Source organism: Oryzomonas sagensis (genome assembly GCF_008802355.1).
In the GTDB taxonomy this organism is placed as follows: domain Bacteria; phylum Desulfobacterota; class Desulfuromonadia; order Geobacterales; family Pseudopelobacteraceae; genus Oryzomonas; species Oryzomonas sagensis.
This window is the reverse complement of record NZ_VZRA01000002.1, coordinates 65,709-181,051: the sequence shown is the minus strand read 5'-3', so window position 1 is coordinate 181,051 and position 115,343 is coordinate 65,709. Positions and strand designations below refer to the sequence as shown.

At 62.6% G+C, this 115,343-nt stretch carries 99 protein-coding genes, 1 tRNA gene and 2 riboswitches (1 of these 102 only partly in view); of the genes, 46 read left to right on the top strand and 54 right to left on the bottom strand.

What is annotated here, in order from left to right:
* Both F6V30_RS08685 and F6V30_RS08680 read left to right on the top strand, forming a co-directional pair.
* On the top strand, nucleotides 1-310 hold the end of the coding sequence (locus F6V30_RS08685; protein ID WP_191965624.1) for an Ig-like domain-containing protein. It extends 1,394 nt beyond the left edge of the window; only the last 310 of its 1,704 coding nucleotides appear in the window; its start codon lies off the left edge, out of view; it ends in the stop codon at nucleotides 308-310.
* A 35-nt stretch (nucleotides 311-345) separates the two neighbouring features.
* Nucleotides 346-996, top strand: a complete 651-nt coding sequence (locus tag F6V30_RS08680) for an outer membrane protein (protein ID WP_151156594.1) — start codon at nucleotides 346-348, stop codon at nucleotides 994-996.
* Between the two features lie 116 nt (nucleotides 997-1,112).
* Here the strand turns inward: F6V30_RS08680 and metH are convergent, their stop codons facing one another.
* The gene (metH, locus tag F6V30_RS08675) at nucleotides 1,113-4,574 is read right to left on the bottom strand and encodes a methionine synthase (RefSeq protein WP_151156593.1); all 3,462 of its coding nucleotides are present in this window, start codon (nucleotides 4,572-4,574) and stop codon (nucleotides 1,113-1,115) included.
* A 107-nt stretch (nucleotides 4,575-4,681) separates the two neighbouring features.
* Entirely contained in the window at nucleotides 4,682-6,328 is a 1,647-nt protein-coding gene (locus F6V30_RS08670; protein WP_151156592.1) for a methyl-accepting chemotaxis protein, read from the bottom strand.
* 680 nt (nucleotides 6,329-7,008) lie between these two features.
* Between F6V30_RS08670 and F6V30_RS08665 the strand changes: the two genes are divergently transcribed.
* The 9 genes from F6V30_RS08665 (at nucleotide 7,009) to prfB (ending at nucleotide 15,559) form a co-directional block, all read left to right on the top strand.
* A complete protein-coding gene (locus F6V30_RS08665; RefSeq protein WP_151156591.1) occupies nucleotides 7,009-7,413 on the top strand; it encodes a carboxypeptidase regulatory-like domain-containing protein in 405 nt (134 codons plus the stop codon).
* A gap of 179 nt (nucleotides 7,414-7,592) precedes the next feature.
* On the top strand, nucleotides 7,593-7,880 hold the full coding sequence (locus tag F6V30_RS08660; RefSeq protein ID WP_151156590.1) for a hypothetical protein: 288 nt from the start codon (nucleotides 7,593-7,595) through the stop codon (nucleotides 7,878-7,880).
* 10 nt (nucleotides 7,881-7,890) lie between these two features.
* Nucleotides 7,891-8,172, top strand: coding sequence for a DUF503 domain-containing protein (locus tag F6V30_RS08655; protein WP_151156589.1), 282 nt, complete (start codon nucleotides 7,891-7,893; stop codon nucleotides 8,170-8,172).
* Between the two features lie 132 nt (nucleotides 8,173-8,304).
* Entirely contained in the window at nucleotides 8,305-10,761 is a 2,457-nt protein-coding gene (locus F6V30_RS08650) for an HD family phosphohydrolase (RefSeq protein ID WP_151156588.1), read from the top strand.
* Nucleotides 10,703-11,122 (top strand): rRNA maturation RNase YbeY, encoded by a 420-nt coding sequence (ybeY, locus tag F6V30_RS08645; RefSeq protein WP_149308608.1) that lies wholly within the window; start codon nucleotides 10,703-10,705, stop codon nucleotides 11,120-11,122. Before F6V30_RS08650 ends, ybeY begins: the two co-directional genes overlap by 59 nt.
* Entirely contained in the window at nucleotides 11,080-11,829 is a 750-nt protein-coding gene (locus tag F6V30_RS08640) for a diacylglycerol kinase (protein WP_151156587.1), read from the top strand. Before ybeY ends, F6V30_RS08640 begins: the two co-directional genes overlap by 43 nt.
* 14 nt (nucleotides 11,830-11,843) lie before the next feature.
* A complete protein-coding gene (locus F6V30_RS08635) occupies nucleotides 11,844-12,701 on the top strand; it encodes a hemolysin family protein (protein WP_151156586.1) in 858 nt (285 codons plus the stop codon).
* On the top strand, nucleotides 12,698-14,269 hold the full coding sequence (gene lnt / locus F6V30_RS08630; protein WP_151156585.1) for an apolipoprotein N-acyltransferase: 1,572 nt from the start codon (nucleotides 12,698-12,700) through the stop codon (nucleotides 14,267-14,269). The genes F6V30_RS08635 and lnt overlap by 4 nt, the downstream gene beginning before the upstream one ends.
* A gap of 170 nt (nucleotides 14,270-14,439) precedes the next feature.
* Nucleotides 14,440-15,559, top strand: a protein-coding gene (gene prfB, locus F6V30_RS08625) for a peptide chain release factor 2 (protein ID WP_151156584.1) whose coding sequence is annotated in 2 segments (ribosomal slippage) — nucleotides 14,440-14,508 and nucleotides 14,510-15,559 — 1,119 coding nt in all. Because the reading frame shifts where the segments join, the coding sequence is not laid out codon by codon here.
* An 84-nt stretch (nucleotides 15,560-15,643) separates the two neighbouring features.
* Here the strand turns inward: prfB and F6V30_RS08620 are convergent.
* A complete protein-coding gene (locus F6V30_RS08620) occupies nucleotides 15,644-16,042 on the bottom strand; it encodes a hypothetical protein (RefSeq protein ID WP_151156583.1) in 399 nt (132 codons plus the stop codon).
* Between the two features lie 267 nt (nucleotides 16,043-16,309).
* Here F6V30_RS08620 and F6V30_RS08615 point away from each other — a divergent pair, with 267 nt between their 5' ends.
* From F6V30_RS08615 to F6V30_RS08600, 4 genes are all read left to right on the top strand, one after another.
* Nucleotides 16,310-17,179: an NlpC/P60 family protein gene (locus tag F6V30_RS08615; protein ID WP_151156582.1), complete on the top strand. Its 870-nt coding sequence runs from the start codon at nucleotides 16,310-16,312 to the stop codon at nucleotides 17,177-17,179.
* 169 nt (nucleotides 17,180-17,348) lie between these two features.
* Entirely contained in the window at nucleotides 17,349-18,590 is a 1,242-nt protein-coding gene (locus F6V30_RS08610; protein WP_151156581.1) for a DUF1015 domain-containing protein, read from the top strand.
* A 216-nt stretch (nucleotides 18,591-18,806) separates the two neighbouring features.
* A complete protein-coding gene (locus F6V30_RS08605) occupies nucleotides 18,807-19,613 on the top strand; it encodes a hypothetical protein (protein WP_151156580.1) in 807 nt (268 codons plus the stop codon).
* Between the two features lie 231 nt (nucleotides 19,614-19,844).
* On the top strand, nucleotides 19,845-22,265 hold the full coding sequence (locus F6V30_RS08600; protein WP_246163431.1) for a transporter substrate-binding domain-containing protein: 2,421 nt from the start codon (nucleotides 19,845-19,847) through the stop codon (nucleotides 22,263-22,265).
* 239 nt (nucleotides 22,266-22,504) lie between these two features.
* Here F6V30_RS08600 and F6V30_RS08595 read toward each other — a convergent pair whose 3' ends face one another.
* From F6V30_RS08595 to F6V30_RS17060, 6 genes are all read right to left on the bottom strand, one after another.
* Nucleotides 22,505-23,899 (bottom strand): efflux transporter outer membrane subunit, encoded by a 1,395-nt coding sequence (locus F6V30_RS08595; RefSeq protein ID WP_218043319.1) that lies wholly within the window; start codon nucleotides 23,897-23,899, stop codon nucleotides 22,505-22,507.
* Nucleotides 23,900-23,904: 5 nt separating this feature from the next.
* Entirely contained in the window at nucleotides 23,905-25,863 is a 1,959-nt protein-coding gene (locus F6V30_RS08590; protein WP_151156578.1) for a MacB family efflux pump subunit, read from the bottom strand.
* A gap of 2 nt (nucleotides 25,864-25,865) precedes the next feature.
* Nucleotides 25,866-27,068, bottom strand: coding sequence for a macrolide transporter subunit MacA (gene macA, locus F6V30_RS08585; RefSeq protein WP_151156577.1), 1,203 nt, complete (start codon nucleotides 27,066-27,068; stop codon nucleotides 25,866-25,868).
* 313 nt (nucleotides 27,069-27,381) lie between these two features.
* On the bottom strand, nucleotides 27,382-27,756 hold the full coding sequence (locus F6V30_RS08580; RefSeq protein WP_151156576.1) for a PDZ domain-containing protein: 375 nt from the start codon (nucleotides 27,754-27,756) through the stop codon (nucleotides 27,382-27,384).
* Between the two features lie 72 nt (nucleotides 27,757-27,828).
* Nucleotides 27,829-28,434: a Spy/CpxP family protein refolding chaperone gene (locus F6V30_RS17065; protein ID WP_191965622.1), complete on the bottom strand. Its 606-nt coding sequence runs from the start codon at nucleotides 28,432-28,434 to the stop codon at nucleotides 27,829-27,831.
* A gap of 53 nt (nucleotides 28,435-28,487) precedes the next feature.
* On the bottom strand, nucleotides 28,488-28,757 hold the full coding sequence (locus F6V30_RS17060) for a hypothetical protein (protein WP_191965621.1): 270 nt from the start codon (nucleotides 28,755-28,757) through the stop codon (nucleotides 28,488-28,490).
* Between the two features lie 253 nt (nucleotides 28,758-29,010).
* On the opposite strand from F6V30_RS17060, the gene F6V30_RS08570 reads away from it, so the two are divergent.
* A complete protein-coding gene (locus F6V30_RS08570) occupies nucleotides 29,011-30,465 on the top strand; it encodes an ATP-binding protein (RefSeq protein WP_151156574.1) in 1,455 nt (484 codons plus the stop codon).
* Nucleotides 30,465-31,136, top strand: a complete 672-nt coding sequence (locus tag F6V30_RS08565; RefSeq protein WP_151156573.1) for a response regulator — start codon at nucleotides 30,465-30,467, stop codon at nucleotides 31,134-31,136. Before F6V30_RS08570 ends, F6V30_RS08565 begins: the two co-directional genes overlap by 1 nt.
* A gap of 93 nt (nucleotides 31,137-31,229) precedes the next feature.
* Here the strand turns inward: F6V30_RS08565 and F6V30_RS08560 are convergent, their stop codons facing one another.
* On the bottom strand, nucleotides 31,230-32,486 hold the full coding sequence (locus F6V30_RS08560; protein WP_151156572.1) for a DUF3443 domain-containing protein: 1,257 nt from the start codon (nucleotides 32,484-32,486) through the stop codon (nucleotides 31,230-31,232).
* Entirely contained in the window at nucleotides 32,473-32,943 is a 471-nt protein-coding gene (locus F6V30_RS08555) for a DUF2844 domain-containing protein (RefSeq protein WP_151156571.1), read from the bottom strand. Before F6V30_RS08555 ends, F6V30_RS08560 begins: the two co-directional genes overlap by 14 nt.
* Nucleotides 32,944-33,330: 387 nt before the next feature.
* On the opposite strand from F6V30_RS08555, the gene F6V30_RS08550 reads away from it, so the two are divergent.
* Entirely contained in the window at nucleotides 33,331-34,254 is a 924-nt protein-coding gene (locus F6V30_RS08550) for a hypothetical protein (RefSeq protein ID WP_151156570.1), read from the top strand.
* Nucleotides 34,255-34,441: 187 nt separating this feature from the next.
* Here the strand turns inward: F6V30_RS08550 and F6V30_RS08545 are convergent, their stop codons facing one another.
* The gene (locus F6V30_RS08545) at nucleotides 34,442-35,179 is read right to left on the bottom strand and encodes a Crp/Fnr family transcriptional regulator (RefSeq protein WP_151156569.1); all 738 of its coding nucleotides are present in this window, start codon (nucleotides 35,177-35,179) and stop codon (nucleotides 34,442-34,444) included.
* A gap of 316 nt (nucleotides 35,180-35,495) precedes the next feature.
* Entirely contained in the window at nucleotides 35,496-36,899 is a 1,404-nt protein-coding gene (gene pdxR, locus F6V30_RS08540) for a MocR-like pyridoxine biosynthesis transcription factor PdxR (protein ID WP_151156568.1), read from the bottom strand.
* Nucleotides 36,900-37,003: 104 nt separating this feature from the next.
* Here pdxR and F6V30_RS08535 point away from each other — a divergent pair, with 104 nt between their 5' ends.
* Entirely contained in the window at nucleotides 37,004-37,375 is a 372-nt protein-coding gene (locus F6V30_RS08535) for a pyridoxamine 5'-phosphate oxidase family protein (RefSeq protein WP_151156567.1), read from the top strand.
* Between the two features lie 96 nt (nucleotides 37,376-37,471).
* The gene (locus tag F6V30_RS17435) at nucleotides 37,472-37,603 is read left to right on the top strand and encodes a hypothetical protein (RefSeq protein ID WP_275938136.1); all 132 of its coding nucleotides are present in this window, start codon (nucleotides 37,472-37,474) and stop codon (nucleotides 37,601-37,603) included.
* A gap of 79 nt (nucleotides 37,604-37,682) precedes the next feature.
* On the opposite strand, the gene F6V30_RS08530 is transcribed toward F6V30_RS17435, so the two are convergent.
* The 13 genes from F6V30_RS08530 to alr form a co-directional block, all read right to left on the bottom strand.
* Nucleotides 37,683-37,757, bottom strand: a tRNA-Gly gene (locus tag F6V30_RS08530).
* Nucleotides 37,758-37,846: 89 nt separating this feature from the next.
* Entirely contained in the window at nucleotides 37,847-39,034 is a 1,188-nt protein-coding gene (locus F6V30_RS08525) for a glycosyltransferase (RefSeq protein ID WP_246163377.1), read from the bottom strand.
* Nucleotides 39,027-39,971, bottom strand: coding sequence for a glycosyltransferase family 2 protein (locus F6V30_RS08520; protein WP_151156566.1), 945 nt, complete (start codon nucleotides 39,969-39,971; stop codon nucleotides 39,027-39,029). The genes F6V30_RS08525 and F6V30_RS08520 overlap by 8 nt, the downstream gene beginning before the upstream one ends.
* A gap of 40 nt (nucleotides 39,972-40,011) precedes the next feature.
* The gene (locus tag F6V30_RS08515; RefSeq protein WP_151156565.1) at nucleotides 40,012-40,986 is read right to left on the bottom strand and encodes a glycosyltransferase; all 975 of its coding nucleotides are present in this window, start codon (nucleotides 40,984-40,986) and stop codon (nucleotides 40,012-40,014) included.
* A gap of 236 nt (nucleotides 40,987-41,222) precedes the next feature.
* Nucleotides 41,223-42,077, bottom strand: a complete 855-nt coding sequence (ccsB, locus tag F6V30_RS08510; protein ID WP_151156564.1) for a c-type cytochrome biogenesis protein CcsB — start codon at nucleotides 42,075-42,077, stop codon at nucleotides 41,223-41,225.
* Nucleotides 42,078-42,094: 17 nt separating this feature from the next.
* The gene (gene resB, locus F6V30_RS08505) at nucleotides 42,095-43,459 is read right to left on the bottom strand and encodes a cytochrome c biogenesis protein ResB (RefSeq protein WP_151156563.1); all 1,365 of its coding nucleotides are present in this window, start codon (nucleotides 43,457-43,459) and stop codon (nucleotides 42,095-42,097) included.
* Nucleotides 43,460-43,664: 205 nt separating this feature from the next.
* A complete protein-coding gene (locus tag F6V30_RS08500; RefSeq protein ID WP_151156562.1) occupies nucleotides 43,665-43,928 on the bottom strand; it encodes a cytochrome c3 family protein in 264 nt (87 codons plus the stop codon).
* 84 nt (nucleotides 43,929-44,012) lie between these two features.
* A complete protein-coding gene (gene purE / locus F6V30_RS08495) occupies nucleotides 44,013-44,525 on the bottom strand; it encodes a 5-(carboxyamino)imidazole ribonucleotide mutase (protein WP_151156561.1) in 513 nt (170 codons plus the stop codon).
* Between the two features lie 94 nt (nucleotides 44,526-44,619).
* Nucleotides 44,620-45,894: a phosphoribosylamine--glycine ligase gene (gene purD, locus F6V30_RS08490; protein ID WP_151156560.1), complete on the bottom strand. Its 1,275-nt coding sequence runs from the start codon at nucleotides 45,892-45,894 to the stop codon at nucleotides 44,620-44,622.
* Nucleotides 45,895-46,053: 159 nt separating this feature from the next.
* Entirely contained in the window at nucleotides 46,054-47,610 is a 1,557-nt protein-coding gene (gene purH / locus F6V30_RS08485) for a bifunctional phosphoribosylaminoimidazolecarboxamide formyltransferase/IMP cyclohydrolase (RefSeq protein WP_151156559.1), read from the bottom strand.
* Between the two features lie 174 nt (nucleotides 47,611-47,784).
* Nucleotides 47,785-49,026, bottom strand: coding sequence for an ASKHA domain-containing protein (locus tag F6V30_RS08480; protein ID WP_151156558.1), 1,242 nt, complete (start codon nucleotides 49,024-49,026; stop codon nucleotides 47,785-47,787).
* Complete coding sequence (gene selD, locus F6V30_RS08475) at nucleotides 49,026-50,054, bottom strand: selenide, water dikinase SelD (protein ID WP_151156557.1); 1,029 nt, start codon at nucleotides 50,052-50,054, stop codon at nucleotides 49,026-49,028. Before selD ends, F6V30_RS08480 begins: the two co-directional genes overlap by 1 nt.
* 72 nt (nucleotides 50,055-50,126) lie before the next feature.
* The gene (gene alr, locus F6V30_RS08470; protein WP_151156556.1) at nucleotides 50,127-51,266 is read right to left on the bottom strand and encodes an alanine racemase; all 1,140 of its coding nucleotides are present in this window, start codon (nucleotides 51,264-51,266) and stop codon (nucleotides 50,127-50,129) included.
* Between the two features lie 393 nt (nucleotides 51,267-51,659).
* Nucleotides 51,660-51,766, top strand: a riboswitch (TPP riboswitch).
* A 72-nt stretch (nucleotides 51,767-51,838) separates the two neighbouring features.
* Here alr and thiD point away from each other — a divergent pair.
* From thiD to F6V30_RS08455, 3 genes are all read left to right on the top strand, one after another.
* The gene (thiD, locus tag F6V30_RS08465; protein ID WP_151156555.1) at nucleotides 51,839-53,314 is read left to right on the top strand and encodes a bifunctional hydroxymethylpyrimidine kinase/phosphomethylpyrimidine kinase; all 1,476 of its coding nucleotides are present in this window, start codon (nucleotides 51,839-51,841) and stop codon (nucleotides 53,312-53,314) included.
* Between the two features lie 33 nt (nucleotides 53,315-53,347).
* Nucleotides 53,348-54,634, top strand: a complete 1,287-nt coding sequence (gene thiC, locus F6V30_RS08460) for a phosphomethylpyrimidine synthase ThiC (protein ID WP_151156554.1) — start codon at nucleotides 53,348-53,350, stop codon at nucleotides 54,632-54,634.
* 105 nt (nucleotides 54,635-54,739) lie between these two features.
* Nucleotides 54,740-54,814, top strand: a riboswitch (cyclic di-GMP riboswitch).
* Nucleotides 54,815-54,919: 105 nt separating this feature from the next.
* Entirely contained in the window at nucleotides 54,920-57,004 is a 2,085-nt protein-coding gene (locus F6V30_RS08455) for a coiled-coil domain-containing protein (protein WP_151156553.1), read from the top strand.
* Here F6V30_RS08455 and F6V30_RS08450 read toward each other — a convergent pair.
* The 4 genes from F6V30_RS08450 to F6V30_RS08435 form a co-directional block, all read right to left on the bottom strand.
* On the bottom strand, nucleotides 56,985-57,704 hold the full coding sequence (locus F6V30_RS08450) for a FadR/GntR family transcriptional regulator (protein WP_151156552.1): 720 nt from the start codon (nucleotides 57,702-57,704) through the stop codon (nucleotides 56,985-56,987). The two genes, F6V30_RS08455 and F6V30_RS08450, sit on opposite strands and share 20 nt — an antisense overlap.
* A 231-nt stretch (nucleotides 57,705-57,935) precedes the next feature.
* On the bottom strand, nucleotides 57,936-59,183 hold the full coding sequence (locus tag F6V30_RS08445) for a (Fe-S)-binding protein (protein ID WP_151156551.1): 1,248 nt from the start codon (nucleotides 59,181-59,183) through the stop codon (nucleotides 57,936-57,938).
* 137 nt (nucleotides 59,184-59,320) lie between these two features.
* Nucleotides 59,321-60,691 (bottom strand): FAD-binding oxidoreductase, encoded by a 1,371-nt coding sequence (locus F6V30_RS08440; protein WP_151156550.1) that lies wholly within the window; start codon nucleotides 60,689-60,691, stop codon nucleotides 59,321-59,323.
* Nucleotides 60,692-60,767: 76 nt separating this feature from the next.
* Nucleotides 60,768-62,717 (bottom strand): L-lactate permease, encoded by a 1,950-nt coding sequence (locus F6V30_RS08435; protein ID WP_151156549.1) that lies wholly within the window; start codon nucleotides 62,715-62,717, stop codon nucleotides 60,768-60,770.
* Between the two features lie 341 nt (nucleotides 62,718-63,058).
* On the opposite strand from F6V30_RS08435, the gene F6V30_RS08430 reads away from it, so the two are divergent.
* The 3 genes from F6V30_RS08430 to F6V30_RS08420 all read left to right on the top strand — a co-directional run bounded on the left by F6V30_RS08430 (nucleotide 63,059) and on the right by F6V30_RS08420 (nucleotide 66,536).
* Nucleotides 63,059-63,610, top strand: coding sequence for a LutC/YkgG family protein (locus F6V30_RS08430; RefSeq protein ID WP_151156548.1), 552 nt, complete (start codon nucleotides 63,059-63,061; stop codon nucleotides 63,608-63,610).
* Entirely contained in the window at nucleotides 63,607-65,745 is a 2,139-nt protein-coding gene (gene ldhH / locus F6V30_RS08425) for an L-lactate dehydrogenase (quinone) large subunit LdhH (RefSeq protein WP_151156547.1), read from the top strand. The genes F6V30_RS08430 and ldhH overlap by 4 nt, the downstream gene beginning before the upstream one ends.
* 176 nt (nucleotides 65,746-65,921) lie before the next feature.
* Nucleotides 65,922-66,536, top strand: a complete 615-nt coding sequence (locus F6V30_RS08420; protein ID WP_151156546.1) for a trimeric intracellular cation channel family protein — start codon at nucleotides 65,922-65,924, stop codon at nucleotides 66,534-66,536.
* 139 nt (nucleotides 66,537-66,675) lie between these two features.
* Here the strand turns inward: F6V30_RS08420 and prfA are convergent, their stop codons facing one another.
* The 5 genes from prfA to rho all read right to left on the bottom strand — a co-directional run bounded on the left by prfA (nucleotide 66,676) and on the right by rho (nucleotide 71,460).
* Entirely contained in the window at nucleotides 66,676-67,743 is a 1,068-nt protein-coding gene (gene prfA / locus F6V30_RS08415) for a peptide chain release factor 1 (protein WP_151156545.1), read from the bottom strand.
* A 138-nt stretch (nucleotides 67,744-67,881) separates the two neighbouring features.
* On the bottom strand, nucleotides 67,882-68,808 hold the full coding sequence (locus F6V30_RS08410; RefSeq protein ID WP_151156544.1) for a DUF1385 domain-containing protein: 927 nt from the start codon (nucleotides 68,806-68,808) through the stop codon (nucleotides 67,882-67,884).
* A 224-nt stretch (nucleotides 68,809-69,032) separates the two neighbouring features.
* A complete protein-coding gene (gene thyX / locus F6V30_RS08405; protein ID WP_151156543.1) occupies nucleotides 69,033-69,725 on the bottom strand; it encodes an FAD-dependent thymidylate synthase in 693 nt (230 codons plus the stop codon).
* 126 nt (nucleotides 69,726-69,851) lie between these two features.
* The gene (gene rpmE, locus F6V30_RS08400; RefSeq protein ID WP_151156542.1) at nucleotides 69,852-70,052 is read right to left on the bottom strand and encodes a 50S ribosomal protein L31; all 201 of its coding nucleotides are present in this window, start codon (nucleotides 70,050-70,052) and stop codon (nucleotides 69,852-69,854) included.
* 160 nt (nucleotides 70,053-70,212) lie between these two features.
* Entirely contained in the window at nucleotides 70,213-71,460 is a 1,248-nt protein-coding gene (rho, locus tag F6V30_RS08395; protein WP_151156541.1) for a transcription termination factor Rho, read from the bottom strand.
* A 448-nt stretch (nucleotides 71,461-71,908) separates the two neighbouring features.
* Between rho and F6V30_RS08390 the strand changes: the two genes are divergently transcribed.
* The 14 genes from F6V30_RS08390 (at nucleotide 71,909) to F6V30_RS08325 (ending at nucleotide 87,693) form a co-directional block, all read left to right on the top strand.
* A complete protein-coding gene (locus F6V30_RS08390; protein WP_151156540.1) occupies nucleotides 71,909-73,894 on the top strand; it encodes a proton-conducting transporter transmembrane domain-containing protein in 1,986 nt (661 codons plus the stop codon).
* 128 nt (nucleotides 73,895-74,022) lie between these two features.
* Nucleotides 74,023-74,904, top strand: coding sequence for a glycine--tRNA ligase subunit alpha (gene glyQ, locus F6V30_RS08385; RefSeq protein ID WP_151156539.1), 882 nt, complete (start codon nucleotides 74,023-74,025; stop codon nucleotides 74,902-74,904).
* Nucleotides 74,901-76,964, top strand: a complete 2,064-nt coding sequence (gene glyS / locus F6V30_RS08380) for a glycine--tRNA ligase subunit beta (protein WP_151156538.1) — start codon at nucleotides 74,901-74,903, stop codon at nucleotides 76,962-76,964. Before glyQ ends, glyS begins: the two co-directional genes overlap by 4 nt.
* A 134-nt stretch (nucleotides 76,965-77,098) precedes the next feature.
* Complete coding sequence (locus F6V30_RS08375; protein WP_151156537.1) at nucleotides 77,099-78,655, top strand: bacteriohemerythrin; 1,557 nt, start codon at nucleotides 77,099-77,101, stop codon at nucleotides 78,653-78,655.
* Entirely contained in the window at nucleotides 78,652-79,278 is a 627-nt protein-coding gene (hisH, locus tag F6V30_RS08370; RefSeq protein WP_151156536.1) for an imidazole glycerol phosphate synthase subunit HisH, read from the top strand. The genes F6V30_RS08375 and hisH overlap by 4 nt, the downstream gene beginning before the upstream one ends.
* A 141-nt stretch (nucleotides 79,279-79,419) precedes the next feature.
* Nucleotides 79,420-80,151 (top strand): 1-(5-phosphoribosyl)-5-[(5-phosphoribosylamino)methylideneamino]imidazole-4-carboxamide isomerase, encoded by a 732-nt coding sequence (gene hisA / locus F6V30_RS08365; RefSeq protein WP_151156535.1) that lies wholly within the window; start codon nucleotides 79,420-79,422, stop codon nucleotides 80,149-80,151.
* 1 nt (nucleotide 80,152) lies between these two features.
* Nucleotides 80,153-80,914 carry an imidazole glycerol phosphate synthase subunit HisF gene (gene hisF / locus F6V30_RS08360; RefSeq protein WP_151156534.1) on the top strand — a complete coding sequence of 254 codons (762 nt, stop codon included), beginning with the start codon at nucleotides 80,153-80,155 and terminating at the stop codon, nucleotides 80,912-80,914.
* The gene (locus tag F6V30_RS08355; protein WP_151156533.1) at nucleotides 80,911-81,237 is read left to right on the top strand and encodes a phosphoribosyl-ATP diphosphatase; all 327 of its coding nucleotides are present in this window, start codon (nucleotides 80,911-80,913) and stop codon (nucleotides 81,235-81,237) included. The genes hisF and F6V30_RS08355 overlap by 4 nt, the downstream gene beginning before the upstream one ends.
* 277 nt (nucleotides 81,238-81,514) lie before the next feature.
* Nucleotides 81,515-81,712 (top strand): 30S ribosomal protein S21, encoded by a 198-nt coding sequence (rpsU, locus tag F6V30_RS08350; RefSeq protein WP_149209338.1) that lies wholly within the window; start codon nucleotides 81,515-81,517, stop codon nucleotides 81,710-81,712.
* Between the two features lie 8 nt (nucleotides 81,713-81,720).
* Nucleotides 81,721-82,164: a GatB/YqeY domain-containing protein gene (locus F6V30_RS08345; protein ID WP_151156532.1), complete on the top strand. Its 444-nt coding sequence runs from the start codon at nucleotides 81,721-81,723 to the stop codon at nucleotides 82,162-82,164.
* Nucleotides 82,165-82,373: 209 nt separating this feature from the next.
* Nucleotides 82,374-82,865, top strand: a complete 492-nt coding sequence (locus F6V30_RS08340; protein ID WP_151156531.1) for a CvpA family protein — start codon at nucleotides 82,374-82,376, stop codon at nucleotides 82,863-82,865.
* The gene (gene dnaG, locus F6V30_RS08335; protein WP_151156530.1) at nucleotides 82,862-84,613 is read left to right on the top strand and encodes a DNA primase; all 1,752 of its coding nucleotides are present in this window, start codon (nucleotides 82,862-82,864) and stop codon (nucleotides 84,611-84,613) included. Before F6V30_RS08340 ends, dnaG begins: the two co-directional genes overlap by 4 nt.
* Nucleotides 84,614-84,639: 26 nt before the next feature.
* Entirely contained in the window at nucleotides 84,640-86,388 is a 1,749-nt protein-coding gene (gene rpoD, locus F6V30_RS08330) for an RNA polymerase sigma factor RpoD (RefSeq protein WP_151156529.1), read from the top strand.
* A 6-nt stretch (nucleotides 86,389-86,394) separates the two neighbouring features.
* Nucleotides 86,395-87,693, top strand: coding sequence for an outer membrane protein assembly factor BamD (locus tag F6V30_RS08325; protein WP_191965620.1), 1,299 nt, complete (start codon nucleotides 86,395-86,397; stop codon nucleotides 87,691-87,693).
* Between the two features lie 136 nt (nucleotides 87,694-87,829).
* On the opposite strand, the gene F6V30_RS08320 is transcribed toward F6V30_RS08325, so the two are convergent.
* The 8 genes from F6V30_RS08320 to F6V30_RS08285 all read right to left on the bottom strand — a co-directional run bounded on the left by F6V30_RS08320 (nucleotide 87,830) and on the right by F6V30_RS08285 (nucleotide 96,181).
* A complete protein-coding gene (locus tag F6V30_RS08320) occupies nucleotides 87,830-88,435 on the bottom strand; it encodes a hypothetical protein (RefSeq protein ID WP_218043318.1) in 606 nt (201 codons plus the stop codon).
* Between the two features lie 12 nt (nucleotides 88,436-88,447).
* The gene (gene proB / locus F6V30_RS08315) at nucleotides 88,448-89,569 is read right to left on the bottom strand and encodes a glutamate 5-kinase (protein ID WP_151156527.1); all 1,122 of its coding nucleotides are present in this window, start codon (nucleotides 89,567-89,569) and stop codon (nucleotides 88,448-88,450) included.
* Nucleotides 89,570-89,731: 162 nt separating this feature from the next.
* Nucleotides 89,732-90,745, bottom strand: coding sequence for a GTPase ObgE (gene obgE / locus F6V30_RS08310; RefSeq protein ID WP_151156526.1), 1,014 nt, complete (start codon nucleotides 90,743-90,745; stop codon nucleotides 89,732-89,734).
* Between the two features lie 3 nt (nucleotides 90,746-90,748).
* Nucleotides 90,749-91,918, bottom strand: coding sequence for a recombination-associated protein RdgC (gene rdgC, locus F6V30_RS08305; protein WP_151156525.1), 1,170 nt, complete (start codon nucleotides 91,916-91,918; stop codon nucleotides 90,749-90,751).
* A gap of 148 nt (nucleotides 91,919-92,066) precedes the next feature.
* The gene (locus F6V30_RS08300) at nucleotides 92,067-93,038 is read right to left on the bottom strand and encodes a 4Fe-4S binding protein (protein ID WP_151156524.1); all 972 of its coding nucleotides are present in this window, start codon (nucleotides 93,036-93,038) and stop codon (nucleotides 92,067-92,069) included.
* A gap of 55 nt (nucleotides 93,039-93,093) precedes the next feature.
* A complete protein-coding gene (locus F6V30_RS08295; RefSeq protein ID WP_151156523.1) occupies nucleotides 93,094-94,512 on the bottom strand; it encodes a DegQ family serine endoprotease in 1,419 nt (472 codons plus the stop codon).
* A gap of 128 nt (nucleotides 94,513-94,640) precedes the next feature.
* Nucleotides 94,641-95,312, bottom strand: a complete 672-nt coding sequence (locus F6V30_RS08290) for a response regulator (RefSeq protein ID WP_151156522.1) — start codon at nucleotides 95,310-95,312, stop codon at nucleotides 94,641-94,643.
* Between the two features lie 62 nt (nucleotides 95,313-95,374).
* Nucleotides 95,375-96,181, bottom strand: a complete 807-nt coding sequence (locus F6V30_RS08285; protein WP_151156521.1) for a pyruvate, water dikinase regulatory protein — start codon at nucleotides 96,179-96,181, stop codon at nucleotides 95,375-95,377.
* 239 nt (nucleotides 96,182-96,420) lie between these two features.
* Here F6V30_RS08285 and F6V30_RS08280 point away from each other — a divergent pair, with 239 nt between their 5' ends.
* The 5 genes from F6V30_RS08280 to F6V30_RS08260 all read left to right on the top strand — a co-directional run bounded on the left by F6V30_RS08280 (nucleotide 96,421) and on the right by F6V30_RS08260 (nucleotide 105,433).
* Complete coding sequence (locus F6V30_RS08280; protein WP_151156520.1) at nucleotides 96,421-96,987, top strand: MXAN_5187 C-terminal domain-containing protein; 567 nt, start codon at nucleotides 96,421-96,423, stop codon at nucleotides 96,985-96,987.
* 130 nt (nucleotides 96,988-97,117) lie between these two features.
* Nucleotides 97,118-100,618: a transcription-repair coupling factor gene (gene mfd, locus F6V30_RS08275; protein ID WP_151156519.1), complete on the top strand. Its 3,501-nt coding sequence runs from the start codon at nucleotides 97,118-97,120 to the stop codon at nucleotides 100,616-100,618.
* A gap of 105 nt (nucleotides 100,619-100,723) precedes the next feature.
* Nucleotides 100,724-103,300, top strand: coding sequence for a putative bifunctional diguanylate cyclase/phosphodiesterase (locus tag F6V30_RS08270; protein WP_151156518.1), 2,577 nt, complete (start codon nucleotides 100,724-100,726; stop codon nucleotides 103,298-103,300).
* A 104-nt stretch (nucleotides 103,301-103,404) separates the two neighbouring features.
* Nucleotides 103,405-104,349, top strand: a complete 945-nt coding sequence (locus tag F6V30_RS08265; RefSeq protein ID WP_151156517.1) for a peptidylprolyl isomerase — start codon at nucleotides 103,405-103,407, stop codon at nucleotides 104,347-104,349.
* Between the two features lie 103 nt (nucleotides 104,350-104,452).
* A complete protein-coding gene (locus F6V30_RS08260) occupies nucleotides 104,453-105,433 on the top strand; it encodes a peptidylprolyl isomerase (RefSeq protein ID WP_151156516.1) in 981 nt (326 codons plus the stop codon).
* Between the two features lie 76 nt (nucleotides 105,434-105,509).
* Here the strand turns inward: F6V30_RS08260 and F6V30_RS08255 are convergent, their stop codons facing one another.
* Both F6V30_RS08255 and F6V30_RS08250 read right to left on the bottom strand, forming a co-directional pair.
* Nucleotides 105,510-105,806, bottom strand: a complete 297-nt coding sequence (locus F6V30_RS08255; protein WP_151156515.1) for a hypothetical protein — start codon at nucleotides 105,804-105,806, stop codon at nucleotides 105,510-105,512.
* A complete protein-coding gene (locus F6V30_RS08250) occupies nucleotides 105,796-106,065 on the bottom strand; it encodes an AbrB/MazE/SpoVT family DNA-binding domain-containing protein (protein WP_151156514.1) in 270 nt (89 codons plus the stop codon). The genes F6V30_RS08255 and F6V30_RS08250 overlap by 11 nt, the downstream gene beginning before the upstream one ends.
* A gap of 497 nt (nucleotides 106,066-106,562) precedes the next feature.
* On the opposite strand from F6V30_RS08250, the gene F6V30_RS08245 reads away from it, so the two are divergent.
* Nucleotides 106,563-107,411 carry a hypothetical protein gene (locus F6V30_RS08245; protein WP_151156513.1) on the top strand — a complete coding sequence of 283 codons (849 nt, stop codon included), beginning with the start codon at nucleotides 106,563-106,565 and terminating at the stop codon, nucleotides 107,409-107,411.
* 82 nt (nucleotides 107,412-107,493) lie between these two features.
* Here the strand turns inward: F6V30_RS08245 and F6V30_RS08240 are convergent, their stop codons facing one another.
* The 9 genes from F6V30_RS08240 to F6V30_RS08205 all read right to left on the bottom strand — a co-directional run bounded on the left by F6V30_RS08240 (nucleotide 107,494) and on the right by F6V30_RS08205 (nucleotide 115,153).
* Complete coding sequence (locus F6V30_RS08240) at nucleotides 107,494-108,234, bottom strand: response regulator (RefSeq protein ID WP_151156512.1); 741 nt, start codon at nucleotides 108,232-108,234, stop codon at nucleotides 107,494-107,496.
* A gap of 88 nt (nucleotides 108,235-108,322) precedes the next feature.
* A complete protein-coding gene (gene rfaE1, locus F6V30_RS08235) occupies nucleotides 108,323-109,795 on the bottom strand; it encodes a D-glycero-beta-D-manno-heptose-7-phosphate kinase (protein ID WP_151156511.1) in 1,473 nt (490 codons plus the stop codon).
* A gap of 312 nt (nucleotides 109,796-110,107) precedes the next feature.
* A complete protein-coding gene (locus F6V30_RS08230) occupies nucleotides 110,108-110,956 on the bottom strand; it encodes an energy-coupling factor ABC transporter ATP-binding protein (protein ID WP_151156956.1) in 849 nt (282 codons plus the stop codon).
* Nucleotides 110,953-111,720, bottom strand: coding sequence for a cobalt ECF transporter T component CbiQ (gene cbiQ / locus F6V30_RS08225; protein ID WP_151156510.1), 768 nt, complete (start codon nucleotides 111,718-111,720; stop codon nucleotides 110,953-110,955). Before cbiQ ends, F6V30_RS08230 begins: the two co-directional genes overlap by 4 nt.
* On the bottom strand, nucleotides 111,717-112,673 hold the full coding sequence (meaB, locus tag F6V30_RS08220; RefSeq protein WP_151156509.1) for a methylmalonyl Co-A mutase-associated GTPase MeaB: 957 nt from the start codon (nucleotides 112,671-112,673) through the stop codon (nucleotides 111,717-111,719). Before meaB ends, cbiQ begins: the two co-directional genes overlap by 4 nt.
* Nucleotides 112,674-112,864: 191 nt before the next feature.
* Entirely contained in the window at nucleotides 112,865-113,014 is a 150-nt protein-coding gene (locus tag F6V30_RS17055; RefSeq protein ID WP_188055596.1) for a hypothetical protein, read from the bottom strand.
* Between the two features lie 15 nt (nucleotides 113,015-113,029).
* Nucleotides 113,030-113,344 (bottom strand): STAS domain-containing protein, encoded by a 315-nt coding sequence (locus tag F6V30_RS08215; RefSeq protein WP_151156508.1) that lies wholly within the window; start codon nucleotides 113,342-113,344, stop codon nucleotides 113,030-113,032.
* A gap of 1 nt (nucleotide 113,345) precedes the next feature.
* The gene (locus F6V30_RS08210; protein WP_151156507.1) at nucleotides 113,346-113,954 is read right to left on the bottom strand and encodes an ATP-binding protein; all 609 of its coding nucleotides are present in this window, start codon (nucleotides 113,952-113,954) and stop codon (nucleotides 113,346-113,348) included.
* Nucleotides 113,951-115,153 (bottom strand): SpoIIE family protein phosphatase, encoded by a 1,203-nt coding sequence (locus F6V30_RS08205; protein ID WP_151156506.1) that lies wholly within the window; start codon nucleotides 115,151-115,153, stop codon nucleotides 113,951-113,953. The genes F6V30_RS08210 and F6V30_RS08205 overlap by 4 nt, the downstream gene beginning before the upstream one ends.
* Between the last annotated feature and the right edge of the window lie 190 nt (nucleotides 115,154-115,343).

The window sequence follows — 115,343 nt, the reverse complement described above, 5'->3', positions numbered from 1 at the left end:
GACCATCACGGCGACCGTCACGGCCACGGCCAAGACCCCCAAAAGCCTGGCCATCACCCCGGGCAGCACCACCACGACCCTGGCCATCGGCACCGCCACATCCTTCACCGCCACGGTCACCTACAGCGACAACACCACCGCGGACGTGACCAAGGACACGGTCTGGACGACCTCCGACGCCAACGTGGCCATCCCGGCCGACAGCCAGCAGCTGCCGGGGCAGATCATGGGAGTCGATAGCGGCACGGCGACCCTCACCGCCACCTTCGGCGGCATTACCGCCCCGACCGTGACGGTCAAGGTGCCCTAGCGTCCGATACCACCAGTTACGAAGGAAGGAACCATATGAAACGAATCTGCCGGATGATCATCGCCCTGGGCCTGCCGCTGCTGGCGTGCGGCTCGGCCTGGGCGCAGCACGCGGGCCCCTATGCGGGGGTCTTCCTGGGGGGCAACGCCCTGATGTCCGCCAAGGGCTCCGACAGCCAGGGGGACTTCAGCCTCAAATTCGCCCCGGGCCTCATGGGCAGCGCCGTCCTGGGGTGGGACTTCGAGCCGGGCAACAGCGCGGGCGAGGGGCGCATCGAACTGGAATACAGCCACCGCGGCAACCGACTCGACAAGGCCAAATTTGCCGATGGGAGCGTGACCGCGAGCGGCAGCGTCACGGCGGACAGCCTGCTGGTCAACTTTTACGGCACCCTGTTCGGCGACCGGTCCTGGTCCCCCTACCTGGGGCTCGGCCTGGGGGCCGCCCGCATCGAGGCCTCGGACCTGCGGGTGACCGGCGGGGCCCTGAGCGACGACGCGGCCTTCGCCTTTGCCTACCAGGCGGGGCTGGGGGTCGATTTCGCCCTGACCGACCGGCTGAACCTGGATCTGGGGTACCGCTTTTTCGGCACGGTCCGCCCCAAGCTCCGGGAGGCCGACGGGACGGATTTCAGGATGGATTATTACAACCACAGCGTCGTGCTCGGGGTGCGGGTGGGGTTTTGAGGGGAGATGCTTGAAATAGGACTTATAAGACTTATGGGACTTATGGGACTTATGGGACCTATGGGACCTATAAAAGTCTTATAAGTCCCATAAGTCCTATCCGATTTCCCCCCGCTTCACCGCCCGATGGTAAAATACCGCGCCTGGGGATGATGGAACACCAGGGCCGAGACGCTCGCCTCCGGGTCCATCATGTGCCCCTCGGTCAACTGCATGCCGATCCGTTCGGGGTGGAGCAGGGCGAAGATCTTCTCCTGGTCGGCCATCTCGGGACACGAGGCGTAGCCGGGGGAGACCCGGATGCCGCGGTAGCCGCCGTCCATGATTTGGGCTACGGACAGGGCCGGGTCGTCGGGAATCCCCCAGGCGTCCCGGATGCGCCGGTGGACGAACTCGGCCGTGCATTCGGCCATCTCCAGCGCCAGCGCCTGCACCAGGTGCGACTTCAGGTACAACCCCTCCCCCTTCCATATTTCAGCCTGTCGACGGACCCCAGCGCCGGCGGTGGTGACGAACAGGGCCACGCTGTCCCGCTCCCCGCTGGTCACGGGGCGCACGTAGTCGGCCAGACAGAGGTGTTCCTCCCCCGGCTGGCGAGGGAAGGTGAAGCGCATGACCTCCGCCCCGGACCCTGCCGGGTCGTAGAGGATCAGGTCGTTCCCCTCCCCGGCGGCCGGGTAGAAGCGGTACAGGGCGTGGGGGCGGATCAGCCCCTGTTCCCGCACCAGGTCGATGGCCTCCTGCACCTCGGCGTGCAGCTTGAGCGCCTTCTCGTCCCGGGCGGCCAGAAGCTTATCCAGCGCGCCGATCAGCCCCAGGTGCTTGCTGTAGAGCATCTGGCGGTTGATGTAGGGGAGCACGTGGTCCAGGGGGATCTCCCGGAGGATGTGTTCCTGGAAATCCGGGACCGCCGGGAGCGGGCCATCCACGGCCGTGGCCGAGCGGAGGGTGGACGGGGCCGCCGGGGCGGCCGCCGGACGGGCGGCGGCCTCGCGGCGCGATTCCTCCTGGCGCTGCCCCAGCTCCTGGAACAGCGCGGGGCGCAGGGCCGGGTCGCTCAGCCGGTTGGCCAGATCCAGCCCCTGCATGGCGTCCTTGGCGTAGAGCACCGGCCCGCCGTACTCCGCGGCGATGCGGTTGTCGGCGAAGCGCCGGGACAGGGCCGCCCCGCCCACCAGCAGGGGGGCGGCGATCCCGGCCGCCTTCAGGTCGGCGGCGGTGACGGCCATCTGCTGGGCGCTCTTGACCAAGAGTCCCGAGAGGCCGATGAAATCGGGTTTTTCCCGCCGCGCCGCGGCGATCAGCTCCTCCGGCGGCACCTTGATCCCCAGGTTGACCACCTGAAAGCCGTTGTTGCCCAGGATGATCTCCACCAGGTTCTTGCCGATGTCGTGCACGTCCCCCTTGACCGTGGCCAAAAGCAGTTTCCCCTTGGCGGCGCTGTCCCCCTTTTCCAGATGCGGTTCCAGATGCGCCACCGCGCTCTTCATGGATTCCGCCGACTGGAGCACCTCGGCCACGATCATCTGGTTGTCGTTGAACAGCCGCCCCACCTCGGCCATGCCGGCCATGAGCGGCCCGTTGATGATGTCCAGCGGCTTGTCGCCCCGCCCCAGGGCCTCATCCAGGTCCGCTGCCAGGCCGTCCTTGCTCCCCTCCACGATATAGCGGGGGAGGCGTTCGTCCAACGGCAGGGCTGCGGCCGGCACCGTGGGTGCGGCGGCCGGCTGGCGGAAATGGGCGGCAAAGGCGGCCACCGGGTCGCTGCCGCGCCAGAAGAGCAGGTCTTCCGCCAATGCCAGTTCCTCGGGGGGAATACCGGCGTAGCGTTCCAGCTTCTCGGTGTTGACGATGGCATAGGTCAGGCCGGCCTTGACGCAGTGGTGCAGGAAGACCGAGTTCAACACCTCGCGCCCGGCCGGGGGGAGGCCGAAGGAGACGTTGGAGATCCCCAGGATGGTGCCGCACCGGGGGAAGGCCTCGGTGATCAGGCGCACCCCCTCGATGGTCTCCCGGGCCGAGCCGATGTAGTTCTCGTCCCCGGTCCCCACGGGGAAGACCAGGGGGTCGAAGATCAGGTCCTCGGGGCGCAGGCCGTAGCGCCCCACCAGGAGGTCGTGGGAGCGCCGGGCGATCTCCAGCTTGCGCTTGCTCGTGACCGCCATGCCGTGCTGCGGGTCTTCGTCGATGCACCCCACCACCACGGCGCCGCCGTAGCGCTGCAGCAGGGGCGCCACCCGGGCGAAGCGCTCCTCCCCGTCCTCCAGATTGATGGAGTTGAGGATGGACTTCCCCTGGAGGCGTTGCAGGGCCAGCTCCATCACCCGGGCATCGGTGCTGTCGACCATGACCGGCACCCGCACCTTGCGGGGGAGGAAGCGGAGCAGCCGCTCCAGGTCGGCCGCCTCGTCCCTATCCGGGTTGGCCACGCAGACGTCGATCACCTGGGCGCCCCCCTTGACCTGGGCCCGGGCGATCTCGCTCCCCTCCTCGAACTGTTCGGCGACGATCAGGTTCTTGAACCGGCGCGAACCGATGACGTTGGTCCGTTCCCCCACCAGCACCGGCCGCACGTCCTCCTCCACGAACAACGGCTCAATCCCGGCGATGACCCGGCTGCGTCCCTGCCCGGGGCGGCGGGGCGCTTTGCCCGCCACCATCCGGGCGATGGCCTCGATGTGGGCCGGGGTGGTGCCGCAGCAGCCGCCGACGATGTTGAGCCATCCTTCGTCCACGAACCGGGCCAGCTTGTGGGCCAGGGACGCGGGGGTCTCGGCGTACCGGCCATGCTCGTCCGGCAGCCCGGCGTTGGGATAGACCGACACATGGCAGGCGGCCAGTTCGGCCAGGGCCCGCAGGTGGTCGGCCATGAACTCCGGGCCGGTGGCGCAGTTCAGCCCGATGCTGATCATGCCCAGATGATCCTCCAGGTGGGCCAGGCTGGCGTAGAGCGCCTCGGCCCCCTGGCCGGCCAGGGTGGTCCCGCTGGCCTCGATGGTGCCGGAGATCATCAGCGGCACCCGGCGGCCCTGCTCCCCGAACGCCCGGCGTATCCCCTCGGCGCCGGCCTTGATGTTGAGGGTGTCCTGGGCCGTCTCCAGGAGCAGCAGGTCGACCCCTCCGGCCAGCAGTCCCAGGGCCTGCACGCGGAACGCCTCCACCAGCTGCGCAAAGGTCACCCCGCCGGTGACGGAGATGGTGCGGGTGGTGGGTCCCATGGAACCGGCCACCCAGCGCGGTTTCGCGGCCGTGGCCGCGGCGTCGCAGGCGGCACGGGCCAGTTGGGCGGCCCGGCGGTTCAGTTCGAAGGCCTGGCCGTCGAGGCCGTACTCGGCCAGGACGATGCCGGTGGCGCCGAAGGTGTTGGTCTCCACGATATCGGCCCCGGCCGCCAGGTAATCCCGGTGGATGGCACTGATCACGTCGGGGCGGGTGAACGTCAGGTGCTCGTTGCACCCCTCATAGGCGGGGCCGCCGAAATCGTCGGCCGTGAGGCTGCGTTCCTGGAGCTGGGTGCCCATGGCGCCGTCCAAGACCAGGATGCGTTCGCCAAGGGCGGAGATGATCGGGTGGGACATGCGGGGCTCCTTCAAACTGAGTTATAAGGAGACGTTATAACACAAATGGGACGTATAAGTCACATACGACCTATACGTCCCATTTGCCACCCTGTCTTGCGACTCGCTTACAGCTTGAACTGCCCCACCAGCCGTTGCAACTCCTCGGCCAGGGTGGAAAGTTGGTTGGCGGCGATGACCGACTCGCTGGCCCCCCGGGCCGTATGCTGCACCACCTCGTTGATCTGCTGGATGTTGCTGCTGATCTCGCTGGTCGTCGCCGTCTGCTCCTCGGCCGCCGTGGCGATCTGGCTTACCTGCATGTTCACCGCGTTGATCTGCTCCAGGATCGACTGCAACGCCGCGCCCGATTTGGCCGCCTCGCTGGTGCCGCTCTCCACCTCCCTGACCCCCTCTTCCATGGCCCCCACCGCGCCCTTGGTCTCGCCCTGGATCGCCTTGATCATCTCGCCGATCTCGCGGGTCGCCTTGGTGGTCCGCTCCGCCAGCGCCCGCACCTCGTCGGCGACCACGGCGAAGCCGCGCCCCTGCTCGCCGGCACGGGCCGCCTCGATGGCCGCGTTCAGGGCCAAAAGGTTGGTCTGGTCCGCAATGTCCTCGATGGTCCCCACGATCTCGCCGATCTGGTCGCTGCGCGCCCCCAGGCTCTCCACGGTCTTGGCCGTGTCCATCACCCGGCTGGCGATGCGTCCCATGACCTGGACGGTGTTCTCCACGACGCCCGCGCCGTTCTCGGCGGCCTGGCTGGAGTGGAGCGCGCCCGATGCCGCATGGTGACAGTTCTGGGCGATGTCGCCGCTGGTGGCGGACATCTCCTCGCTGGCCGTGGCCACGGTGCCGGCCTGGGCCGCCATCTGCTCGGCCCCGGTGGCCATCTCGGCGGCGGTGGCGTGCAGCTCGGCCGCCGCGGAAGCCACCTGGGCGCTGTTCCCCGCCACCATGGAGATGATCGTGTGCAGCTTCTCGGCGGTGCCGTTCACCTCCCGGGCCAGCATCCCCATCTCGTCCTCGCTGGCGATGGGGGAACGGACGATCAGGTTGCCCCCGGCCACCTCCCGGAGGGTGCCAAGGACCGCCTGGAGCGGACGTGATACGGAGTTGGCGATCAGGCTACCCCCCAGGAGGGAGACCGCCGCCACCAGGGCCACCACCGCCAGCAGCACCAGCCGGATACGCCGGAAGGTATCGCTGCTGTGCCGGTAGGTATCTTCGCCCTCCCTGACGTTGGACGTCACCATATCGGCGATGGTCTGGGCCGGCTTGTCGTACAGGGGCGCCACCTTGTCGGTGGCAAAAGCCAGGGCCGCCCCGATGGCCGCCGCATCGCCCGAGGCGTGGGCCGCCTTGGCCATCGCGGCCAGCTTGGTCCCTTCCACGGCATAGGCCTCGAATCCCTGCCGGAAGGCCCCAAGCTCTTCCCTTTCCTTGGCGCTGATGGCACTCTTCTCGTAGGTTCCCAGCTTGGTCCGGACGCTCTCGATCTGGACGGAGAAGTCCTTGCCCTTTTCGGCGATCTGCTCCGCATCCCTGAGCGCCAGCATATAGACCACATCCAGCCGCATGGCCAGGAAGCAGTTTTTCAGGTCCTGAAGCAGCGCGGTCTGCTGCATGCCGTCCTTGAGCGCCGCCTCGTCGCCGTTCATGCTGGACATGTTCACCACCCCGAAGCCCCCCACCAGCAGCAGCGCGGCACAGCTCGCCAGCACTAGCGTCATGATCTTCGCCTTTACCTTCATATCCGCCCACACGCTCATCTCGACCTCCCGCAGTTTTATGATAATTACGACGCTATTGGTCCCTTGGTGCCCATTGCGGTTAGCAAGCTACGCGCCAAACGCTCTAAACTATTTTAGTAAATCATTTCGGCATATTATATGATTGGTATATCGTATACGCCTGCGACTGATATTACCCTGTTGTGCCCGGCAGATAGCCAACGCAGCGAAATCACGCATATTATTTGAGTCAACTAATGTACCCGCCTGCAAAAAATGTCGCAGGGGTTTGCCGTCGTTATCCGCCATCCCCAGAACCCCGTGATGCGGTAGTGCGTCAAAATGATACAAACAAGGACGCCATGAGGGACTATAATATATATTTATCGCGCAATTACGGCAAGTTTGAAAATACTCCGGGAGTGTTATTTTTTTTAACACCTCGCAAAAAATGTTAATTTTTTTAACATACTGAAATTGCTATTGAAATATACTTTACCTCCGAGCAAGAGGGGTATATATTCTAATGAAGATAGCAATCCCAGCAGATCGCCCCCATCCTTCTGCACACAGCCGCGTCGTCGAATTGAGGAATTCCCGGAGACGTCACCGGATGGGCTTTAAGCATCGAGGAGAATGGCGCAGGAGAGCAGTCAAGCTGCATACGAGCGTGTCATCCGGGAAGAGACGAATCCGGCCGGGGGACAAGGGGAAGCATCATGTTCGGAAAATTCATTATCGCCACACTTTTCGGCATCTCCTGCATATCGTTGAGCGGCTGCATCGGTAAGGGCGACGACGCCCTCAGGCAGAACGCCCCCCACAGCCCCGCGAGCAATGCGACGGCAGCGGCAATCAAGCCGACCCTCATAAGCGGCACGGTCTTGCGGGAGGACCGCGTTACCCCCATCAGCGGCGTGCGTGTCGTACTCAAGAGAAAAACGCAAGCGGCGGTCGTATCAAGTGCCGACACGGACCATATCGGCAATTTCAGCCTGGCGGGGCCGTTTTCCCGCGACGACTACACCATCGAGATAGATTCTCCCGAATACGCCGGCGCCAAGACCATTCTGGTCGAGCTCAACCGGGACAACTGGCACGAGATCATTGCCTCTAAAAGGTAGTGCCCCGCATGCCCGCCCGGCGTGAGACTCCGGCCGACGGCACAATTGCATCCAACCGGCGGCCTCCGTCTTTCCCTCTGTTGCGACCACGTTGTGATAAAAACGTTTGCAGGCGCATCGAAGTCTGCTAGATAGATGCACAGTGGTTTGCCAGGTACGAGAGATGGAGATACGCCCCGATGGATGCGATACAAAGCAAGTACCAAAAGAGGAAGACCCTCTACCTCGTGCTGATGGCGGCCATGGTCGTCCTCGCCATCGTCTTTCGCCTGACCGCCGTGCCGGGCGACCAGAACGCCAATCGATCCAACCTGCTGAAGTTCGCCTCTCTGGCCGTGATCATCCTCGTCGCCCGGAATGTTTTCCGTTGCCCCCAATGCGAGGCGTCCCTGGCCCAGGCATTCTATTCATCCCTGTGCCAACTGCGCCGCTGCCCCAAGTGCCGGGCGCTCTTGAAGGAGGACTGAAGCCAGCCCCATGTTCATCTTCTGTCTCGAACTCCACCTGGACCTGCCCGCCCGCTCCCTCAAGGAGAAGCGGGGCATCGTCAAGAGCATCCTGGGGCGCTGCCGCAACCGTTTCAATACCGCCTGCGCCGAGGTCGACCGCCAGGACGCACCCGGAGCGGCAGTGCTGGCCTTCGTAACGGTCAGCCCGGACAAGGTCATTGCCCGGCAGGTGCTGGAGCGGATCGAGGAGTGGGTCTACGAGGGATGGCCGGACGTGGAGATCGTGGCATCCGATATCAGCGAGGTGTGAAAATCGGGCCGAATCCCCTCTTAATAAGAGCTATATTGACACTGTGGCCCATGCAGGGTATATTTAAATCTTATTTCAAATACTTATATTGCATGGACCCCAGAGTGGGGCCAGCCGGACCGATGACCCCCTATGCCTGACCAACCTGCCGATAATCAGGGCCAACATACGCTGACCTACCTGAGCAAACTGGGATCGAACCTCCTGGACGTGGTCGTAAAAAGGTTCTCCAACCCACTGACAGCCCGTCGGAACAGGTTTATCCTCCTTGTTACGACCGCCCTCCTGCTGACCCTCATCCTGCTCCCCGGCCAGCGGTTCCACTCGGCCGAATTCAAGCCGGGCGACATCGCCACCTCCGATATCCGCGCCCCCCAGGACTATCTGGTGGAAGATCACGCCCTGACCGAGCAGCGCCGCAAAGAGGCCGGCAACAGCGCGCCGGTGGTCTACAACGTCAGCGACCGCGTCCCCTCCTACATCATCGGCAAACTCGAGCAGGTGGTGGGCGCGGTCCGCAAGGAGCGTACGGCCAAGAGCCAGAAGAGTACGCACGAATGGCGGACCCTGCTGACGCCGCTTTTGGACACGGAACTGAGCGCAGCGGATATCCACGCCTTCACCCATATCGCCTCGGACAAGGTTTTTCTGGCGGATGCCGCCCGCATGGTGAACGAACTGTACCGCCGCCGGATCGTCCTCGACGGCAAGGCCTTTCAGACCGACACCAGAAGGGGCTTGGAGCTGATCGACGACAACGGCCAACTCGTCGAGGACAGCGACGTGGCCCTGGAGTACACCGAGATTCGGGAGGCCCGCAGACTGGTGACTTCCTGGCAGTTTTCCGGCCAGAACGACCGTACCGACGGGAGCGCCATCGCCCGCGTGATCGCCCGCATCCTCCTGCCGAACCTGTTCTACAACCGCGAGGCGTCGGAGGCCCGGGCCAAGGCGGCCACGGAATCGGTCAGGCCGGTGCTCTTCAAGGTCCAGAAGGGGGAGATGATCGTCCGGGTCGGGGAGCGGATCAGCCCCGAGCAAACCCACAAGCTGCAAGCGATCTTCCAGGAGAACCGGGGCGGCAGCCGTATCTATTCGGCCATCGGCATCTTCACCCTGATCGTGGTGCTGTTCTATTTCCCCTACCGTTTCGCCTTGAAGAACATCCGCAAGTTCAATCCGACCAATAAGGACATCCTGACCATATCGCTCTTGATTATCGGCAGCTTCCTGCTCTTCAAGATCGCGATCCTGATCACCCACAATATCGGCCCGGTCTTCCCGGACATCGACACCGCCTCGTTCTTCTACCTGTTCCCCTTTGCCGCCGGGCCCATGATCGTGCGCATCTTCATCAACTCCGAGGTGGCCCTGGTCTATTGCGCCATCCTGGCCCCCCTCCTGGGGATCATGTTCGACGGCAACATGACGGTGGTGATCTATACCATGCTGGGGAGCATCGTGGGTGCCCACGGGGTGCGCCAGTGCTCGGACCGGAGCACCATCTACACCGCCGGCCTGAAGGTGTCGGTGGTCAACCTGGCCATGGCCCTCTCCTTTCAGACCTCCAGCGCCACCCTGTTCAGCATGCAGACGATCTATGTGGTTTTCTTCGCCCTGGTGAGCGGCGTATTGAGCGCCGGCCTCGTTTCCGGCTTCATCCCGCTCATCGAGACGCTGTTCCATTACACCACCGACATCAAGCTCCTGGAACTGGCCAACCTCAATTCCCCACTCCTGCGGGATCTGATGGTGCGGGCCCCGGGCACCTATCACCACAGCGTGGTGGTGGGCAATCTGGTGGAGTCCGCCGCCGAGTCCATCAGCGCCAATCCCCTGCTGGCACGGGTGGCCGCCTATTACCACGACATCGGCAAGATCTCCAAGCCGCTCTACTTCATCGAGAACCTGGGGGGCGAAGAGAATCGCCACGACAAGCTGACCCCCAGCATGAGCGCCCTGATCCTGATCTCCCATATCAAGGAGGGGGCCGAACTGGCCCGGGAGCGGCACCTGGGGCAGCCGATCACCGACATCATCCGCCAGCACCACGGCACCGGGTTGATCAAATTCTTCTACGACCGGGCCAGGACCCAGGCCGAGGCGACCGGCCAGACGGTGGAGGACAAGGATTTCCGCTACCCCGGCCCCAAACCCCAAACCAGGGAAGCCGGCATCGTCATGCTGGCCGACTGCGTGGAGGCGGCCTCCCGCACCCTCGTCAATCCCACCCCGGACCGCATCCAGGGGATGGTGCAGAAGATCATCAACAATATCTTCATGGACGGCCAGCTTGAGGAGTGCGAACTGACCCTCAAAAACCTCCACGAGATCGCCAAAAGCTTCAACCGCATCCTGAACGGCATCTTCCACCACCGGATCGATTATCCCGAACCGGTCTACAAGGGTGGAAACAGCGGCCAAAAGAAGGCCGAGCATAAAACCAGCTCCGGCGAGCACGGCAAGCCGGGAAACGGAGACCAAGCAAGTGCTGATACAGTTGAACAACCGCCAGAGACGACACCGGATCATGGCGACCCGCCTAAGAAAGGTGGCGGAGAGGATCTTAAGCGCCTTGGCATGTTCTGACGAGACCGAGTTGTCCGTCTCCATCGTCGGCGACCGCGCCATCCGCATCATCAACCGGGAATACCTGGCGAAGGACCGTCCCACCAACGTCATCTCCTTCTCCCTCCAGGAGGGGGAATACGCCGGCATCGCGCCCCATGCCCTGGGAGATGTAGTCATCTCGGCCGACACCGCTGCCCGGGAGGCCGAGGAGGGTGAGATGGAAACCTTCGATCGGATCTGCTTTCTGCTGCTGCACGGCATCCTGCACCTGCGCGGCTATGACCACGAACGGAGCGGCGAGGCCGAAGCGGCCAGGATGGAAAAAAAGGAGAGTGAATTATTCAATCTTCTGAAGAAGGAAGGGTTCCTGAACCCGTAAAACCCGACCGGTTCATCGATTCGGTCAACTGTGCCATCGCGGGCATCATCCACGCGGCCCGCACTGAAAAGCACATGCGCAATCACTTCATCTCCGCCGGGGTGGTGCTCCTTGTGGCGCTTTTCCTCAGGGTGAATCCCCTGGAATTCGCCCTGCTGGCGCTGTCGATCCTGTTCGTGCTCTTCGCGGAACTGATCAACACGGCGGTGGAGGCGGTGGTGGACCTGGTTTCGCCCGGCTACAACCATTTGGCGAAAATAGCAAAGGATACCGCGGCCGGAGCGGTCCTGGTCGCCGCCTGCGGGGCCGCCATCATGGGCTACCTGATCCTGGCCAAATACATCCTGCCGCTCTACGGGGAGGTCCTTGCAATGTTCGGTGCACCCTCGGATATCGGTACCATGGTCTCGATCCTGATCGTCACGATCGTCGTGATCATGCTCAAGGGCCTGCTCGGCAAGGGGAGCCCCCTGCACGGCGGGGCCCCCAGCGGCCATGCGGCCATCGCCTTCTCCATCGCCACGGCGGCATCGCTCAACTCCCGGGACCCGCTCACCTCCCTCTTGTCCGTCGCGTTGGCGCTCATGGTCAGCCACTCGCGGCTGTTCATGCGCATCCACACCATGGGCGAGGTGGTGGCGGGTTCATGCCTCGGGGCGGGGCTCACGCTTATCGTTCTCTACGTATTTAAGTTTCTTGGATCATAAAGGAGGAAAGAGCATTGGAAGAGGGCGGCAGTAAAAGGTCCGGTTTTATCGAATTGGTGAGCCGGTTCGTGACCGGACGCAAAAAGATCACCGAAGAGGAGATCCACGATTTTATCGAGGCCACCGAGGAGGAGGGGCTGGTCAACGAGGAGGAGAGCGAGATGATCCGCTCCATCTTCTCGCTGCGCACGACGGTGGTGCGCGAGATCATGGTGCCCCGTACCGATATGGCCTGCGTCAACATTGAGGCCGGCATCCCCGAGATGCTGGAAACCATCATCGCCTGCGGCCACTCCCGCATCCCGGTCTACGAGAACACCACCGACAACATCATCGGCCTGCTCTACGCCAAGGACCTGCTTAAATTCTGGGATAACGGCCAGGAGCAACTCCAGGTACGCGCCATCATACGCCCCCCCTACTTTATCCCCGAGACCAAGGATCTGGAAGAGCTGCTCCAGGAATTCAGGCGCAAACGGGTCCATCTGGCCATCGTCATCGACGAATACGGCGGCACCTCGGGGCTGATCACCATCGAAGACCTGCTGGAACAGATCGTGGGCGACATCCAGGACGAGTATGACCGGGAAGAGGCGCTCTTCACCGCCAACAGCGACGGTTCCATCACCGCCGACGCCCGCATGCCGGTGGAGGATCTGGAAGACCACTTCGACGTGGAGATCGAACGGGACAAGTTCGACACCGTGGGCGGCCTGATCTTCCATCTGACCGGCAAGATCCCCGCCGTCGGCGACACCATGGAGGGGTCCGGCCTGCACCTGACCATTCTGGACGCCGACGAGCGCAAGGTAAAACAGGTCCGCATCGCACGTCTGGACGCAATTGCCGGTAAAGCGCAGGGTGACGAGTGAGACCTTCATCCCTGCGTACCCAACTGGCAGCGGTCCTCGACCGGCCGGGGCTCTTTGCCATCGCCTCCGGGGTCCTGATCGCCCTTTCCTTTCCCACGGCCGGATTGTCCTTCCTGGCCTGGATCGCCCTGATACCGCTGTTGATCTCCCTGGAAGGGGCGTCCCTGCGCCAGGCCTTTCGCCTGGGCTTTACCTGCGGTCTGGCCGCCTACATCCTCATCCTCTACTGGATCAATATCGTCGTCACCCACTTCGGCCATCTCCCCTGGGCGGTCAGCATTCCGCTCTACCTCGCCCTGGCGGCCTGGCTGGCCCTGTTTTACGGGCTGGCCACCCTGATCGCCCGCTATGGGGAACTGGGGAGGGTCAAACTGGTCTTCACCCTGCCGGTGGCCTGGGTGGCCCTGGACTTTCTCCGCTCCTTTCTGCTCACCGGCTTTCCCTGGGCCATGCTGGGGCACTCCCAGTACCGCATCCTGCCGCTGATCCAGATTGCGGACTTAAGCGGCGTCTACGGCATCACCCTGTTGATCGTGCTGACCAATGTGGTCCTCTACCGGGTGCTGCGGGCGGTTTCCGGGGCGAACGTCCCCTATCCCGCCAAAAGCGCCCTGTTGCTCCTGTTCCTGTTCGCCGCCACCCTTTTCTACGGCTTCAGCCGTCTGAACGGAGAGGAAAAAAGCGCCGCATCGCCCCTCAGGGTGGCCCTGATCCAGGGGAACATCGATCAGGATGTGAAATGGAGCCCGGCCTTTCAGGGACAGACCATGGATATCTACGAGCGGCTCACCCGCGAGGCCGCACGTGGAGGGGTCGACCTGGTGGTCTGGCCGGAAAGCGCCGCACCGTTCTTCTTCCAGGACGAATTCCGGCAGGCGGAGCGGATCCGCTCCCTGGCGCGTGAGATCAACGCCTACGTGCTCTTCGGCAGCCCGGCCCACGAACTGCGTAACGGCACCCGCACCTTCCTCAACAGCGCCTTCGTCGTTGCTCCCAACGGCGAAACCGGCGCCAGGGGGGACAAACTGCACCTGGTCCCCTTTGGGGAATATGTGCCGCTCAAACGTCTACTCCCCTTCGTCAGCAAGCTGGTGGTGGGGATCGGCGACTTCTCCCCCGGCGAGCAGGCCGCTCCGTTGGATGTGGGCAAGACCCGGGCGGGCCTTCTGGTCTGTTACGAAGGGGTCTTTCCCGAGCTGGCCCGGGAATATGTGAATAACGGCGCCCGCATCCTGGTGAACATCACCAACGATGCCTGGTACGGCCGTTCATCGGCTCCCTACCAGCACTTTTCCATCGCGGTGTTCCGCGCCGTGGAGACCCGGACGCCGCTGATCCGGGCCGCAAACACCGGCATCAGCGCCATTATCGACCAGAACGGCCACATCCGCGCCATGAGCACCATCTTCCAGGAGGAGGTGTGCACCGGCGAAATCCAGCCGGGGAGCGGCGACTCTCTGTATCTGAAAATAGGCGACTCGCCGGCCTGGTTCTGTGCTATGCTTACCTTGGGCGTAGTCCTGTTGGCCCGGTTCAGGCAAAAAAGGAAAACGCAGATTTCAGGGTAACCCTAACTTCTGCCACAGAGACACAGAGACACACAGAAAACCAAGGGCAAGGCCCACACGGAACCGAGAGGTTTGACCCAATAGTTTTTCTGCCTTTCTCTGTGGACCTCCGTGTCTCTGTGTCTCTGTGGCGGATTTACTTTTTACTAACCATCAAGGAGTACGAGAACATGTTTCGTGAAGAAGTGGCAAAAATGCAGGACTTTGAGGAACGGATCGCCAAACTTCGGGGGTCTCTTTGACATAGATGACAAGCGGGAAGCGCTCCAGGAGATCGAAGCGCAGATTGCGGTACCCGGCTTCTGGGATGCCCTCGACAAATCCCAGGAGGTCCTCCGCAAGCGCACCGCCCTGGAAAAGCTCCTCCAGAGCTGGGATACCCTCGCCCGGCAGTTGGACGACGTGCGGGTAATGATCGAGTTGGGCGAAGAGGCCCAGGACGAGGCGACCCTTGCCGAGGTCAGGGAGATGAACAACCTCCTCCAGCAGGGTGTCGAGGCGGCCGAATTTCAGCGCATGCTCTCCGGCCCCCATGACCGCAACTCCTGTTTCATCTCCATCAACCCCGGGGCCGGCGGGACGGAATCCCAGGACTGGGCCGAGATGCTGCTGCGCATGTACCTGCGCTACTGTGAGAAGAGGGGGTGGAAGACCGCCATCACCGACTACCAGGCCGGGGACGAAGCGGGCATCAAATCCGCCACCTTCAGCGTCAGCGGCGAGTATGCCTACGGCCACCTCAAGGCCGAGGCGGGCATCCACCGCCTGGTGCGCATCTCCCCCTTCGACAGCAACGCCCGCCGCCACACCTCTTTTGCCTCGGTCTACGCCTTTCCCGAGATCGAGGAGGAGGATATCAGCATCAAGATCTCCGACTCGGACCTGCGGGTGGACACCTACCGCTCCAGCGGCTCCGGCGGTCAGCACGTCAACACCACCGACTCGGCCGTGCGCATCACCCACCTGCCCACCGGCATCGTGGTGGCCTGCCAGAGCGAGCGGAGCCAGATCCTCAACCGGGCCACGGCCATGAAGGTGCTGCGGGCCAAGTTGTACGAGCGGGAGGTTGAGGAGCGAAACGCCAAGGCCTCGGAGATCGCCGCGGAGAAGAAGGAGATCGGCTGGGGGAGCCAGATCCGCTCCTACGTGCTGCATCCCTACAAGATGGTCAAGGACCTGCGGACCGGCGTGGAATCGGGCAACCCGGACGCGGTGCTGGACGGGGCCCTGGACGATTTCGTGGTGGCCTACCTCATGGGGGTGCGCCGCCAGACGGCCGATGTGGACTAGCACGCCGGCCTGCCGACGCAAAAAAGCCGTTCTGCCGGGGTGACCGGAGAACGGCTTTTTAGGTACTTTTATGACAGGCGGAATCTAGACCAGGGCGCTTACCGATGAACCGGCGTGCAACATGAGGTCCATCATGCGCGCCATCATCACCGGCGGCGTCTGGTACACCAGGGTGTTGGTGCTGTCCATGAACCTGATGCGCAGGTCGCCTTTCGAGTTGTAGGTAAAGAGCACCGCTCCGATCCGGCTGCCGATTTTGTTGCTCTTGCCCCCTGAGGTGTCTTTCATGGCGGCTTGGGCTTGGGACCGGTCCTTGCCCAGCAGGGTTACCGTATCAGCCGCGGCGGCTTTCGCCTCCGGGGTGACCGCCAGGCTATCCGTCGTCGGATTGGCCGCCTCGGCGCCGCCGGACACCGGGTTCACAACCATCGCGGTGTCCGTTGCCGCCGCCGTTCCCCCTGTTGTTATCGGATATGTCGTCATGGTATTTCCCTCTCTTCAGGGCAAGGGCACATAAACAAACTTTTGTCAATGTTTGTTATTATATGATATTTCAGGCAATTTGCAACTGCAATTATTTTTTCCCCAAAGCGCGACATTACTTGACAGGGCCACGGGGGAGAGTCTCCCGCATCGGGACAAGCATGCCGGGCGACCGGGACAAAAAGTTCTTTACTCCCTGTGGTCAATTATGGATACTAGTTCCATTCGACCCTTTTCATCACGTCACAACAAAGACATCTTCGAGCCATGTTCTCTACCAGCAAACCAGCCATCATCGCCTTATTCGCCATCGTACTCCTTTCCAGCCCGGGTTGCGGGCACGCGGCCTCGCCATCGGGGCTCGACCGCCTGGGCTTCGCCATCCAGATGGGCGCCTTCGCCGACGTCAAGAATGCCGAGCGTTTTACCGACACCCTCCAGAAAAAGGGGATCGAGGCCTTTTACTTCCGCAAGGACAACGGTATCTATGCCGTGCGTTTCGGCGACTTCGCCACGAAGGACAAGGCCCGCGCCGCGGCCAAACGGCTGGTGGCGGACCGGCTGATCGGCGGCTACTATATCGCCCCCCCCAACGAGATCGTCTTTGCCCGCCCCCGGGGAGCGGGGTGGCAGAAACCGGTGGGGGAAGAGATCACCTCGCCCCGTTCCACCGATGGTTCCAAAACGGCGTGGGACAAGGGTACGGCCCGGACCGGCAAGATGGCGGAGAGCGCCCAGCCGAGGCCGGCGCGGGGCGACCGGGACATGGGGGCCATCGCCGCCCGCACCGCCGAACGTTTCGTGGGCATCCCCTACCGCTGGGGTGGGGAAAACGTGGTGGACGGCATGGATTGCAGCGGCTTTGTGCGGGCGGTCTACAACCTGTGCGGCCTCAGCATTCCCCGGACCTCCCGCGACCAGTTCAAGGCCGGCGACCAGGTAGCGAAGGATGACCTGCGGGATGGGGATTTGCTCTTTTTCGGCTCATCGGCCGACAGCATCAGCCACGTGGGTATCTACGTGGGGAGCGGCAGGTTCGTGCACGCCCCCCGCCGCGGCGAGGACATCAAGGTATCCGCTGTTGACGAAAGTTATTTCGAGCGGCACTTTATCGGCGCACGCCGGTATTTTCAATAGGCTCAGAACAAGCTTTCAGCAGCAAGCCGAAAGCCCCCTCATCCGCCCCTTTGGGGCACCTTCTCCCGCCGGGAGAAGGAATATCCCTCTGCCCTCTTCCACGGGGAGAGGGTGGCCGAAGGCCGGGTGAGGGGATCACTGATTCAGACTACGACCACGAGGTTTTACCATGGCATTCATCAAACCGTTCCGGGCACTGCGCCCCCCCAAAGATCTGGCCGACAAGGTAGCGGCCCTCCCCTATGACGTAATGAACGTGGCAGAGGCCCGCCAGATGGCGGCCGGCAACCCCGCCAGTTTCCTGCACGTCTCCCGGCCCGAGATCGACCTTGCCGCCGGGACCGACCCTCACGACGAGCCGGTCTATGTGCAGGGAAGGAAAAACCTGGCAGAATTCATCCGGCGCGGCATCCTGGTCCAGGACGACCGGGAATGCTTCTACGTCTACCGCCAGCGTATGGGGGAGATCACCCAGACCGGTCTGGTGGTCTGCACCAGCGTGGACGACTATCAGTCCGGCGTCATCAAGAAGCACGAGCTCACCAGGGCCGACAAGGAGGATGACCGGGTCAGGCACATCGACTGCCTGGACGCCAACGACGAGCCGGTCTTCTACCTCTCCCGCTCCAGCGCAGAGATCGAGACCATCATCTCGGGGATTACGGCCGCGCCCCCCGAATACGATTTCACCACCGACGACGGCGTGAGCCACACCCTCTGGATCGTCGCCGACCAGACGCTCATCGGCCGGCTGACCGGCCTGTTCGCCGCCATTCCCCGCCTGTACGTGGCCGATGGCCATCACCGCAGCGCCGCTGCCGGCCGGGTGCGCGAACTGCGCCGGGAGAAGAATCCGGGCCATACCGGCCGGGAGGAGTACAACGTCTTCCTCACCGTCATCTTCCCCGAAACCCAGCTCAACATCATGCCTTACAATCGTGCCGTCAAGGATTTGAACGGCCGGACTGCGGCCGAATTCCTGGCCCGGGTGGAGGAGGCTTTCACGCTCCTCCCTTCCCCGGTGCCGGTCATACCGTGCGAGCGCCATCAGTTCGGCATGTATCTGGATGGCCGCTGGTATCAACTCCACGCCCGCGACACCATCGTGGACGAGTCGGACACGGTCGGCCGCCTGGACGTGTCGATTCTCCAGGACCGCCTGCTCGACCCCATCCTGGGCATCGGCAATCCCCGCACCGACAAACGCATCCATTTTGTCGGCGGCATCAGGGGAAACGATGAACTGGTGAAGCTGGTGGATTCGGGCGAGTACGCCGTGGCCTTCTCCCTCTACCCGACCTCGATCCGCGAGCTGATCGAACTGGCCGACCAGGACCGGATCATGCCCCCCAAATCCACCTGGTTCGAGCCCAAACTGCGGAGCGGCCTCTTCGTGCACCTGCTTTCCTGACGGGCTGCCCCCCTCCGGGAAGGCGGCCCCATCCCGATTATTTCCCCCCCGGCCAAAGGCTGGGGGGGGCGGCCAACGAGGCGCTCCGCAAGATTGGAGAAGGTCTTTGAGCCTGCCGGGACCGTCCCTCCCCTCCCCCATTCCTCTGGATATTTTTTTCATTAAGCGTATAACCAGTTGAACGTGTGACCATCTTCCGCAAAGAAGGAACCGGTAATGTTCAAGAAACCGCTGCCCGAGGAAACCCGCTACACGATCATCTTTGTCGGCATCGTACTCCTGTCCCCCCTCCTGTTCTTCGCCCTCAACCATTTTTTCAAAGGCGACTCTTCGACGCTCCAGTCCGACAAGAAGAAAGAACCTGCGGTCATCGTCTCCGAGTCGGAAAAGGCGGACATCATATCCAAGGCCACCTCCAAATCGGTCACGGATGCCGTCCGCGATGCGGTGAGCCAGGGGGACTACTCCACGGCGCACCTGCAACTGAGCAAGGCGCCCAAAGACTCGGCGGAATACGAGGAGTTGCGGAAGCTGCTGGCCTCCAACCCCCGCGCCCGCAAATTGCCCGGCATCAGGAAAGAGGCGGACACGACCCAGAGCCCCTTGCGCTATCTGGATGAATCAACCCCTCGGGACAGATTCAGCGAAGGGCTTTTCCTCTACCTGGTGGAGGTGTCCGGGAGCGTCTGGCCCAAGTTCTGCATCCAGTCCGTGGGCAAACGGGCTCTGGACATAACCGCCTTCAGGATCAAGGCGGACGCCAAGACCTTCACCATACCGGCCACGGCCATCAAGCAGGAGAAGTCCCCCGGCAAGGTGGCCGAATATTTCGACACCCCGGTGGATCAACTCTCCTACGACGCCATGCGCGCCCTGATCAAGGCACGCAAGGCGACGCTCACCTGTATCGGGAAATCGGACGAGCGGGTGCGGGCGATCACGGATGCGGAGAAGAAGGGGCTGGGCAGGATGATGGACGCCTACACCGCCCTGGGGGGCAGCTTCGCATTCGTCCAGCGCTGATCACGGAGGGCATGGGCTCCGTCATCTCCTCTGTGTCCTGTTGCTTTGCCCCCCAACGGCCGTCTTATTATTAAATTATTGTTATTTTTTCGCTCACTGGGGTAATGTTTGTCGACAGCGGCAGACAAAATGGTGCCGGTTTGTCCACCCTGTCGAGATATGGCGCGTTTTGAGCGTAACGACCCGGAATCATGCCATGCAACGACATTCTCCAGGAGGCGTGTGAACTCCATGATCATCCCCATTGCGTCTTACGTGCTGCGATTCTTTGCATTATCAACCTTTTTGCTTGCCGCTTCCACCTGCATTGCCTCATCCCAGCGGAATTCCGCCGCCTCCCCCGCATCAATCCGCGTTGTCATGGACAACAATTACCCGCCGTATGTCTTCAAAGGCGACCAGGGGCAATTGAAAGGCATTACCGTTGACCAGTGGCACCTTTGGGAGAAGAGAACCGGAATCCATGTTGAACTGACCGGAACCGACTGGAGCGATGCCCAACGCAGAATGGACGCGGGCGAGTTCGATGTGATCGATACGATCTTCCGCAACGAGAAGCGCGAGAAAATATATGACTTTACCAAGCCCTACGCGGTTATCCCCGTACCGCTGTTTTTCCACAAGGATATCTCCGGCATCAGCGGGCCTGACGACGCCAGGGGATTCATGGTTGCCGCCAAGGCCGGCGGCAATGTCCTTGACGTTCTCAGGAAACATGGCGTCACCAACATCGTGGAATACCCCAGTTACGAGAAGATCATTGAGGCGGCCCATGACGGCAAGGTGAAGGTATTTACCGTCGACCGCCCGCCGGCTTTATATCATTTGAACAAAATGGGGATACAGGATCAGTTTCGGGAGACGGCACCGCTTTACAGCGGCGAGTTTCACCGTGCGGTGCCCAAGGGCCGGAACAATCTGCTGGCCGTGGTCGAGAAAGGTTTTGCCGACATCACGCCTGCCGAATACCGCGCCATCGATAAAAAATGGCTGGGGATACCCATAAGCGCTTCGCCGTACGTCCGATATGTGGGCTATTCGGCCCTGGTGATTGCCGCCCTCGTGGCCGGGCTGCTGGTGTGGTTGAGGTTGCTGAAGAGAGCCGTTTCCAATAAAACCCGGGAACTCTCGGGGAGCGAGGAGCGCTTCCGCAGCATTATGTCCCTGTCACCCGACATCATCAGTATTATCGGTAAAGATGGAGCTTTTGCATACAACTCGCCCTCGGCCGAACGAATTCACGGGTATACTCAAGACGATATGTTGGGGCTTACGCCCCTTGATCTCGCCCACCCGGAAGACCGGGAGCGCGTCGATCACGTCTTCAACGAACTCCTGAAAAACCCGGAGAAGATCGCAAACGTGCAGTACCGGTACAGGAACAAGGATGGCAGCTACACCTGGGTGGAATGGTGCGCCTGCAACCAGCTTTCCAACCCCCATATCAAGGGAATCATAGCCATATCGAGAAACATCGAGGACCGGAAAAGGGTGGAAAGCGAGCGTCTGAAGTTGGAACAGCAACTCCTCCACGCCCAGAAACTCGAGAGCCTGGGGGTATTGGCCGGCGGCATCGCCCACGACTTCAACAACATCCTGATGACCATCATGGGCAATGCCGATCTGGCCTTGATGCGCATCACCACCGAATCCCCCGCCGTCGAGAATCTGCACCGGATAGAGAATGCCGCCGCCCAGGCGGCCGACCTCGCCAAGCAAATGCTCGCCTACTCGGGCAAGGGAAAATTCGTTGTCGAGCACATCAACGTGAATTCCCTTCTGACGGAGATGCTGCACATGCTTGAGGTATCCATCTCCAAGAACGCCCTATTACGTCTCAACCTCGCCAAGGACCTGCCGCTCGTGGAGGCCGACACTACCCAGATGCGCCAGATAATCATGAACCTGATTATCAACGCCTCCGAAGCCATCGGCGATACAAGCGGCGTCATCGCCGTCACCACCGGTTGCATGGACTGTGATGCCGGTTATTTAAAAGACACGTGGCTCGATGAAGACATCACCGAAGGGCCCTATGTCTACCTGGAAATTGCCGACACCGGCTGCGGCATGGACAAAGAGACCCTCGCCAAGATCTTCGACCCCTTTTTCACCACCAAGTTTACCGGCCGCGGCCTCGGCATGGCCGCCGTCCTCGGCATTCTGCGGGGCCACAAGGGCGCCATCAAAATCTACACCGAGCCGGGCAGAGGGACCACCTTCAAGATTCTGCTGCCTGCCGCCAGCCGCCCTGCCGAACCGGCCGGTCACGACAGCAGCCGAGACGACTGGCATGGTGAGGGAAAGGTCCTGCTCGTGGATGACGATGAGACCATCCTCGGCATCGGGTCGGAACTGCTTGAAGAGCTGGGTTTCAGCACCACCACCGCCAGGGACGGCAGGGAGGCGGTAGCCCTCTTCAAAGAGATCCCCGACATCGCCTTCGTCCTTCTCGACCTGACCATGCCGCACATGAACGGCGAGCAGTGTTTCCGCGAGCTCAGGCGTATAAGGCCCGATGTCAAGGTGATCATGTCCAGCGGCTACAATGAGCAGGAGGTTACCCAGAAGTTTGCGGGCAAGGGGCTGGCGGGCTTCATCCAGAAACCCTACCGGTTATCGGCGCTGAGGGAGGCTCTACGGGAGATGTAACCTGGAAAAGGCATGTGCTGCAGTTTAATAAAAGCTGTTCTCCCACCCGCTCACAGAGGCACGGAGGACACCAGAGACAAGGCACGTGAAAATCAACGCTCTTGATGATGGCTTTACCAAAAATGTTTTACAGCTTTTCTCGGTGCCTCCGTGAACTTTGTGAGAGAGAGCCTGTGACGTTTTGACAGTTGCTCTCCTTATCGACGTTCGTGCTTTTCGTGGACCGGTATTCTCCAGGTCTAGTGCCCCTGCGCGACCGTCCCCGTTTCCCCGCCCAAGGCCTGATAAAGCGTCATCAGGTTCTTGAGCCGGTTCAGGCGGTTCGCCGCCAGGCTCTTCTCGGCGCTGCGCCGGCTCTCCTGGGCATCCAGCCAGAGTTGCACCGCGGTATAGCCGGCGCGGTAGCGGATTCCGGCCAACTCCTCGGACCGCTGCGCCAGCGCCAGCGCCTCTTCCAACCGTTTCCCCTCCGCTTCGTACTGGGTGCGCCCCGCCAGGGCGTTCTCCACGTCGCTCAGGGCGGCGTACAGGGTCTGCCGGAAGGAGACCACCGCCTGTTCGTACTGCGTCTCCGAGATCTTCACGTTCAACTGCATGGTGTTCCACTGGAGAAACGGCAGGGTCAGGCCGGCGCCCAGGGCGGCGACCGGGTTCTGCAGCACATTCGCCAAGCTGGTGCTGCTGCTCCCCAGGCTGCCGGTCAGGGTGAGCGCCGGGTAGTAGCTGGCCCGGGTGCTGTCCACGTTTGCCAGGTATTCCTTGAGGCGCAGCTCGGCGGCGTGCACATCGGGACGTTGGCCCAACAGGCTGGCCGGCAGGCCTGCCGCCACGGCCGGCAACGGGCCGTCCGGCAACGCCGTGCGCTCAGGCACGCTGTTCTCCGGCGCCTGGTCGAACAGGATCGCCAGGGCGTTGCGCGCCTCGGCCCGCTGGCGCAGGAGCGAGGCGAGGTCGGCCTTCTGGGTGGCCACGGCCTGCCGGGCCTGGACCAGGTCCAGGCTGGAAACGGCGCCGGCACGGTATTTCACCTCCACCTGTTCCAGACTCTTTTCCGCATAGGCGATGCTCGCCTCGCCGAGGGTGATGAGCTGGTTCAGGTAGGCGACCTGCCAGTAATCCGCCGCCGTGGTGCCGATGAGCGACAAGGCCGTGCTCCGCCGGTCCACCTCCGTGGCCTCGGCCTCCCAGCGGCTGGCGTCCCGCGTGGCGTCAAGCCTCCCCCACAGGTCCACCTCGTAGCTGAGCGACCCGGTCACGCTATGGGTCTGGGTGTCGGCATGGTTCTTCAGGTCGCGGCTGATGCTGCTGTTCCCCGTAACGCTTACGGAGGGGGTCAGGTTGGTGTTGGTCAGCCGGGCGGTGAGCTGGGCCCGGCGGACCTTGATGGCGGCCGCGGCCAGGTCGTTGTTGGTGGTGAGCGCCCGCTCGATCAACTCATTCAGCAGCGGATCGTTGAACCTCTTCCACCACTGTTTCCCGTCGGCTACCGCCGTGCCGGTGGTGGCCTCTCCCTGCCACTGGCGGGGCAGGCTGACCTGGGGGGGCGTATAGTCGCTGCGGGGCAGCAGGCTGCACCCTCCCGTCAGCAGGACGGCGGCGAGCAGCAGGGCGAGCGCCCGGTATCGGATCATCATGGTCGTTACTCCCGTGCCAGCGCTTCGATCGGGTCGAGCCGGGCGGCGTTGCGCGCCGGCAGGAAGCCGAACATGACCCCGATCAGGGATGAACAGAGAAATGCCGAAACGATGGAGAAGATGGAAAATTTCATGGTAAAGCTCGTGACGAACATCTGGAAGACCAGCCCCACGCCATAGGAAAGCACGATGCCGATGGAGCCGCCGATGAGGCAGACCAGCACCGATTCGATGAGGAACTGCTGCATGATGTCATCCTGCCGGGCGCCCACCGCCATGCGGATGCCGATCTCATGGGTACGCTCCGTGACCGAGACCAGCATGATGTTCATGACCCCGATCCCCCCCACGATGAGCGAGATCACGGCAATGGCCGAGATCATCAGGGTGAGGGTGGCGGTGGTCTTCTTCACGGTTTTGAGGATGCTGTCGCTGCTGTTGGTATAGAAGTCCTTGGTTCCGTGGCGCTGTTTGAGCAGCTTGATGATGCTCTGCTCGGCGATCTGGTTGGAGACCCCCTCCCGCACCCGAACGGTGATGGAGCTGAAATAGGTCTGCCCCAGAAGCCGGCTCATGGCGGCGCTGTAGGGCATCCAGAGTTCCAGGTTCTGATTGTTGCCGAAGGGACTCTCCTTCTCCTTGGTCACCCCGATGACCTGGCAGGGGAGCGCGCCGAGGAAGAGGATCTTGCCGATGGGGTCCTCCTTGGCGAAGAACTTCTTGCTGGTGTTCTGGTCGATCACCACCACCTGGGCCTGCCGCTTCACATCCTCGGCATCGAACGCCGAACCTTGCGCGATCTCGTAGCCGCGCACGCGGAAGTACTGTTCGCCGACGCCTTTGATGGAGGCGCTGGCCTTGATGTTGCGGTAGCGCACCAATTCGCTGTCGCTGGTGCCCGGCGTGGCGCTGTCCACGTAAACCTGGGACTTCAGCGCCTCCATATCGGCCGGGACCAGGGTGTAGATGCTGCCGGCGTCCTCGTCCCCCCAATCGTTGCCGGGATAGATATCGATGACATTGGTGCCCATGGAGCTGATGTCGTTGATCACCTTCTGGCGCGCCCCCTGCCCCAGCGCCACCACCGAGACCACCGAGGTGATGCCGATGATGATGCCCAGCATGGTGAGGAGCGTCCGCATCCGGTGGGAGGCCATGGCGATGAGGGCCATCTTGAACGCCTCGGCGAACCGCCCCCAATGGGCCTGGAGCGGGTTGCCCGGCTCCTCCCCAAGGGGTTTCTCCGGCAGGGTGGCCTTATCCTTTGCCGGTGCCTTCGGGTTGGGCTGGTCCCGGATGATCTCGCCGTCGCTGATCTCGATGATGCGCTCGGCGTTGCCCGCCACCTGCATGTCGTGGGTGACCAGGATGATGGTGTGGCCCCGGCCGTGCAGTTCGTGGAGGATGTTCATCATCTCCTGGCCGCTTTTGCTGTCCAGGGCACCGGTCGGCTCGTCGGCCAGGATGACGTCGCCCCCGTTCATGAGCGCCCGGGCGATACTCACCCGCTGCTGTTGGCCGCCCGAGAGCTGGTTGGGGCGGTGGTCCCAGCGGTCCTCGAGACCGAGGCGGGCCAGCAGTTCATGGGCTCGGGCCCGGCGCGGGGCCTTCTTGACCCCGGAATAGACCGCCGGAATCTCGGTATTCTGGGTCGCGCTCAGGTGCGGCATGAGATGATAGCGCTGGAAGATGAAGCCGAAGTATTCCCGGCGCAGCTTGGCCAGCTCATCGCCGGACAGGGCGCCGGTCTCCTGGCCGTTGACCGTATAGCTCCCCTCGCTGGGGCGGTCCAGGCAGCCCAGGATATTCATCAGGGTGGACTTTCCCGAGCCGGAGGCGCCGACGATGGCGACCATCTCGCCCGCATGGATGGCGAGGTTGATCCCCTTCAGCACCGGGATCTCCTGCCCGCCGGTGACGAACCGGCGTCCCAGGCCGGTGAGTTCGAGCAATGGCCGGTCCATGCTCAGCGCCTCCCCCCCGGCGGCGGCCCGGGGTGCTGGCTGGTGGTGGTCGCCGGCACGGTAGTGCTGTCCCCCACCACGACCTTGTCCCCCTCCCGTAATCCCTCCAGCACCTGTGCGTAGACGCTGTTATTGATGCCCACCCGGATGGTACGGCTCTCGGGCACATCGTTTCTCAGGACCCGCACCGTATAGCGGCCGTCCTTCAGCTTGTCCCCCAGGGCCGAAGAGGGGATGCAGAGGGCGTGTTTCGCCTCATTCAGTACGATGGACACCTGTGCGGTCATGGAGACCCGCAGCTTGTTGGCCGGGTTGGGAACTTCGAACAGGCCGTAGTAATAGACCGCCGAACTGCTGCTGGAACTGCTGCTACTGGTGGTGCTGCTGGTGCTGCTGGAAACCGGCCCCGGCTCTATGGCCCGCAATTTACTGTAGTATTTCGTGTCCGCATCCCCCAGCAGGGTGAAATAGGTCGTCAGGCCCGGTTTGACCCGCATGACGTCCGCTTCCGAGATCTTGGCCTTGACGGTAATGGTATCCAGGGTGGCCAGGGTGATGATGGTGGTGGCCGACTGGGTGGAGACCACGGTCTGCCCTTCGTCCGTATCGATGGAGATGACGGTCCCGTCCATGGGAGCGCTGATCTGGGTGTACCCCAGGTTGGCCTTGGCCGTATCCACGGCAATGATCGCCTTCTTGATCTGGGCATCCAGGGAGGCGATGGTATGACGCGTACTGTCGAGCGATGCCTGGGCGCTTTCCAGGTCCGCATGGGAGGCGGCGTCCTGGGACGCCATCTGGCTCTGGCGCTGCCAGGCCAGGGTGTACTGCTTCAGGAGCGCCTGGGAGGAGCGCTTCTGGGCGCGCAGGTTCTCCACCTGGGCCTCCGCGTCCTTGAGGGAGTTCAACTGGGTCACCGAATCGATCTCTGCCACCAACTGCCCCTTCTTGACCCTGTCCCCCAGGGCCACGTGCAACGTCTTCAACTGCCCGGACACCTGGGCGCCGACCGCGACCGTCTTGAAGGCCTTCAGGATGCCGCTGGCCAGGACACTTTCCTCGATGTCCATCCTGGCTGCGCTTGCCGTGACATAGGTGACCTTGGGCTTGGCGAAGAAAAAATGCCTGACCCCAAAACCGCCCCCCGCGAGGAGCACGACGATGCCCAGGGCGATGATGATTCGTTTACGCGCTAACTTTGTCATTGAATCGATCCATTTCTATGCCTGGCCGCGAGTGGCTGCCATCCGGGCCAGGGAAAATTTCACCACATGATCCGCAAACGCCTCGAGGTCGTCCAAGGGGTGGGAGGCCTCCCCCATTCATGGCCTCGCCGAGGGCATGGAGCCGCACCTCGACGTTTGTTTTAAATTATCAGGTAAAAGAGTCAAGAGATTATTGCACTTGCCGTGAAAAGATGTGGAAATCGTCGGGGGTGCATAAACGGGTGAGAAAGCACGGCACCCGATCCGTTGAGGAGGCAAGTCAACGAAGCGAGCGCCTCGATGTATAGCGGGTTCAGCAGCAACAGGAGCCTCCCTCTCTTCCAAGGCTCTCTTCTTCGTACGGCAGGGCGAGATATCGCCACGCGCCGACGCGCCGGAACAGCAACCTGATCGGTGTCTGGGCCTCGTGGGCGGCCAGGGTATCCTTCAGGTCTTTGATGGTTCTGGTAGGTTTTCCGTCTACCTCGGAGATGATGTCGCCGGTCGCCACCCCGGCCAGGTCGGCTGCGCCGCCCCACCTGACCGCCATGACGATGATCCCGGCCACCAATTCCATCCCGCTGCGCAGGGCGGAGACATGGTCTATTTCCGTGACGGCCATGCCCAGGATGTCAAGCTTGACCGGGCATGTTTCCCGCACCTGTTCTCGAAGATAAGGTAATACCATCGCAGCCTCCCGCACTTCTGTTCGTAGAGGATTATGGGGACAGCCTCCTCGTGGCGGCCATCCCCACGTCACCTATCTCTGTCCCTCGCCAGGGCCGGGACCGGGTCCCGGCATCCGGTCACCGTCCTTGCCGGGGCCGTCATCGCAGGGTGGCGGCGGCATGTGCTCCGGCCCGTGTCCACAGCCGCACCTCCCCTCAGGCCCATGGCCGCGGTGGGGAGGCGGTGGTGGGCATTTGTCGGCAAGGGCCCGCTGTTCCGGGGTCAACAGGGCATTGACCTGGCTGCGCGTCCGCTCGAACGAAACGAGCAGCTCGACCTCGGCCTGGGCCTTCTTTGTTGCAATGGCACGGATGGCCGCTTCATCGAACGTTGCGGCACGGGAGGCATCGCGCAGCTGCTTGTGATATTCCGCCATTTTCTGCATCAGCGGCGCCGTTTTTTCCCGTTCTGCCGCAAACAGCGCCTTGACCTTCTTCTGCTGGTCGCTGGTCAGCTTGAGCCGCTGCGCCATGTGGGCGACCATCTCCTCGGACGGAGGCGGCATCATCCCCGGCCCCCCCATGCCCCGCTCATCCATCCCCCCGTGTCCGCTTTCGCCCGTCGCCCTGGCCCAGCCGCCATTGGTGCCTAGTGCCGTTGCCGCCAGCAGGACGCACACCATGATCTGCCGTTTCATAAGGATTCTCCCCTCGCCTGTTCCTGCCATTCGTTGGTTGTCGTCATTGCCGTTCAGTTCCGAGGCTGAGGAGGCGGTGCGTCTTCCGGGACCGCCACCAACTGATCCGCAAACTTTCTGCAGGTCGCCTTGATCGTGCCACCGTTGGGGGTGACGATCTCCACAGCGGCCCCTTCGCTTTTGTCCTTGCAGGCATCGAATGCCGCCTGGGGGGGCTCCCGGCGCTCGCCCGGGGTAGGCCCCACACTGGCCCATGCCGGGGCCGAAACCATGACGCCCGCCACGAGCAGGGCGCCTAGCCGTTTCATACCGCGTATTCCCATACTTCACTCCTTTCCGCGACTTGTACTGTTCCGCCAACGCCATCGGCGCAACCGTCGATCCGCCGTTAAAAAGCACTCGTTACCATGGGAAAAGGCTAGCAAGCCAATATGGTTGAAATATGTAACAATTATGAAAAAAGCGGACAGACAATTCTGAAGATGGTCCTCGCCCACGGTTTGTGATAATAATCGCCTATTCTGTTTATGGTCGGTCCGCGGGACCGCCGTAACGATGACAAGGGGATTTTGGTCGATGAAGATCCGCATCACCTACCGCCTGTTCCTGGTGATCCTGGCGGCCGCCATCCTGACCGTACTCAGCACGTTCTTCATCATGCAGTGGAGCGTGGAACATGGGTTTCGGCGCTACCTGCACAACGTTGAGCAGACCCAGTTCGCGCGGCTGGCGGTGCGGCTGGAGTCGGGCTATGCCGCCCAGGGTGGCTGGGATTACCTGAAGAACGAACCGGAGCAGTGGCTCCGGCTCATTGCGGAAACATTCCCCCAAGGTCACCCCAGGCCCCCCGAGGAGCAGCCCCAGGGAGGCCCCCGGCCCGGGGAGCATGACCGGGAGCCGCGGCCCCTCCTCCCCCCACCCATGGGCCACCCGCCCCGGGAGATCGGCAGGATGTTCCTCCTGCTGGACGGGAACAAACAGCCGGTATTCGCTCCGGCGGAGATCCCGGCGGACACCACTCTCAAGCCGCTCCAATACCGCAACAGGACCGTGGGCTACCTGGGACTCCTGCCCCACAAACGGCTCACGGACGACTTCCAGCGCCGCTTTCTCAAGGATGTCCAATCCGCTCTGAGCCTGATCGCCGGAACCATCGTGCTCCTGGCCGCAGGGTTCGCCCTTCCCCTGGCCAACCGCCTGGTCCGGCCGATCAAGGCCCTGGCCGCGGCCACCGAGCGGCTTGCGTCCGGAGAGTACACCACCCGGGTACCCATAACATCGACGGACGAACTGGGTCAGCTTGCCCGGGGGTTCAATTCCCTGGCCCTGACCCTGGAAAAAAACGATCAGACACGGCGCCAGTGGGTCGCCGATATCTCCCACGAACTGCGCACCCCCCTGGCCATCCTGCGGGGCGAAATCGAGGCGATCCAGGACGGGATCCGCCCGACAAACCCGGACGCCATCGACTCCCTCCACGGGGAGGTGCTGCGCCTGGAACACCTGGTGAACGACCTCTACCAACTCTCCCTCTCCGATGTGGGCGCCTTGACCTACCGCAAAGTGGAGCTGGAGCTGGACGCCCTGCTGACGGGGGTGCTCGCCACCTACCGCCCCCAGTTCGCCGCCCGGGAGATTACCGTGGCCGCCACGATCCTTGGGGAGGGAACGGACGTGGTGTTCGGCGATCCCGAGCGCATGCGCCAGCTTTTCGTCAATATCTTCGACAATGCCCTGAAATATACCGATCCGGGCGGCACGATCGCCGTCCGCCTGACGTACCAGTCAAAATTGGCCGCCATCGACATCGAGGATTCGGCCCCCGGCGTACCGCCCGGCGACCTTGAACGGCTGTTCGAACGGCTCTACCGGGTGGAGGCCTCCCGCAACCGGGCCGCCGGGGGCGCCGGACTCGGCCTGGCCATCTGCCGCAATATCGTCGAGGCCCACGCAGGGACCATTACCGCCCACCCCTCATCGCTTGGGGGAATCTGGATCAGAATAGAACTACCGTTGACGGGGAGATGCTGATGAATGGCAAGATACTGATTGTAGAAGACGAAGAGAAACTGGCGGCGCTGCTGCACGATTACCTGCACCAGAACGGCTACGACGCCCACCGCCTGGACAATGGCCTGGAGGTTGTCGCCTGGGTGCGGGAACATACGCCCGCCCTCATTCTCCTCGACCTGATGCTGCCGGGCCGCGACGGTATCGAGATCTGCAAGGACATCCGCACCTTCTCCAGCGTGCCGATCATCATGGTCACCGCCCGCATCGAGGAGATCGACCGCCTGCTCGGGCTCGAATTGGGCGCCGACGACTACATCTGCAAGCCGTTCAGTCCCCGGGAGGTGGTGGCGCGGGTCAAGTCGGTCCTGCGCCGGGCCGGGAGCGAACAGACGACCCAGGCGCATGGGCTCGTCCTGGACGAGCCGCGTTACCGGGCCACCCTCACCGGCAATGACCTGGATCTCACGGCGGTTGAATTCAAACTCCTGCAGTTCCTCGTCGCCAGCCCGGGGCGCATCTACAGCCGGCAGCAACTCATGGACCAGATCTACCTCGACCAGCGCACCGTGAGCGACCGCACCATCGACAGCCATATCAAGAAGCTGCGGAAAAAGATCGCCAGCGTCGATCCCGAGGCGGAGCTGATCCATTCGGTGTACGGCGTGGGGTACAAATTCGAGGTGCTGTAACGGATAGGTTATCCCCCTGCTTCCTCCGGGGGTTTCCGTGGCTCCGTGGCCTGGCTGCCGTTATTACGGTTGTCGGAGGAGCACCCAAGACCATCAGTACGCCCAGTACGGGCCGGTTCCCAGGGGGGAGCCCGTTCCGTCGATCCCCACATAGACGTTTCTCCCCAGAAAGAAGGGGAGGCCCCAGTCGAAGCCGCCGCTCATGGCGCCCCCAAGGGCGGGGAACACCATGTAGGACGAGTTGAACATGGTGACGGCGCTACCGATCGTGAAGTCGATGGTGCCGAAGGGCGAACCGTTATACCCGGCGTTGACGGCGCTCAGGCTCTTGGTCGTCGCGGGGCAGAACCAGGCGGAATAACCGGAGACGGTGCAGGCCGACACAAGGCTTGTGGCAGGGAAGTACAGGCCGTTGGAACCGGTGTCCAGAAAGCTGGCGTAGGTCGTGCCGTTATAGGTCGTGAGGAACTCGGCGGTCGACGCATCGGCAGGGTATGTGGTTACCGACGAGGGGATGTTGTTGGAGCGGGTGCCGATCCCCAGGGTGAGCGAGCCTGCGGCTGAGGCGGCCCCGTTCGTGGCGACCGTGGGGAGTTGCACGATTACGCCGTTATTGTCCAGCGGGAGCAGCGCCACCGGGTTGGGCACCTGTTTGGCGAGTTCCGCCGCCGTGGCGGTGCAACTCGATCCGCTGCAGGAGTAGTACATCCCGTTATCGGCCGCGTCGACGCAACCCGCACCGCAATCCCGCGCAAATAACCCCACCCCCAGTATCCCGTTGAATCCCGCCGCCGTGGGGCTGGCATCGGCACTCCTGCAAGTCTGGGGAGGGGAACCGAAGCCGGCGTTGATCACCTGGATCGGCATCTGCACGCTGGATTCTCCCCCCAGGACCACATCCGCCGTCATGACCGGCCCCCACAACGCAGACCCGTCCCCGAACTGGACGCATTCGGCCAACGACCCGCCGCCGGCGCTGGCTACCTGGGTAAGGGATACCCCGGTCAGGGCGGTGCTGAAGATACGCAACCCGTAACTCCCGGTATCCAGCAGGATGTCGCTGACGGTCTGACAGGTGGAGGTGCCGGGGGTGCAGATCGTCACGCTGACGCACGGCTTGTTGACATAAGAGCCGGAGGTGCTGCCGGAGCAGAGGGAACCGTTGACGGTGACGGCGAGCACATTGCTCGCGGTAGTGCCGGTTGTCGTACCCGTGGTGCCGGTCGAGGTGCCGGTGGTGCCGCTGGTGGTGCCGGTCGTGGTACTGCCGGTGCCGGAGCTGCCGCCCGAACCGCAGCCGGCGACAAGGGCCATGACAAGGAGCGTCATGCCTACGTTACTTGATTTCATCGATGGTTACCCCCGTTGGGATCAATGCCGGGGCATAGGCCCTGCCCTGCAGATTCCGCATGTGTCCCCACTTCTCCACCACGACCCCATCCGACTGCACCTGCTGGCGCCGGAGCCCGCGCGTGCGCGCGGTTTGCCGCAGGGCGGCCCGATATTCGCCGGAATAGGAACCGAGGAGGGTGGTGAGGTCGGGATGCGCCCGGCCATTCCAGACAACGGCGAACACCACACCGGACGCGGAGACGTATTCCCGTACGGTGCTCGAATCGGACCGGAACTCCTGGACCGTGTAGGCGCCGCGGGTCGTAGTGGCCCGATGCACGGCCGCAAGGGCCGCGCGGTCCGCCGCGACCGAAGCGGCGGTCCCGCCGAGCGCGGCCTCCCCCAAACGGGGAAGAACGAGCATACTTACGGCCACGCCAAAACAGGCCCATCGGCCCCGGGTACTGTGTTTCATGGGAACCACCTTTTCTCCCCTGTCATCACAACGTATGGCCGGGGATGTTTGTGCCGGTTGCGGCGAAAATTCACGATGCCGGCCATGAGGATAGCGAAGGACTATGGATGAAATATGCAGCAATCGAGGAAAATTTGCCACCATAGCGGCAAATTGCACAAAAACTTTCTCTTTTCCTTCACAATTCATCCTCATTTCGCGCGTACACACGATACGTACCATGCGAAAAGACGCCGGCACCCGCCTCCGGGAAGGGCGTGGGTCAGGCGTTCCAACCGTGAAAGGAGCCCCTATGGACGGATAGCGCAAGCACATCGCGTCACGAGTCCCCGTTGATCCAGACCGGCGCTTCCAACCCGGTTCATTCTACCACAAGGAGGTCTACACATGTCAATTTCAGGTATCTCTTCCAGCAGTTCCAGTTTTTTTGCCAAGATTGCCCAGGATTTTCAGGACATCAGCACCGCCCTCCAGTCGGGCGACATGACCGACGCCCAACAGGCATACGCCGCGCTTGCCTCGGATAAGGCAGCGCAATCGGGCACGAGCGGCACGGACAGCGTTGGCAACGATAGCAACAACCCCATGGCCCAGGACATCCAGAGTTTAGGCAGCGCCCTCCAATCGGGCAACCTGACCGATGCCCGGAATGCCCTCGACAAGATCCAGCAGCACATGAAGGGACAAGGTGAGTTTGCCAAGCAGCAGATGGACCTTGCCTCGCTGCTCTCCACCGACTCGACGGCTGCCGCCGACTCCACCGACTCCACGAGTTCTTCGGACACCAATCCCCTGGCACAGGACTTCCAGGCCCTGAGCGCGGCCTTGACGTCGGGCAACCTATCCGACGCCCAGACGGCCTTCGCAACGCTCCAGGAGGATGTCTCAGCGCAGGACGGCGGCCAGGGCAACGATCCGTTCAGCCAGGATCTCCGGAGCCTGGGCAGCGCCCTGCAATCCGGCAACCTGACCGATGCCCAGACAGTCTTCTCCCGGATCGAGGACAAACTGTCGTCCCCGCCGCCGCAACCGCCCGAGGGTGTCGCACCCACCCCATCCTCAACCCAGGCCAGCGGCGATACCCAGGATACCGTCGCCCAAACGCTCCAGGCGCTGTTGGATGCCCTGGACAAAGCTTCCTCGTCGTCCGCCGCAACAGCGTCAGCCACGACGGACACCGGCAGCGACAGTTCCGCCGCCAGCCTGCAGGCGCTGCTCAGCTCGGCGCTGAAGGACTACCTGCAGCTCAGTTCGAACAGCTATGCCCATGATGCGGAAAACACCTCCCAGATTTCATCGGCAACCGTTTAGGCAGCAGAGTGAACACCCCGTCCTGCCATCGCCATCAACCGGCTGGCCCTCGTTGAGGAAGCCTGAAAAGAATGCCGACCGACCGAGGCATTTACAATTCTGAACAATCGCTGGCAGACAGAAAAGGTGGGGAACAGGAAAAGCGAAGGGGCCGGGTCCAACGATCCGGCCCCTTCCTGCATCTGACCTAAAAGTCCGAGGAGAGGTTCTTGTACAATTGGGACTGGCGGTATTTGTCGAAAAAGGTGGGCATCAGCTTGAAGTGCCGCCCGACCATCTCGATCTCGTGCTGCTCCTTCATCTTCCGCAGCACCCTGGTGACCGTTTCCCGGGTGATCTGAACCCGGTCGGCGATGCTTTGCTGGGAGAAGATGGAATTAATGATGATGCCGTGGCTGTTCCTGGTCCCCAGCGTCGTGCTGTAGTGCGCCAGGGTGGCCCTGATCTTCGACTCGGCATCGTTGATCCCGATGACGTTATGGAAGAGCCAGCTTTCCCGCAGACGCTGGCACAGCACGGTGATGACCTGACGCAGCGCCTTGTTGTTGTTCAGGAAGAATTCGTCGAACGCGCTCTTCCCGATCAACAGGACCTTGCACGGCTCCGTGGCGACCACCGTGGCAAAATCGGTTTTGCCGTCCAGAAGCCCCATATCGCCGAAATAATCGCCCCGGTGACGGAACGCCATGACCCGTTCTTCCCCGCTGCTCGACAGGTCAACGACCCTGACCCGCCCCTTCAGAATGATGTACATCTGCTCGATATGCTCGTCGGCGTTGATAATAATCTCATCCTTGTGATAGCTGTAAATGGCTGTTTTTTCCAGCAACTCGGCGATCTCCTCGTCGGAGAAACTGATAAACAGCGGGACGTCCTTGACGATCCTGGTTGCCAACTCCGGGTCGAACGCTCTTCTGATCATCATTCGCTCCTTGTCCGGGCCTCCCCGCCCAGGGGTGCCGTTTTCGTAGCTCACACATGATAAGTATAGCAAAGTTTTGCCGGTTGGCTTGCCGGCCCCGGATATCGGCGGCCACCCTGGGGGGAGCCGATATAAAATCACGTCGTTATGGAGGAATGGGGGACTGTTCGGTTCATGCGCAAGCGCAGTTTCCGGGCATGGTCACCCGGCACCGGCAACGTCGTTTTCTCCGGCTCACCCCGGTGCCCCCATCTGCCCCGGTAAAATTATTCATAACTGCACCTGTCAGCACGGGCAGTTTTCCCTTATAGTGGGGATATCAGGGGCTGTTCCGCCATGCCTGGAGCAGGAGCCGGACCCCCTGTTCGATCTCGTCGCCGTTCATACCGCCGAAGCCGAGCAACACCATGGGCGGGCCGCTCCGGGGGACGTCACAGGTTGCGGAAAAGGGGAACAGCCGGACGCCCCTGTGGCGGGCCCGGTCGATCAGCTCTGTTTCGTCCGGGCCAGGGCCCAAGAGCTGTACGGCCACGTGGAGTCCGGCGCCCTGGCCGATAATGGCGGCCTGGTTTCCGAAGTGCCGTTCCAGGGCGTGAAGCAGGGCATCGTGTTTTCGCTTGCAGATGATGCGCATCCGCCGGATGTGCCGTTCCCAGTGTCCCTGCTCCATGAACGCGGCCAGGGTCTTCTGCTCCAAGAGCGGCACGGTCGAGAAGTAATGACTGAAGCGGTGGTGGTAAGGGGCGAGCAGGGTCCGGGGCAACACGAGGTAGCTCGCCCGCAGGGCCGGGGAGAGGATCTTGGAGAAGGTCCCCAGATAGATGATGTTCCCGTCCGGACGCAGCCCCTGCAACGAGGGGATCGGCTTGCCGTGATAGCGCAGTTCGCTGTCGTAGTCGTCCTCGATGATCATCTTGCCGCCGGTTGCGGCCCACTCAATCAGCCGCAGCCGGTTGGCCACCGGCATGACATACCCCATGGGGAGTTGATGGGACGGGGTGACGTAGGCTACGGTGCCGCCGCTTCCCCGGAGAGCCGCCAGGTCGAGTCCCCCCGGCCCGACCGGCAGGGGGATGACCCGGTAGCCGTGATTGCGGAAAAGGGAGCGGGGCAACGGGTAGCCCGGGTCCTCCACCGCCACGGCGGAGTGGCCGTCCTTCAGCAGAACGGCCACGATATCCAGGCTCTGTTGCAGGCCGGCGCAGATCACGATCTGCTCCGGGTCGCACACCACGCCCCGGGAACGTTCCAGGTAGGCGCGGATTGCGACGCGCAGCCCCCAATCCCCCTGGGGCTCGCTATAGTGGGTCAGTTCGCGGACGCTGTCCCGCAGGGTCTCCAGGAAGAGCCGGCGCCAGATGGCGGCCGGAAAGCTCGCCGGGTCGAGCCGGGCGGGATGGAAGTCGAAGGCGCAGGGGTGCGGGGGGTCCTGGAGTGGAGTCTGCCGGGGCGCGGCCGGGATGAGGGAGCGGGGCGCGGCCTCGCTGTCCAGGGCCGAGACGAAGTAGCCGCTGCGCGGCTTGCTGTAGATGTACCCCTCGCCGTACAGCTCCAGGTAGGCGCTCTCCACCGTGGTGCGGCTGGCGGCAAGCTCGGCGGCCAGGTCCCGGACCGAGGGGAGCCGACTGTCGGCCGGCAACTCCCCCGACAGGACCCGTTCCCTGATCTGGTGGTACAATTGCCGGTACAGAGGGGTCTGGTCATGGAGGTTCAGGATGAACATAACGCCCCCGCGGATCAAGGATGGGTTGCATCATAGAGACAGCAGTATACCGTATCCCTTCGGGGGGCGGCAAAGGGAAACTATACCCAACAAGGAGGTTACACATGATTCCGGGAAAATTAGTGGAAGTGATGAAACAGGACGGGGTCGTGGCCATCGCCACCCTGGGCCCGGACGGGCCGCACATGGTCAACACCTGGAACAGCTACCTGATCGTCTCCCCGGAGGGACGGCTCTTGATCCCGGCCGGGTACATGCAGCACACTGAGGCCAATGTGGCCTACAACGACCAGGTTCTGATCACCCTGGGCAGCTCCAAGGTGGCCGGGAAGCAGGGGCCCGGCACCGGCTTCTTGATCAAGGGGACGGCCGCCTTCGTGACCGCGGGCCCGGATTTCGACGTGATCAAGGCGCGTTTCCCCTGGGCGCGGGCCACCCTGGCGGTCACCATCGCATCGGCAGCCCAGACCCTGTAGGCACGGCCTGGCCCCTTTGGGGCAGGCGGATCGTTTTTTTACCTCTCCCCGGTGCGGTGCCGTTTGCGCTATACTGGCATCAGGAGGTATACAGCAATGACGACCTGCCACGAAAGACCTGTCCACGAAGTGCCGGGCATGGCCATCGCCTTCATCGGCTTGCTCCTCCTCGCCGCCTGTTGCATAGCCGGGCCGCTGTTGATGGTTCTGGTGAGTGGCTTGTGGTGAGCGGGTGGCTGGATGTGGGGGCGCCTCCAACGCAGGACGCAAAAAAGCCAGGCTTTTGGCCTGGCTTGTGCGCTCTAAATGGAGCGGGAAACGGGATTCGAACCCGCGACTTCAACCTTGGCAAGGTTGCACTCTACCACTGAGTTATTCCCGCTTGGTGAGTTTTGTTTTTTACCAAAATCAGGCCTGTGTGTCAACATTTTTTGTGCAATTTTTTTCAACGTAAACGCACAACCCCCTTTTTCAGGGCTCCGACGCACCGGTAACCGCCCGGCACACCTCGGCCAGACGGGCGCCCCTGGCCTGCCAGGCGTGGTCGTGGACCGCCTTGGCCCGGACCCGTTCCCCCCGCCCCTTCAACCCGTCCCGGTCCGCCAGTAGGTCCGCGATGCGGGCGGCGAAGGCGGCGGTATCCCCCAGGGGCGCATAGACGCCCGTATCCCCCAGGATCTCCCGGTTGACCGGGGTGTCGAAGACCACCACCGGCAGGGCGCAGGCCATGTAGTTGAAGAGCTTGCCGTTGGCCTCGGTCAACGACAGCTTGGGGGATACGGCCAGGTCCGCCGCCGAGAGGAAGAGCGGCGCCTCCCGGTAGTCCACCTTGCCGGTGAAGGTGATCATGTCGCCGATCCCCAACGCCTCGGCCGCTTCCCGGTAGCGCTCCACGGGGAAGCCCATGATGAGGAAGCGTGCCTGCACCCCCTGGGCCTTCAGGAGCGCTATGGCGTCCAAGAGCAGGTCCGTGCCCTGGTAGGCGCTCATGAGCCCCAGATAGGCCACCACCGGCACATCGGGGGCGATCCCCAGGCGGCTGCGCGCTTCCTGCCGGTCATGGGGGCGGAACTGGTCCGTATCCACGCCGTCGATGACCGAAACGAGGCGTTCGGGGGCCACCCCCCAGTTCGCCCGAAGATCGGCGTACCCGGCGCTGGAACTGGTGACGATCCGGTCGGCGCTATTGTTGATGAACCGCTCGGCCCAGCGGAAGATGCGGGCCGCGCGGGAGTCGGCCTTGAAAAAACCGTGGTCGATGCATTCGCCGCTGAGGCTCCCCTGGTAGTCGAAGATCAACGGGGCGCGGGTCACGAGCTTGAGCAACCAGCCGATGGCGGCCCCTTCGTGGAGGTGGGCGTGGATTACCTGGGGGCGGAAGCGGAGGCTGAAGGCTGTGGCCTTGCCGAGCAGCAAAAGGTCGAGGTAGAGCTTGTGACAGGAGGGGCCGGCTTCCAGGCGGTTGTACCACGGTATCCGGGGGATGCGCAGTACCGGGATGCCGGGCAGGTCCCGACCGATGTGGTAGGTGACGATGCGCACGTCGTGGCCCAGGGCGCGGAGGGCGCGGGCCTCCTCGTAGATGCGCACATGGCAGCCCCGATCCGCGAAATAGGGGGTCGGCGCCACCATGAGGATTCTCAGCCGGTCATCAGCCAAGGTTGACTCGGTCCCGGATCACGTAGATCGGCTTGCCCTGGGATTCGAAGTAGGTCCGGGCGTTCAGTTCCCCCAGGAGCCCCAGGACGATGAACTGGACCCCCATGAAGAGCAGGAAGGCGGTGAGGATCAGGAGCGGATTGCGGTTCATGCTCGTGTTCTCGAAGATCTTCATGTACAGGGTCGTGCCGCCGGAGAGGCAGCCGGCCAGCAGGGTATAGATCCCCCATTTGCCGAACAACTGGATCGGCTTGGTGGAGTAGGCCATGAGGAACTTGACCGTCATCAGGTCCAGCACGACCCGCAGGGTGCGGGAGATGCCGTACTTGCTCGTGCCGTACAGGCGCGGGCGGTGGTTGACCGGCAGTTCCGTGACCTTTGCCCCCACCTGGGAGGCCAGGGCCGGCACGAAGCGGTGCATCTCGCCGTAGAGGTTGATGCCGTCCAGCACCTCGCGGCGGTAGGCCTTGAGGGTGCAGCCGTAGTCGTGCAGGTGCACGCCGGTCAGCCGGGAGATGAGGGAGTTGGCCAGCAGCGAGGGGATCTTGCGGGTGATGAAGGTGTCCTTGCGCTCCTTGCGCCACCCGGAGACCACGTCGTACCCCTCGTGGAGCTTCGCCAGGAGGCGGGGGATATCGGCCGGGTCGTTCTGCAGGTCGCCGTCCATGGGGATGATGACGGCGCCCGTGGCCGCGTCGAAGCCGGCGGCCATGGCGGCGGTCTGGCCGAAGTTGCGCCGAAAACGCAGGAGTTTGACCCGCTGGTCCTGGGCGGCAATCCCCTTCAACAGCGTGAACGAGCTATCGCTCGAACCGTCATCCACGAAGATGGTCTCGTACTCCAGGGAGGTCCGGGCCAAGGCGTCTCGGATGCTCTCGTAGAGCGCCGCCACGTTTTCCTCCTCGTTGTAGATCGGCACGACAATGCTCAACTCCATACCCACCGTGTCCCCCTTGTATCCAAGCGTTCTGAAATAATCATTCTCCGGCTGCGGGCGCGTCGTTCAGCCCCTTCACCTGTCGCAGGGTCACCTCGCCCCCCGGTTTGCGCCGCGTGCCCGCCAGGGCGCCCAACGCCCCCCACCAGAGGCCGGCCCCATAGGCCAGATGGATGATGGCGTAGATGAGCGGCAGCCGCGGGAACATCCCCAGGCTGCGCGCCCGGGCCGCCTCCCCGGCGGAAACGGCCAGGAGCAGGAGCCCGTAGCAGGCCAGAGGCAGCCGGAACAGCGATCCCGGGAAAAACGGCACGAGCAGCGCGTAGGCCAGAAACAGGGCCGGCAGCAGGCTGACCGGCCGGACGCGCCTGCTGATGACGGTCTGCTCGGCCCTGCCCCGGCCGTAGTTCAGAAACTGGCGGCAGAGCAGGCGCCAAGTCGGTCGCTGGCTGCGAAAGACCGCCAGGCGCGGATCGTGGACCAGCCCCTCCCCGGCATGCTGCATCCGCTCCAGGAGCTCGTTTTCCTCGTTGGGATAGAGCCGTTCGTCCAGGCCGCCGAAGGCCAGGAACCGCTCCCGGCGAAAGCTCAGGTTGCACAGGATCAGCTCGCTGTCGTTGGTCAGGCGCGCCTCCCCCTGGGCCCGGTAGCGGTTGCGCATCCCGCCGCCGCCCAAGGCCGAGGCCAGGGCCGTGCCGATGCTCCGTTGCAGGATGGAGTCGCTGGCCGGGGTCAGGGACGGGCCGCCCACGGCCGTCACGCGGGGATTCTCGAAGTGCCCGGCGACCAGGGTGAGATAATCGGGGGCGGTGAGGGAGTCGTCGTCCAGGAAGCAGACGATCTCCCCCTGGGCCTGGGCCACCGCGGCATTCCTCTGGCGGCTCGGGCTGTATCCCTCGGCGACGATGATCTCATAGCGGTCCCGTGGGTACTCCACCGCCGCCAGCCGCTGGGCGGCCGTTACGCTGAAACCCGGCTTGACCGGAATAATGATGGAAATGGTTGGTTTGTTCATAAAAAAGCCGGGAATTACTTCCCGGCTCATATAATCACAGTCGCTGGACAAAATCACCAAAAATGTTGCCGAAACAACACAATGGCGGTTTTACAGGTTGTTTAAAAACGTTATGAGGAAGGCCGGATGCCAGGCGCCCGGAACGGAGCGGCCGAGGCATAACAATCAGTTAGCCGAGGTCGTGAGTACCGCGCAACGCCGCAGACGGCTCTCCGCAATAGTTTTTCAACAACCTGCTACATCTTTGAGCTGCCGTAGCTGTGCAGCCCGGACAGGAACAGGTTGACCCCCAGGTAGCAGAAGATGGTGGCGGCAAACCCGATGATGGAGAGCCAGGCCGCACGCTTGCCGACCCAGCCCCGGGTAAAGCGGGCGTGGAGGAACGCGGCGTACACGAACCAGACGATCAGGGACCAGGTTTCCTTGGGGTCCCAGCTCCAGTAGGTGCCCCAGGCGTAGTTGGCCCAGGCCGCACCGGTGATGATGCCCAGGGTCAGGAGCGGAAAGCCGATCATGATCGCCCGGTAGTTCAGGTCGTCCAGCACCCGGATCGGCGGAAACATGCCCATGAGGCCGCCGGCTGCGCCGCCCCCCGCTTCTTCACTCCTGGCCTTGACCAGGTACATGATGGAGATGCCGCAGGCCACGGCGAAGGCCGCATAGCCTAAGAAACAGGTGACGACGTGGTACAGGAGCCAGTTGCTCTGAAGCGCCGGGACGAGCGGCTCGATGCCGCTGTGCATGCCGAGCTGGGCCCAGGCCATGCCCAACAGGGCAAAAGGGACCACGAAGGCGCCGACGATGCGGTATTTGTACTTCAACTCGATGAACATGTAGATGAGGATGATGGTCCAGGAGAAGAAGACCACCGATTCGTACAGGTTGGAGAGCGGCGCATGGCCGTACCCCATGTCGTAGGACTCTTTCCAACGCAGGGCGATGGCCAGGGTCTGGATGGCGAAGCCGGCATAGGCCAACAGGCTGCCGGTCAGGCCGATGGCCTTGTTCTTGCTGGCGAGGAATGCGAAGAAGACAACCATGGACGCCATGTAGGCGAGCGTTGTCACGTTGAAGAGCAGTGAACTTGTCATAAACTAGGTAACCTCCGCTAGATTTTCAGGTTTTTAAACTTGTCGGACAGCTCTTCGAACTGCATCTGGAATGCAGCCTGGTTCTTGCTGGCATTGCCGTACATGCGGGCATAGCCCTTGGAGACGACGATCCAGACCCGTTTGTGAGACATGAAGAAGGCGATGAACAGGCCGCACACCATCAGGGTGCATCCCAGCCAGACTACCCAGACGCCCGGGTCCTTGGCCACCTGGAGGCCGGTGTACATCTTGGCGTTGGAGCCCTCGTACACGACCTGCAACGCGTCGCCCCGCTGGGCATTGGCATCGGGGAAGTCCTTGAACACGATATAGGTCTGGGGAACCCCGCCCTTCGGAGTCACCTCGATCCTGGCGGCCGGCCCGGAGAAATTGGGCATGAACTGGCGGATATCCGCGGTCGTCTCCAGCAGCTTGAAGGTGGTGCCGTCTTTCAGGACGGTCGCCTGCCCTTCCCGCAGGGTGAGGCGGTCGCTAAAACCGCCCGAGCGCGCCTGCACCGAGAAGGTGTGGTCGCTGCTCTCGGTGGCCTGGCCGTAACTGGACTGGTAAAAGGTGAACCCCTTGTAGGAGAGCGGCTCGTTCACCACGACCCGGACATTGGTGAGCCCCTTGACCGGTTGGCCGTTTTCCAGGACCGTCAGGATGCTCTTGAACTCCTTGGGCGCGCCGGAGTCGTAGAAGGTGACGTTGAACTTCTCGCAGCGGACTTCAAACCCCAGGGGGATCTCGGCGCCGTTGTTGGCCTGGATGCTCGATATCCCGGTGCCCTCGACGATGGCGGCAAACCCTTTATATCCGAACAGCGATCCGAGGATGGCGCCGACGAAGATGACGAGGATGCTCAGGTGGACGACATACACACCCAGGCGGCACCAGGCGTTCTTCTGGGCAAAGAGATGGTATTCACCGTCGTGCTCCGTCACGACCGGAACGCTGAACTCCTTGCCGAGAAACTCCGCCAGGGCCTCGCGCCCCTTGTCGAGCGACGCCGTAATCTTGAGATCCTGCTTCTGGGAAAAGCCGGTGCGCTGACTTTCGCCCAGTACCAGGTTCGGTTCGCTGATGAATTTGAAGACGTGCGGCAGGCGTTTGATGGAACAGCAGATCAGGTTGACGCTGAAGACGTACAGCAGCAGAATGAACCACCAGCTGTGGTACATGTCGAAAAAGCCGAGCTTGGAATAGATTTGGAGTTTTACGGGGCTGATCGAGGCCACGTACTCCGGCGGCAGCTTACCCTGGGGCAGGATCGTGCCGATGACGGAGGTCAGGGCCAGGGAGATCAGCAGAGAGATGGTGAGTTTGAGTGAACAGAAAAAATCCCAAAGTGCCTGAGCGAAGCTGCGGTTGGTGGTTGCCAATGGTCTCTCCCGATCATGATGTCAACGGCCCGCCGCCCCGGGCGGCAGGCTTGATGTAGGTAACTTTAGCGCAAGAACAATAAAAAATGTACTCTTTTTTTTCGGAATCGTTCCGGTTTACGCCCCTGACCATAAAAAAAGAGGGATAACAGCAGGCTAGCGTTATCCCTCTCAAAGCTACGTTAAAACTATACGATCCGAATGATTACTTGTGGCACTCTTTGCAGCTCGTGGGACCTTTTTTGCCTTCGGCGTGGCAACCCTTACAGTTCTTATGGGCCCATTCCTTGCCGAAGCCTTCGATCTTGCCCGGTTTTGTTTCGTGGCACTTCTTGCAGTTGCCGACAGCGGCAATGTGGGCCTTGTGGGGGAACTTCACTCCTTTTTTCATCTCGATGAATTCAGGAGCGGCGAAGGCGGTGCCCGCAAACGCAACCAAGGCAAACAGCGCAACAACAACTTTTTTCATTTTATTCCTCCTGGGGGAAATGGTAAAAAACTCGCTAAAACTACTACATGGCAAAAAAGGATGTCAAGCAAAAAGCCCTCCGGCTCACGCCTCCCGGCCCGCCGCCTGCAGGGCGGCGTCCTTGCGTTCCACCTCGTCTTCCATCTCGCGGCGGTACTCTTTCAGCGCCCCGGCAAGCCGCACATCGCTCAGGGCCAGCATCTGGACGACGAACAGCCCGGCGTTCTTGGCCCCGGCCTTGCCGATGGCCATGGTGGCCACCGGAATCCCCCCCGGCATCTGCACCGTGGAGTAGAGGGCATCCACGCCGTTCAACGCCCCGCCCGGCATGGGCACGCCGATCACCGGCAGGATGGTCTTGGCGGCCACGACCCCGGCCAGGTGGGCGGCCATCCCGGCTCCGGCGATGATCGCTTCGATGCCCCGCCCGGCAGCTTCCGAGGCCAGGGCCATGGCCTTGGCCGGGGAGCGGTGGGCCGAGGCGATATGCATCTCATAGGGGATGCCGAATTTCTGAAGCACCTCGCCGGCCGCCTGCATGACCGGCAGGTCGGAATCGCTCCCCATGATGAGCAGGACTTTTGGTGAATCTGTCATTATATTCCTCCAGAATCCAATAAATGCTTTACCCCATAGGATTTATGGGGCCTATGGGACTTATACGTCTTATACGACCTATAGGTTCTATGATTCATCCGCGGTTGAGCGCCTTTTTCCCGATGTCGGTGCGGTACTGCACCCCCTGCCAGGTGATCCGTCCAACCCCCTGGTAGGCCCGTTCAATGGCCTGCTGCACCGTTGCCCCCAGGGCGGTGACCCCCAGGACCCGGCCGCCGCTGGTGACGCACGCGCCGTCCTTGGCTGCGGTGCCGGCATGGAAGACGAATACGTCGTCCAACTCGGCCGCCTTGTCCAGACCGCTGATCGCGTCCCCCTTGCGGTAGTCCCCCGGATACCCCTCGCTGGCCATGACCACGCAGACCGCCGCCTTGTCGTGCCATTCGATGGAGCGTCCCGCCAGATCCCCTTCGGCCACGGCCATCAGGACCGGCACGATGTCGGACTTCATGCGCATCAGGAGCGGCTGGCACTCCGGGTCCCCGAAACGGGCGTTGAACTCCAGGGTCTTGACCCGACCGTCCTTCACCATCAACCCCGCGTACAGCACGCCGCGATAGGGGCGTCCCTCGGCGGCCATGCCGTCCACCGTCCGGCGGAGCACCTCGGCCATGGCCGTGTCGTGCACGGCCCGGGTCACCACCGGCGCGGGGGAATAGGCGCCCATGCCCCCGGTATTGGGGCCCTTGTCGCCGTCGAAGACCGCCTTGTGGTCCTGGGCGCTGGCCAGGGGGATGATGTTCGTGCCGTCGGTGATCGCCAGGAAGGAGGCCTCCTCCCCGGTGAGGAATTCCTCGATCACCACCCGGGCGCCGGCGCTGCCGAAGGCGTTGCCGCTCAACATATCCTTCACGGCCTCCACCGCCTCGTCACGGGTCTGGGCGATGATGACCCCCTTGCCGGCGGCCAGACCGTCTGCCTTGACCACGATCGGCACCCCGGTCCGGTCGATGAACGCCTCGGCCGGACCGGCCTCGGTAAAGACACCGTAGGCCGCCGTCGGGACGCCGTATTTCTGCATCAGATCCTTGGAGAACGCCTTGCTGGCCTCGATGATGGCGGCGTTCTTCCGGGGGCCGAAGACCTTGAGGCCATGTTCCTCGAACAGATCCACGATACCCAGGGAGAGCGGTTGTTCCGGCCCCACTACCGTGAGGCCGATCCCCTCGCTCCGGGCAAAGGCGAGCAGCTTGTCCAGTTCGTCCACCCGGATGGGGAGATTCTCGGCCAACGCGCCGATCCCCGGATTGCCGGGGGCGCAGAACACCTTCGTCACCAGCGGCGACTGGGCGATCTTCCACACCAGCGCATGCTCCCTGCCCCCGCCGCCAACCACCAAAACTTTCATGGATTCACTCCTTACAATTTATACATGCTCAGTGCTGAATAGATCGTCCAATTTTTCGCGAGGTCAAGGAAGATAAGCGAATGCGCGGAGACGTACCGAGAGGTACGTCGCACAAGTATTCGTGAAATCTGACGCCGAGATCGCGGAAAAGTGGGCGATCTAATGCCTGAAATGCCGCATGCCGGTGAACACCATGGCTATCCCGTGCTCGTTGGCCGCCTTGATGACCTCCTCGTCCCGCACGCTCCCCCCCGGCTGGATGACGGCCGTGACCCCGGCCTCCGCTGCGGCGTCCACCCCGTCCCGGAACGGGAAGAAGGCGTCGGACGCCAGCACCGTACCCTGGGTCGGCAGCAGGGCCTTCTGTACGGCGATCTTGGAGGAATCGACCCGGGACATCTGGCCGGCCCCGATCCCCACGGTCTGGTCACGGTTGGTAAAGACGATGGCGTTGGACTTGACATGCTTGCAGACCCGCCAGGCAAAATCGAGGGATGCGTACTCCGAGGCGGTCGGGGTGCGCTCGGTCACCACGCGGCAGTCGGCCGCCCGCACCATCCCCCGGTCGCGGCCCTGGACCAGCAGTCCCCCCACCACCTTTTTGAGGTCGTACCCCTGGACATCGTACTCTCCCAGGAGCGGTATCTGCATCACCCGCACGTTCTTCTTGGCCTTGAAGATCTCCAGGGCCTCGTCGCTGTAGCCGGGGGCGATGACCGCTTCCAGGAAGGTGGAGGCCAGTTCCCGGGCGATGTCCGCATCCACCTGGCGGTTGAAGCCGACGATGCCGCCGTAGGCCGAAACCGGGTCGCATTCCCGCGCCTTGAGGTAGGCGCTCAGCGGGGTATCGGACAGGGCCACGCCGCAGGGGTTGGTGTGCTTGATGATGACCGCCGCGCTCTGCTCGAACTCCTTGACCGTCTCGATGGCGGCATCCAGATCGATGATATTATTGAAGGAAAGCTCCTTGCCCTGCAACTGTACGGCGTTGGAGACGCACGGTTCGGCAATGTCCTTCTCCACGTAGAAGGCGGCCGACTGCTGGGGGTTCTCGCCGTAGCGCAGGTCTTGGGCTTTTTTGACCTGGATGGTGAAGGTGGCCGGATATTCCTGGGGCTCCTCGCCGAGGCGCGCCCCCAGGTAATTGGAGATGGCGCCGTCATAGGCGGCGGTGTGCTGGAAGACCTTGACCGCCAGGCCGTAGTTGGTTGCCGGGGAGACGGCCCCCTTGGACCCCTTCATCTCTTTCAGGACCGTGGCGTAATCGGCGCAGTCCACGATCACCGTCACGTCCGGGTAGTTTTTGGCGGCCGAGCGGAGCATGGTGGGACCGCCGATATCGATATTCTCGATGGCGTCCGCCAACAGGCACCCCGGTTTGGCCACGGTGGCCTCGAAGGGGTACAGGTTGACCACCACCATGTCGATGTTTTCGATGCCGTGCTCCTTCATCATGGCCACATGGGCCGGGTTGCTGCGCATGCCGAGCAGGCCGCCGTGCACCTTGGGGTGCAGGGTCTTGACCCGGCCGTCGAGCATCTCGGGAAACCCGGTGAACTCGGACACGTCCTTGACGGTCAGCCCCGCCTCGCGCAACAGCTTGGCCGTGCCGCCGGTGGAGAGGATCTCCACCCCGTAGTCGGCCAGTTGCTTGGAGAATTCTACGATGCCGTTCTTGTCGGAAACGCTGATGAGCGCCCTGGTGATCTTAGCCATGGTACCTGCTCCTTCTCTATCTAATAAGTTGATAACCGGAAAACCGAAACATCTCACATCTGCCACAGAGCCACGGGGAACGTCAAAAGCCAAAACGGTCCAGGACAAAAATCTAGGTTTTCTCCGAGTCTCTGCGTCTCTGTGGCGGAATCTAAGGTTTTATCTTGTTTGTGCTTACGGTTGCGGGAAGTCCATATGTTTCATGAACATGGTCTCGAACAGCGGCGTACCCGAGAGCGGCACCACCCGGAACCGCATGCCGAGCCGTTCCACGGACGCGAAGTCGTCATGCTCCGCCAGGGCACGTTCGACACCGGCCAGCGCCCCTTCGGGGGTAAACTGTGAAATTTGTACCATGCCTGCGTCGAAAATTCCAATGGTTTTAAGCCACAAGGGGCGCAAAACGGCACCGAAGGAACCGGTCAGGAGCACCTCCTTCAGGCCCGGGAAAGGTATACCGGAACGCTCGGCCAGCACCTCCATGCCGGCCCGGATGGCCCCCTTCGCCAACTGGATCTGGCGGATGTCCCGCTGGGTGAGGAGCAACAGCCCCCGGGCGTCCCGGTGGATCACAAAGGCGCTCTCCCCCTCCTGTTCGATCACCCGCTGTCCCAGGTTCGAGGGGATCTCGGCGCTGGTGCGCAGCCTCCCCCCCGCTTCCAGAACCCCGCAGGCCAAAAGCTCCGTGACCAGTTCGATGGCGGCCGAGCCGCAGATGCCCACCGGCTCCCGGTTGCCCAGGGTGGCGATCTTGACCCGTTCCCCTTCGATGCGGATGGAGGTGATGGCACCCGGCAGGGCGGCCATGCCGCAGGAGAGGTTGCCCCCCTCGAAGGCCGGTCCGGCCGCGGCCGAGGTGGCCCAGATGGTTGCGCCCGCGGTCAGGGCCATCTCGCCGTTGGTGCCCATGTCCAGGCAGAGGGCGGCCTCTCCCGGTCGGGCGCCGTAGAGGAAGGCAACCGTGTCCCCCCCCACGAACCCGCCCGGCATGGGGAACAGATAGACCGGGGCCGCGCCGTCCCACTCCAACTCCCCTGCCGTCACCCGTTTGCCGCCGGTGAACAGGGGGCGGTAGGGGGGAAAGGCCAGGGTCTTCACCGGCAGCTTCAGCAGCAGGTGCTGCATGGCCGGGTTCCCGGCAATGGCGACCTGTTTCACCTCGCCCCACGGGACACAGCTCTCCGCGCACAGATCATGGGCCAGACGCAGCAGTTCGGTGCGGATCAGGCGAGCCATCTCCTGCAATGCCTCTTCGGAGTGAACCGCGGCTGCCAGGCGCGACACCACGTCGGCCCCGAACCGGCGTTGGGGATTCATGCCGCCGGTCATGGCCAGCCGTTGGCCGGTGGCGCGGTCCATGAGCGAAGCGGCCAGGGTGGTGGTCCCCAGGTCCATGGCAAGGGCGTAGCCGGGCATCAGACTATCTCGATGGGATGGGCTTGCGGGGGGAGCACCAGGCCGACCTGGCGGGCAAAGATGCCGCGCTCCCCGGCTTGGGCCAGGAAGCGTTCCGCATCCGCCGGGCTCAGGGCAATGAGGAGCCCGCCGGAGGTCTGGGGGTCGAAGAGCGGCAGCAGCGCTTCGTCGCGGGAGTCCCGCCCGCTCACCAGGGGAGCGTAGTGGTCCCGGTTGCGGTAGCAGCCGGCCGGCACCATGCCGTCGCCAGCCAAACCGGTCACGCCGGACATGAGCGGGATGGCGTCGAGCCCCAGGCGGATCGTCACCCCGGCCCCGCGGGCCATCTCGCTGCAATGGCCGATCAGGCCGAAGCCGGTCACGTCGGTGGCGGCGGAGGCGCGGCATTCCCGCATCAGTTCGGCGGCCGCCCGGTTGGAGGTGGCCATCCAGGCGGCGGCCGCGGTCACCGCCCCCTCCGGGGCCATTTCCCCCTTCACGGCGGTGGCGATGATGCCGCTGCCCAAGGGCTTGGTCAGGAGCAGCAGGTCCCCCGGCCGGGCGGTGGAGTTGCGGATGATGGCGGCGGGATCCACCAGGCCGGTCACGGAGAGGCCGTACTTCAACTCGTCGTCCTCCACCGTATGCCCCCCCACCAGGCAAACCCCGGACTCTTTCAGCACGCTGTTCCCCCCGGCCAGGATTTCACCCAGAACCTCCCCCGGCAGGGAGCAGGCGGGAAAGAACACCAGGTTCATGGCGGTCACGGGGCGGGCGCCCATGGCATAGACATCGGAAATGGCGTTGGTGGCGGCGACGCGGCCGAAGGTGAAGGGATCGTCCACGGGAGGGGTGATGATATCGGCCGTCTCCACCAGGGCGCACTCCGGCGCAATCCTGTAGACCCCGGCGTCGTCGGAGGTCTCGGGACCTACAAGCAGGTTTTCGTCGCGGTAATCCCAAAGCCCGTCCAGGGCTTTCGCCAGGCCCGCAGGGCCCAGTTTCGCGGCTCAACCGGCGGCTTTTACCAGCTGCGTCAGTTTGATCATAACTTTCCTTTGTTTGTGCTATCGGTCCTATGGGGCCTATAAGTCTTATAGGACCTATGGGTCCCAGCTAAATCATTTCAGGTAAATCCTGGGCACCCGTTTGCTGATGCCGCAGAAGATCTCGTAAGGGATGGTACCGGCCAGGGTGGCCAACTCCTCGGCGTGGATGCAGTTCCCCGCCCCGTCCGTCCCCATCAGCACCACCTCGTCCCCCACGGCCACGCCGGGGATATGGGTCACATCCAGCATGATCCAGTCCATGCAGACCGTCCCGGCCACCCGCGCCCGTTGGCCCCGGATCAACGCCTCCCCCCGGTTGGTGAGGGTGCGGGGGTAACCGTCGGCATACCCCACCGGCACGCTGGCGATCAGGGTCCGCTCGGCGGCGGTGAAGCGGCGGGCATAGCTGATGGTGGTGCCCGGCTCCACCCATTTCAGCATGGCGATGCTGCTTTTCAGGCGCATGACCGGCTTGAGGTCCAGCTTCCCTTGAAAATCGGGCGAAGGGATGGCGCCGTAGAGCACGATGCCGGGACGGACCAGGTTGCAGCCGGCGTTGTCCCGGAGCAGGGCCGCAGCGCTGTTGGCGATGTGGATATAGCGCGGGGAGAAGCCGGCCTTGCGGGCCTCGGCGACCACCCAGGAGAACCGCTCGGCCTGGATGCGGGTGAAATGCTGGCCCGATTCGTCCAGTTCATCGGCGCTGGCGAAGTGGGAGACGATCCCCTCCAGGGTGATGTTGGGCAGCTTCTTCAATTCGCTCAGGAACGCGGGGGCCTCGGCGTAGGTGATGCCCAGGCGCCCCATGCCGGTGTCGATCTTGAGATGGACCTGGGCCTTGCGAAAGAGCTTGCCGGCGGCTAGGTTAAGTGCCTGGGCCTGCTCTAGGGTGAAGAGGGCGGTGGAGATGTTGTAGCCGATGCATTTGCGCTCCTGGCCCGGATACACCCCGCCCAACAGCAGGATCGGCTTGTCGATGCCGCTCTTGCGCAGTTGAATGCCCTCGGCCAGGAAGGCGACGCCGAAGGCGTTCACCCCCAGCGCCTCCAGTTCGCGACTGATGTCCATGAAGCCGTGGCCGTAAGCGTCGGCCTTGACCACCGCCAGCATCTCGGTCCGGCGGGGAATGGAAGCGCGGATAAGCTCAAAATTATGGCGCAGTGCGTCGAGATCGATCTCGGCGAATGTGGGACGGCTGTCGTACACGACCATGACACTCCTTGGTTTTCGGAATCAAAGGCAAGACAATGTCTTTAGAAGGGGTTATTACCACGTCCGGCCCTGGCTGTAAAGCGAAAGGGGGCCGCCGTTTCCGGGGCCGTGCCGGCTACCGGCGCTGTCGCTGTCGTTACAAGCCGGACGGGCACGGCAGATCATAAAAACAAATATAACTTGATTTAAAATTTTCCAGGTATATCTTACGGTTACATAGATGACTGTACATCCAAGAGCACCGTCACGCTGACCGGCAAGGTGAAGGTCACCATCGATGCCCTAACGTAGGGAAACGAAATCGTTTCCGATAGCCGCCACACCGCCTCCAGCCTGCCGCTGCTGTCATTGGGATTGACAGGAACGGTTAAATCCAGTACCGTAGACACAATTACAAGGCCCTGGGGGAGTTCGCAAGAGCTGAGATGATTCCTTTTGGAATCAGACCCTTTGAACCTGATCCGGTTAATTCCGGCGTAGGAAAGCGGCTTGCACGACTGTTCATCTTATCCATGAACCCGGCCGCCTGTATCACAACAGTGCGGCTTTTTTATTACCACGAGGGATATGCCATGGACGACTGCAGCAAACGGTTTCGTCTCGTCATCAACAATACGGCGCAGGTATTTCCGCCGGTTGGGGGCGTGTATCTGATCACCGACCAGGATGACAATCTGGTGGAACGGGTGCGGATCGCCCTGCGTGGCGGTGTGGCGGTGCTGCAGTACCGCGCCAAGGAGAAAAGCCACGAGACCCGCCTGGAGGAGGGGCGCGAGCTGAAGCAGCTCTGCAAGCGCTTCGGGGTGACCTTCATCGTCAATGACGACATTCGGCTGGCCAGGGAACTGGATGCGGACGGCGTCCACCTGGGCCAGGACGACGGCGGCATTGCCGAGGCACGGGAGCTGCTCGGCCCGGGCAAGATCGTCGGCAAATCGACCCATAACCTGGACGAGGCCCTCCAGGCCGAACAGGAGGGGGCCGATTATATCGGTTTCGGTGCCATGTACCCGACCGACAGCAAGGTCATCACCCACATGCCGGGCACCAGCGGCCTGTGCGCCATCCGCGACCGCATCAAGCTCCCGGTGGTGGCCATCGGCGGCATCACCACCAGCAACGCCTGCCGGGTGATCGACGCCGGCGCCGACGCCGTGGCGGTGATCTCGTCGGTCCTGTCCAGTCCCCGTCCCGACATCGCCGCCGCCGAGCTGAAACTGCTCTTCAACCGCACCTGCCCCTACCCGCGCGGCTCGGTCCTGACCGTGGCCGGCAGCGACTCGGGGGGCGGAGCCGGCATCCAGGCCGACATCAAGACCATTACCCTGCTGGGGAGCTACGCCGCCAGCGCCCTGACCGCCCTGACCGCCCAGAATACCAGGGAGGTTTCGGCCATCCACGGCCTCCCCCCTTCCTTTGTGGTGGATCAGATCACGACCGTGCTGGCCGATATCCCGGTGGACGTCATCAAGACCGGCATGCTGCACACCTCGGCCATCGTCTCGGCCTTGGCCGAACTGCTGGCGGAGCGCACCGGGTATATCCCGCTGGTCATCGACCCGGTCATGGTATCCAAGGGGGGCACGACCCTGCTGGATCGGGACTCGCTCCGCATCCTGCTGGAACAGTTGCTGCCCCAGGCCTACCTGCTGACCCCCAACATCCCCGAGGCCGAGCGCCTGCTGGGGAGAGCGATCCGCTGCGAGGCGGATATGGAACAGGCCGCCCGCGACCTGCACGCCCTGGGCCCGGCCAACGTTCTGCTCAAGGGGGGACATCTGGCCGGCCGTCAATCCATGGATATCCTCTTCGACGGCTACGAATGCCGGGAATATGCGGCGGAACGGGTCTTCACCAGCAACACCCACGGCACCGGCTGCACCTACGCCTCGGCCATCGCCGCCTTCCTCGCCCAAGGGGAGCCGCTCAGAAGCGCCGTGGAAAAGGCCAAGGAGTTCATCTCCGCCGCCATCCGCCTGGCCCACCCCCTGGGCAAGGGGCATAGCCCGGTGAATCATTTTGCCGCCGCCCGGCAAAGCGACCGCTGACCCATACCATCAATCCTTTATACGGAGCACGCAATGACCCAACTCGAATACGCCCGCCGGGGCCTCATTACCGAACAGATGCAGATCGCAGCCGCAGCGGAAGGGGTCCCACCCGAATTCATCCGCGACGGTCTGGCAGCCGGCACCATCGTCATCTGCCACAACATCAAGCACGCCAACGGCACCCCGCTGCCGGTGGGGACCGGCCTGCGCACCAAGATCAACGCCAACATCGGCTCGTCTTCGGATGATACCGACATGCAGAAGGAGCTGGAGAAGGCCCGCACCGCAGTGAAATACGGGGCCGACGCCATCATGGACCTCTCCACCGGCGGGCCGGTGGACGAGATCAGGCGGGCCGTGGTGGCGGAAACCAACGCCTGCATCGGCAGCGTGCCGCTCTACCAGGCCGCCCTGGACGCCGTGCGGGTCAAGAAGAAGGCCATCGTGGACATGACGGTGGACGACATCTTCGCCGGCATCATCAAGCATGCCGAGGACGGCGTGGACTTCATCACCGTGCACTGCGGCGTGACCCGCTCCACGGTGGAACGGATGAAGAACGAGGGGCGCCTCATGGACGTGGTCTCCCGCGGAGGTGCCTTCACCATCGAGTGGATGGCCTACAACCGCCAGGAGAACCCGCTCTTCGAACACTTCGACAAACTCCTGGATATCACCAAGGAATACGACATGACCCTCTCCCTGGGCGACGGTTTCCGCCCCGGCTGCCTGGCCGACGCCACGGACCGGGCTCAAATCCAGGAACTGATCCTCCTGGGAGAACTGACCCAGCGCGCCCAGGAGGCCGGGGTACAGGTCATGATCGAAGGGCCGGGGCATGTGCCCCTGAACCAGATCCAGGCCAACATCCTGCTGCAGAAGCGCCTGTGCCACGGCGCGCCGTTCTACGTCCTGGGGCCCCTGGTCACCGATATCGCGCCGGGATACGACCACATCACCTGCGCCATCGGCGGGGCCATTGCGGCCGCCGCCGGGGCCGACTTCCTCTGCTACGTCACCCCCAGCGAGCACCTGCGCCTGCCGGACGTGCAGGACGTGCGCGACGGCGTGATCGCCTCCCGCATCGCCGCCCACGCGGCCGACATCGCCAAGGGGGTCAGGGGCGCCATGGACAAGGACATCCAGATGGCCACATGCCGGAAGAAGCTGGACTGGGAGGGGCAATTCGCCCTGGCGCTGGATGAGGACAAAGCCCGGGAGTTCCGCGCCAACTCGCCGGTCGCCGACCACGGGGCCTGCACCATGTGCGGCGAGTTCTGCGCCTACAAGGTCATGGACGACGCCATGAAACGCTGAGCGCCCGGCGGCCGTATTCACCGAACTGCCAAATATCACTTGACAAACCGGCGGCCACGCTTAGAATTAATTCCACATAAATCAGTCAGTTACTGACCATCTGATAAGCGATACTACTAAACCGCCAGCGATGACGGGACGGATAGCCTACGGGTCTCACGGAGACAGCCGGGTGCCGAAAGATCAGATCCTGGGCACCCGTGCATATTGTGGTGGTCAAGGGGGGTCAAAACCGGTTCCGGCCGTTCTCTCCCTTGGGAAAACGGCACTACATGGGGGTGCTGTATGGCGTTTTCCCTGAATCAATCCTTGAGCCACATCGAGATAAAAGAGCCCCATGTCGCCGAGATCTACCGTTCCTCCAACAGTGCCGTTCCAACCGAGGAACAGTGCCAGGGGCACCTGTGCGAGGCCTACGTCTGCACCGCCCGCGAGGACGACGCCTTTTCCGTGTATGTCGCTTTCTTCGATACGACCACCCAACGCCCCGTCATCTTTTCCACCACCTGCGATACCCGTAAGCCCGCCGACCAGAAACGCCTCGCCAACGAAGCCCTGAAGTTCACCAAGTCCATGGGTTTCAACATGGAACCGGTAAAACTCGACTATAGCCCGGCCATGCGCCAGGTCATCATACGCGGCATCAGCGTCATGCGCCCCCCCGCCCCGCCCCGAGGCGGGAAGCAACCAGCCAAAAACGCCGCACCAGCCGTGGAGCCCCCCTCACCCGCGCCCCAACCATCTGCACCGTCCGTGCCCGATGCCCCGTCGCCCGAGGTTGCGGCGCTTTCCGCCGAGATTGCCGACCTCAGGACGGCGCTGAAGGATATGGAGCGTGCCAAGGCCGCAACCGAGCGGATGGCCGAGCGGACCGTCACGGCCATAAAGCAGGAACAGGAGAGGATCACCGCCTCGTACCAGGAGCGGGAGAAGGCGCTTCGGGAGGAGTTGGCCGGCAGAGAGCCACAGGGCGCGTCGGAAAGCGACGTTGCCGCCGGGTTGCATGCAGAGTTGCAGGGCAAGGCCGAGGCGCTGCGCGACCTTGAGGAGCTCCTCGCCCAAGAGCGCGCCCAGCGCCGGGACGCGGAGACCAGAGCGGAGGAGTTGGACCGCCGCCGGGAACGGGCCGAAGAGGAGTCGGCCGGCCTGCGCCGGGAACTGGACCGGCTCCACCAGGACGCCGCGGCCGAACGTTCGAGCTCCGAGGAGCACCGTTCCAAGGAGGCCGCCTCACGGGCCGCTGAAGAGCTTGCGGCAACGGAGCGGGAGCAGGCCTTGCGGGATGAGTTGGCGGCCGCCCGCCACGAGAACGGCGTCGTGCAGGGCACGTTGATGAACGTCATGAAGGAACAACAGGTGCTGGTCAACGAGCGTGAGGCGCTCAGGGCCGAACTGGCAGTCATAAAGGAGAGCGCGGGCATCGCATGGCAGCGGGAGCGGGAGGCTTTGGAGCAGGAACGTGCAGATCTGCGCGCAAGCGTCAAGCGACTGGAAGAGGGCAGACGGGAGGAGCAGCAGCGTTTCGAGACGCTCCTGGCCGATAGGGAGCTTGAGCTGAAGGGCGCCCAAGCCGAACAGAACTCCCTTGCGTCCAAGCTGGAGCAGGTGTTGGGCGAGAAAAAGGTGTGGGACACCATTGCCGGCAACTTCAAGAAAAAGGCCCACAAGGCGGTCGAACACCTCAAGAGGGAGAAGCAGTCCCTGGAGGAAAGGCTGAAAGAGCTTGAGCAAGCCGCCGCTTCCCTTTCCCCGCCGCCGCCACCGGTTCCGTCCCTGTACCCGCAATCCGCTTCCGAAGCGCCGGTGGCCGTGGAGCGTCACGTGGAATCGCCTTTTGCGGCCCTGGGGCTGGTGGATAGCGACTCGGGCTTTTCCGGGTTCGGCGGCTTCGGCGGCCCGTCAAGCGGAGGGGGGGGAGCGGCCTTTCGCTATGCCCCGGACGTGGCGGTCATCTCCTACCATTCGACCGACGACATCGTCGAGCTCTACGGCTCGGCCAACGTGGTCCAGGCCGCGCCGGAGGGGAGGCGGTCACAGATTTGCGGCGCCTATGTCTGTGTGGTTGAGCGGGGAGGGAAGGCGACCATCAACCTCGCCTGGCACCTGATCGACAGCGGCGAGGTCTTGATCTGCCTGCCGGAGCAGCAGCCGGAAGGGGCGGAGAACTACGCCCGCGCCCTGCAGGACGCCATCTTCTACTTCGAAAGCATCGGGTTCATGATGGACCGCTTCGAATTGTCGCGCAATTCCCTGCGGCAGATCAAGGCGCTGGAAAAGATCGGCATCTGCAGGCTGGAGGAGCCGGCAGCCGCGGCACAGGGGGAGGGGAAGGAAGACGGGAGCGGCGGGACTATGCCTGCTGCCGCGTGACGTAGGCGCTGCTGCGCTGCTCCGCAAAGGTGAGGTGGGCGATCATCGCCTCCCGGGCGGTTTCCGCGTCCCGGGCCTTGATGGCCTCGAAGATGCGGCGGTGGTGGCCGAAGAGCAGGTGGTGGTCGTCGCTGGTCAGGTAGACCGCCCGCCAGACGGTTTGCTGGAACTCCTTCATGGCGTCGAACAGGCTCTGCATGAGGTGGAGCCAGACGATGTTGTGCGTGGCGCGGGCGATCACGATGTGCAGGTTGGCGTCCAGGTCCTCGGAAGGTTTCAGGCCGTCCAGGTTGCGCTCCATGCCGCCGATGATCTCCTCCATGCGCCGCAGGTCCTCGGGCAGCGCCCGCTGGGCCGCATAGTAGGCGGTCCAGGACTCCATCCCCTTGCGCACCTCGATCACGTCCAGGGCCCGTTCCTGCTCCGACCGGATCAGTTCGGAGAGCGGGTTCCCCCCCGGCATCTCCACCAGGGACAGCACCACCGTCCCCCCTCCCTGATAGGACATGACCAGCCCGGCCGCAGCCAGGATATTGAGCGCCTCGCGCACCGACGGGCGGGATACGCCGAACATCTCGGCCAGCTCGCGCTCCGGGGGGAGCTTGTCGCCGGGAGAGAATTCCCCCGCCAGGATCGAGGCGCGGATCTGCTCGGCGATCTGGGCCGACACCTTCTTCGGTTTTATGGGCTGAAATTTCATGGGGGTCCGATCATGCTAAAACTAAAATCCGCCACAGAGACACAGGGAAAAATCAGAAGCAGAGGGATAAACCGTTGTTAGATTCATCCCCAAATGGTTGTGTCTTTGACGTACTCCGTGTCTCCGTGGCAGATTCAAAGTTGACGTTCTTTTCGGTTAGATAAAAGGGGAGCCGTATACGGCTCCCCTTTTATCTACTACAGATGACGCAGGTTTGCAACCCTGCCGGCTTTAGGCGGCCCCGTCCAGGCTGCGCGCCAGAAGCTCCGTCACATGCACGATCCCCACGCCAGGCAACTGCTCCGCCAGCCCCTTCCTCAACTGCAGCAGGCAGCCCGGATTGCCGGTCACCAGCAGTTCCGCCCCGGTGGCCCGGATGGTGGCGATCTTGCGGGTCAGGATGCGGTCGGCCATCTCCGGCTTGGCGATGTTGTAGGTGCCGGCGCTGCCGCAGCAGGCGTCGGCCGCTTCCAACTCCCGGTACTCCACCCCCGGGATCAGCCGGAGCAGGTCCCGCGGCTCCCGGCGGATGCCCTGGCAGTGGGCGATGTGGCACGGGTCGTGGTAGGTAACCGTCACGGGGAGCGGCTTGAGCTTGGCGCGCAACTCCTCCCGGTGCAGCGCCAGGACCTGGGAGATGTCCCGCACCTTGGCGCTGAACGCCGCGGCCTCCGGGTCCCCCTCCAGGTGATGGCCGTAGTGCTTCAGCTCGGCCCCGCAGCCGCCGCAGTCGGTAACGATGAAATCCGCCTCGATCCCGCCGAAGACGGCCACGTTGGTGCGCACCGCCTCCTTCAGGCCGGCCAGGTCCCCGGAGAGCATGTTGGGCGCGCCGCAGCAGACCTGATTGCGGGGGGTGACGACCCGGTAGCCCAGCTCTGACAGCAGCCGGACGGTCGCCCGGCTCGCCTCGCTGAAGACCAGGCTCATGACGCACCCCAGGAAGAAGGCCACGGTCCCCCGCTCCTCCCCCCGGGCCGGCGTGACCTCTGCGATGGTCTGGCGCAGCGGCCGGGCGGGCAGGTTCGGGAGCAGCCCCTCCATCCGTTCCAAGGGCTCCGGGAACAGCTTCATGACCCCCAGTTTGCGCACCAGTTTTTGCAGGCCGGTGCGCTGGTAGAGGCGCATGGGGGCCAGGGCCGCCTCCAGGCGGTCGGGATGGGGGAGCAGGCGGCGCAGGATCAACTCCTCCATGAAGGAGAGCCCCTCCCCTCCCTTGCGCTCGCAGGTGAATTCCGCCACCAGTTCGCCGGCATTGACCCCGCAGGGGCAGGCCGAAGCGCACGCCTGGCAGTCCAGGCAGAGGGAGAGGTACTCCAGAAGGCGCTCGGACTGGTCCAGTTCCCCTTCCTGGAGTTTGCGTATCAGCGCCACCCGCCCCCTCGGCGAGGCGGTCTCCAGGAAGGTCTCCTTGTAGGTGGGGCAGGCGGGGAGGCACATCCCGCAGCGCATACAGTTGATCAGTTTTACGTAATCCATTGATAAGAACCTTTAAACCTTTTACACCTGCCACAGAGACACAGAGACTCAGAGAACGTCAAAACAAAAATCGATTCTCTTCCGGTTTTCTCTGTGAACCTCCGTGTCCCTGTGTCTCTGTGGCAGACGTTACGATGTTAGAATACCTTCCCCGGATTCAAGATCCCCTTCGGATCAAAGGCGTTCTTGATCCCCCGCATGACCTTGATCCCCGATTCCCCCACCAGCCGCGGCAGATAGCGCTTCTTGGCCAGCCCCACCCCGTGCTCGCCGGTGATGGTGCCCCCCATGGCGATGGCGGCGTCGAAGATCTCGTCGAAGGCGGCATGGGCCCGGGCGATCTCGTCCTTGTCCCGTTCGTCGGTCAGGCAGGTGGGGTGTAGATTGCCGTCCCCGGCGTGGCCGAAGGTGCCGATGGTGAGGTTGTACTTGCGGGCCGTCTCCTGAATGACCTGAAGCATGGGCGCGATGCAACTGCGCGGTACGGTGGCGTCCTCCAGGATGGTAGTCGGCTTGAGCCGCGCCAGGGCCGACAGGGCGGTGCGCCGCGCCGTGGCCAGCTTGAGCGCCTCGTCCGCGTCCTTGGCGGTCTGGAAGAAGGAGCAGCGGTGGCGCTTGCAGATCTCCTCCACGCTGGCGGCCTCCTCGGCCACCACCGCCGGGTGGCCGTCCACCTCGATCAGCAGGACCGCATCCACGTCCAGGGGGAGCCCCACGTGGGAATAATCCTCCACGCACTTGATGGTCACCTTGTCCAGGAACTCCAGGGTGGCCGGGATGACCTTGGCGGCGATGATGGCCGACACCGCCAGGGCGGCCTGGTTCAGTTCGGGGAAATGGGCCAGCATGGTGATCTTGGCCCGGGGCTTGGGGATCAGCTTGACCGTGATGGCGGTGAAAAACCCCAGGGTGCCTTCGGAGGAGACCAACAGCGGGTTCAGGCTGTAACCGGCCACGTCCTTCACCGCCTTGCCGCCGGTACGCAGCAGTTCGCCGTCCGCCAGAACCGTGGTCAGCCCCATGACGTAATCCGCCGTCACCCCGTACTTGAGGCCGCGCAGCCCGCCCGAATTCTCGGCCACATTGCCCCCCATGGTGGAGATGTTCATGCTCCCCGGGTCGGGCGGATAGAACAGACCGCGCCCCTCCACCTCCCGGTGCAGGGCGCTGGTGATCACCCCCGGCTCCACCGTGGCGGTCAGGTTCTCTTCGTCCACCTCCACGATGCGATTCATGCGGCTGGTCTGCACCACCACCCCGCCCCCCGACAGGGAGCCGCCCGACAGGTTGGTGCCGGAGCCGCGCGGGGTCACGCTGATCCCGGCCCCGTGGCAGAGGGCCATGATGCGGGCCACCTCCGGGGGACTGCCGGGCAACAGGACCACCCCCGGCCTGCTCTCCAGTTCGGGGGTGGAATCGTAGCCGTACACCGCCAGGGATTCCCGGTCGGTCAGGGTGTACTGCTCGCCGACGATGGTTTTAAGCTCATTGATAAAGGATTGTTCCATTGTAGCCTCTTTTGTAGGACTTATGGGACTCATAGGACTTATATAAGTCCCATTGGTCCTATAAGTCCTACAGCCTTTAAGGTATCATCCACGAAAACACAGAGGCTTGCAAGTACACAATCACCCCCACCACCACCGTCAAAAACAGGGAATGCTTGAGGGTGAAACGGAACAGGGTCCCCTCCTCCCCCACCATGCCGGTGGCCGCCGTGGCCACGGCCAGGGATTGGGGGGAGATCATCTTGCCCATGACCCCGCCGCTGGTGTTGGCCGCCCCGGTCAGGATCGGATTGAGGCCTAACTGCTCGGCCGTGGCCCGCTGCAAACCGCCGAACAGGACGTTGCTGGAGGTGTCGGAGCCGGTCAGGAAGACCCCCAGCCAGCCGAGGAACGGGGCGATGAAGGGGAACCAGTGGCCGGTCTTGGTGAACACCAGACCGAGGCAGTTGGTCATGCCCGAGGTGTTCATGACGTAGGCCAGGCCGAGCACCGACGCCACGGTGACCGCTGGGTAACGCATGTCGTAGAGGGTCTTGCCAAGGATGCGGAAGGTGTCGCCCATCCCCACGCCGCAGATCAGGGCCGAGAGGAACGCTGCGATCAGGATGGCGGTGCCGGCGGCGGAGAGGAAGTTGAAATTGTACTTGGCCGCCAGCTTGACGGGCAACTGGTCGGCCACAGCCTTGTCCAGCGGCTTGAAGCGGTCCTTGGGCACCGCGCCAATCTTCACCAGCTCCTTGCACAACTTCTGGGTCTCGGTCATCTTCTTGGCAACCAGGTCGCAACTCTTCAGCCGCTCGTCGCTCAGGACCGCCCCCTTGCCCGCCAACCCCTGTTCCACCGGTACAAAGGCATCCTCAAGCCCCTTCAACTCCGTCAGTTTGGCCGCCAGGGCCGCCTGCTTCGGGTCGGCGGGAGAGAGCTGGGCCACCTGCTTGTCGATCTCCTCGTTCACCGTGGCGATCTTCTTCAGCCCGTCTTCCGGCTTGGCAACCTTCTTGACGATCCCGTTGTGGAGCCCGTCCACCGTGATCAGGACGGCGCTCTTGTCCAGCTCGGTCTTGATGGAGGGGATGCCCCACAAAAGCACCATGACGGTCAGCGCCAGGTAGGGCGCCCAGGCCCGGAAGACCTGGCCGGCGGTATAGTCGTGCCGTTCCCTGACGGCGTTCCCGCTCTCGTGATCGAAGGTCCAGACCTGCTTGGGGTGCCAGACCTGCAGCAGGAGCACCAGGGCCACCATGGAGAGGAGGGAGGCGGTGATGTCCGGGAGGTACGGCCCCAGGTAGCTGGCGGTGCCCCACTGGGCAAGGGCGAAGGTCGCGCCGCAGACGACGATGGCCGGCAGGACCTCCAGGGTCTTCTTCAGGCCGACCATGATCATGATCACGTAAAAGGGGATGAACAGGGAGATGAACGGCAGTTGGCGTCCCACCATGGTGGAGAGCTTCATGAGGCCGGCATCGTCGTAGCCCATGACCCCGGCCAGGGCCACCACCGGGATGCCGATGGCGCCGAAGGCCACCGGCGCGGTGTTGGCCACCAGGCAGACCCCGGCGGCATAGAGCGGCCGGAAGCCGAGCCCCACCAGGGTGGCGCCGGCAATGGCCACCGGCGTGCCGAAACCGGCCGCCCCTTCGATGAACGCGCCGAAGCAGAAGGCGATCAGGAGCGCCTGGAGGCGGCGGTCCGCGGTCACCCCGGCCAGGGAGGCCCGGATGATCTCGAACTGCCCCCCCTTGACGGTGAGGTTATAGAGAAACAGGGTGGTGATGACGATGTAGAACACCGGGAAGAGGCCGAAGGCGACCCCCTGGCCAAAGGCCAGCCCGGCCAGCTTGGCCGGCATCCCCCAGACAACGACGGCGATGGCCAGGGCCGAGACCACGGCCAGGGGGCCGGCGATGTGGGCCTTCATCTTGAGCACGGCCAGACAGATGAAGATGACGACGAGCGGAACGGCGGCCACCAGGGCCGACATCCCCAGACTGCCTGCTACGGGTGTGTAGGTCTGAATCCAGGGCATGACGAACGACTCCTTCCTTGCGCGGGTATGTGTGCAAACGTTCTCTGAATGGCCTCATCTGTCCGCCTGTCCTGGATGTTTGACGGGAGCGAACGAAAATAAAATCAGGTTTTGTAAAGTTGTATTACCAATTATATTTTTTAAAACTCCCTGTCAACTATTTTTTATATCTGCATATAAAGCCTGTTGACAATGGCAGTTAAGATGAATTAGGTTTATATATAATTTGGTTTTACAAATTTCAAACCCCGGGATGCGACCGCGCAACGATACAGCGTTTCCCCAACGGCGGCGACGCCAAAGGGCATCACGAGACGACCGCCCGGAAGGAGACCGAAGCGATGTACGAGCAATTCAAGGCCAGGGCCGAAGGGGTCGGTGCGGAGGTCTACCGTTTCAAGGACCGGGATGGGGCGTTGGGGTTCATCCTGCCGTTCCTGCACGAAGAGGGGGGCGCCGACGCCCCCCGTTCCTGCGCCGTCTGGGCCGAGAGCCCCTTTCTGGAAGGGCTGGACCGGGAACCGCTTCGGGAGGTCGCCGGCATCAGGTTCGAGGTGAGCCGGGAGACGGCGGCCGACGCCCGCATCGGCATCACCCAGGCCGAGTGGGCCCTGGCCGACACCGGTTCCCTGGTGCAGGACCAGACCGCCGTGGAGCAACGGCTGGCCTCCTCCCTCACCGACATCCACATCGCCCTCGTCCCCACCGGCAACATCCTTCCCGACAAGAGCGCCCTCTTGAGCAGGATCAATCCAAAGACCAGCCGCTACATCGCCTTCATCACCGGCCCGAGCCGGACCGCCGACATCGAGCGGGTGCTGACCATCGGCGTCCATGGCCCGGAACGGCTCGTGATCGTCTGCGTGGATGATATGGGAGGGGCGGCCCGATGAAAAAGGAGTTCAGGGAATCCATAGGCCAGGCCGTGGGGAACGCCACCCTCACTGGGGCGCTGGGGAAGTTTTCCGAGGCCTACAAGGTCAACCGGGCCAAGGCCTACGAGGGGATCGACTTCGAGGCGTTGCGGGACACCATCGCCGAGCGCAAGTCCCATGCCGCCGCCAACCTGGAACTCCTGGCGGATACCTTTGCCAAAAACGCCGAGGCCCTGGGCGCCAAGGTCTTCCGGACCAATGACCCGGAAAAGGTCAAGGAATACATCCTGAAGGTGGCCCAGGACAACGGCGTGAAGAGCGTGGTCAAGTCCAAGTCCATGGCCACCGAGGAGATCCACCTCAACGCCTTCCTGGAAAAGGCGGGCATCGCGGTGGGCGAAACCGACCTGGGGGAGTGGATCATCCAGCTTGCCGGCCAGAAGCCGTCCCACATGGTCATGCCGGCCATCCACATGACCAAGGAGGAGGTGGCCGACCTCTTCAGCAAGGAGGTGGATGAGCGGCTGGAGAACGACATCCCCCGGCTGGTGAAGGTGGCCCGCCGGGAGTTGCGCGCCAAGTTCCTCGCGGCCGACATGGGGATCTCGGGCGCCAACATCGCCGTGGCCGAGACCGGCAGCCTCGTGCTGGTCACCAACGAGGGGAACGCCCGGCTGGTCACCACCCTGCCCCGGGTCCACGTGGCCCTGGTCGGCATCGAAAAGCTGGTGGAGCGCTTCGACGACATCGTGCCGATCCTGACGGCGCTCCCCCGCAGCGCCACGGCCCAACTGCTCACGAGCTACGTCTCCATCATCAGCGGCCCCACGCCCACCACCGACGGTCCGCTCAAGGAGTTGCACATCATCCTCATGGACAACCGCCGCAGCGAGATGGCGGGCGACCCCAAGTTCAAACAGGCGCTCCAGTGCATCCGCTGCGGCTCGTGTCTCAACGTCTGCCCCATCTTCCGCCTGGTGGGGGGGCACGTCTTCGGCAGCATCTATACCGGCGGCATCGGCACCATCCTCACCGCCTGGTTCGAGGAGTTGCACAACTCCGAGGATATCCAGGGGCTGTGCATCCAGTGCGGCAACTGCAAGGAGATCTGCCCCGGCAAGCTGGACATCCCGGAGATGATCATGGAGATCAGGCGGCGCCTGGTCATGGAGAAGGGACAGCCCCTGGCCCAGAAGGCGATCTTCGGGATCGTCAACAACCGCTCGCTCTTCCACGGCATGCTGCGGGCCGCCTCCATCGCCGGCAAGCCGTTCAACTCGGGCGGCTTCATCCGCCACCTTCCCCTGTTCCTGTCGGATCTGACCGATGGCCGCAGTCTCCCCGCCATTGCCGCAAAGCCGTTCCGGGACCGTTTCCCCGCGATCCAACAGCCCGCCGACTGCCGGGAAACGGCGGTCTTCTTTGCCGGCTGCCTCATCGACTTCGCCTACCCGGAGATGGGGGAGGCGCTGGTGAAGATCCTGAACAAGGCCGGCATCCGGGTCCTATTCCCCGAGGCCCAGACCTGCTGCGGCGCTCCGGCCCGGTACAGCGGGGCCTACGAGGTGGCGGCCGGCAACGCCGTGGACAACATCAAGGCCCTGCTCGTGGAGGGGGCGAACTACGTGGTCTCCGCCTGCCCCACCTGCACCGTGGCCCTGGCCCACGAGTTCGGCGACACCTTGGAGAGCCTGGGGCAAAGGGAATGGTTGGCACGGGCGAAGGAATTGGCGGAGAAGACCGTGGATTTCTCCACCCTGGCGAAGCGGCTGGTGGACGCGGGGCGGCTCACGCTGAAGGAGGGGCGGCAGCTCGGGGCCCTCACCTACCACGACTCCTGCCACCTGAAACGGACCCTGCGGGCCGTGGAGCCGCCGCGGGAACTGCTGCGCGGGGCGGGTTACGAAATAAAGGAGATGTTCGAGTGCGACATGTGCTGCGGCATGGGCGGCTCCTACTCCCTCAAGCTGCCGGAGCTCTCCGCGCCGATCCTGCGGCGCAAGCTGCACAACATCAAGGAGACCGGCGCGCCGGTCGTGGCCATGGACTGCCCCGGCTGCGTCATGCAGATCAAGGGCGGGTTCGACCAGGACCGGGCCGATGTGAAAGTGAAACATACGGTGGAACTGCTGGCGGAGCAGTTGGAGAGCTAGCGGGGGATTATCGGGATAGTGTGCCGGTACCGGAAGGCCCGTTTTCGTTTGACGACGAAAGCGGGCCTTCTGCAATTACGGCCTTTCCCGGTGGATTTCACTTTGCAGCTTTGCAGAATTTGCGTATATATCGATGACGTTTTCTATCTATAGCTGGACCTACGGAGTGCGTTTAGATGAATTTGCTGTACACCTTCGACCTGCTGGGAACCGCCGCTTTTGCCGCTTCGGGGGCGCTGGCCGGGATTCGCCGGGATATGGATGTCTTCGGCGTGCTGGTGCTGGGACTCGTCACCGCCATCGGCGGCGGTACGCTGCGCGATCTGTTGCTGGGCGACATCCCGCCTTTCATCTTCAAGGACGAGACGTACCTCTATCTTTCGGTCGCGGTTTCGCTCTTGGTATTTCTTTTTCACCGCCGCTTGGCGTTCCTCACCCATCCGTTAACCTACTTCGATGCGGTCGGACTGGGCACGTTTGTGGTGATCGGCACCCACAAGGCCCTTGCCTTTAAGCTCGGTTTTTTCGGTGCCGTTATGATGGGGGTTATGACGGCTACTGCGGGAGGAATGCTCCGGGACCTGCTTTCGGCCAAAGTGCCGATGATTCTGCATAAGGAGGTCTATGCCTCTGCCTGCCTGGCCGGGGGAGCCCTGCTGTACGTGCTGCAACGGAGTGCCGTGCCGCCGGACGCGGCAGCGCTGATTTCGGCCGCAACCGTCATTATCCTGCGCCTGTTGGCGGTCAGATACAACTGGTCGCTGCCGCGGGCCGCACACAGGACACCATGAATGTCCAACGGCGGGCACCACCGGGCATACCGGTATCATCTCAAACGTTAGACAAAAAAATCGCGATACTCCGCATACAACACAAAGGGGCGCTCCCCACCGGCAGCGCCCCTAATCAATCATCCGAACCAATCCCCGCTCAGTTCCCCTCGCTCTGCGCTTTCAGCGCCTCCATCTGGTAGTGGGCGCGCAGGGCGTCGGCGATCTCGGCGATATCCCCCGCCATGATGGAATCCAGGCGGTAGAGGGTCAGGCCGATGCGGTGGTCGGTCATGCGCCCCTGAGGAAAATTGTAGGTACGGATGCGTTCGCTGCGGTCGCCCGAACCGACCTGCTGCTTGCGCTCGGCGGCCAGCTTGTCGTTCTGGTCCTGGAGCAGATGGTCCAGGATGCGGGTCTTGAGGACCTTCATGGCCTTGGCCCGGTTCTTGATCTGGCTGCGCTCCTCCTGGCAGGCCACCACCGTGCCCGTGGGAAGGTGGGTGATGCGCACGGCCGAGTCGGTGGTATTGACGTGCTGGCCGCCAGCGCCGGACGAGCGATAGACGTCGATCTTCAGGTCATCGGGCCTGATGTCGATGTCCACGTCCTCGGCCTCGGGCATGATCGCCACGGTGCAGGCGCTGGTGTGGATGCGCCCCTGGGCCTCGGTCTCGGGTACGCGCTGCACCCGGTGGGTGCCGGATTCGTACTTGAGCTTGGCAAAGACCCCCTCCCCCTCCACGGAGGCGATGACCTCCTTGAAGCCGCCCCGCTCCGACTCGGAGGCCGAGATGGTCTCCACCTTCCAGCGGTTGGTTTCGGCAAAGCGGGAATACATGCGGAACAGGTCCCCGGCAAACAGGGCCGATTCGTCGCCGCCGGTGCCGGCCCGGATCTCCAGGATGACGCTCTTGTTGTCGTTGGGGTCCTTGGGGAGCAGCAGCAGTTGGATGTCGGCTTCCAGTTGCTCCTTTTCCGCCTCCAGGCTCTTCAGCTCCTCCTCAGCCATCTCCTTCATGTCCGCATCGGACAACAACTCCCGATTCTCCCCGATCTCCTCCATCACCTTGCGCCAACGGCGATAGGCCGCCACCAGCTGGCTCAGGTCGGCGTGTTCGCGGGAGAGCTTGCGGAATTCCGGCTGGTTGGAGATGACCTCAGGGTCGGACAGCAGCGCCTCGACTTCCTGGTAGCGCCGTTCAAGTTCTTCTATCTTGTCGAACATGTTTAAAACCTCTTAGATTCTTACACCTGCCACAGAGACGCGGAGACACAGAGAAAAGCGGGAGAGGAAAACCATGCAGTGTTGTGCCTTTGGCGTTCTCCGTGTCTCTGTGTCTCTGGGGCAGGTTTTAATTTCAGCTTACACTACCAAGCGGTCGTCCGAGTACCCGGCATTCACTTCCAGCGCCTCGTTGATGGAGCGGATGGCCACTTCCAGTTGCTGATCGTCCGGCTCGCGGGTGGTCAGGCGTTGCAGGGCCAAGCCGGGGGCGATGATCAACTTCACCAGGGGATGACCGTCGTTCTTGGCGCTCCACTTGAGGAACTCGTAGGAGATGCCGGCGATGAGCGGCAGCAGCACGACGCGCGAACCGGCCTTGAGGTAAAAGGGCCAGAGCTTGGGGACCAGGGAGAACACGGCGATGCTCACCAGCATGACGATCAAGAGAAAGCTGGTGCCGCAGCGGGGGTGCAGGCGGCTGTGGCGGCGCACGTTTTCCACCTTCAGCTCCTCGCCCGCCTCGAAGGCGAAGATCGATTTATGCTCGGCCCCGTGGTACTGAAAGACCCGCTGGATATCGCCCATGCGGGAGATGCCCCAGATGTAGAGCAGGAACACGATCACCCGGATCACACCGTCCACCAGGTTGAAGACGATGTTGTTGGTGCCGATGTACGGCGTCATCAGCTTGGTCAGGTAGAGCGGGAACAGGAAGAAGAGGCAGATGCCGAAGCCGAAGGCCACGGTCATGGTGCCGGCCATGGCCCAGGAGGAGAGTTCGCCCTTCCCCTTGTCCTTGTCCCCCTCCTTCTCCTCCTCGGACATGGACTCGTTGGCCGAGAAGTTGAGCGCTTTGATGCCGATGACCAGCGAACTGAACAGGGCCACCGCGCCGCGCACGATGGGGAGCTTGACCACCGGGTACCGTTCGGAGAGCGGCACGACCAGCTCCCGCTTGACCACGATCTCGCCGTTGGGACGGCGCACGGCAATAGCCACGGAACGGGGCGCGCGCATCATGACGCCTTCAATAACCGCTTGGCCGCCTACATTTATCTTTTCCATAGTACCTTTCCTAAAGCAAATCTGCCACAGAGACACAGAGACACGGAGAACGTCAAAAGCAAAACAAATTTTACAGGGATGAACAGGATAAAAACAAATCAAAAAGGCTAACGGCTCTTTGTTGTAACTTGGCATCCGGATTTAAGGCTTTATCCCCTTCATCCTGTTCATCCATGTAAATTGTTTTTCTCTGTGTCTCCGTGTCTCTGTGGCGGATGTCAATTCTATTCCAGTGTCGCGAAGAACTCCCGCACCTCGGCGGTCTGGCCGCAGCAGAACTGCCCTTCCGGGCAGGTTCCCCCTACGCAGCCCGGCCCCGCGTCGCGGAAGATGATGGGCGCGGCTTTCTTCGCCAGCCTGAGCATCTCGATGCTCATCTCCCGGATCTCCCACTGGGCCCGCTGGCAGCAGCGCAGGGCAAAGAAGTGCAGCAACTCCCGGGCGTTCATGGTCATGATGATCTTGGATTCCGTGGCGTTGGGCAGGATGTAGCGGGCATCCTCGGGCGGAATCCCCAGGTCCACCAACTGGGCGTACGCCTTGTGCACCGTCTCGGACATGAAGGCGAAGATCTGCCGCGCGTCGGCATTCTCCGCGATGCTGTCCGGCATGATGGAGGTGAACTCGTCCTTGTGGGACACGTAGCGCTGGGACTGCTGGGAGAAGGAGGCGATCCGGTGGCGCACCAGTTGATGGGTGGTCACCCGGGAGATCCCTTCCATACCGAAGGTGAAGGAGATGTGCTCCAGCACCGAATAATGCCCCAGGGACATGATCTTGTTCAGAAACTTCTCGATGTCCGTCGATTCCAGCTTGTTGCGCAATTCGCCGATGGATGTGGGGGAATAGCAGAGCCGGGCCGCCAGGGCCACCGTCAGTTCGGGATTGGGGGTATGTTCTATCAGGGTAACGTTCATGGTGTCCTGCCCGGAGCGTAAGGTTACTCGTGTCCCGAGGCTAACGGCTCGCCCTGGATACGAAAATACAAAAAAGGGGATTTGCCTGACGACAAGATCCCCTCAATGCATTGAGCCGATGGTGTGCTACAGTTGGCCGTAACGTCTCTTGAACCGCTCGACGCGACCAGCGGTGTCCACCAGTTTCTGCTTGCCGGTGAAGAACGGGTGGCAGGCGGAGCAGATCTCGGTGTTGATCTCCTTGCTGGTGGAGCGGGTCAGGAACGTGTTGCCGCACAGGCATTTCACGGTCACCTCGGAATACATTGGGTGGATACCTTCTTTCATCTTCTCTTCCTCCTCAAGAATGCTTCTCAGTCTCAGTATAAAAATGGATGCTGTCGGCGGGGTCGGTCGCAAATTATAATCGTAATGATTCAGATTCATTTTTGCAACACTTTTTTCCAGCCACGTTTCCGATTCAAGACAGAACCCGCTCCGAGCGGGACTATTTACTCATGGAGTCCAGAAAGTCCTGATTGCTCTTGGTCTCTGAGAGTTTATCCAGCAGAAACTCCATGCTGTCCACCACGTTCATGGGGTGCAGGACCTTGCGCAGTATCCAGGTGCGGTGGAGTGCGCTCTTCTCGATCAGCAGCTCTTCCTTGCGGGTGCCGGACTTGTTGATGTCGATGGCCGGGAAGGTGCGTTTCTCCACCAGCTTGCGGTCCAGGTGCAGTTCCATGTTGCCGGTGCCCTTGAACTCTTCGAAGATGACCTCGTCCATCTTGCTGCCGGTGTCCACCAGGGCCGTGGCGATGATGGTCAGCGAGCCCCCCTCCTCGATATTGCGGGCCGCGCCGAAGAAGCGCTTGGGTTTGTGCAGGGCGTTGGAATCCACGCCGCCGGACAGGATCTTGCCCGAGGGGGGGATGACGGTGTTGTAGGCCCGGGCCAGGCGGGTGATGGAGTCCAGCAGGATGACCACGTCGCGCTTGTGCTCCACCAGGCGTTTGGCCTTCTCGATGACCATCTCGGCCACCTGGACGTGGCGCGTCGCCGGCTCGTCGAAGGTGGAGGAAACCACCTCGCCCTTGACCGAGCGCTGCATGTCGGTTACCTCCTCCGGGCGTTCGTCGATCAAAAGGACGATCAGGTACACCTCGGGGTGGTTGGTGGCGATGGAGTTGGCGATGTTCTGGATCAGCATGGTCTTGCCGGTGCGGGGCGGGGCCACGATCAGGCCGCGCTGCCCCTTGCCGATGGGGGCCACCAGTTCCACGACCCGCATGGGGAGGTTATCGCCGGCGGTTTCCAGCTTGAGCTTCTCATCGGGATAGAGCGGCGTGAGGTTATCGAACAGGATCTTGTCCCGGGCGACCTCGGGGGGTTCAAAGTTGACCGTTTCCACCTTGAGCAGGGCGAAATAGCGCTCACCCTCCTTGGGGGGGCGGATCTGGCCGGAGACCGTGTCGCCGGTGCGCAGGTTGAAGCGCCGGATCTGGCTGGGGGAGACGTAGATGTCGTCCGGGCCCGGCAGGTAGTTGTAGTCCGTGGCGCGCAGGAAGCCGAAACCGTCCTGCAGGGTTTCAAGAACCCCTTCGCCGAAGATCATGCCGTTTTGCTCGGTCTGGGCGTTGAGGATGGCAAAGATCAGATCCTGTTTGCGCAGGCTGGACGCACCCTCAATGTTGAGATCACGGGCAATGGTGTTGAGCTCGTTGATCTTTTTGCCTTTAAGTTCCTGTAAATTCATCGGTTCTCCTGCGTGTAACGCGACACATACGTGTGGCTGTGGGATAAAATGGGGTTCAATGGATTTCGGGGATTTTCACTATAATCACACTAGCGCCAATTCGAAAAATTGACCTCAAATGCGGCTCTGGAAGGAACGTGCCTGGGCAGGAAACTTCCTACAAATTGGAAACCAGCTAAATTGATTAAGGATTCACTCGGAGATTCGCACAAATAAGTTACGTAAACGGGATTTTGTTTTTATATGAGGTCGAGTTTTTTTCTTCTTTTAGGATACGAGTTAGAGGTTTAAAAAACGTTAGCCTTAAAAACTCGACCTTGTCAACAATAAAATAAACGGTAAACCTCTTATTTCTCCGTTAATTGTCTTGACCATGATGAGGGGGAGGCGCTATAAAACAGCATACTATTCATTGCAGAAGCCCTCTGTGCAAGGATTGGCGCTTTTAATGAGTCCCCTTGAACTGGCACTGGTCGCAGCCCTTTTCTGCCTTCTTTCCGGCGTCCCGGCCCTGTGGCCCCGCGTACCGCTCTTTACCGGCCGCAGAATTTCGGGCTGCTTCATGGCGGTCGGCGCCGCGGCCGGCCTGGGCGCCGCGTTGCGGGTCCTGCTCAAAGAGGGACCCGGGGGCGCCTACGCACTGGCGTGGCACTTCCCCATGGGTGAGTTGGCCTTTCGCCTCGACCCCCTGTCGGCATTCTTTTTCATCCCCCTCTTCATCGTCGCCACCTGCATCTCCCTCTACGGCTGCGGTTACTGCTCCACCACCCCGGACAACCGGGGCGAATCCCTTGTCACGTTCTATTTCGGCGTGGCTGTGGCGGCCATCGTCATGCTGCTTTTGGCCGCCAACGGCATCACGCTGCTGTTCTTCTGGGAAGCAATGGCCCTGGGCACGTTCCTGGCCATGTGCCTGGAACACGACAAACCGGAGGTCGGCCGGGCCGGACTCCACTATCTGGTGGCCAGCCACGGGACCACCATCTCCCTGTTCGTCCTGTTTGCCCTGTCCCCCGCCATGGGCGGTCCGCTCTTCCCTCCCCCCGGCTCCCTCGACCCGAGCGGCGCGGGGGCCACGGCAATCCTCCTGGTCGCCCTCCTGGGCTTCGGCATCAAGGCGGGCATCATGCCGCTCCACGTCTGGCTCCCGGGGGCCCATGCCAACGCCCCGAGCAACATCTCGGCGCTCATGTCGGGCATCGTCCTCAAGCTGGGGATCTACGGCCTGTTCCGGGTGCTCTCCTTCTTCGGGCAGCCCCCCCTCTGGTGGGGGGCGCTGTTCCTCTGCCTGGGGATCGTCTCCGCCGTCGCCGGCGTCCTCTTCGCCATCGGGCAGCACGACATCAAGCGCCTCTTGGCCTATCACAGCATCGAGAACATCGGCATCATCGTCATGGCCATGGGGGTCGCCCTGTGCGGCCTTGCCACCGGCAACCGCGTCCTGTTCGTCCTTGGCCAGGCGGCAGCCCTGCTGCACGTGGTCAACCACGCCCTGTTCAAGTCGCTGCTCTTCCTGGGGGCCGGGATCGTCGTGCACGGCACCGGCACCCGCGCCATCGACCGCATGGGAGGCCTGGCCCGGGCCCTGCCGATCACGTCCGCGGCCTTCCTGACCGGCAGCGTGGCCATCTGCGGCCTCCCCCCCCTGAACGGCTTTGTCAGCGAATTTCTCCTGTACCTCGGCATGTTCACCGGGTTCGCCACCTCGCCCGGCAGCAGCGCCGCCTTCCTGGCCCTGGCCGTACCGGCGCTGGCGCTGACCGGCGGTCTGGCCCTGGCCTGTTTCGTCAAGGTCTACGGCACGGTGTTCCTGGGCCTGCCCCGCAGCCCCCTCCCCCCCCGCCACGAGCACCCGGCCGCCACCGGCGCCATGGGCATCCTGGCCGCCTGCTGCCTCCTGATCGGGGTGCTGCCGTTTAGCGCCACCCGCATCCTGGAGCCGGTCATCGCCGCCCTGTTCCCCCAACGGGACGCCCTGCTCCCGTCGATCCAGACCACCGCCGGCCTGGTCGGGCTGAGCATCGGGGCGGCGATCCTGTTCCTGCTCATCTGCCTCCTGGCGGTCTTCTACATCAACCGCCTCAAGGCGAAACCGCTGGAGGAGACCGGCACGTGGGACTGCGGCTATGCCGCCCCCTCCGCCGCCATGGAGTATACGGCCTCATCCTTCGCCGGGATGCTGGTGGGCATCTTCGCCGCGATCCTGCGCCCCGAACGCCACGAACCGGCCACCGACAAGCTGTTCCCGGGCCCGGAGCGCTTCGAATCCCACGTCCCGGAGGTGGTGCTGGACAAGGGGATACTGCCGTTCCTCGGCGCCGTGGACCGGCGTCTCGCCCTCATCCGCAGGTTGCAGAACGGCCAGTTGAACAGTTACATCCTCTATATCTTCGTGGCGCTGATCGCCGTCCTGTCGTTGTCCTATTTCTATTGACGCCTTCCGCGGCGCCATATCCCGGCGAATTACCGACCGTGCGCCCTGATGCTCATCCTTGACCGGCGCCCCCATACCTGCTATTTTAACGGTTCTTTTTAATCTTTTCCCCTTTCGGAGGCATAATCGTGACATTTCAGGATCTTATCCTCTCCCTGCAAGGTTACTGGGCCAAGCAGGGGTGCATCATCCAGCAGCCCTACGACACGGAAAAAGGGGCCGGGACCTTCAACCCGGCCACCTTCCTGCGGGTGCTGGGGCCCGAACCGTGGAAGGCGGCCTACGTGGAGCCTTCCCGACGACCGACCGACGGCCGCTACGGAGAGAACCCCAACCGCCTGCAACACTACTACCAGTTCCAGGTGATCCAGAAGCCCTCCCCCATCAATATCCTGGACCTGTACCTGGATTCCCTGCGGGCCATCGGCCTCGACCCCGCCAAGCACGACATCCGCTTCGTGGAAGACGACTGGGAATCGCCGACCCTGGGAGCCTGGGGGCTGGGATGGGAGGTGTGGCTGGACGGCATGGAGATCACCCAGTTCACCTATTTCCAGCAGGCGGGGGGCATCGACCTCAAGCCGGTTTCGGGCGAGATCACCTACGGCTGCGAGCGGATCGCCATGTACCTGCAGGGGGTGGACAATGTCTACGACCTGGTGTGGACCGAAGGGGTGAAGTACGGCGACATCCACCACGAGAGCGAGGTGGAGTTTTCCCGGTACAACTTTGAGGAGGCCGATGTGCCCCTCCTCCTGGAACAGTTCGCCAAGTATGAGCAGGAGTGCCTCCGCCTGGCGGAAAAAGGGCTGGTGCTGCCGGCCTACGACTTCGTCATGAAGTGCTCCCACACCTTCAACCTGCTGGATGCCCGCGGCGCCATCTCGGTCACCGAGCGCGCCTCCTACATCGGCCGGGTACGCAACGTGGCCCGCACCTGTGCGGAAGAATACCTGCGGATGCGAGAGCGCCTCGGATTCCCGCTCTTGAAAGGAGGTGCCGCACGATGAGCGCCAAAGAACTTTTTCTCGAAATCGGCACCGAGGAGATTCCGGCCGGGTTCATCCCCCGCGCCCTGGCCGAGATGGAGGCCATGATCAGCCGGGAGCTGACCAATGCCCGCCTTGCCTTCGACATGGTGCAGACCCTGGCCACGCCCCGCCGCCTGGCGCTGGTGGTCAAGGGGGTCCCCTCCCTGCAGCCCGACGCCGAGATCACCGCGACCGGCCCCTCCGTGAAGGCCGCCTACGACGCCGCCGGCAAACCGACCAGGGCCGCCGAAGGCTTTGCCAAGGGGCAGGGGGTCGACGTCAGTGAGCTTACGACCGTGGCCACCGAGAAGGGCGAGTACCTGGCGGTGACGAAAAAGGTGACCGGCCGGCCGACCCACGAGCTTTTGTCCGAGATTTTGCCCAAGCTGATCGCCGACATCCCCTTCAAGAAGTCGATGCGCTGGGCCGACCTGGACGTGCGCTTCGCCCGGCCGATCCACTGGATCGTGGCCCTGTTCGACGGCGTCGTCGTGCCGTTTTCCTTCGGCATCGTGGAGAGCGGCACCCTGTCCCGCGGCCACCGTTTCATGGCCAACACCACCTTTCCGGTGAACAACTTTGCCCACTACCTGGAGGAATGCGAGCGGCACTTCGTCATCCCGGACCCGGAAAAGCGCAAGGAGATCATTCGCCGCGAGGCGCACCGCGTGGCCAAGGCCGCAGGCGGCCACCTCCTGCCGGACGAGGAGTTGCTGGACCAGATCGTCTACCTGGCCGAGTACCCCAGCGCCGTGCACGGCACCTTCTCCCCCGAGTTTCTCAAGGTGCCCAAGGAGGTGCTCATCACCTCCATGCGCAGCCATCAGCGCTACTTCTCCATCGTGGACGAGGGCGGCAAGCTGCTGCCCGGCTTCATCACCATCAACAACACCCTGACCGACGACCCCTCGGTGGTGGTCAAGGGGAACGAGCGGGTCCTGCGGGCCCGGCTCTCCGACGCCCGCTTCTTCTTCGAGGAAGATCAGAAGGTCAAGCTGGACGACCGGGTGGAGGCGCTCAAGAAGGTGGTCTACCAGCAGAAGCTCGGCACCTCCTTCGAAAAGATGGAACGCTTCCGCACCCTGGCCCAAGGGCTGGCGGAACAGCTCAACCCGGCGGTCAAGACACAGACGGCACGCGCCGCCTGGCTCTGCAAGGCCGACCTGGTGAGCGGCATGGTGGGCGAGTTCCCGGAGGTCCAGGGGATCATGGGGCGCGAGTACGCCCTGCTGGAGGGTGAGGAACCGGCGGTGGCGGACGCCATTGCCGAGCATTACCTGCCGATCCAGGCCGGCGGCGAACTGCCCGCCTCGGACATCGGCGCCTTTGTCTCCATTGCCGACAAGCTGGACACGGTCTGCGGCTGCTTCAGCGTGGGGCTCATCCCCACCGGCGCCGCCGACCCCTACGCCTTGCGGCGCGCCACCATCGGCATCATCGCCACGATCCTGGACAGGGGCTACCGCCTCTCCCTGGCTGCCCTGATCGACCACTCCCTGGACCTCCTGGCGACCAAACTGACGCGTCCCAAGGAGCAGGCCGCGACCGAGGTCAGGGAGTTTTTCCGCGGCCGCTTCGTCAACCTGCTGGCGGGCGACTACCCGACCGACGTCATCGAGGCGGCGGTATCGGCAGGCTTCGACGATCTCGTGCAGGTCCGGGCCCGCATCGCGGCCCTGGCCCAATTCAAGTCCCACCCCGATTTCGAGCCGCTGACCGGGGCTTTCAAGCGGGTCGGCAACATCATCAAGGAGGGGGTGGACGCGCCGGTCGATCCGGCCCTGTTCCAGGAGAGTGCGGAAACCGGCTTGTACACGGCCTTCCAGACGGTGAAGAACTCGGCGGGGGCGGGCATTGCCGATGGGCGCTGGCAGGAGGCCCTGGCCGAGATCGCCACCCTGCGCGGCCCCATCGACACGTTCTTCGACAAGGTCATGGTCATGGCCGAGGACGAGCGGATACGGACCAACCGCCTGGCCCTTCTCACGGCCATCGCCCGCATGTTCGGGCAGGTTGCCGACTTTTCCCGCATCGCGTAGCAAAGGACTCATGGGACCTACAAGTCCCATGAGTCCCATCGGTCCTATGAAGCCACTATTATTAGCATCACTGGCAACGGCGCCGGTGACAACGCGTTGAACAGTGCAATCATCCCACAAGGAGCTTGGTATCTATGTCATTTATTGTACGCGTCATCATCGGCAACACCATCGTCATCCTGCTGGGCGTAGCGGCCATGGTCACCCTCAATACCGAAAATGCGCTCTGGCTCGACATCCTCTTCGGCCTGGCCATGGTGGCCGCCACGTCACTCGTTCTCGGCGTCATCAGCAGCCGCACCTTCAAGCCCCTGGCCGGCCTGGTGGGCGCCCTTGAAAAGGCCGCGGACGGCGACCTGTCGGTGCGCGCGGAGGTCACGGGCAACGGCGAACTGGGCCGTCTTGCCGTTGCCTTCAACAGCATGATGGCCGACATGAACAAGGCCATGCGGCAATTCTTCTCCGTGGCGGACCTGGTCCGGGACTCGGTGGAGATGGTCAGCTCCACAACCCATTCCATGGCCATGGCGGCCGAGGATGTGGCCCAGCAGGCGAGTACCATCGCCACCGCCAGCGAGGAGATGTCCGCCACGTCGGGGGATATCGCCCGCAACTGCCTGTTTGCCGCCGAAAATGCCCAAAAGGCCACGGACCAGACCCACAGCGGCGCCCAACTGGTCCAGAACAGCGCCCGGCTGATGGACAACATCGCCCAGCGGGTCAACGAGTCGTCCACCACCGTTGAGGGGCTGGGGCAGCGCTCGGACCAGATCGGGGCCATCGTCAACACCATCCAGGACATCGCCGACCAGACCAACCTGCTGGCCCTGAACGCCGCCATCGAGGCGGCCCGGGCCGGGGAGCAGGGACGCGGCTTCGCCGTGGTGGCCGACGAGGTGCGGGCCCTGGCGGAACGCACCACCAAAGCGACCAAAGAGATCAGCACCATGATCAAATCCATCCAGGAGGAAACCCAGGCCGCCGTCGGCTCCATGTCCGAGGGGGTCGGCGAGGTGAAGCGGGGCACCGCGGAAACCACCCGCTCCGGGGAGGCGCTGGAGGACATCCTCAACAGGATCAACGACCTGACCATGCAGATCAGCCAGGTCGCCACCGCGGCCGAGGAGCAGACCGCCACCACCCAGGAGATCACTAACAACATCCAGATGATCACCGACGTGGTCAACGGCAACGTGGAGAACGCCCGGAGCACCACCGCGGCCACCGGCAAGCTGGCGGAGCAGGTGGATCAATTGCACCAGTTGGTCGGCCACTTCCGCCTCGCCAAGGTCATGGAGTGGGACAGCAGCTTCGCCACCGGGGTCAGCCTGTTCGACCAGCAGCACCGGAAGCTGTTCGACATGGTCAACGAACTGCACGACGCCATGCAGCAAAAGCGGAGCAAGGAGGCCATCGGCTCGATCCTCGGCCGCCTGATCGAATACACCGCCTCCCATTTCGGCGCCGAGGAAGATGCCTTCCGCACGTCGGGCTACCCCGAGGCTGCCCAGCACAAACAGCACCATACCAAACTGGTGGACCAGGTGCTCGATCTCCAACGCAAGTTCAACGCCGGCGAGACCCTCCTGACCCAGGACGTGATCGTGTTCCTCCAGGATTGGCTCATCAACCACATCAAGGGTGTCGACCGGAAGTACGGCCCCCACCTCACTGCGAGCGGAATAAAATGATAGCGATCATCGACTACGGGATGGGCAACCTCCGTTCCGTCCAGAAGGGTTTCGAAAAGGTCGGCTTCGAGGCGGTGGTTACCGCTGATCCCCGGGTGGTGCTGGAAGCCGAAAAAATCGTCCTGCCGGGGGTGGGCGCCTTTCGCGACTGCATGCGCAACCTGGAGGCCGCCGGCTTCGTGGAGCCGATCCTCTCGGTCATCGCCCAGGGGCGCCCCTTTCTGGGAATCTGCGTCGGCATGCAACTCCTCTTCACCGACAGCACCGAATTCGGCCTCTACAAGGGCTTGGGGGTGATCCCCGGCCACGTGCTCCGTTTCCCCGAAGGGATGGAGGCGGGGGGAGAGAAGCTCAAGGTCCCCCAGATGGGGTGGAACCAGCTCTCCTTCAAGCGCCGCCCCCCCGCCTTCGAGGGGATCGCCGACAACGCCAACGTCTACTTCGTGCACTCCTACTACGTGAAACCGGACGACGACGGCGTCACCGCCACCACCACCGACTACGGCATCCGGTTCTGCTCCTCGGTCTGGCGGGACAACATCGTCGCCACCCAGTTCCATCCCGAGAAGTCCCAGGACGTGGGGTTGCGGATACTTAAAAACTTCGCCGCGATGCAGGATTAACGCCTAGAATCTGCCACAGAGGCACAGAGACACAGAGGTTCACAGAGAAAACCAGAAACAGGTTGCGGTTTTGACGTTCTCCGTGTCTCTGTGTCTCTGTGGCAGATGTTATTTTTTGAGTGTTCAAAATGAAAGGTACTTATGATCGTCATACCCGCCATTGATCTCAAGGAAGGAAAATGCGTCCGCCTCGAACAGGGGCTGATGGATAAGGATACGGTCTTCAACGACGACCCGGCCGCCCAGGCCCTGGAGTGGCAGCGCCAGGGAGCCGAACTGCTGCACATCGTGGACCTGGACGGCGCCTTTGCCGGCGAGCCGAAGAACCGGTCGGCCATCGAGGCCATCATCAAGGCGATCACCATCCCGGCCCAACTGGGGGGCGGCATCCGCGACCTGGCCACCATCGAGGCCTACCTCAGCCTGGGGGTGTCGAGGGTGATCATCGGCACGGCAGCCCAGCGCAACCCGGACCTGGTGAAGGAGGCCTGCAGCCTGTTCCCCGGCCGGATCGTGGTGGGCATCGACGCCAAGAACGGCATGGTGGCGGTCCAGGGATGGGCCGAGGTGACCGACATCAGTGCCGCCGACCTGGCCCGGAAATTCGAGGGGTTCGGGGTTGCGGCCATCATCTACACCGACATCAGCCGCGACGGCATGTTGCAGGGGCCCAACCTGGAGGCCACCAGGGCTCTGGCCGAAGCCGTCGCCATCCCGGTGATCGCCTCGGGCGGGGTCTCCCGCCTGGAGGACCTCAGAAACCTCATGGCCATCGAGAAGAGCGGCGTCACCGGGGTCATCACCGGCAAGGCGGTGTACACCGGCGCCATCAAGCTGGCCGAGGCGATCGCCATCACCAAGGGAGAGGCCTGACATGCTGACCAAACGCATCATCCCCTGCCTGGACGTCAAGGGGGGCCGGGTCGTCAAAGGGGTGCAGTTTCTGGAACTGCGGGACGCCGGGGATCCGGTGGAGATCGCCGAGATGTACGACCGACAGGGGGCCGACGAGCTGACCTTCCTGGACATCACCGCCTCCAGCGACGAGCGTGACATCATCATCGACGTGGTGCGCCGCACCGCCGAGCGGGTCTTCATGCCGCTTACCGTGGGCGGCGGCATCCGCACCGTGGACGACATCCGCCGCCTGCTGAACGCCGGGGCCGACAAGACCTCCATCAACACCGCCGCCGTGCAGCGGCCGGAATTCGTCCAGGAGGCGGCCGAGCGCTTCGGCTCCCAATGCACCGTGGTCGCCATCGACGCCCGCCGCGTGCCGGGCGAGCGGCGCTGGGAGGTCTACACCCACGGCGGCCGCACGCCCACCGGCATCGACGCCGTGGAATGGGCCGTGAGGATGGAGGAGTACGGCTCGGGGGAGATCCTCCTCACCAGCATGGACCGGGACGGCACCAAGGACGGGTACGACCTGGAGTTGACCCGGGCCATCGTGGACGCGGTCTCCATACCGGTCATCGCCTCGGGAGGCGTGGGAAACCTGGAGCACCTGTACGACGGCTTCGTGAAGGCGGGGGCCGGGGCCTGTCTGGCCGCCTCCATCTTCCACTACCGGGAGTACACCATCGGCGAGGCCAAACAGTATCTTCACGATAAAGGGGTGGCGGTAAGATTATGAACGAACGCGACGATATCATCCAGGCGGTGTACCAGGTCATCCTCGACCGCAAGAACAACCCCACGGAAAACTCCTATACCGCATCCCTGATGCACAAGGGGATCGACAAGATCCTCAAGAAGGTCGGGGAAGAGGCGACCGAGGTGGTCATCGCCGCCAAGGGGGGCAAACGCGATGAGATCGTCTACGAGACCAGCGATCTCGTCTTCCATCTCCTGGTCCTTCTGGGGTACTGCGACATCCCCCCCGAGGAGATCTTCGCCGAGCTGCGCCGGCGTTTCGGCATCTCGGGGATCGAGGAGAAGAACTCCCGCCCGGCATAACATCCCGACAAAATCTCAAATCTGCCTCAGAGACACGGAGACGCAGAGGAAAACCAAAAACTGGGGAAAAGCGCCGGCAGCCCCCCTGAAAAGATGTCATGCCTTTGACGTTCTCCGTGTCTCTGTGGCAGATGTCGATTTTTGATGTTGATCCATTATTGACTTTTATATTGACAATGGAATATTTGCTGTTATGATAACAATCTTGCGAAATTCTTACATAACGGCGTCATACGCATCGGAATGTGCCACTTTACAATGAGGGGGGGGATTATGGATGCCGGGAGTAAAGATCAAGGAAAACGAACCATTTGAACTCGCCCTGAAGAAGTTCAAGAAACAGTGCGAAAAGGCTGGGATTCTTTCGGAGGTTCGCAAACGCGAGCACTACGAGAAGCCAAGCATCAAACGGAAGAAAAAGGCGATCGCCGCACGTAAGCGCGCCCTCAAGAAACAGCGTAAGATGGTAGATTAGGACAAGGCATGACACTCAAGGAACAGCTTGATACTGCGATGAAACAAGCCATGAAGGCGCGGGATGACCTGCGCCTTTCGGCTGTTCGCATGGTCCGCTCCACGGTCAAGAACCGCGAGATCGAGCAGCAGCGGGAGTTGGACGATCAGGGGGTCATTGAGGTCATCTCCTCCATGGTGAAACAACGCCGCGAGTCGATCCGGCTCTACGGCGAGGGCAACCGCCCCGATCTGGTGGCAAAGGAGGAAGCTGAGTTGGCGGTTCTGCTCGGCTTCCTTCCCGCCCAGTTGACCGGCGACGAGATCGCCGAACTGGTGGCCAAGGTCATCGGGGAAACGGAAGCCCACGGCATCAAGGACATGGGCCGAGTCATGAAGGCCCTTACCCCCCTGACGGCGGGCCGGGCTGACGGGAAGACCGTCAGCGACACGGTCAGGCGGCTGCTCTCCTGATGTGCCTGCCGGTGGTTTCCGGTGATCGAAGTTCTGTATTCTGTTACACGGAAGGGGCTATCTTTTGATCGCCCCTTCCGTGTAACAATTGCCTGTGCAATGACGTCTGTACCAATCAGGAGTAATGTGGCGCCCCCCGTGAGCAACAACCGCCGGGAGGACGCGCACAAGCCGATATCTCTGCCCGACAGCCGGCACATGGTTCCCCGATGAATGCGTTCAATATCATTATTCTAGCGGTTCTCCTCTTTTTTGCTCTCAAGGGACTGGCTCGCGGACTCGTCAACGAAGCCTCCTCCCTGGCCGGCCTGCTTCTGGGCGCCTGGCTGGCGTATCATTTCTATCCGGCCGTTTCACAGCCGATACGGGCTCTCACGCATTTGCCGATGCAGATTTGCGCTTTTCTGGCCTTCATCCTGATCCTGCTGATAACGGGCATCATCGTCCACGTTGTCGGCAACATCGTCACCACCGCCCTGCGCCTCGTCATGCTGGGGGGCCTCAACCGGGTGGGAGGGCTGTTGATCGGGACGGCCGAGGGGGTGTTGTTGCTTAGCCTGCTGTTCAGCACCGCCACCGCAGGCTTCATGCCGGAAAAGCTGAAAACCAGGATCAAGAATACGGAATCGGCCAGCCTGCTGGCGCAGACGGGCGATAAAATACTCTCGCACTGGCGGAGCGGAGCCACCACACAACAATGATCCCCGAAGAAAAGGTGCGGGAGATTGCGGAACGCGTCTCCATACTTGAGGTTGTCTCGGATTACGTCCAACTGAGACGCGCCGGGGCGAATTATGTGGGGCTGTGTCCGTTTCACGGGGAAAAGACCCCGTCGTTCAACGTCAACCCCGCGCGGGAGGTATTTCACTGTTTCGGCTGCGGCGAGGGGGGCAACGCCTTCTCCTTCATCATGAAAATGGAGGGGGTCGGGTTCCCGGAAGCGGTCAAGCTCCTGGCCCGCAAAGCCGGGGTCGAGATCGAGGAACGGCAGTTGACCCCGGCCGAACGGCACGCCCAGGACGAACGGCAGCAGTTCCAGCGGATCAACGAGCTTGCCGAAGAGTATTTCCGGACGGTGCTCCTCAAGGAACCCGCGGGACAGGTTGCCAGGAATTACCTCAAGGATCGGGCCGTGGACGAGGCCCTGGCCGCCGATTACCGGCTCGGCTTTGCCCCGGACCGGTGGGACGGCTTGGCCAAACACCTCAAAACCCGTGGCGCGGACCTGGAAACCGCCCAAAAACTGGGTATACTACGTAAAGGGGATAAAGGCTGGCACGACCTGTTCCGCAATCGCCTGATCTTCCCGATCCGCGACCATAAGGGGCGCGTCATAGCCTTTGCCGGGCGGGTGCTGGACACGTCGCTCCCCAAGTACATCAACTCGCCCGAATCGCCGCTGTATCACAAAAGCGCGGTGATGTTCGGCCTGGACATGGCCTTGCCGGCCATCAGGACCGAGAACAGCGTCATCATCGTGGAGGGGTATTTCGATCACCTGGCCCTGTACCGGGCCGGGATACGCAATGTGGTCGCCACCTGCGGCACCGCGTTGACGACAATCCATGCGGGGCTGATCAAGCGCCACGCGGCACGGGTCTACACCCTGTTCGACAGCGACGCCGCCGGCCTCAAGGCGACCTTTCGCTCCATGGAGTTGTTTCTCGATCAGCGCATGCCGGCCTACGTCATCACCCTGCCCAGCGGGGACGACCCGGACAGTTTTCTGGCCAAAAACCCGGTGGAGGCCTTCACGGCCTGTCGGGACAAGGCGCGGCCCATATTCGATCACTTTGTCCGTTCCCTGTTGGTCCGCATCCCGCCGGACAGCGTGGACAACAAGGTGCGGGTCATCGACGAGGTGATCCCCCGCTTCAAGAAGATCGCCGATCCGGTGGAGCGGGACCTGTACGAGAAGGAGATCTGCCGCCTGCTGGGCATCACGGTGCACGCTTTCCGCAAGCGCCAGGGAGGGATGCAGGTCACGGCCCGGGACATGCCCGCCGGAGGCCACCCCCCGGCACATCGGGGGGATCGTTCCCAGGACACCCTGCTGGCCCTGTTGATCAGGTATCCCGAGGCGCGAGGCGAAATCCGCGCCTTCGGGGTGGATAATCTCTTCGAGGGACCGCACCGGCAGGTGGCCGAGGCGGTACTCGCGTTGCCCGATAACGGCGACGATCCGGGCGATGTGCAGAGCCTCCTGGATCGGCTGGAAGATCCCGACCAGAGGCGGATTCTCTCCCAGGTGCTCGTGAACGACGATCACCTGGCTGATATAGACTGGCGAACGGTCCTTGCCAACTACAAGCGCAACAAAGAGAAGCGTGCGCTCCACTCCATCCGCGACATCGCTGCACAACTGGCGGTCCTGGATCCGGACAGCGACGCATACCGGGCGCTCTTGCAGCAGGCCGACGCCTTGCGTACCAGAAAATCGAAGCTGTAGCCCGCAGGCTGCATTTGAGGTGAAAAATGGCAAAGAAGAACATGGACGATGTGAAGCAATTGATCGACCTCGGCAAGGAAAAGGGGTTTCTCACCTTCGACGAGGTCAACGACATACTCCCGCCCGATATCGCCACCGATCAGATCGATGACGTCATGGGCATGTTCGGGGATATGGATATCGAAATTGTTGACTCCGCCCAAAAGGTCAAGATTCCCAAGATGAAGATAGACCTGGAAGAGGACGAGGATGCCGAGGGGGAGGCCGAAGAGGTCGAGTTCGAGCCCGGCTCCATCGGCAGGACCAGCGACCCGGTGCGCATGTACCTGCGCGAGATGGGCTCGGTTTCCCTGCTCACCCGCGAGGGAGAGGTAGAAATCGCCAAGCGCATCGAGGACGGCGAGCGGGACGTGGCCGGCATCATCCTCAATACCCCCATAACCGTGCGCGAGGTCCTGCAACTGGGGGACAAACTGCGCAAATTCCAGATGAACGCCTCCGAGATCAGCAAGGAGGTCGAGGAAGAGGAGTTGGAGGAGGACGAGGAGGATGTGCAGAAGACGCGCATCCTTGCGGTCATCGATGAGATCGCTGCCCAGGACCAGCTGCTGACCGAACTGGCCGAGCAGTTGGGGGCGGCCAAGTCGGCGGCCAAGAAAAAAGAGTTCGAGAAAAAGGTGCGCGAGGCCAAGGAGCGGCAGGCCGAACTGCTCAAGTCCCTGCGCCTGAAGGACCGCCACATCAACAAGATCGCCGAGCGTCTCAAAGAGCTCTCCCTCAAGGTGGAGAGGCTGGGGACGGAGCTCATCGATCTGGAGACCATCATCCCGGCGGAGAAGCTGAGGGTGCTGGTGGACAAACTCCACCAGGAGGACGAGAAGGCCATCTCCGAGCTCAAAAAGCTCAAGCTGGGGGTCGAGGAGACCCAGAAGCTGGAAAAACGCCTGCGCAACGCGGCCCGCAAGCTGCTGAAGGTGGAACAGGAGTCCGGTTTCAAGGCCAGCGACCTCTCCACCGCCCTGAAAGCCATCGAGCAGGGTGAAGCCAAGGCCCGGATCGCCAAGTCGGAGCTGATCGAGGCCAACCTGCGCCTGGTGGTCTCCATTGCCAAGAAGTACACCAACCGCGGCCTTCAGTTCCTGGACCTGATCCAGGAGGGGAATATCGGTCTGATGAAGGCGGTGGACAAGTTCGAATACCAGCGCGGCTACAAGTTCTCCACCTACGCCACCTGGTGGATCCGCCAGGCCATCACTCGCGCCATCGCAGACCAGGCCCGCACCATCCGTATCCCGGTCCACATGATCGAGACCATCAACAAGCTGATCCGCACCAGCCGCCAGTTGGTCCAGGAGAACGGCCGCGAGCCCTCCCCCGAGGAGATCGCCGAACGGATGCAACTGCCCCTGGACAAGGTGCGCAAGGTGCTCAAGATCGCCAAGGAACCGATCTCCCTGGAGACCCCCATCGGCGAGGAAGAGGATTCCCACCTGGGGGATTTCATCGAGGACAAGGCCGTCATATCGCCTATCGAGGCGGTCATCAAGGCCAACCTTTCCGAGCAGACGGCCCGGGTGCTGTCAACCCTGACCCCCCGCGAGGAAAAGGTCCTGCGCATGCGCTTCGGCATCGGCGAGAAGAGCGACCACACCCTGGAGGAGGTCGGCCAGGATTTCGAGGTCACCCGCGAACGTATCCGTCAGATCGAGGCCAAGGCGCTGCGCAAGCTGCGCCACCCCAGCCGCAGCAAAAAACTCAAAAGCTTCGTGGAGTAACTGCCCGTGCGTCGTTCACCGATCACCTCCCTCATCATCCCGGCGCTGGCCCTTTTCCTTCTGCTCGCCGGGGCGCTCTGCGCCCCGGCGGCGGAGCTTGACGACTCCAACCTCTTTGTCGAGGCCTTCAACGCCTACCAGAAGAAGGATTACCTCCTGGCCATCGACAAGGTCAAACAGCTTACCCAGCTCTTTCCCGACACCCCGCTCAAGGACGTCTCCCTGCTGCTCCTGGCCCGTTCCGGCCTGAAATCGGGCGACAATGCGCTGGCGGCCCGGACCGTCAACCAGTTCCTCAGCGAATTTCCGGCCACCCCCTTGCGGTCGAGCATCGAGGACGACCTGCTCACCCTGGGGGCGCGCCAGCACAAGGGCGAAAAGCTCACGGAGAACAGGGCGCTGCACATGGCCGCCGTCAAGGTGCGCAACGAGCAGCTCGCCATCGAGCGGGCCATCGCCGAGAAACAGGAACAGGAGCGCCTGGCCCGGCTCAAGGCCGAGCAGGAACGCATCGCCCGGGAGAAGGCCGAGCTGGAACGGAGGGAGCGGGAACGGATTGCGGCTGAGAAGGCCGCCAAGGAGACGATCCGCACCGCCACCACCATCACCGTGGAGAAGAGCCGGATCGCCCTGGCGGGCCAGAACGGGACGCTCCCCTTCGAGATCGCCAACAACACCAAAAACAGCGAGGAGTACCTCCTGGAGGTCAGCGCCCCCGCGGAATACGGCGCGCAGCTGTCGGCCGGGACGACGCCGGGCGCGGCAACCGACCGGGTGACCGTCGGGGCGGGGCAGTCCTTCAAGGGCGCCATCGCGTTCCATATCCCCTCCGACCGGGTGGATGGCGAACGCAAGAGCGTGTCGCTCAAGGCGGTTTCCGCACGCTTCGCCGATGTCGCACTGACGCAGGAGACCCTGGTGACCATCACCGCGCCGCTGGTGCGTGTGGTTGCCCGCCCGGCCGGCCAGGGCATCGTCCCGGGCGGACAGGTCCGCTACCGCATGACCGTGCTGAACATCGGGTCCCAAACGGCCCAGGAGTTGACCGGACGGCTGATCCTGCCGCCCCAGTTCGAATTCCCGGACGCCGAGAATCCCCAGTTCCACCGCGAGGGGGCCGATGCCCTGTCGTTCAAGATCGATCCCCTGGAGACCGGCAAGATGTCGGAATACTACCTCAACCTGCGGGTGCGCGGCGACAGCGCCATCGGGCAGGAGGTGCGGTACCGGGTGGAGGTGTTCAACGGGCAACTGCAGCGCAAGGAAACCTTCGCCTCCAGCGCCGCCGTGGTGCAGGGGAAATAAGCGCATAACAACTACCATAACATGATACCAAACGACCTCCGGGGTGGCTTCCCCCCGGAGGTCGTTTGCGTTATGTCCACGGAACAATTGCGGGTTGTTGTCTTTTACCCGCAGACGAACCGGGCCTGGATATGAATCACTCTACCCCAGCCCCTTGAAGGGACAATCGTCTTGAACGGAAATAGCGTACCAGCATGGGCACGCCGAACATCGCGCCGAGGACGATCAGCATGGTCGTGTTCGGGTCCCGAAAGTACGAGTTCAGACGCAGCGTCGTGAGCGCGATGACGGCGAAATAGAGCATGTCGCCAACGATGGCAAAGGCCCAGCCGGCAAGGAAGCCGTGACCGGCCGCGAGCGCCGAGGCCCGCCCGGTCATGGGATCGATGCCAAAGGCAATCATAATGAGCGTAACGGGACCTGCGCCGGTGCCGCCGAAATGTGCCGCGCTCCGGGCCGTTGCGGCCGTTAAAGCTTTGCTGAGACGGGTTAATACGGGAATTTTTCCGCACGCTGTTGCGAGAAGCCGAAGGATCGGTTCAAATGCAAGGGCCAGGACAACATCCGAGACCAGGTAGAGCAGTGTGGTGATGGGCCAGGCCAGCCCCTTGGCGCTGGCGAGCATGACACCGGCAGGGATTCCGCCTCCGACGGGGAGGAGGAAGAGCTTCAGCACCGCCAGCATGGCGGGTGTGGACGAGGCGACCCCGAAAATGTGTTCGGACAGTGGCAATGTGGTCATGGAAATCCTGCGTTACAAGACCACCAGGTTGTCCCGGTGGATGATCACATCCCCGTAGTGATACCCCAGGATATCGTCGATCTCGCTGCTCTTTTTCCCCACCAGCCGGGCCGTTTCGGCGCTGGAGTAGTCCGACAGCCCCCGGGCGAACTCCACGCCGTCCGGACCGCAGATCCGCACGCACCCGCCCCGGTCGAAACGCCCCTCGACCCGCACCACGCCTGATGGCAGAAGGCTCTTGCCCCGTTTCAGCAGCACCTCCCGCGCCCCTTCGTCCACCACCACCCTGCCGGACGGCTTGAGGGTGTAGGCGATCCAGTGTTTGCGCCGGTTCAGCCCCACGGCGGCGGGGAGGAACAGGGTGCCCACCTCGTCGCCCCGCAGGGCCGCGGCGATGATCCCGTCCCGCTTGCCGTCCACCATGATGGTCGGGACGCCGTTCTTGCCGGCCTTCTTGGCCGCCGCCACCTTGGTGGCCATGCCGCCGGTGCCGACAGTGGACTCGGCCCCCCCCGCCGCCCGTTCCACCTCGCGGGTGACCCCCTTCACCAGGGGTATCAGCCGGGCTTCCGGGTCATGGTGGGGATCGGCGCTGTAGAACCCCTCGATATCGGTCAGGATCAAGAGCAGTTGGGCCTCGGCCACGTTGGTGACCAGGGCCGACAGGTTGTCGTTGTCCCCGAACTTGATCTCGTCCACCACCACGGTGTCGTTCTCGTTGATTACCGGGATGATGCCGAAGCCCAGGAGGGCGTCCATGGTGGCGCGGGCGTTGAGGAACCGCTGCCGGTTGACCAGGTCCTCGCTGGTCAGGAGGATCTGGGCCGCCTTCAGGCCGTGCGGCTCCAGGGCCTCTTCGTAGGCCCGCATGAGGAGCGACTGGCCGATGGCCGCCGCCGCCTGCTTGTGGGGGATGGTCCGGGGCTTGTCCGTCAGCCCCAATTCGCTCCTGCCGGCGGCGATGGCGCCGGACGACACCACCACCACCTGCAGGTGCCGGGCGTGCAACGCGGCGAGATCGCGGCAGATTCGCCCGATGACCGCCAGATCCAGGGCGCCGTCGGCATCGGTCAGCACCCGGCTGCCGATCTTGATCACCACCCGCTTCACGGATTTCAATATCTCTTTACGCATTCTTAGAGTCCTGTAGGGTTAATCCAAAAACTATTTGCCACAGAGACGCAGAGATAACCATTCGAGAATTTTTAAAACTCTGTGATTTCCTCTGTGTCTCCGTGTCTCTGTGGCAGATGGTGATTTTTTCTGTGGCCCTGTGGCAAAACTGCCGTGGAGAGTCTACCCCTTATCCCGATCCGCCCATAACCGCCGGGCGATCTCGTCCAGAAGCGCCTCGACCCCCTCGCCCGTGGCGGATGAGATGGGGAACACCGTGATCTTCCGCCCTTCGAACCACGCCCTGATCTCGGCGAGCCGTTCCCGGGTCTGGGGGAGGTCGGTCTTGGTGATCACCACCACCTGTTCCTTGGCGGCCAGCTCGGGGCTGAACAGAGCCAGTTCGCGGCAGACCGCCTGGTATTCGGCCAGGGGGTCCCGGTCCGGCATCCAGGAGATGTCCACCAGATGCAGCAGGATGCCGGAGCGCTCCAGGTGCTTGAGGAAACGGTGCCCCAGGCCGGCACCGGCGTGGGCTCCCTCGATAATGCCCGGGATATCGGCCACCACGAAGGAACGGTAATTCTTGTATGCCACCACCCCCAGGCTGGGGACCATGGTGGTGAAGGGATAATCGGCGATCTTGGGGCGGGCGGCGGAGATCTTGCTGATGAGGGACGACTTGCCCGCATTGGGCAGGCCCAACAGCCCCACGTCGGCCATGAGCTTCAACTCCAGCCGCAGCTTGCGCTCCTCCCCCTCCTCCCCTGGCTGGGAGAATTTGGGCGCCTTGTTGGTGGCGGTGGCAAAGCGGGCGTTGCCCTGCCCTCCCCGCCCCCCTTTGAGCAGGATCACCTTTTGACCGTCCTCGGTCAGATCGGCCAGCGTATCGTCGGTCTCGGCGTCCTTGACCACCGTGCCCACCGGCACCCGGATCACCAGGTCCTCCCCGCCGGCGCCGTGGCGGTTCTTGCCCATGCCGTTGTGCCCCTTTTCGGCCTTCTGGTGCGGCCGGTGGCGCAGTTCCAGCAGGGTCGAGAGGCCGGAGGTGGCCACGAAGATCACGTCCCCCCCCTTGCCGCCGTCGCCGCCGCTGGGGCCGCCGAACTCGATGAACTTCTCGTGGCGGAAGGCGACGCAGCCGGCGCCGCCGTGCCCGGAGGCGGTGAACAGGGTTACTTCATCGATAAATTTCATAGGCTACTTTCCGTCCAGCCAAGCCTGAATGGCTTGGAGGCGCGCTCCCCAGGCATCGGTCAGGCGCTCGTTGAGAAATGCGGCGAACAGGCTGTCGAAGAGCTGGACGCCCTGCTCCAGCAGGAACATGCGCTCGTAGAAGACCGCCTCCCGCTCGCTCATCTGATCCACGGTGGCGTCCTTCTCGATACGGACCTGGGGGCATTTGAGGGAGGCGAAACCGAAGGTCTCCCCCTTGAGGGTCAATTTCCAGGGATTTTCGTCCTTTTCCATGCAGATGGTGGCGCTGGTGATCCTTTTCCCCCCCTTGAGGGCCGAGATGGCCTCCAGGTAGCTGTCCTGGGAACCGGAGACGGAAACCTTCTGGATGCTTCCCTCCTCGCTCCCCCCCTGAAACTGGATACGGTCGTCGATCCAGGCGGAGAAACGCTCGCCGGTGCCGAGATGGCCCGGACGGCTGACGGAGAAATCCCCCTCCCCGTTCACCCCCCGCTGGAGGAGCCAGAGGAGGAAATCCCACCCCAGCCACTGGTTGTCCCGGATCTGGGCCGCCACCGCGTCCGATCCGGCCAGGTTGGCGGCCTCAAGCTTGTCCAGCATCGGCCCCTCCACCAGCATCCGGGCCCGGGCAAAGGGGTGGACGATCACCGGGCTGAACCCGTCGAAGGTCTTGCGGAAGATCTCCTCGAAGCGCTCCAGGACCTTGGTCCCCAGGCTGAACAGGGTCAGCACGCCGCTCCTCTGGTCCCAGACCACGTCCACGCTGGAGGGAACCGGCAGGGATTTGGTCAACAGGCGCAACTGCACCAGTTCCTTGATCTCCTCCCGCTTCTTCTTGGGCGCGCGGCGCAGGTTGGGGTGCTGGGCCAGGAAGGCCCCCTCCTCCCGTCCGGTGTGGGATTTGAGCAGGGCGGCCGGCACCTTGCGCTGGTCCCGGCGCAGGGAGAAGACCACGTAGTTGTCGCGCCAGAAATCGGACGGCACCTCGAAGGCGGCGTTATCGGGGTGGTCCACCAGGGTCCACCCTTCGGAGGATTCCTCGGCGGAGTTTTCGATGGACTGGAACCCGCGGGCCGACAGTTTTTCGGAAAACCACTGAAACTGGTCGTTCTTCGGCAGGTCGCCGGTTATGGTGTACTGGGTGATGCTGACGGTGTTGGCGTAAACTCCCATGATTCGGGTGCATCCTTTCGTATCTGAAATAGTCGGTTAGTATGACATATTTTCATAGGGTGCGCCACGATTATGGGACCTATGGGACTGATGGGACGTATAAGTCCTATGGGACCTATAGGTCCCATTTCCTATAAGCCCCCTCTCCCTACCTCCCCAGGAGCCTGCCGTACTCGGCCGCATCCAGCGCCGTGCGCCAGTGGCCGGTCAGTTTGCCCGCCAGGGTCCCCCCCCAGAAGAAGAGCACCACCAAAACGGCAAAGACGATGCCGGGGATGACGAACCGGCCCACGACGCGCATGGAGAGCGCGTCCTCCGCCCGACAGTGGCTGACGCAGCGCCAGCAGCCGATGCACTCGGGGGAATTGACGCTCTGCTTGTGCATGACGTCGATATAGGTGGGGCAGACCTGGTTGCAGGCCCCGCAGGAAACGCAGCGGCCGCTGTCGCGGGTGACCCGCACCGGCGAGAGCAGGGCCGCGAGCCCCAACAGCGCGCCGTAGGGGCAGAGGTAGCGGCAGAAGGGGTTGCGCAGGATAAGGGAGGCCGCCACCAGGAAGAGGATGATCACCAGGGCCGTGGGGGAAATGTGGAGGAAGAAGTCCAGGAGCCGCACGTCGGCGACCTTGTGGTAGTCGGAGAAGATGAAGTCGCGCAGCGCCTCGGCCGGCATGGCGATGGCGATGGAGTAGATGAAGAAGGTCATCAGCAGGTATTTCAGGCCGCGCAGGGTCACGTCCAGCCAGCGGGGGAGGCGGAGGTTGCGCTTGAGCCCCTTGAAGCCGCCCTTCCAGGCGCATTCCGAGATGGTGGCCACCGGGCAGACCCACGAGCAGAAGGAGCGGCGCAGCAGCAGGGAGACGCCGACGATGGTGAGGAAGACCACCACCGCCGCCGGGTGGACCGGGTTGATCCCCAGCCCCTTGAGCCAGCCGGCCAGGCCCAGCAGCCCGGAGATGGGGAGAAACCCCTCCACGCCGTCGGGGCGTGCGGGGACGGAGGCGCCGCCGACGCGGAGATACTGGACGAACAGGTAGAACCTGAGCCCCAGCCAGAGCATGAAGGCGAGAAAACAGCATTGGATCAGGATGCGCAGCGGCTGGACGTAACGAGCGGACATGGGGACTCCCGGGATGAAATGAGAAGGGCGGGCCTGCGGCCCGCCCTCTCCGGCTTTATTGGTCGATCTTTACGGCAACGTAGTAAATCGCGCCGTCGGGGTGTTTCAGGAGGAGGCGGGCCACGTCGCCCTTTTTCAGCTTGGCGACCGCGGCGTTGTATTTCTCCTGGGTGTCCGGCCGCTGGCCGTTGACCTCGATGATCATGTCTCCGGCGGCGATCCCCACCTCCTCGGCGGACGAGCCGGGCTTGACCTCACTGACGATCAGCCCCTTGGCGTCCTTGATCCCCAGGCGGGAGGCCAACTCCTTGGTCAGTTCCTGCACCACGATGCCGATGGAGGCGCTCTCGGCGGCGGCACCCACGGAGGCCTGAGCCTCGCCGTCCTTCAGCCGGGCGATGGTCACCCCGACCTCCTGCTTCTTGCCGTCGCGGAAGATCGCCAGCTTGACCTTCTTGTCGATGGGGGTGGCCGCCACGTAGCGGGGCAGTTCATTCCCCTCGGTGAGCGGCTTGCCGTCGTACTCCAGGATGATATCGCCCGCCTTGAGTCCGGCCTTATCGGCCGGGGTGTCCTTCTCCACGCTGGCGATCAGGGCCCCCTTGTCCGAATCCAGGCCGAAGGATTTGGCCAGGTCGGCGGTCAGCGGTTGGAAGCGGACCCCCAGGTAGCCCCTGGTGACCTTGCCCTTGTCCCGGAGTTGGGTCACGATGTCCTTCGCCATGTTGATGGGGATGGCAAACCCGATCCCCTGGCCGCCGGCGATGATGGCGGTATTGATGCCGATCACCCTGCCGGTGGCATCGAAGAGCGGCCCGCCGGAGTTGCCGGGGTTGATGGAGGCGTCGGTCTGGATGTAGTCGTCATACGGTCCGCTGCCGATCACCCGCCCCTTGGCGCTGACGATCCCGGCCGTGACGGTCTGGGCCAGGCCGAAGGGGTTGCCGATGGCCATGACCCACTCCCCGACCTCCAGGTTGTCGCTGTCCCCCAGTTCGGCGACCGGCAGCTTTTCCTTCTCGCTGATCTTGATCAGAGCCAGGTCGAGTTTTTCGTCGCTCCCCTTAAGTTCCCCCTTGATCTCCCGGCCGTCGGAAAGCTTGACCATCACCTCGTCGGCGCCGCTGACCACGTGGTTGTTGGTCAGGATGTACCCTTCGGCGCTGATGATGAAACCGGTGCCCAGGGCCTGTTCACGGCGCGGTCGCTGTTGCGGCGCCTCGTCGAAATAGCGGCCGAAGAAATCGTCGAAGAAATTGCCGAAGGGTTGTTGCTGAAACTGGGGGTGTCGGGCGCGTTGCCGCGGCTTGATGTTCTTGGTGGTCCGTATATTGACGACGGTAGGTTTGAGCCGTTTCGCCAAGGCGACGAAGTCGGGACTGATCGGTTTGGCGATGGACATGACCGGGATTGCCAGGGTGGCAATCAGACCGGCGACCAGAAGACGGACCGTGGACACGAATGGTGTGGACATGTTCTGACCTCCGAGATTTTGTGTGGTTGACAACCGACAAGGGCGGATCGCGTAACCAGCCACGACGCCGCCCTTGATCCGTTTTCTGGAAAAATAATCCATCAACCGGCAAAAATCAAGCCCCCCCGCTACCCCTCCCGCAGGATATACCCCTGCCCGCGGACGGTGTGGATCAGCTTGCCGGGATAATCCTTGTCGATCTTCTTGCGCAGGTAGTTGACATACACGTCGATGATGTTGGTAAAGCTGTCGAAGGCGTAGTCCCACACGTGCTCGGCGATCATGGCCCGGGAGAGGACGGTGTTGGGGTTGCGCATCAGGTACTCCAGGAGGCCGTACTCCTTGGACGTCAGGTCGATCTCCTTAACGCCGCGCCACACCTTGTGGCTGACCGGATCGAGCCGCAGGTCGGCGAAACGGATTTCGGCGCCCCGGTCCTGCTCGCCTCTCCGCAGGAGTGCACGGACGCGGGCCAGCAATTCGGCAAAGGCGAACGGCTTGGTAAGATAGTCGTCGGAACCGGCGTCCAGGCCGGACACGATGTCCTCCATATTGTCGCGGGCGGTCAACATCAGCACCGGCACGCGGTTTCCCGCATCCCGCAGTTCCCTGACCACCGCCATGCCGTCCTTTTTGGGCAGCATCATATCCATGATGACCAGGTTGTAGTCGCCGTCCCGGGCCTGCCTGAAGCCATCGAGGCCGTCATAGGCCACCGCGACCTTGTAGTTGTCGTCCTCGAGGCCGCGTTTGATGAAACTGGCGACCTTCTTTTCGTCTTCAACCACGAGAATGTTCATGTTGTACCTCCCTCATAATATCGACCCGGTACATCTATGTGAAAAACGCTCGGGAAACCGCTTCAACAGACGGGCGGTTCCCGGCGCCGCATGATCTCGGAGGCAGATTCCTCCACCGATTTGTTGGTCACATCGATGGTCAGCCATTCCGGGTGCTGCCGGTACAGTTTTTTGCAGAATGCGACCTCGTCCTCCACCTGCTGATAATCGGCGTAGCTCCCGCGGGGGCTCTGCCGCATGTTGAGCAGCCGCGAGGTGCGAATCTCCACCAAGCGCCGGGTATCGATGATCAACCCCACGATCTTGGCCTGGTCGATCTGGAACAGCTCCGCGGGGGGCTCGATCCCCTTTACCAGCGGCACGTTGGCCACCTTATACCCCTTGTGGGCCAGATACATGGAGAGGGGGGTCTTGGACGACCGGGACACCCCCACCAAAACCAGATCGGCCTTGTACAGGTGCCGGGTTTCCTGGCCGTCGTCGTGCTTGACCGTGAAATCCACCGCCTCGATCCGCTTGTGGTAGTCGGTGTCGATGCGGTGCAGCAGTCCGGGAATCTCCCGCGACGGGGCCCCCAGATAGCGCGACAGGTTGTAGATCAGGCTGCTCAGCAGGTCCACCGCGATGAGGCCCTGCTCCTCGGCGACCCGTTCGACCGCCTCGGAGAGATGCGGGTCCACGAGGGTATAGACCAGCATCCCCGGTTCGCGCACCACCACGGCAAGGGCTTGTTGCAGGTCGTTCTGGGAACGGATCTGGAACACACGGTTGACCTTGACGTCCTCTTCGTAGAATTGGGAAAGAGCCGCCTTGATCACCCGTTCGGCGGTCTCGCCGGTTGAGTCGGAAAAGACGTAGATCGTTTTCATTGTCTCGCCGTAACCTTGCCAGTCTCATTAGTTTAATGACGATTTTTCTAATTAAATATCGCCAGCACAGTAATATGTCAAGAGTTTTCGTTTACGGAAATAATCTTATTAACGCTTTACATATCGGGGCGATTGATTATATTTTGTTAAATTGCGGTGCATGGCTGCCGCATGGTCCGCCCCCCGTTTTCCCGGGCGGGTTCGGGGCGGCTGCAGGGAAGAGGGGATTGGGGTTTTGCATGGGAATGGCCGAGGATTTCGCAACACTCGAACAGGCGCTGGCCGATCTGGTCCTGCGCTATGAACAGTATTTCTCCGGCCTGGAGAAACGGGAACCGCTCCCCCTGCGTGGCGAGGTGGAGAGGACGGTGCGGCACTATACCGGCACGCCCATCAGCAACACCATGCTCAAACATAAATTCGCCACCCTGGTCGCCCGCTTCAACACCTACCGGGAACATTGGAACCGTATCCTCCGGCTCATGGAAGAGGGGAAGTATTCCCGCGACCGCTTCATCAGCGACCTGCATCAGAAGCAGCGCGGCGGCGCTTCACCGGCAAAGGCGGAGCCCGACCGGCCAACGCCTGCCGGGCCGGACAATCAGGTGGAGCGAGTCTACCGGGAATACTGCGAAGCCCGCAAAAGCTGCAACCTGCCGACGGACGGCATCAGCCGCGACCAGATCCGGGCGGCCATCGAGAAACAAAAACCGGCCCTCAAGGGGAAGCTGGGGACCGACGACCTGGCATTCCGGGTGGTGGTGGAAAACGGCAAACCCAAGATCAAGGCCGGCCTGAAAAAATGACCCGCCAGACCGGCGCGCCGGGATCAGGAGAGCTGCGCGACGGCACGGCGTAACCTCTCCGGTGAAAGAGCTTCCAAACGAGCCGACGAAAGCATGACCAAAGCAAGGCGCCGTGCATGATGGTACCCCCATGACCTCTCCGACAACAATCTCCCTGCCGCCCCAATTCGTGGAGTGCCTGGCTGCCCTGCGCAGGGGCGACCGGCGTATCGTTCTGCCCGGCCTGAAGGGCTCCGCCGCCGCCTACGTGGTTGCCGGCCTGCTTGGCTCGTCCCCCAAGGGGCTCCTGGTCATCACCGCCGACCAGGAGGCCGCCGACGAGTTCTGCCGGGAACTGGCCTTTTTCGGCAGCGACATCCCCCCCCTCTCCTTCCCGGCCTGGGACAGCGTCCCCTTTGCGGCCGCCTCCCCCCACCCCGACATCTCGGGCGCGCGGCTCGACGCCCTCTCCCGCATGCACGGCAATCAGGCCCGGGCGGTGGTGCTGCCGGTGGCGGCGGCCCTGCAAAAGGTCCTGCCCCGGGCCGTCTTCAACCAGGTCGCCTGCTACCTGGTGGCCGGCGAAGAGTTCGACCGTGACGAGCTTTTGGGCAAACTGGTCAGGCTCGGCTACTCCAGCGTCCCCCTGGTGGACGACCGCGGCACCTTTGCCGTCCGGGGCGGCATCCTGGACATCTTCCCCCCCAACTTCAGCACGCCGGTCAGGATCGAGTTCTTCGGGGACACGGTGGAGACCATGCGCGCCTTCGATCCCCTGACCCAGCGTTCGCTCCAGCCGGTGGAGGAACTGGTGCTGCTCCCGTCCCGGGAACTGCTCCTCACCGACGAGGTACTGGACACGATCGCGCCCCGGCTGAAACAATGCTGCGACGACCTGGACATCACGGCCGACCGGCGGCGCCTGATCCTGGAGGACCTGCGCAACGCCGTCTACTTCCAGGGCATCGAGTACCTCCAGCCGCTCCTGCACCCCGGCCTGGAGACCGTCTTCGACTATGCGCCGGCCGCGCCGGTGGTCCTGCTCGACCCCGAGGCGATCCGCGAGGCCGCGGCCCGCTTCGCCGACGAGATCGCCGCGGGGGAGGACAAGGCCCGCGCCGGCCGCCTGCCCCATTCGCCGCCGGAAGAGCTGTACCTGGACGCCGGGCAGCTTGAGGGCATCCTGGCCGGCAAAAGCCGCCTGGAACTTTCCGGACTGGCGCTGGACGGCGGGGGAGAGGCCACGACCATCGCCATCCCCTGCGAGGACAACGCCGGCATGCGGGTCTCCGTCTCCAAGGAGACCACCCACGCCCTGGCCCCCCTCTCCCAGACCCTGCGGGGATGGCTCGACCAGGACTTCCGCGTCCTGATCGCCTGCCACCAGCGCCCCCAGGCGGAGCGGCTCAAAGAGTTGCTGGCCCCTTATGCCATCCCCTGCGTCATCAGCGAGGCGACCTTCTCCGAAACCATCTCCGGCGCCACATCCGGCGTGACCATGGTCCTGGGGGAGGTCTCCCGCGGCTTTCGCCTCCCCTCCTCCCGCCTGGCCCTGGTGGCCGAGGAGGAGCTGTTCGGCAAGCGGGTCAAGCGGCGGGGCATCTCCGAGGTGCGCAAGAAACAGATCCTGGCCTCCCTGGCCGAGCTCAAGCCGGGCGACTACATGGTGCACGTGGACCACGGCATCGGCCTGTACCGGGGGCTTCAGCACGTCAATATCGCCGGCATCGGCGGCGATTTCCTGCTTCTGGAGTACGCCGGCGGCGACAAGCTCTACCTCCCCATGGACCGCCTGGGGCTGGTGCAGCGCTATGTGGGCCCCGAGGGGAGCCAGCCCGCCCTGGACAAGCTGGGGGGGAGTTCGTGGGAAAAGACCAAGGGCAAGGCCAGGAAAGACATCGAGGAGTTGGCCGGCGAACTGCTGGAGATCTATGCCAAGCGCCAGATCTGCGAGGGGTTCTCCTTTTCGCCCCCGGACGAGATGTACCGGGAGTTCGAGGCCGCCTTTGCCTGGGATGAGACCCCCGACCAGCTCTCCGCCATCCAGGACGTGCTGGCCGACATGCAGCGGTCCCGCCCCATGGACCGGCTGGTGTGCGGCGACGTGGGGTACGGCAAGACCGAGGTGGCCCTGCGGGGCGCCTTCAAGGCGGCCCTGGACGGCAAGCAGGTGGGCATCCTGGTGCCGACCACCATCCTGGCCCAACAGCACTACGAGACCTTCCACGAACGGCTCAAGGAGTACCCGGTCACGGTCGAGGTCATCTCCCGCTTCCGCACCCCCAAGGAGCAGAAGGAGCTCCTGGAGCGCCTCAAGAAGGGGGACATCGACATCATCATCGGCACCCACCGCCTGTTGCAGAAGGATGTGGCCTTCAAGGACCTGGGGCTTCTGATCATCGACGAGGAACAGCGCTTCGGGGTCAAGGACAAGGAGCGGCTCAAGGCCTTCCGGGCCGTGGTGGACGTCATGACCCTGACCGCCACCCCGATCCCCCGCACCCTGTACATGTCCATGATGGGCATCCGCGACCTGTCCATCATCGACACCCCGCCGGTGGACCGCCTGGCCGTCAAGACCTTCGTGGCCCGCTTCTCCGAGGAGCTGGTCCGGGAGGCGGTCATGCGCGAACTGCGCCGGGGAGGCCAGGTCTTTTTCGTCCACAACCGGGTCCAGACCATCGCCAAGCGCCTGGAACAGCTCAGCGCCATCGTGCCCGAGGCGAGGATCGCCGTGGGGCACGGGCAGATGAACGAGCACGACCTGGAGAAGGTCATGCTCGGTTTCATGCACGGGGAGACCAACGTGCTCCTCTGCACCACCATCATCGAATCGGGCCTGGACATCCCCAACGCCAACACCCTGATCATCGACCACGCCGACAAGTTCGGCCTGTCCCAACTCTACCAACTGCGCGGCCGGGTGGGACGCTCGACCCAGCGCGGCTACGCCTATCTGCTCGTGCCGGGCGAAGGCTCCATCAGCGGCGATGCCCGGGAACGCCTGCGCATCCTCCAGGATATCTCCGAACTGGGGGCCGGCTTCCGCATCGCCACTCACGACATGGAGATCCGCGGGGCGGGCGACATGTTGGGGAGCCGCCAGTCCGGCACCGTGGTTGAAATCGGCTTCGAACTGTACAACCAGATGCTGGAGGAGACCATCTGCCGCCTGCGGGGCGAGGAGATGACCGAACGGGTCGAGCCGGAGATCAACCTCAAGGTGCCGGCCTTCATCCCCGAGGCGTACATCAAGGAGACCGGCCAACGTCTGGTGATCTACAAGAAACTGACCCAGGCCGAGAACGAGGAGGACGTGCTGGACGTGCAGAACGAGGTCAGCGACCGCTTCGGCGCCTACCCCCTGGCCACGGCCTACCTGTTCGAGATCATGAAGCTGCGGGTCCTGTTGAAGCGCCTGCTGGTGCGGCAGATCGACTACGACGGCAAGAACATCGTTGTCTCCTTCCACCCCCGCACCCCGGCCCCGCCGGACACCATCATCGCCATGATGAAGAACGAGCCGAAGAAGTACCAGTTCACCCCCGACTATCGTCTGGTGGCGGCCATCAAGGGCAGCGCCTTCGAGGATATCCTGGACGCGGCCCGCACGCTGCTGCTGCGCCTGCTGCCGCCCGCCGCCGCTCCTTAACGAAAAATAATGACGCCCCGTGTTGAATTATCAGGATAAACAGGATATATATTGTCTTCTATCGTTTCCGATTCGCCCATCCTTCACCCTTGCAGGACCCCGGCAATGAAAAACAAACCATCCAGTCCCATAACGCTGAAACGCTTTATCGTTATCGCCAGCCTGGCCGTGTCGAGCATCACCTTCCTGATCGTCCTGGCCGTCAGCTCCTATATCTACAAGAAACACCTCGAGAGCTCCCTGACCCGTCTTTCCGGTTCCATCTCCCAGCAGATCTTCAGTTCCATACACCAGGGCATGGAACGGGGCTGGACCCGCATCGACATCGACCTATTCCTCACCCAGTTCCGCCGGGCCTTTCCCGAGACCTTCACGGCCGCGGTATTCCGGAGCGAGGCGATCAACCGCCAGTACGGCACCCCTTCGAGCGAGATCACGGACAGCGGCGCCCAGCGGGTATTTGCCAAGGGCACGCCCCACTCCCGGCGGGACGGGGATCTGATCAGCCAGTACTACCCCTTCAAGGCGGAAGAGCAATGCCGGACCTGCCACCTGACGGCCCGTGCCGGAGAGGTCCTGGGGGTGGTGAGGGTCACCGAGGATTTCCGCGCCATGCGGCAGAAGGCGATGCACGACATCTTCGTCATCTTCGCCCTGTTCTCGCCCTTCCCCCTGGTGATGTCCTTCCTGGTCGCCGGCTACGTCAACCGCCGCATCGGAGCGGCGGTCGATCTACTCAGCCACAAGGTGCAGACGGTCAACCGGGTCACCGACCTCACCACCCTGGAACTGGGGAACCAGCACACCGGGTTTGCGGAGTTGGACAACATCTTCGGCGAGTTCGGCAAGATCGTGGAGCGGATCAGGAAGGTTGCCGTGGGCAAGGAGATGCTGGAGTTCGAGATCCAGGTGCTGGAACGGTTCATCATCACCTCCGAGTCCATCAAGGACTGGAAGGAGCGGGTCGCGTACCTTTTGACCGAGGTCGGCAAGGTCATGCAGGTCTACACCATGTTCTGCATCTTCCAGGTGGATGACGAAATTTTCGATATCGAAATCTTCTGGAAGCATCCCCCCACCGCCGAGACCAAGGGCATCATGGAAGAGATCATCCGGGGGAGGATCAAAGAGGAGCACATCAAGATCGACATGCCTGCCTCCATCAAGGTGGTCCACAACATCGTCGGCAGCCAGGACGCGCCCCTCCACCTGGACCGGGCCGCGATCGAGCTGCAAACCAAATCCCTGCTCCTCAAGGCGCCCCAGATCGGCGGCGTGGTGGGCATCGGTTTCCAGTCCAAAATGGCCACCGACCCGATCCGCTCCCTGGTCATCGACAGCATCCTCACCACCATGCTCAACGTGGTCGGCTCCATCAAGGCCATCTACAAGTACACCAAGGACCTCGAATACTATGCCACCCGCGACCCCCTGACCAACCTGTACAACCAGCGCGTATTCTGGGAACTGCTCGGATACGAGGTGGGGCGCGCCGAGCGGCACGACTACAGTTTCGGCCTGCTGTTGATCGACCTGGACAATTTCAAGTGCGTCAACGACACCCACGGCCACCTCTTCGGCGACAAGTTCCTGACCAAGGTCGGGGCCACCATCCACGAATGCCTGCGCAAGGGGGACATCCTGGCACGCTACGGCGGCGACGAATTCACCGTCGCCATTGTGGAGGCGGACAAGGAGCAGGTCTACATGGTGGCGAACCGGATCAGGGAGGCCCTGGAGGAGATGGCGGTGGTCTCCGCGGAGGGCATCACGGTCCGCGGCACCGCCTCCATCGGCATGGCGATCTATCCGATCCACGCCCAAAACGAAAAGGACCTGTTCATCTTCGCCGACAACATGACCTACAAGGCCAAGAACTCGGGCAAGAACCGGCTGGTCGTCCCGACGGAAGACGACGTGATCGAGGTCTTCAAGAAGAGCGGCGAACTCTCCCGCACACTCATCAAGGCGGTGGACGAGAAACGGATCACCCCCTACTTCCAGCCCATCGTCGCCACGTCCGACGGCGCCGTCATCTGCCACGAGGTGCTCTGCCGGATCGAGATCGGAGGCGAGGTTCTTCCCGCGGTCGAATTCATCGAGATGGCCGAGGCCCTCGGCATCATCAGCAAACTGGACTACATCCTCATGGAAAAGGTCTTTCAGAAGGTCCGGGCGGAACGGCACGAGGGGATACTTTTCATCAACCTCTCCCCCAAATCCCTCATCCTCAATGAATTCATCCCGACCATCATCAGGCTGACCCGCACCTATGGCATCGACCACGAGAAGATCGTCTTCGAACTGACGGAGCGGGAAACCGTCAAGAACATGACCCTGCTGGAACGGTTCGTGGAGGAATTGAAGCTCGAAGGCTTCAAGTTCGCCATCGACGATTTCGGGTCGGGCTTTTCCTCGTTCCAGTACATCCGGCGGTTGCCGGTGGATTTCGTCAAGATTGAAGGGGTATTTGTGCGCAACATGCTCCACGACCCCAAGGATATGGCCTTCGTCAAGACCCTTGCCGTGCTGGCCAAGGAGTTCGGCATCCAATCGGTCGCGGAATATATCGAAAACGAGGAGCTGTTCGAGGCGGTGCGGAAAATGGGGATCGACTACGCCCAGGGATACCATACCGGCATGCCGATGCCCGGCTTTGCGGAGCCCTCCCGGATAGTGTGAAAAGCCGCCGGAAACGGCACAAAAAGAGTTGCCACCTTGTTCGGTGTGTGATATTTTTTTGAGGTTTTTAACAACTTCATCGCCTCAAAAATAAAGGAGATTCCGTGAAAGCTATCGCCAGCACCAAAACCATCGCCGCCGCCCTCTGCATAGCAGCCCTTTTCGGTTGCCAGAAGGGGTCAACAGGGTCAACAACGGAAACGAAGAAGGAAGGGCAGGTCGTGGCCGAGGTCAACGGCAGCACCATCACCACCGGCGACTTCGCCCGCGAGTTGAAGAATCTCCCCGAGTACCTCAAGAGCATGGCCGACACCCCCCAGGGACGCAAGGAAATGATGGACACCATGGTGATCCGCGAACTGATCCTGCAGCAGGCGGCCAAGGACGGCCTGGACAAGAGCCCGGAGATCGCCGAAAAGCTGGCCGACCTCAAGAAGCGCCTGATTGTCGAGTCGTTCCTGAAGAAGAAGGTCGAGACCGACGCCAAGGTCTCCGACGAGGACCTGAAAAAATTCTACGAGCAGAACAAGGATAAATTCAAAACCGGCGATCAGATGAGGGCCAGCCACATCCTGGTCAAAACCGAAAAGCAAGCCAAGGATATCCTGGCCCAGATCAAGGCCGGCGGGAAATTCGAAGAACTGGCCAAGAAGAACTCCGTAGACGCATCCGCGGCACAGGGCGGCGATCTGGGGTGGTTCGGCAAAGGCTCCATGGTGCCGGTTTTCGAAAAGGCCGCCTTGGCGCTGAAGGAAGGCCAGGTCTCCGACGTGGTTAAATCCGACTTCGGCTATCACATCATCAAGCTGACCGGCAAACGCGCCGCCGGCGTCCGCCCCTTCGAAGAGGTCAAGGAGCAGATCAAGGCCGCCGTCATGCCGGGTAAACAGCAGGAGGTCTTCCAGAAGATCAAGGACGAGTTGAAGAAAACCGCAAAGATCAACATCAAGGAAGACGTGCTGAACAGCATCGGCGGCGCCAAAGGCGACGGCAAGCCTGCGGCTGCTCCGGCTGCCGCCCCGGCAACTCCGGCCGCACCCGGCAAATAACGCCCCGTGACCGGCCCGGACCATATCCGCATATAACTCCAACAACAGAAAGGGTGGGCTCTGCCCGCCCTTTCTCGTTTTCCCCGACGAGAGACCCACGCCCATGAGACGAAACACCTGTACCCTGCTGCTCATCTGCCTGTTCCTGGCGCCCGCCGGAGCCCATGCCAAGGTGGTCAACGCCATTGCCGCCATCGTCAACGACGAGATCATCACCCTGCACGAGATTAACCGCGAAGCCCAGCCGGCCCTGCGCGACGCGGACCAGAAGTCGCCCCTGGACGACGCCGGCCGCAGCAGGATCCGTCACGCCGTCCTGAACCAGCTGGTCGAGAAGAAGCTGATCGAGCAGAAGGCCCGGGAGTTGAACATCAAGATCGGCGACGAGGAAATCCGCCAAGCCATCGACGACGTGAAGCGGCAGAACAAGCTCCCCTCCCAGGAGGCGCTGGTGTCCGCCCTGGCCACCCAGGGGCTCACCTTCGACCAGTACCGGGACCAGTTGCGGGACCAGCTTGAACGACTCAGGCTGGTCAGCATGGAGGTCCGCGCCAAGATCCAGGTGGGCGAGTCGGAGATGCGGGAGTACTACGAGGCCAACCAGGCGAAATACACGGAAGAGGAGAGTTATCACGCCCGGCACATCTTTTTCCGCACCAGCGAAAAGGCCCCGGCCGAGGAGATCAAGCGCGCCATGACCACCGCCCTGATGGTGCTGGCCGAGGCCAAAAGCGGCAAGGATTTTGCCGAATTGGCCAAGAGCTACTCGGAAGACCCGGCGGCCCGCAAGGACGGCGGCGACCTGGGGGTGTTCAAGAAGGGGGACATGCTGCCGGAACTGGAGCAGACCATCCTGGCCCTGAAGCCGGGCGAGGTGAGCGAACTGGTTTCCACCCCTGCCGGATTTCACATCATCAAGCTGGAGGAGCGGATCAAGGGTAAGGTAAAGCCGTTCGAGAGCGTCAAAGCCGAGATCGAGGACACCATCTACCGGAAAAAATCCGAGGAGCGCTTCAGCCAGTGGGCAAAGGAGTTGCGCAGCAGGGCCAGCGTGGAGATCAAGGATTTGAAGGGGATTTTGTAGGCGCTTTACCGTTGGGTGATGTAATAACAACAGCCGTTCCTCCTGTCAGGGGGAACGGCTGTTTGCGTTTCGGCCCCTATTTCCTGTATGCCTTGTCGTGTTGGATATGCAGGCTGACCAGCACAATGGTTGGCCCGTTGAGGAGACAGGTAATGGCGCGGGCGCTGCCCGTAACGCGGAGGGAGTAAAGTTGCCGGCCGGTAGACGGTTCAATCATGCCGTGCAGTTTTTCAAAGTTGAGGCCGGGATGGTTCCAGAGCTGCGGCAGATCGAGTTCCTGGAGCAATCCGAGCATCTTGGCGGCAGCCTTGCGGATCGGCAGTTCGGCCGCCATGACCGCTTCATCGAATGCCGGGCGAATCTCAATCCTCACCGGACCACCTCTTGGCTACCTTCCCAACGTCTTTGGCGGATTCGACCACCACGGACGGCCTTGGGTCGGCAAGCGATGTGCTGACAGCCTGCTTGACCTCGGCGGTCCAGGCCCACAACTGGTGTTTCGGCACCGGTTCCACGGGGATCAGCATGATCCGGCCGTCTTCCAGGATTTCAAGGTCAATGGCATCCCCCGGTTCTATCCCGGCGGTCGGGGGCAATGTAATGCGGCGCCTAGCGTCTGTTTGTAGCAACATGGCACTTACCTCTTTTTAAAACCATACCACAAACAGAATAATCCGGGCAATACCCATTTGCCTAATAGTGGCATTGTGGCATTCAGCAACCAGGCAGCACTGTTTTGTATCTCGTAGCTGACGAGGCTGTTGGTTTTGCTTGTGGCGTGCGACAAATATTCTTTATTTGATGGGACGTTATGTGATATGGAGGGACATGTTCACAAACACACAGGGGCAAACAAAGTAGGGACGCATTGCATGCGCCCCCTATCAGGGACAACGCACGTTGATAGAGGGCTGCCAGCAGGGCACCCTGCTGATAGCGGCAATCCGGGCTAATCGGATCGACTATTGCCGCTACAACCAGCCGCATCAATGCTTTCTTATCACCTTTTTTGCTTAATTCCGGGGCTGTTTTATAAAATGTGTGGGCCTGACACTTGTCATTTGTCCTAGCCAGACAAACACAGCGGGGAACCCGCTGTTCTGCCAAATTGTTGAAAGGAGTAAAGAAGATGAATAAAAATCCATTTCAAGCCTATGTAGATGAGATAGAGAGACTTAAGAATGATTTGTTTGAAGCAAGATACACAATATTGAACCTTATGCCGGAAAAATTCGAACGTCTATTAAAGGGCTATTACCAAGTAAAGTCAAGACAAGAGGGTTATGCTTGGGAGCATGATGTTGCTGAACAGATTATCGCTGAAGCAAATATTCTTTCTAAGGAAGAAGGAAGCTTTTTGGAAGATAGGGCATACTGTCCTCTTTGTGGGAGGGGCAGTAATAGTCCTTATGACCGAGGGTTTGCTATCCCTGAGGGGCTGAGGCGACACCTGACTGGTTGGGGTAATAACTCCCGGTGCGATGTTATGGAAGCTGCATTTCGTTTAGCACGGGATCATTGGCATAGATCGTTTCATGAAAAAGAGGAACAAGAAAAAAAGGAAAAGGAGCAGATTCTTTTTGAAAGAAGGAGAAAAGAGACTCTTTTCTTTGTTGATCTATATTCTCAACCTTGTCTTTTGGAGGAGGGAGTATACACCTATGATGGGCGGGTACGTAACGAAGAAGAACTTCTTTGGGCTGAACAACGACTGCATGGATTGGGAGTGAATAGCTTAATAGAAGGCAATGTTAAGAAGTATATTGATGAGTATGAAGAATACCTTGTACTTGCTGATCCTAGGGTCAACGGAAAGATTTCATTCAAGGTCTATAGAAAACCACTGATCAAAAAAGGCAAAATCGGTGTAAAACGCCCACTGTATCAGTCCTTCTACATGCAGGATGCCTGGAAAAATGATTTACCGGCTAAGTATACTTCTAGAGTCAGAGAATGCATAAATTCACTGAAGCGTTAGACAAGACCGCAGCTGGGGACCTGATACAGACTCGAACCACGCCGCATCCATACCATGAATGGGAAGCAGAACGCCGCCCCCCCTACTCCCGCCGCCGCAGATACCCCAGAAACTCCTCGCAGGTAAGCTGCTTCTTGGAAACCAGGTTGGCCACCTCCCGCGCCATGGCCTTCTTTTCCCCCTCCTTCATCTCCTCCTTGAGCAGCACGAACAGGGGGGTATTGCGGCTGTAGGGGTAGAGGCGGATCTTTTCCAATAGCTCGAAGGCCGACATATCCGGGAGCATCAGGGTACTGAAGGCCAGGTACTTGGGCCTGATGGAGATCAACGCCATGGCCTCCTTGCCGGTATATCCCTTGACGATCTCGAACCCCACCGATTCCACGGCCCGGGCGAGGTTTTCCTCTCCCGAACGGGAGACGACCAGCGCCTGCAGGTCCCAGGTTTCGGCGTCCTCGGTCAGGCCGTACACCGCCAGCCGCTCCAGGAGGTAATGGTCGTCCACCGGCAGGGTAAAGAAGCCGGCCACCGGGAACACGCCCCCTATGGCGCCCTTCTCGCTCAAAAACACCGGCAGGATGGGGATGTTGCGGGTCGCCGGATCGCTCTTGATCTGACGGAGCAGGCCCCAGCCGTCGTCGGAAAAGGGGGAGATGTCCAGGATGATGCCGAGGGGGCGGCCCGAGGCCACGTTTTCCAGGCGTTCCAGGCGATTCCTGTAGCCGCCGCTCTCCAGGTATGCAGTGAGGACCTGCCCGCGGCCGCTCTCCGCTTGTACCCCCAGAATCCACAGTTCCCGATCGGTGACGGCTTGTTCTGACATAACCACTCCTCTTCGATCACACCAGGTAAGATTGAATCTTCATGTCCTGCTAGAATTGTAGGATAAAAACCGGCTAATGCAACCCAAGTCAGTTGCCGGAGTAGCGCTCCAGCACGCGTTCGATGATGTTGGTGGTGGATTTGCCGTCCACAAACGAAACCAGTTCCACCCGCCCGCCGTAGGCCTCCACCACATCCTTGCCCACGACCCCGTCGGCGGTGTAGTCCCCCCCCTTGGCCAGGATATGGGGCTTCAATGCCGTGATCAACTCCAGGGGGGTGTCCTCGTCGAAGATCACCACGTAATCGATGCAGTCCAGTGCCGCCAGGATGTGGGCCCGCTCATCCTCGGCGATCAGGGGGCGTTTGGGGCCCTTGAGCCGGCGCACCGAGGCGTCGCTGTTGAGGCCCAGCACCAGGATGTCCCCAAGGCGGCGCGCCTTCTGGAGATATTTGACATGCCCGGCGTGCAGCAGGTCAAAGCAGCCGTTGGTGAAGACGATCCGCTTGCCGTTGGCCTTCTCCGCCTCGATGATGGCGGGGAGCACATCCCGGTTCTTGATCTTGGATTCGCTGTCGTGGTGGCCGAGGGCCACGGCATCGATGATCTCGGCTGGCGCGACCGTGGAGGTCCCCAGCTTGCCGACCGCAATGCCGGCGGCCACGTTGGCCAGCCCGGCCGCCTCGGCCATGGTCAGCCCGGAGGCCATGCCCACCGCCAGGGTGGCCAGGACCGTGTCGCCGGCGCCGGAGACGTCGAACACCTCCCGGGCCACGGTCGGGATATGGACCGCGGTGCCGTGGCGCGTGAACAGGGACATCCCCTCCTCGCTGCGGGTAATCAGCAGGTGTTCCAGCCCGGCGGTTTCCATGATCGACTCGGCGGCCCGGGAGAGGGAGTCCATGTCGTGGATGGCCATCCCGGAAGCGGTTTCGGCCTCCTTCCGGTTGGGGGTCAGGATGGTCGCGCCGTGGTAGCGGGCAAAGTCCGCCCCCTTGGGGTCCACCAGCACGGGGACGGCGGCTTTGGCGGCAGCGGCGACGGCGGCCTCGATGACCCGCTGGGTCAGCACCCCCTTGTTGTAGTCGGAGAGCAGGATGACGCCGAACTCCCCGGCGTGGGCGGCGATCCAGGCGCACACCTGTTCTTCCACATCCTTGGGCAGGGGGGTGCGCGATTCCCGGTCGATGCGCACGATCTGCTGGTTGGAGGCCACCACCCGGGTTTTGCGGCTGGTGCGCCGCCCCGGATCGCGGAACACGGCCTCCGTACCGGCCGCCTGGCGCCCGAGGGCGGACAACAAGACTTCGCCGTTGGCGTCCTGTCCCACGACCGAGCAGACCGTCACCTGCGCCCCCAGGGCCCGCAGGCTGTTGACCACGTTCCCCGCCCCCCCCAGGCGCAATTCCTCGCGCAGCACATCCACCACCTGCACCGGGGCTTCGGGGGAGATGCGCTCGGTCTTGCCCCACAGGTACTCGTCCAGCATCAGGTCGCCCATGACCAGGCATTTGACGGTGCCGATGCGGTTAAACAGCGATTCCAGCGATTTACGGTCCACGAAAACTCCCTGTGCATATCAGGATCAGTGATTAACCCCGGAAAAAACCGTTATCCACCACAAAGGCACAAAGAGCACAAAGGATTTATAGAATTAGGGGCGAAAGGTATTCACCCAAAAGGTGAGTCCAGCCAATCATGAAATTGTCATGTAAATAGCTGAAATCATACTTTGTGTAGCTTTGTGTTCTTTGTGTCTTTGTGGTGAACTGCTTTTTTAGGTTCACATCTCTTCACTATTCCATTTTTGACTTTCTCTGTGTACCTCTGTGTCTCTGCGTCTCTGTGGCAGAATTACAGATTTTAGTCATAATCATGCCGGGCCCTGCCCGCCCATGGTCTCCAAGATCTCCCGACGCGCCGCGCCGATGGTCAGGGGGAGCCGTTTGAAGGGGAGATGGTCGTCGATCCTCAGCCGGTGGATCAGCTCGGCGATGTAGGGAAGGCGCAGCTTGACGTTTGCCAACTCCTCCGGGGAATGGAAGACCTCCTCCGGTGTGCCGCTGCGTACCAGCCCTCCCCGGCTCAGGACGTGGAGGCGGGAGAGAAAGACCGGCACCAGGTCCACGCTATGGGTCGCCATGACGATGGTCACCCCCGACTCCCGGTTCAGGCGGGTCAAGAGTTCCATCATGCGGTGTTCCCCCATGGGGTCAAGGCCGGCGGTCGGTTCGTCCAGGAGCAGGATCTCGTGTCCCATGGCCAGGAGCCCGGCGATGCAGACCCGCTTTTTCTGGCCGTAACTCAGATTCTGGATGTCCTTGCGGGCCAGGCCGGCCATCTCCACCGCCTCCAGCGCCTCGGAGACCCTGCGGCCCACCTCGGTCTCGCCGCACCCCATGTTGCGGGGGCCGAAGGCCACATCCTCGTACACCGAATGGGCGAAGAGCTGGTCGTCCGGGTTCTGGAACACCAGCCCCATCTTGCCGTAGATCTCCCGGGGGGAAAGTCGCCGGATCTCGTCCCCGTCCAGGAGCACCTGGCCGGTGAACTCCTTGACGATGCCGTCCAGAATCTTGAGCAGGGTGGTCTTGCCGGAGCCGTTGGAACCCAAGATGCCGCAGAACTCCCCCGGCATGACCTCAAGGCGGATATCGTTCAGGGCGGCGGTGCCGTCGGGATAGCGGAACGAGGCGATCTGTGCGCTCAGGCGCGGGGTCATCGCGGCCAATTCTGTACGCTCCATGCGGCGGTTGCCACGACGGCAAAAACGACCAAACCGGCCACCTGCGCCATGCTCAGCCGGGCGCCGCGCAGAAGCGGCAGGGAGCCGTCGTAGCCCCGCTGCGTCATGGCGGTGGTCATGGCATCGCTGTTGTCGAAAGCGCGGATGACCAGCATGCCGGCCATGGTGCCGAAGGAGCGGAGGCCGCGGCGCAGGCCGCAGTAGCCGAGGCGGTTTTTCTGGGCCGTATAGACCGTGGCGGCATCGTCGTACAGCATGAACAGGGAGCGCCAGGCGAACAGGGTCACTTCCACCAGGGCGCGGGGGACCCGTAGCCAGGCCAGGGCCGCCATGGTTTCGGTAAAGGTCGCCACCTGGCCCAGGAGCACCGCCACCGACACCGCCCCCATGATGCGGGCAGCGATCACCAGGCCCGCCTGGAAGCCGTCGGCGTGGAAGGCGACAGCAAAGGAGCCGAGCCTGAACAACTCGACCGCGCTCCCCGCCCCCATGCACGATTTCAGGATGAGGACCACCGCGGCGATGAACAGGGGGTGCAGTAGGCGCACCAGGAGCGTTCGCACCCCCATGCCCTGCACCAGGGCAGCCGGCAGGCAGAAGGCCGCCACGATCCACGGGAAGAGCGCGCCGGTGGAACTGACGACCAGCGCCAGCAACACGCCGGCGGCCAGCAGGCGGATGCGCGGATCGACAGCCGCGGCAACCCCGCCCGTGGCACCCTGTCGCTGCAGGTGTCTCATGGTTCGGCCACGCCTCCGGTCATGCGCGAAATCACCGCCTCGGCCGCCGAATAGGGGTCGAGGGTGTTGTCGCCCATGCCGTCCACGATCCGCTCCAGGCTCCCGTCGCGTCCCATGAACGCCAGGGCGTGCCGGTAGAGGCCGTCCCGCAGGATATCCACAAAATGCCGCTGGTTGCGTTCCCGCACGAAATCGGCGATCCGGCCGCTGGTAACGAGGAAGTCCCGGTGGGCCAGGATCTCGCCTGACAGTTCATCGATACCGACGCCGCGCTGGGCTTCGGTCTTGAGGACCTGGGGGTTCCACCCCCCCTCGGGGGCGGTGCGCATCTCCAGCATGGCGGCCAGTTCCCGGGCGGTGCGGTCGGCACCGTCGCGGTCGGCCTTGTTGACCACGAAAATATCGCCGATCTCCAGAATGCCAGCCTTGATGGCCTGAATGTCGTCGCCCAGCCCCGGCACCATGACGACACAGGTGGTGTGGGCGGTCTTGACGATATCCACCTCGTCCTGGCCGACGCCGACGGTTTCGATGATAACGATATCCATGCCCAAGGCATCCATTACCAGCGCCACATCGGAGGTGGAACGGGACAGGCCGCCCAGGGCGCCGCGGGTCGCCAGGCTGCGAATGAAGACCCCCTCGTCGGAGGCGTGGCGGTTCATGCGGATGCGGTCACCCAGAATGGCACCGCCGGTGAAGGGGCTGGTGGGGTCGATGGCCACCACCCCCACCTTCTTCCCCTTCTTGCGGAAGGATGCGGTCAACTGGTCCACCAGGGTCGATTTGCCGGCCCCCGGAGGGCCGGTGATGCCGATGATGTAGGCCGTGCCGGTGTGGGGGTAGAGCCGTTTCAACTCCTCGACCGCGAGGGGCCGGTTGTCGTCGATATCGCGCATCATGCGCGCCGCGGCACGGATATCACCGTTCAAAACCTGATCTGCGAGGGACATGGGACACCTTCCCCAAAGAAAGAGATGCACAACCGAATGGGTACATATATCACGGGCGGGGAGCGAATACAACGCCTCTGCTGACGGCTAAAGGGGGACGGGGGCGCCCCCCGGAAAGAGGGACAAGGGCGGGGCGCACCGGAGCGCGGATGCGGTGCCGCGGGACAAAAGCCGCGCCCTGCGCGGCGAAACTACTCGCCGAACAGAATGCGCGACAGGTATTCTCCGTAATAGCTCGTGTTGCTCTTTTTGTACTCGGCGGCCAGTTCCCTGAACTTTTCGATCTGTAGGTCAAGGTCCGAATAATCGAAGACCCGCCAACACTTTCTGGGGTTCCACATGGCAATGACTCCTGGTTATAACCGTTTTGCCTCGGGTGCCAGCAGATAGATACCGGTCATCTTGAAGAGCATGGTATTGATCTGGCTGGCCCCTTGAATACTGATCTCCGCCTGCTTCTCCGTCTTGATGCTCTTGATGGAACGGAGCAGCAGGGCGATGCCCATGGAATTTATGCGGCCGGCGCCGCTGAAGTCGAAGACCACCGACTTCTTGGATATCTTCCGGTTCAGCTCTTCAAAGTGGCTGTCCGCGTGGCTGTCGATGTTCCCGTGAAAATGAACCGTGTCGTTGATGCTGCCGCTTTTGATCTCAATCTTGAAATTTTCCATGTCAGATCGCTCCATATTCGCATGAATCGGGATTAAGCAGGAGATAGCCCCCTACCGATGTTTTCAGGCCGGGCACAAAATTGACGTAAAAATCTTTCATGAATTTCCACATGAAGTAGAGCCCGCGGCCGGCCCGGTCGGTGGAGGTATCGTGGGCCAGGTTGATGGCGAGGAATCCCTGCACGGTTTCGGGGGAAAGCCGCCCCCAACTGTCGCTGACCTCCAGGAAAAGCCGTTCGCCGTCAAAGGCGCAGCGCAGCACGATCTCCTCGCCGGGGACGAGGCTGCGTCGTTCCCCTTTGGCGTAGATCTGGTTGCCGTCCGTATCCCGGGGCGCGGCGTACAGGGCGTTTTCCAGCATCTCATCCGCCATCAGGGCGGCGCGCTGCCGCAAAAACTCGTGGGAGGGGCCGTCGCCTTCGACAACGCGCTCCACGCGGCCGATGAGTTCCTCCTTGTCCTCGGAGGAGAGGACCGGCCACTCGTGCACCTGGGGAAACCCGCTGAAGGAGATGGGGGGGGCAGGAGAGCAGATGATCCCGCCATGGGTGTTCAGACTGAACATATTGATGGTCTCTCTTTGATATTTTTTGAGAAGTCCGGCGATCATGGAGCCTGCTCCGCAGCAACCACCAGAAGTGTTACGTCGTCCTCGAAGGATTCGGCGCCGGTGAAACCGCGCACCTCGTCAAGCAGCCCGCCCCGGAAGGATTCCGGGCTTTCCCCGGAGTTATGCCGGGCGTAGTGGGCGAAGCGTTCATAGCCGAACTCCTCCCCCTCCCCGTTGCTGGCCTCGATGATGCCGTCGCTGTAGAGGGCCAGGAGGTCGCCGCTCCCGAAATCGATCTCGATCTCCCCGTATTCGCTATCCCTGTCGAAACCGAGGGGGAAACCGGAGGTCCCGTCCAGCATGGCAACCGTTGCGTCCGCCGACCGGTACAGGAACGGGTAATTGTGGCCGGCATTGGCGAGGGATGCCGTGCCCGCTTTCCGGTCGATGACGGCAACAACGGCGGTCATCATCAGGGAGTTGGACGCCGTGGCGGTCACGGCCTTGTTCATCCCTCCGAGCAGCTTTCCCGGCGTCGCCACGCCACTGTCCAAAAGCAGATGCAGTCCCGCCTTCGCGGCGGTGGCCACCATGCCCGACTGGATGCCGTGGCCGCTCACATCCCCCACCATGACCCCCAGACGGTCCTGGTCGATGAAGAAGTAATCATACACATCGCCGCTGATCTCCGAGGAGTTGAGCAGCACCGCATCCAGCACCAGACCGGCGTAGCGGCAGGCCGCCGGAGGCAGCAGATCCCGTTGGATTCGGCGGGCCTTTTCCACCTCCTCCCGTATCCTGGCGCTCAAGGTTTCAAGGGTTGCAAGAAGATGGGCCTGGGACCGGGATATGGCCATCAGGAGTTCGGCGACATGCACGATCCCGACGCACTCCCCGCCGCGGATGACCGGGAAGGAATCAGTATCAAGGCCGGGGTCGTATTCCAGCAGCGTGGCCAGCGCCTCGTTCACGCCGCATCCGGGGGCGACGGTAGGCGGCGCGCAATTCACCAGGGAGCTGATCGGCTTTTTGCCGAACAGTTCCATGGCAAAAGGCCGGGACAGATGGCGGGTGAAGAGATCTCTCCGGCTGATGACCCCTCCGAACCCGCCGGCGCCCACGACCGGTATCATCATCAGGTCCGGGTTTTCCTGGAAGATGTCGGCCACCTGCCTGACCGGCACGTCGGAAAGAACCGGCGTGGCGTTTCTCATAACCCCGTCGATGGTGGGAAGTTGTTGGTTGTCGTGGCCTGTCATAATCCCAATCCCGCACTGCAGCGCTGTACCGGTTTCCCCTCGTGGGGTGCCGCAATGAACCGGCTTCGGGCACTACCTTACCCGCCGATTGCTACGATCAGGTTGCAGCCGGGAAAGTTATTTGCGACATTCCGGCACGGGTGCACGGATGAAAAGGGGATAATTCGCGGGGGGGGGGGAGTCGTTTGTT

Bases quoted from the DNA above. Each gene is read 5' to 3' on its own strand.
- ccsB (WP_151156564.1), bottom strand. From the start codon at position 42,077: ATGACAAGTTCACTGCTCTTCAACGTGACAACGCTCGCCTACATGGCG.
- F6V30_RS08295 (WP_151156523.1), bottom strand. From the start codon at position 94,512: ATGTCCACACCATTCGTGTCCACGGTCCGTCTTCTGGTCGCCGGTCTG.
- F6V30_RS08440 (WP_151156550.1), bottom strand. From the start codon at position 60,691: ATGGAACAATCCTTTATCAATGAGCTTAAAACCATCGTCGGCGAGCAG.
- F6V30_RS08665 (WP_151156591.1), top strand. From the start codon at position 7,009: ATGTTCGGAAAATTCATTATCGCCACACTTTTCGGCATCTCCTGCATA.
- F6V30_RS08375 (WP_151156537.1), top strand. From the start codon at position 77,099: ATGTCATTTATTGTACGCGTCATCATCGGCAACACCATCGTCATCCTG.
- F6V30_RS08390 (WP_151156540.1), top strand. From the start codon at position 71,909: ATGAGTCCCCTTGAACTGGCACTGGTCGCAGCCCTTTTCTGCCTTCTT.
- F6V30_RS08655 (WP_151156589.1), top strand. From the start codon at position 7,891: ATGTTCATCTTCTGTCTCGAACTCCACCTGGACCTGCCCGCCCGCTCC.
- purH (WP_151156559.1), bottom strand. From the start codon at position 47,610: ATGGCTAAGATCACCAGGGCGCTCATCAGCGTTTCCGACAAGAACGGC.
- thiD (WP_151156555.1), top strand. From the start codon at position 51,839: ATGGACGACTGCAGCAAACGGTTTCGTCTCGTCATCAACAATACGGCG.
- F6V30_RS08300 (WP_151156524.1), bottom strand. From the start codon at position 93,038: ATGTCCGCTCGTTACGTCCAGCCGCTGCGCATCCTGATCCAATGCTGT.
- F6V30_RS08205 (WP_151156506.1), bottom strand. From the start codon at position 115,153: ATGACAGGCCACGACAACCAACAACTTCCCACCATCGACGGGGTTATG.
- F6V30_RS08430 (WP_151156548.1), top strand. From the start codon at position 63,059: ATGTACGAGCAATTCAAGGCCAGGGCCGAAGGGGTCGGTGCGGAGGTC.
- F6V30_RS08290 (WP_151156522.1), bottom strand. From the start codon at position 95,312: ATGAACATTCTCGTGGTTGAAGACGAAAAGAAGGTCGCCAGTTTCATC.
- F6V30_RS08270 (WP_151156518.1), top strand. From the start codon at position 100,724: ATGAAAAACAAACCATCCAGTCCCATAACGCTGAAACGCTTTATCGTT.
- purE (WP_151156561.1), bottom strand. From the start codon at position 44,525: ATGACAGATTCACCAAAAGTCCTGCTCATCATGGGGAGCGATTCCGAC.
- F6V30_RS08670 (WP_151156592.1), bottom strand. From the start codon at position 6,328: ATGAGCGTGTGGGCGGATATGAAGGTAAAGGCGAAGATCATGACGCTA.
- F6V30_RS08590 (WP_151156578.1), bottom strand. From the start codon at position 25,863: ATGGACCGGCCATTGCTCGAACTCACCGGCCTGGGACGCCGGTTCGTC.
- F6V30_RS08260 (WP_151156516.1), top strand. From the start codon at position 104,453: ATGAGACGAAACACCTGTACCCTGCTGCTCATCTGCCTGTTCCTGGCG.
- F6V30_RS08435 (WP_151156549.1), bottom strand. From the start codon at position 62,717: ATGCCCTGGATTCAGACCTACACACCCGTAGCAGGCAGTCTGGGGATG.
- F6V30_RS08240 (WP_151156512.1), bottom strand. From the start codon at position 108,234: ATGTCAGAACAAGCCGTCACCGATCGGGAACTGTGGATTCTGGGGGTA.
- F6V30_RS08250 (WP_151156514.1), bottom strand. From the start codon at position 106,065: ATGTTGCTACAAACAGACGCTAGGCGCCGCATTACATTGCCCCCGACC.
- thyX (WP_151156543.1), bottom strand. From the start codon at position 69,725: ATGAACGTTACCCTGATAGAACATACCCCCAATCCCGAACTGACGGTG.
- F6V30_RS08455 (WP_151156553.1), top strand. From the start codon at position 54,920: ATGGCGTTTTCCCTGAATCAATCCTTGAGCCACATCGAGATAAAAGAG.
- F6V30_RS17055 (WP_188055596.1), bottom strand. From the start codon at position 113,014: ATGTGGAACCCCAGAAAGTGTTGGCGGGTCTTCGATTATTCGGACCTT.
- F6V30_RS08420 (WP_151156546.1), top strand. From the start codon at position 65,922: ATGAATTTGCTGTACACCTTCGACCTGCTGGGAACCGCCGCTTTTGCC.
- F6V30_RS08650 (WP_151156588.1), top strand. From the start codon at position 8,305: ATGCCTGACCAACCTGCCGATAATCAGGGCCAACATACGCTGACCTAC.
- F6V30_RS08280 (WP_151156520.1), top strand. From the start codon at position 96,421: ATGGGAATGGCCGAGGATTTCGCAACACTCGAACAGGCGCTGGCCGAT.
- F6V30_RS08565 (WP_151156573.1), top strand. From the start codon at position 30,465: ATGAATGGCAAGATACTGATTGTAGAAGACGAAGAGAAACTGGCGGCG.
- meaB (WP_151156509.1), bottom strand. From the start codon at position 112,673: ATGTCCCTCGCAGATCAGGTTTTGAACGGTGATATCCGTGCCGCGGCG.
- rpsU (WP_149209338.1), top strand. From the start codon at position 81,515: ATGCCGGGAGTAAAGATCAAGGAAAACGAACCATTTGAACTCGCCCTG.
- F6V30_RS08555 (WP_151156571.1), bottom strand. From the start codon at position 32,943: ATGAAACACAGTACCCGGGGCCGATGGGCCTGTTTTGGCGTGGCCGTA.
- ybeY (WP_149308608.1), top strand. From the start codon at position 10,703: ATGGCGACCCGCCTAAGAAAGGTGGCGGAGAGGATCTTAAGCGCCTTG.
- F6V30_RS08515 (WP_151156565.1), bottom strand. From the start codon at position 40,986: ATGAACAAACCAACCATTTCCATCATTATTCCGGTCAAGCCGGGTTTC.
- F6V30_RS08595 (WP_218043319.1), bottom strand. From the start codon at position 23,899: ATGATGATCCGATACCGGGCGCTCGCCCTGCTGCTCGCCGCCGTCCTG.
- F6V30_RS08600 (WP_246163431.1), top strand. From the start codon at position 19,845: ATGATCATCCCCATTGCGTCTTACGTGCTGCGATTCTTTGCATTATCA.
- macA (WP_151156577.1), bottom strand. From the start codon at position 27,068: ATGACAAAGTTAGCGCGTAAACGAATCATCATCGCCCTGGGCATCGTC.
- F6V30_RS17065 (WP_191965622.1), bottom strand. From the start codon at position 28,434: ATGAAACGGCAGATCATGGTGTGCGTCCTGCTGGCGGCAACGGCACTA.
- F6V30_RS08605 (WP_151156580.1), top strand. From the start codon at position 18,807: ATGTTCAAGAAACCGCTGCCCGAGGAAACCCGCTACACGATCATCTTT.
- F6V30_RS08620 (WP_151156583.1), bottom strand. From the start codon at position 16,042: ATGACGACATATCCGATAACAACAGGGGGAACGGCGGCGGCAACGGAC.
- F6V30_RS08210 (WP_151156507.1), bottom strand. From the start codon at position 113,954: ATGATCGCCGGACTTCTCAAAAAATATCAAAGAGAGACCATCAATATG.
- ldhH (WP_151156547.1), top strand. From the start codon at position 63,607: ATGAAAAAGGAGTTCAGGGAATCCATAGGCCAGGCCGTGGGGAACGCC.
- proB (WP_151156527.1), bottom strand. From the start codon at position 89,569: ATGCGTAAAGAGATATTGAAATCCGTGAAGCGGGTGGTGATCAAGATC.
- F6V30_RS08230 (WP_151156956.1), bottom strand. From the start codon at position 110,956: ATGACCCCGCGCCTGAGCGCACAGATCGCCTCGTTCCGCTATCCCGAC.
- F6V30_RS08615 (WP_151156582.1), top strand. From the start codon at position 16,310: ATGTTCTCTACCAGCAAACCAGCCATCATCGCCTTATTCGCCATCGTA.
- F6V30_RS08480 (WP_151156558.1), bottom strand. From the start codon at position 49,026: ATGCCCGGCTACGCCCTTGCCATGGACCTGGGGACCACCACCCTGGCC.
- pdxR (WP_151156568.1), bottom strand. From the start codon at position 36,899: ATGTTCATCCTGAACCTCCATGACCAGACCCCTCTGTACCGGCAATTG.
- thiC (WP_151156554.1), top strand. From the start codon at position 53,348: ATGACCCAACTCGAATACGCCCGCCGGGGCCTCATTACCGAACAGATG.
- cbiQ (WP_151156510.1), bottom strand. From the start codon at position 111,720: ATGAGACACCTGCAGCGACAGGGTGCCACGGGCGGGGTTGCCGCGGCT.
- rpoD (WP_151156529.1), top strand. From the start codon at position 84,640: ATGGCAAAGAAGAACATGGACGATGTGAAGCAATTGATCGACCTCGGC.
- F6V30_RS08445 (WP_151156551.1), bottom strand. From the start codon at position 59,183: ATGGATTACGTAAAACTGATCAACTGTATGCGCTGCGGGATGTGCCTC.
- F6V30_RS08355 (WP_151156533.1), top strand. From the start codon at position 80,911: ATGAACGAACGCGACGATATCATCCAGGCGGTGTACCAGGTCATCCTC.
- F6V30_RS08320 (WP_218043318.1), bottom strand. From the start codon at position 88,435: ATGACCACATTGCCACTGTCCGAACACATTTTCGGGGTCGCCTCGTCC.
- metH (WP_151156593.1), bottom strand. From the start codon at position 4,574: ATGTCCCACCCGATCATCTCCGCCCTTGGCGAACGCATCCTGGTCTTG.
- F6V30_RS08550 (WP_151156570.1), top strand. From the start codon at position 33,331: ATGTCAATTTCAGGTATCTCTTCCAGCAGTTCCAGTTTTTTTGCCAAG.
- F6V30_RS08560 (WP_151156572.1), bottom strand. From the start codon at position 32,486: ATGAAATCAAGTAACGTAGGCATGACGCTCCTTGTCATGGCCCTTGTC.
- F6V30_RS08345 (WP_151156532.1), top strand. From the start codon at position 81,721: ATGACACTCAAGGAACAGCTTGATACTGCGATGAAACAAGCCATGAAG.
- glyS (WP_151156538.1), top strand. From the start codon at position 74,901: ATGAGCGCCAAAGAACTTTTTCTCGAAATCGGCACCGAGGAGATTCCG.
- obgE (WP_151156526.1), bottom strand. From the start codon at position 90,745: ATGAAATTTATCGATGAAGTAACCCTGTTCACCGCCTCCGGGCACGGC.
- F6V30_RS08570 (WP_151156574.1), top strand. From the start codon at position 29,011: ATGAAGATCCGCATCACCTACCGCCTGTTCCTGGTGATCCTGGCGGCC.
- F6V30_RS17435 (WP_275938136.1), top strand. From the start codon at position 37,472: ATGACGACCTGCCACGAAAGACCTGTCCACGAAGTGCCGGGCATGGCC.
- rho (WP_151156541.1), bottom strand. From the start codon at position 71,460: ATGAATTTACAGGAACTTAAAGGCAAAAAGATCAACGAGCTCAACACC.
- F6V30_RS08680 (WP_151156594.1), top strand. From the start codon at position 346: ATGAAACGAATCTGCCGGATGATCATCGCCCTGGGCCTGCCGCTGCTG.
- rpmE (WP_151156542.1), bottom strand. From the start codon at position 70,052: ATGAAAGAAGGTATCCACCCAATGTATTCCGAGGTGACCGTGAAATGC.
- F6V30_RS17060 (WP_191965621.1), bottom strand. From the start codon at position 28,757: ATGGGAATACGCGGTATGAAACGGCTAGGCGCCCTGCTCGTGGCGGGC.
- rdgC (WP_151156525.1), bottom strand. From the start codon at position 91,918: ATGGGAGTTTACGCCAACACCGTCAGCATCACCCAGTACACCATAACC.
- F6V30_RS08545 (WP_151156569.1), bottom strand. From the start codon at position 35,179: ATGATGATCAGAAGAGCGTTCGACCCGGAGTTGGCAACCAGGATCGTC.
- F6V30_RS08450 (WP_151156552.1), bottom strand. From the start codon at position 57,704: ATGAAATTTCAGCCCATAAAACCGAAGAAGGTGTCGGCCCAGATCGCC.
- dnaG (WP_151156530.1), top strand. From the start codon at position 82,862: ATGATCCCCGAAGAAAAGGTGCGGGAGATTGCGGAACGCGTCTCCATA.
- prfA (WP_151156545.1), bottom strand. From the start codon at position 67,743: ATGTTCGACAAGATAGAAGAACTTGAACGGCGCTACCAGGAAGTCGAG.
- F6V30_RS08500 (WP_151156562.1), bottom strand. From the start codon at position 43,928: ATGAAAAAAGTTGTTGTTGCGCTGTTTGCCTTGGTTGCGTTTGCGGGC.
- mfd (WP_151156519.1), top strand. From the start codon at position 97,118: ATGACCTCTCCGACAACAATCTCCCTGCCGCCCCAATTCGTGGAGTGC.
- F6V30_RS08215 (WP_151156508.1), bottom strand. From the start codon at position 113,344: ATGGAAAATTTCAAGATTGAGATCAAAAGCGGCAGCATCAACGACACG.
- F6V30_RS08285 (WP_151156521.1), bottom strand. From the start codon at position 96,181: ATGAAAACGATCTACGTCTTTTCCGACTCAACCGGCGAGACCGCCGAA.
- purD (WP_151156560.1), bottom strand. From the start codon at position 45,894: ATGAAAGTTTTGGTGGTTGGCGGCGGGGGCAGGGAGCATGCGCTGGTG.
- F6V30_RS08610 (WP_151156581.1), top strand. From the start codon at position 17,349: ATGGCATTCATCAAACCGTTCCGGGCACTGCGCCCCCCCAAAGATCTG.
- F6V30_RS08535 (WP_151156567.1), top strand. From the start codon at position 37,004: ATGATTCCGGGAAAATTAGTGGAAGTGATGAAACAGGACGGGGTCGTG.
- F6V30_RS08520 (WP_151156566.1), bottom strand. From the start codon at position 39,971: ATGGAGTTGAGCATTGTCGTGCCGATCTACAACGAGGAGGAAAACGTG.
- hisH (WP_151156536.1), top strand. From the start codon at position 78,652: ATGATAGCGATCATCGACTACGGGATGGGCAACCTCCGTTCCGTCCAG.
- F6V30_RS08660 (WP_151156590.1), top strand. From the start codon at position 7,593: ATGGATGCGATACAAAGCAAGTACCAAAAGAGGAAGACCCTCTACCTC.
- hisF (WP_151156534.1), top strand. From the start codon at position 80,153: ATGCTGACCAAACGCATCATCCCCTGCCTGGACGTCAAGGGGGGCCGG.
- F6V30_RS08340 (WP_151156531.1), top strand. From the start codon at position 82,374: ATGAATGCGTTCAATATCATTATTCTAGCGGTTCTCCTCTTTTTTGCT.
- F6V30_RS08580 (WP_151156576.1), bottom strand. From the start codon at position 27,756: ATGGTATTACCTTATCTTCGAGAACAGGTGCGGGAAACATGCCCGGTC.
- F6V30_RS08410 (WP_151156544.1), bottom strand. From the start codon at position 68,808: ATGGAAAAGATAAATGTAGGCGGCCAAGCGGTTATTGAAGGCGTCATG.
- alr (WP_151156556.1), bottom strand. From the start codon at position 51,266: ATGGTCGTGTACGACAGCCGTCCCACATTCGCCGAGATCGATCTCGAC.
- hisA (WP_151156535.1), top strand. From the start codon at position 79,420: ATGATCGTCATACCCGCCATTGATCTCAAGGAAGGAAAATGCGTCCGC.
- F6V30_RS08245 (WP_151156513.1), top strand. From the start codon at position 106,563: ATGAATAAAAATCCATTTCAAGCCTATGTAGATGAGATAGAGAGACTT.